Genomic DNA, 115,343 nt, shown 5'->3' with positions numbered 1-115,343 from the left:
TCTAATTCTTAGATTGTTTGGGGTAACTTCGATTAGCTCATCATCTTCTACAAATTCCATCATCTCTTCAACACTCATTTTCTTTGGTGGAGTTAAGATAATGGCATCATCTGATCCTGATGCACGAGTGTTGGTTAGCTTTTTGGTTTTGCAGACATTTACATCTATATCAAGGCCTTTTGCATTCATACCAACCACTTCCCCTTCGTAAACTTCATCTCCTGCTTCGATAAATAAAAGTCCACGTGATTGGGCAGAATTTAACCCATAGGCTCTTGCAATTCCTTGTTCACTTGCAATAAGTGATCCGTCTTGACGAGTTTCTATATCACCCTTATATGGAGCGTATTCTTCAAATTCTGAGTTTAGAATACCTGTCCCCTTTGTATCTGTTAAAAACTCAGTTCTATAACCAATTAATCCACGTGCTGGGATTCTAAAAATCATTCTTGTATAGCCTGAAGAAGTTGGTGTCATATCGATAAGTTCACCTTTTCTACGTCCAAGTTTTTCTATAACTGATCCAGTGTATTCTTGGTCAACGTCAATTGTTGCAATTTCAATCGGTTCATTTCTTTTTCCATCGATTTCTTTAAACATTACTTCTGGTTTAGAAACCTGGAACTCGTAGCCTTCACGTCTTAAGTTTTCAATTAAAACTGATAGGTGAAGTTCTCCACGTCCTGAGACCTTAAAACTTTCTGTAGAGTCAGTATTTTCTACTTTAAGCGAAACATCTGTCTCTTTTTCTTTAAATAATCTTTCTCTTAAATGGCGGCTGGTTACAAATTTACCATCACGGCCAGCAAATGGTGAGTCATTTACTGAAAATGTCATAGAAAGGGTTGGTTCAGATATTTTTGTAAATTCTATTGGCTGGCTATCTTCTTCTGTACCGATAGTATCTCCAATGGAAATGTCTTCCATACCTGATAGGGCAACAATTGATCCGAATTTTGCTTCTTCTACTTCTACCCTATCTAGGCCGTCAAATTCGTAAATTGTTACAATTTTTGATCTTTCGTGTCGGTCTTCTTCATTATAATTTGTAATTACTGCATTGGCGTTTTTCTTAATGATACCTTGTTCTACCTTACCAATAGCAATAGAACCTAAAAATGAGTTGTAGTCAGTAGTTGATACCAAAACTTTAAATGGAGCAGCTTCATCTGCTTCAAAGGCTGGAGTATGTTCGATAATTGTATCAAGTAAGTCTATCATATCATTTTTTACAGTGCCTTTTTCTAAAGATGCCCAGCCATTTTTAGCTGATGCATAGACAAAAGGACTTTCTAGGTAAGATTCATCTGCATCAAGTGAGATAAATAAATCTAGGACCTCATCTTCTACTTCATCAATCCTTTGGTCTGGCCTATCTACTTTGTTTATACAAATGATAGCAGGCAAGCCAAGTTCAATTGCCTTTCTTAATACAAATTTTGTTTGTGGCATAGGTCCTTCGTGGCTATCTACAACCAAAACTACAGACTCAGCCATATTTAAAACACGTTCTACTTCACCACCAAAGTCCGCGTGGCCTGGTGTATCTATAATATTTATTTTTTTGTCCTTATAATGAATAGCAGTATTTTTAGAAAGAATTGTAATTCCTCTTTCTTTTTCAATACTGTTTGAGTCCATTACTCTCTCGTTAACCTCTTGGTTGTCCCTAAAAGTACCAGAACTTTTTAAAAGTCCATCTACTAGGGTAGTTTTACCATGGTCTACGTGGGCAATAATGGCTACATTTCTAACGTCATCTCTTTTCATAATTCCTTCTTTCAAACTAGTAAATTCTATCAATATATTATATCGATTGTGGATAAATTATCAATAAATATAATAAAAAAACATCTAGCTAATAAAGTTATCTAGATGTTTTGACTAACTTTTTGCTCATCTAAAAGCAAAAAAGCCACTATAGTATTATCTTTTACTATTATATTATCGCAAAGATTGTAAACTAATTGGATGCCCCTGCCATGATCTGCAAGCATATCACGATCTTTGGTGTAATCTATACCCTCACCCTCATCTTTTACTTTTATCATACAATAGTCCCTATCCAGCAGCATGATAATATCAATCAGTTTTTCATAATTTTTTCCATTGCCATGCTTGTAAGAATTTGTTATAAGTTCATCTAAAACAAGTCTAATTTTAAAAATAATATCATCATCATAATTTTCTTTTTTCAAAAAACTTATAATATCATCTCTAAATTCTTTTATAAGCCTTAGGTCACTATGTATGAGATTTCTGATAATCTCCATACTTCTCTCCTTCATTCAATAGTTTTATACCCAAAGATTAAGAAAAAAACAGAATCTTTAAGAAAAATGTATTAAAATCAGCTAAAAGTGGTATAATATAAATGTAATAACAATGAAAGGAGACATTGGTATGAAATACGTATGTACAGCATGTGGATACATTTATGATCCAGCTGAAGGAGATGTTGATAACGGAATCGAAGCTGGTACAGAATTTGACCAACTTCCAGAAGATTGGGTTTGCCCAATTTGTGGAGTAGGCAAAGATATGTTCGAACCACAAGAATAATTTAAAAACGCAAGAGGCTTATTTAAGCCTCTTTTTATTTTGCAAAATTATTGCAAAAAAAATAAGCCCTCTTGGACTTATTTGCGAATATTTTTTCGATTTTTGAGTACTAGGCTTATTGATATTGCTAAAGAAGTTATTAAAACTACAAAAACACCAATAGCCACTTTAAAAAATGGTCTTTCCTTATCTTCACTTGCAAGTTTTGGAGATTTCTCTAAGGAAGTAGTTTTTGTAACCTTAATATTTTTCTTCTCTTTCCTAGATTCTTCTCTTTCACTTGGCTCTATTTCTAAAACCAGGGTTTCATTTTTTTGATCGTAAATAGATACTTCGTTTTTTTTGGCTGATTCGTAAGCTTCTTTGGATGCGCTTTTTAAATTATCATTTATCCTTTGGCTTGCTTCTTTCATCAAGGCTTCTTTTTCCTCACTTGTTGCTGCTTTTTCTATTTTTTTATTGTAGTCTGCAACAATTTTTTTAGTAGAATTTGCAATTTTTTCGCTTTCTGCCTTGGTAATTTTATCTGAAAGCATAACCTCGCCAACTAATTCTACTGCCTTTTTGTAATCTTCTGACTGTTTTGATCCTTTGTGACTATTTGAATTATCTAATCCAGCTTGGATTGCCTTGGTATTTTGATTTAATTCCTTGATTAGTGCCTCTACTTCATCCTTTTTTTCTTGATCAATTTTGCTTGGGGCAGGCGTATTTGTTTGTGTATTGACTGTAGTCTGTGGTTTACTTTCAGGTTTTGTTTGTGTTTGTTGGTTTTCTTTTGCTTTTTGCTCTTCCCTATATTTTTTGTTGACCCTCTCATTTACTTCTGATGCTCTTGGGTCGATAGTAGGGCTTGATTTATTTTCTGTTTTATTTGTCTCTAGTTTTATTCCATCTGCCTTTTGGACTTTTTTTTCTTCTATCTGCACTTGGGGCATTTCAAGTGGTTCTTCTGTAATTGTAATTTCATCCCCACTTTTTATATCTGTTTGCTGGTTTGCTGGCTGATTTTGATCATCAGCATTAGCAAATGATGGCCTTATAGAAAATAAAGTCACTAAAAGACAAAGAAACATCAAAGCTTTGTTTTTTGACTTCATATCATTCTCCATCCATAGTTCTTCACTATTATTTTACACTTATTTTCTACACATTTCAAACAAAAAGACGCCTTTTCTCATAGGCGCCTAATTTAAGTGTTTGTTTAATATTGGTCAGCATCATTTGTTAGATAAAATCCTTTACCAATAATTTTTGATGTATTTACGATTGTGATAAATGCTGATGGATCTACTCCCTTGATATATCTTTTAAAAAGTGGTGCTTCTCTTGGTGAAATCACAGATAAAAATACAAATCTGTGGATGCCCTTAAAAAGTCCCACACCATTTAAAACTGTAGCTGAACGTCTAAGGTCTTCTCTGATAAATTCTCCAACTTCTTCTGGTTTTGTAGTTATGATTATAAAAAGTTTGTCGGTGTTTAGCGACTGGATAATTACATCTACAAATATTCCCTTAAGTAAGAGCCCTAAAATAGATAGCAAACCAATTTCCACATTAAATATCCAAAGAGAAGCTATGGTAAAGGCACTATCTACACATAAAAGAGCCCTTCCAACTTCAAGGGATGAATATTTTTTGATAATCATCGCAACTATGTCCGTCCCCCCAGAACTTGCCGCCAGATTAAACAAAATGGCAGATCCAAAGGCTGAAATTAATAGGGTAAATATTAATTCCAAAAGCTTATTATCAGTCATTGGCCCTGCTATTGGGAAAATATAAGAAAGCCCTAGGGCTGTAAGCGAATTTAAAATTGCTACATAGCCTGTCCTTAGGGTAAAATGCTTGCCTAAAACAAAATAAGCAATTACAAGCAATGTTATATTTATAAAAAGTGTAATTTGAGGACGGGTAAAGGGCACAAAGGTTGAAGCAATAATACTCATCCCTTCTACCCCACCTATTACAAATGAGTTTGGATATTTAAAAAAATGGGTCCCAAAGGCCATCAAAATGGCTGCAAATGACATCATTAAATATCTTTGCAATTCATCCATGGGGTCGTGGTTTTGTTTGGCTTCTGCCCTTTTTTCAAAGTAATCATTTACAAAATGATTTCCAAAAACTCTATTATCTTTCTTCTCCTGGCGATCTGATCCTGCCACAGCTATTTCTCCTTAAAAATAGAATTTAATTATTTGAGTAATTATCAAAATATCCTTGAACTAAAACAATAGGTGTTCCCTTATCTCCAGAGCCTGATGTAAGGTCTGCAAGAGATCCTAACAGGTCTGTAATTTGCCTTGGAGTTGTCCCTAGGGTTTCGTTTTTGCCAACTAATTCTTTTTCTTTTTTAGAAATCCTATCTACCATAGCTGAAGTTCTATCATCAATAGATAAGTCAGAAAACTCATTATCAGCAATGTATTTTATTTTTAATTCGCTTGGAGTACCGGTTAAACCTTCTGTAAAAGCAGGAGAAACTATTGGATCTGCTAGCTCCCAGATTTTGCCAACTGGATCTTTGAAGGCTCCGTCTCCATAAATCATTACTTCGATTTGTTTTCCAAAATGGTCTGTTAATTTTTTTTGTAGGTTTCTTACAAAGATTTCTCCATCTCTTGGGAAAAGTTTCACTTCATCTTCTGTTGATAAATTTGAGCCTAAAAGTCCATAGTCTTTGTTAAATCCGGATCCGTCAACAGATTCAGTTAGGATTTGATCAAGTGATAGGATATTTTTTCCACCAGCTTCTTTTAATTGTCTTTTGATAATATTTCTGGTGTGGATTGAACAAACTAAGACTTGGTCAGAAAATCTTAAACTATCTACTGGATTATTTAGAAAATGTATTTCAGAATTTGGTGCAAGTTCTGTGTAAAGGGCAGGATAATCCATGCCTGTAAATGTGTGTTTGTAATCTCCTGCTATTTGTCTAAATTCTTCAATATTTAGGACATCTTGGTAAGGATTTATCTTGCTATTAAATAAGTCCATCTCATCCATCAAATAATTTCCTACTTCATCTTGTGGATATGAAAGGCAAATATGTAATTTTTTGCCAGAAAGTGCAATGGCCTTTAATAAAATTGAAAATCTATTTCTCGAAAGAATAGGGAATAAAACTACTAGTTCATCTCCCTCAAACTTGTTATTAATATCTTTTGCAATTTGCTCTATTGTTGCATAATTTCCTTGTGCACGTGCTACAAGTGACTCGGTAACACAAACCACATCCCTATCATTTATAGTAAGATTATGATTTTCACTTGCTTTTTTTACAGTATCAAAAACTATTTCTTCTAAATTGTCGCCTTTTTCAATGATTGGTGCGCGAAGTCCCAATGATCTTGTTCCAATAATTCTTTGCATTATTAACCCCTCTCTTTAAAAAAATTATACATCTAATCATAAAAATTGAAAAGATGCTAGAATCAACTTCTAGCATCAAATTTAGTCCCACATTTTGGGCATCTTACCTTTATTTTTCCTTTTTTCTTAGGAATACGGAGTTTTTGGCCGCATTGTGGACAAGAAACATATTTATAATTTTTATCCCCCACAGTTTCGTTTTTAAAACCCTTGAAAGATTTTTTGATAGGATTTAGAAAAACTTGTTTAAATTGATTATTTTCGGCAATTCTTTTTTCCTTATTAGCTGAAAAAAATCTAAATATTGCATAAATCACATTTACTAGGGCCAAAATATCCAAAAATTGTGAATGGGTAAAATATGCAAGCAGACTAAAAATTATCCCCAACCATATCAAAAAAATCCCATATTCATCTATATTAAATTTATCTTTCATCAATGTCCTCTACTAATTCTTTCATAATCTTGCTAATATCGCCCTTTAGAACAAAATCAGCCGCACTTTCCTTGCCAGTGTCATCTTTATTTATTAAAATTAATTTATTTCCATTATAAAAATCAATTAGACCTGCTGCAGGATATACTGCTAGAGAAGTTCCACCGATTATTAAAACATCAGCATGGGAAATTAAATTTATAGCATGGCTAATGTAATCTTGGTTTAAGCCCTCACCATATAGGACTATGTCTGGTCGCACAATGCCATCACATTTTTGGCATCTTGGAGTAGATGTAAATTTATTTGCATAGGCAAAATCATATTTTTCGCCACAATTTGTGCAGTAATAATCATTTAGTGTCCCGTGTAGCTCAATTACATTTTTACTGCCAGACTTTTGGTGGAGGCCATCAATATTTTGAGTAATTATTCCTTGAAGTTTGCCCATTTTTTCTAGTTTTGCAAGGGCGTAATGGCAGTCATTTGGCAAAACTCCATCAACCATGAGATTTTCTCTTATATAAGTGCTAAACTCATCCGGATGATTTTGAAAAAACTCGTGGCTTAACATATACTCTGGCGAGTAATTTGAATTATTTTCCTTATTATAAAGGCCAGTTGCTGACCTAAAATCTGGCAGGCCAGAAGCAGTAGATACTCCAGCACCACCGAAAAATACTATATTATTTGAATTTTTGATAATTTCTTTAACTTCTTGCATCATCCCTCCTAGGATAGGTCTAAATTATTCTTAATATTTAATTGATTAACAAAAATCACAAAGATAAGTGCTAAAAAATAATAAACAATAGGTGTAATATTTTTATAAATGTTTAGGCTGCCAACTGCAAAGGGAAATATAAATCCATAATTTATTGGGCGAGTGTGTTGGATAGCTCCATTTACAATAGCAAATGAAAAATACTTACAAACAACAAAGCCAAGCACTATTATAAGTAAAATCAATCCGTAGCCATAAAATCTACTTCTCTTTCCTTGGCCAAATCTATTTAGACTTTTAAAGTAAAAAACAAAGCTAGTCAAAATCAATATCCATATTAGACCCAAAGCAAAGAAATAAACTATATCTGATGTAATTCTAAATCTTAGGGCCCACAAAAATATAAATAAAAATATCAAATTAATAATATAAATAATTGCTAACTCAAATACCTTTGCCCAAATAATTTTTATCTGAGCCTTTGGAAGAGAATATTTTAATATTGCCCTTTCTGTATTAAAATCCTTATTTATGGTTAAAACCATATAAAAAATATTAATTCCAATGAAAAATACCGTTGCTAAGGCAAATATTCCATTGGAAAATACTGGATCGGTCAGATAATTTGCCGACAAAAATCCATGGCCCAAAAAAGATAGGCCAGTCAAAATTATTTGAAGGATTATAAGCTTTCCTAAAAATCCCCTATTTGCTTTTAAATCGTATTTTATAAATTTATTCATACTTACCCTAAAAATATTTCATCATAATAATCGCTAATATCCATTTGATTTTGATTTCTAATTTCTCTTGCTGATCCAAAATCATGAATCCTTCCCCCTGCTAGGAAAATCACTTGGTCAAATAAATTTTCCATTTGTACTATTTGGTGGGTTGATATTAGAAAAGTTTTTTCATCTTCTGCCTTTTCAATAATTAGATCAATAATTTTTGCAGCTGAAATCGGATCAATGCCATCAAGGGGTTCGTCAAAAATATAAATATCTGCATTTCTTGATAAATTTAAACAAAGACCTAGTTTCTTATAATCTCCCTTTGAAAGACCTTCAATTTTGCTTTTTGGATTTAAATAAAAATATTCTAAAATTTTATCAAAAAAATCTCTATCAAATCCATCATAAAAATCCCCATACATTTGACTAGATTCTTTTATACTTTGAGTGGCATATAAAAATTTTTCATCAGGCAAATATGCAATCTTGTTTTTATCAATATTAGATATTTTTTGCCCCTCAAGAATTATTTCTCCCATATCCTGGCGAATTAATCCTGCTAGTGCCTTTAGTAATGTAGTTTTACCAGATCCATTTGGCCCAAGAACTCCACTTATCTTTCCCAAATCGATATTTAAGGAAATATCATCCAGAGCATTGACCTGGTCATATTTTTTTGTAAAATTTTTAATTTCTATTGCCTTATCCATTTGCAATATCCCTTTGTTTTAATATTTCAATAACTTGATCCAAACTAACACCGATTTTGCTTAAATTTTCAGCAAAATCATTGATATAAGAATGTAAAAATTCTTCTTTTAGCCAAAATATTTTATTTTCATCTGCAGAAAATATGTATGATTGACCTTGTTTTTGGATGATTCCTTCTTTTTCTAGTAAGTCAAAAACTTCTTTTACATAAGAAGGATTTACTTTAAACTTACTTGTAAAAAATTTTTTTTCAAAAAATGGATCTCCATATTTTCTTCTACCAGAAATTAGCTCCATTGCTACAAAATCTCTTATTTCACTTTGTTTATTTTTATAAACCATTGCCATGCTCCAAACTTACATTTGCATCATAATCCTTTACCGCATCTATAAAAACTGTCATAAGCCTTTGGCCATACTCACCAAGATTTATAAACATATGCCTATAATTTATAATCCTTATCTGATAATCGGCAGTCACCAAAAAATCATAAAGGGCATCTAGGTTTTATACATAATAGTAAAAATCAATTTGCTCATTCAAAAGCTTATAAAAGGTCTTTTGGTCGGTAAAATCTTTTGCATCTAAAACTAGCATAATTTTCCTTAATTTGTGTTTACTTTTAATTTTGCTTATGGTATTATTATAACAGACTTCCCAAAAGTTGGGGTCAAAATTTGCTTTTGTAAACTTTTTTTAAAAAAACTTTTACAAAAACTTGACATAAAGTAAAATAGGGTGTATACTTACATAGTAATCACTTAACGGGGTGTGGCGCAGCTTGGTAGCGCGCGTGTTTTGGGAACATGAGGTCGAAGGTTCGAATCCTTTCACCCCGACCATGTAATAAAGGACTATAAAGTCCTTATTTTTTTTACTTATTTTTATATTTTTTATTTAATATAAGGATTTATTGTTGGCAACACTGGCTTTGAGAAGATGAGGCTCAAAGGTTCGAATCCTTTCACCCCGACCATGTAATAAAGGACTATAAAGTCCTTATTTTTTTACTTATTTTTATATTTTTATTTAATATAATAGTTAAATTTTGCTAGCACTGGCTTTGAGAAGATGAGGCTCGATGCTTCGAATCCTTTCACCCCGACCATGTAATAAAGGACTATAAAGTCCTTATTTTTTTACTTATTTTTATACTTTTTATTTAATATAAGGATTTATTGTTGCTAGCACTGGCTTTGAGAAGATTAGGATTGTTGGCTTGAAGTCTTTCTAATTAATTCAATTTTAATTGTATCTATTTCTCTTTAAAATTTTGTAAACAAAAACCCGATAAGTTTTCTTATCGGGTTTCTTTTTAAAATGCTTCCATTTTATTAAATGTTTGTCCTGTCATTTCGCCTTGTTCTGCTACGTTTAGTGCTCCGTTTTCAAATTTTGCATTGATTGGTGTATCTACATTGACACCTTGGATGGTAAGGCTTACTTCAGAACCATTTTCGCTCCATGTTCCTGTATGAACTCTTTGGTCTAGTTTATATCTTAGTGTTCCATCAGATTTTAATGATAATCTTGTACCGTTGCCTTGGTATTCACCTGCAACTCCGTCAGATTTTTCAAAATATTTTGAAACATCAACTGATATTGAGTCTTCTATATCTAGTCCGGATAGGGCATTATTAGCTCTTGTGATGACTTCTTCTAAGAATGCAAATCCATAATATGGAATCTCATAATAAGTGTAGTCATCTTCTACGAAGAATTTGTGGAAGATTTCATTATCTGTTGTGATTGGCCCTTCTGTGTAGAATTTGCCATCATCAGCCTTGCTATCTTTTACATTTTGATATTCAACAAATGTATAGTAGGTAAAGTCATTTGTGTAACGACCTTCGTAGTCTTCCTTTGCCTTTACTTCATAAATTAGCATTACCCTGTTTTTTAGATCTGCATTTGCATCTGAGCCTGTGATAGCTCCTAGATAATTTATTTCATTTATCTCTGTAAATGATCTGCCGCCAAATGTTTCTCTTATTAATTGACCGGCATTATATTTTAGGGTTCCTAGCAATTCTTCATCTAGATTATCAATTGTTGATATAAATCCATCTCCTAAGTCACCACTTGCTTCGGTGTTAGCCTCCTGATCAGAGTTTTCTTCCTCAGTTTGGTCATCTTCACCTGGTGCTGTAAATGTCTTATCGATTGGATCTAATCTGATGCCATAAGAATTAAATATCTCATCTTCATCAAAGTTTAAGGAAATATTTACTTCCTCACCACTAGCTAGTTCACTAGTTTTGCTTGGTGCAATTTCTATATTTTTTAAGTATTCTGGTGCATCTTCTCTAAAGTTTGCAGTTAGTGTCATATTTGGACTTTCGCCTTCAAAATTTACATCCATATATTCAAATGGATCTACATATTCTTGGGTTATAAGCCCGTCTACAATTACTGATTTTATAGTATTTGTAAACATTACATTGTAATCATCTGCAATTGCACTATCAGAAACATTGGCTACAACTGTGATTTCTTCACCATTTGATAGGTTAGTATCCTTGCTAAATTGGAAGTTTGTGCTTTTTTCTAAGTCAGCTACCAATTGATTAGCAGGTGATGAATATTGGTCATCTTTTCTATCTTTATTAACATAAGCTATATCATTGCCATAATCTGCCAATAATTTGGATGAGTTTAAAGTAGCACTTGGACTTGCTGCCCCATCATCACCGCTATATGTCACATCTATATATTGACTTAGGTCAATTTCTACTTCTGGAGCCGTGCGGTTTTTGAGTAAATATACTCCTGCAAGGGCAAGGGCTATGATTAGAAGTGGTAAGAGATAAATTGCTTTGAATTTGAAAGGCTCTTTTTCTTCTTTATTTGGTTCTGTATTTGTTTGATCATTTACAGGATTTGAAGTGTTTGCAGGTTCAAAGGTCCTTGCATCTTGTTTTTCATCTGCAATAGGCCTATTTCCCGCCTGGGTCCTATCATCTGGTCTATAAGATTCAAATTCATTTTGACTAAAGGATATTTTTGGCCCACCACCATTGATTTGTCTAGCTATTCTTGCTTCTACAAATTCATTTGGTATGTCGTCATATCTTACTTCTTCTTTGCTAGGCTCATCTGAATTTTTATAATATCCAGCTGCCTTACCCAGATTTTGTGCAACACGCATCTGACTTGAAAGGCTTGTTTCATTTGCAAATTGATTTGGCTGATAATCTTGATTTTGATTTTGGCCTTTGCTTTCAAAATTATTTTCACTTTGCCTATGTAAGACCTTATTTTGCACATAATCAGTTGGGTTGTTGCTATTATGATTAGTAGAAGGATTTCTTAAATCTTTCCTTTGCCTATCTTCAACTGGATTGTAACCATAATATGAAGGTGGAATCTCATTTTCATTTGCTTTTTCAGGTTCAATTTTTTGATTTAAATGGCTATAATTATTGTCGTTTTCAAAAATTTCATCAGCAATTTGCTCATTTGCTTCTTTTTTAGATTGCTTATCTTGAGTTTTCTTGCTGGAGAAAGAACTTACAAATCTTTTAATCCTACTTTCTTTTTCCTTTGGCTGATCTTGTGCTTTTTGATTTTCTATTAAGTTTTCATTATTTTTTATCGATTCATAGGTAGATTTTTCCCTTGGCAAAGCCTCTTCTTGTGGGGATTCCTGTGTTATTGGCGGATTGTCACTTTTTAGTTTGTGGCCACAAACTGGACAAAATCTCGCACTATCATCTACCCTTGCACCGCAGTTAGTACAATTCATGCTTGCTCCTTTTATAGCTATATATTATAATATACAACTTTTTGACAAAAATATAAACCCTAAAAAGGGCTTATATTGTGAAAAATTATATATTATCTATAGTTAAATATGGCTTACCAGATGCTTTTGGTGCCTTTGACCTTCTTTGGAAGATAATTAGGATTAGTAATGTTGCTACATAAGGAATCATTGAAATAAATTCTATTGGCACATTTAATCCTGACCCACCTAGGTAGGTTGCAATTGATTGGGCAAGACCAAAGAATAATGATCCTAGGAGTACACCTTGTGGTTTCCAATTACCAAAAATTACTGTAACCAAAGCAATATATCCTTGCCCTGCAATAAGAGATGGTGAAAATGAACTTACAACCGCTAGAGCCATGCTTGCCCCACCAAGCCCTGCCATAAAGCCAGAAAATATTACTGATAAGTATCTAGTCATTGTTACAGAAATATTTAAGGTTTCAGCAGCTTTTGGATGTTCTCCAACTGCTATTACCCTAAGCCCCCATTTTGTTTTGTAAAGGAAAAGGTATAAAACTACTACCATTATTAGGGCAATATAAACTGTGGCGTATTGACCAAAAATATTTAAAATTATTTGATTATCTGACCCTCTAAATAACCTTGGGATTTTGTTTTCAAGAGGGATAGAAGGAGTTTGGCTTGCTCCATCAAAAAATAATCTTGCTAAAAATAGGGCCAAACCAGGTCCTAGTGTATTTATGGCTATACCAGAAATAGTTTGGTCACCACCTAGGGAAACTGATATAAAGGCGTGAATTAAACCAAAACCAGCACCAGCCAGTCCTCCAGCTAAAAATGCCAACCAAGGATTGCCAACTTTGTATCCAACAGTGGCTCCAACTAGGGCACCAATTGTCATCATTCCTTCAAGTCCAATATTTACAACACCAGATTTTTCGCTCATCATGCCGCCAAGTCCTGCAAAAAGTACTGGAGCAGCGTTTGAAAATGTATTTCCGATTATTAAAGCGAGCATTACTAAATTCATATTACTCCTCCTCCTTATCTACAGTTCTTATAATAATTTCTTCTCCAGTTTCGTTTATTACTCTTGGATTAGAATCAGATTTGATCTCTTCTTTTACTTCATCTTTTTCAAGAATTTCTGTTTCTTCTTTATCAATAGTTTTGTCTTCTAAAACTTCTTTTTCTTTTACTTCTTTAATTGGTTTTTCAATTTTTTCTGCATTTGCTAGTTGATTTTTGGCATTTTTTCTGTTCCTAAATTTTGCACGAATAATTCTAAATACCAATGGTACGGCTGTAAATAGGATGATTGTACCAATTATGATATTGATCAATTCTGTTGGCACTCCCATAACTCTTTGGATATTGCTTCCCGCATATTTTAGTGAACCAAAGAATAAGCCTGAAAATATAACTCCTATTGGATTATTGCCTGCTAAAAGTGAAACGGCTAATCCGTCAAATCCATAATTATCCATGGCAGAAATTATAGAAATAGCATAGGTAAATCCTAAAACCTGTGTAACACCAGCAAGGGCACAAATTGCCCCAGAAATTGACATTGATTGGACAATTTTTTTGCCAGAATCAATCCCACCATACTCACTGGCCTCACGATTTAAGCCAACAGCCTTTAATTCATAACCTAAAACAGTCTTATTTAGGATATACCAAACTAAAATGACTGCAATAATAGCAAGGATAGTACCAAAGTGAATTGGCGCTTTAAAAAATTTGCTAAAAAATGGTCCAAAATTTTTAACAGTTGCCCTATCAAACATGGTTATTTTTGCACTATCAAGGACATCAAAAGTTCCCATAGAGTTAGGTTGCTGATAAGCATAGCCAATAAAGTTTTGGAAATAAAAGGCAATCCAGTTTAACATGATAGTTGAAATTACCTCATGGATACCAAAACGTGCTTTGATATAGCCTGCTATAGCTCCATAAAGAGCACCGGCAATCATTGCCAAAATTATGGCAACAATTGGATGAAGGATTGGAGGAAGCGGCAATCTATATCCAACCAAAAATCCTACAACAGTACCAATTATAAATTGTCCCTCAGCCCCCATATTGAAAAGTCCTGTTTGAAAAGCAAAGCAAACGCCAAGACCTGTCAAAATAATTGGAGTTGAGCTTACAATTGCCCATCCCAGATTTCTTGGAGTCTTAAAAATCCCTTGAAATAAGGCTTGGTAACCCTCAATTGGGTCATATCCTGATATGCTAAGTACAATTGCACCTACTAAAAATCCTAATAATATCGAAATCAAGGTAAATATTAACTTGGAATTGCCGCGTGCAAGTTTCTTATTAGCCTTAACTTGTTGTGTATTTTCTGTCATTTTCCACCTGCCATTAATCTACCTAGTTCAAATTCGTCAGTTTCTTTAGGATTTTTTTCACCAACTATTTTACCATCGTAAATTACAAGAATCCTATCTGATAAGTCCATAACCTCATCAAGCTCAAAGCTGATTAATAAAACAGCCTTGTTTGCATTTCTAAGCTCTACCAGGTATTGGTGGATAAACTCGATTGCTCCAACATCAAGTCCTCTTGTTGGTTGGGCAGCTATTAGGACATCAGGATTATTTGAAATTTCACGGGCAATAATTACTTTTTGCTGGTTACCACCTGAAAGAGAAACTGCTTTTTCGTTAATATCATTTGGTCTAACGTCAAATTTTTCTACCAAATTCCTAGCATTTTCGTCGATGTTTTTAAAATTGAGTCTTCCCTTGCTAGAAAATGGCTCTTTTTGGACATTTTCCAAAATCAAATTGTCTTTTATAGGATACTCTAAGATCAGACCACGTTTTTGCCTGTCTTCTGGGATAGAATTCATGCCAGTATCTAGGATATTTCTAGGATTTGTATTTGTAATATCCTTACCATTTAGGGTAATAATCCCTCTATTTGACTTTGCCATACCTGTTAGACAATCAATCAACTCTGTTTGACCATTGCCATCAACCCCAGCAATACCCAAAATTTCTCCAGCACGGAGTTCTAAATCAAGGCCCTTTAAAATATCTACACCACGGCGGTCTTTTGCCCAAAGGTCTTCTACTTTTAGGACTACTCCACCTGTTTCTTGGGCCTTTTTGTCTACATTAAAGCTAACATTACGTCCAACCATTTTTTCTGCCAAAATATTTTCATCAACTTCTTTTACATTTAGCTTATCGATGAACTCTCCACGCCTGATAATAGTACAATTGTCAGCCATGGCCTTGATTTCAGCAAGCTTGTGGGTAATGATTATGATTGACTTATCCATTTTTGTAAGTTTGTTTATAATTTCTATAAATTCATTGATTTCTTGTGGAGTTAAAACTGCTGTCGGCTCATCAAAAATCAAAATATCCGCTCCCCTATAAAGAGCCTTTAAAATTTCTACTCTTTGTTGTTGGCCAACTGTAATATCCTCAACTCTTGCATCTGGATCAATCATAAGCCCGTATTCTTCGGACAATTTTGATATTTTTTCTCTGGCTATCTTTCTATCTAAAAATAGACCTGTATCTTCTTCATAACCTAAGATAATATTTTCTGTAACAGTAAGAGGTTCTATTAACATGAAATGTTGGTGAACCATACCAATACCTGCATCTATGGCCATTTTAGGAGTCATATTTGTAAAAGTTTTGCCATTTATAGTTATTGTTCCATCACTTGGTGGGAACATACCATACAAAATATTCATAAGTGTTGTTTTACCAGCACCATTTTCCCCTAAAAGAGCGTGTACTTCGGATTTATGCAAGTCAAAATTGACATTAGATAAAACTTTATTATCTCCAAAAGACTTGCTAATATTTTTCATAGATACCACAGGATTTTCATTTAAATGCTTATCCATAATACCCTCGCTTCTTTATTTATATATCTACTTAATAATATCATAAATCATGCTTTTATAGTAGGATTTTTTTGCAAATTAAAAGACCTCGATAAAGAGGTCTATTAATTATGAATTTATTCTTTAATCCATTCTTGGTCAATTGCTTGTTCTTTATTTTCTGGAACTTCAATTTTGCCATCTATGATTTGTTGTTTTAATTCTTCTACTTTGTCTTTGATTTCTTGGCTAACTATACCATTGTCTGCGTATGCGATTGTTACTGCATCACCATCAGCAAGAGTAAATCTTTGGTCTCCAGCTTCGAATTTGCCTTGAGCGTATTCGTCAATGATTAGTCTTACAGCATCACCTACACCTTTTACAGTTGATACTAGCATATTATCTGGAGCTTCGTCTTGTTGGTCACGGTCTACACCGATTACCCATTTGTCGTTTTCTTTTGCTGCTTCGATAACACCGATTCCAACACCACCTGCAGCATGGAAGATTACATCTGCACCTTCTTGGTACATTCTATCTGCAATGTTTTTACCTGCTGCTTGATCAGAGAAGCTGTTTGCGTATTGTACTTCAACTTCTATATCTTCGCCTTTGTCACGAGCTGCTTGTTCAACACCTGCTCTAAAACCATATTCAAATCTATCAATGATAACACCTGTGATACCACCAACAAATCCTACTTTGTTAGTTTCTGTTTGCATACCTGCAATGTATCCTACTAAAAATGAGTTTTGGTGGTCAGCAAATGTTACACCAAGTAGGTTTTCTCTGTTATTTTCGTTTGTGTTATCGATAATTACATAGTTTCGTTCTGGGTTTTCTTCTGCAGCTTCATCTGTAGCTGGGAATAATGCAAATCCTACTGTAAGGATAAGGTCTGATTCTGAGTCTAGAGCACTTTCTAGGTTTGGAACATAGTCAGCTTCTTTGTGGCTTTCGATGTAGTCAAAAGTTGCTTTTCCTTCTTCTTCAGCTTGTTGTAATCCTTCGTAAGCAGATTGGTTAAATGATTTGTCATTTACTCCACCAAAGTCTGTTACCATTGTTAGGCTAACTTCTTCACCTGTTGGTTCTGCTTCTGCTGCTTCTTCTTTATCTTCTTCTGGAGCTTCTGCTGCACCTTCTTCAGGACTTTCAGCTTCTTTTTCTTGATCAGCAGTTTGATCTGCTTGTTCTTCTACTTTTGTTTCATTATCAGCTGCTTCGTTTGTGTTTTCTCCTGTATTTGCACCACAAGAAGCTAATACTAGTGATAATGATAGTGCTGTAGCGATTGACATAAAGTTTTTAATTTTCATCTCTTCCTCCCAAAAATTTTACTTTATGCCTTAATTTTAATACATTGAGGCACTTTTGTCTATAAATAATAATTTTTTAACTTATTTCTCTAATTTATAGAAAACTTATATTGTAAAATAGACATTAAATTTTTGTAAAATAAACTTTAAATATATATACATAAATCTATTGCCATTTTTTGTCATAGATGTTATACTTATTACAGAAAAGGTTTCCACAAAATTTAATTTAAAAGAAGAGAGCGAGTTGTTTTTTTATTTCACTCGCTTTTTGTCTTTAAAATCAGGAGGTTTATATGAGAGATATTTTCGTGGCAGAATTAGTCGGTACTTTCCTGCTAATTTTATTGGGTGATGGTGTTGTAGCAAATGTTTTGACCCGTAAATCTGGTATGCATGGTGGTGGTCCTGTACAAATTACCATCGCTTGGGGACTTGCAGTTATGATTCCTGCAGTTATATTTGGAGCTATGAGTGGTGCCCACTTTAATCCAGCTTTGACAATAGCATTGGCTTTTAAGGGTGATATAGGATGGAATACAGTAGGATATTATATCCTTGGACAAATGCTTGGAGCCATGCTTGGGGCACTTTTAGTTTACTTATTATTTAAAGACCATTTTGATGATACATCTGATGAAGATCCTAGCATCGTTCGTGGATGCTTTTGTACAGCTCCATCTATTAAAAATACTTGGAGAAACTTCCTAGCTGAACTTATAGGAACCTTTGTTCTAGTATTTGCTATCCTTGGATTTGGAAATGTTTCAGGTGCTGCTGATGTAGGAATGAACTACATTTATATATTTGGTCTAATCGTATCAATCGGTATGTCTCTAGGCGGACTTACAGGCTATGCAATAAACCCTGCCAGAGACCTTGGACCAAGAATCATGTATCAAATCCTACCTTTTAGGAATAAGGCAGATGTTATGTGGGACTACTCATGGATACCAGTTGTAGGTCCTATCATAGGCGGACTTTTGGCAGTAGTTTTATTTAATATTGTATTTATATAATTAATTGATAAATAAACTCATTTACGATATAATATTTATATAAATAAATAAGAATGAGTTTGGGCAAGTATAGATTTTATACTTGCCTTTTGTGTTTTTTAAGAAAGAAGGAATTTATGTATGATGTATTAGTCATAGGTGCAGGAGTATCTGGAGCATCCATTGCCCGCCGCCTATCAAGATATAAATTAGATATTGGCATAGTAGAAAAAGCAAATGATGTCAGCATGGGAGCAAGCAAGGCAAATTCTGCAATTATCCATGGAGGATATGCAGAGCCTCATGATGAATTGCGCGGTAGGATTTGCTATCCAGGACGTACCCAGTTTGAAGAATTAGAAAATGAATTGCACTTTGGTTTTGTAGCTAATGGATCCTTAGTCCTAGCCTTTGAAGAAGATGAAATCAAAACTTTAGAAAAACTCTATGACATGGGTATAGAAAATGGTTTACCAGATATGGAAATTATCGACCAAGAAAAACTAAGAGAAATTGAGCCAAATGTATCAGATAATGCCATTTCAGCTTTATGGTGTAAGGGAGCTGGAGTATGTTCACCATATGAATATGTGATAGCTCTAACAGAAAATGCTGTAGCCAATGGTGCAGAATTATTTTTAAACTCAAGAGTGTCAGATATTTCAAAAGATGACGATTACTTTATAGTAAAAACAGAAGATGGCAAAGAGCTTAAAGCAAAATATGTAATAAATGCATCTGGCCTAGAAGGTGCAGTGGTTTCAGAAATGATTGCTCAAACAGATTTTGACATCCACCCAAGATCTGGTGAATACCTAATCTTTCAAAAAGGAACTGGTAAGAGACTAAATAACGTCTTGTTCCAAGTACCAACAGAAAAATCCAAGGGAATCCTTGCCACAAGGACCTTTCACAACAACCTACTCTTAGGACCAGATGCCATAGACGAAGAAGAAATCGACCTATCAACACATGAAGATAGGCTAATGTATATCTACGAAGAAGCCCAAAAATCTGTAAAAGATGATGTTATAAACTTAAGAGAATTTATCAGATCATTTACAGGATTGCGTCCAGCAAGCTCAACCCATGATTTTATCATAGAAGAATCAAATGTAGATGGCTTTATAAATGTAGTAGGCATCCAATCTCCAGGTATCACTGCAAGTCCAGAAATTGCAAAAATTGTAGAAAATATCCTAAAAGAATCTGGATTAGGTTTAGAAGAAGACCCAGACTACAATCCAAATAGAGAGCCAATCATCGAGTACAAAGAACTAGAAGATATGAATAAAATCAAAGATAAACTCGAACTTCCACTTGGTGATCCAGATAGGATTGTTTGTAGGTGTGAACAAGTCACAGAAAAAACAATCAGAGATGCAATGAATCGTGGCATACCAGTAGAAACTCTAGATGCAGTAAAACGCAGAACTAGAGCAGGCATGGGCTTTTGCCAAGGACAGTTTTGCAAACCTAGAGTCCTAGAAGTAATGGAAGATGAACTAGGCAAAAAACCAATCGATGACCTCTACGACTTTGAAAGAAACGAGCTATCAAGACTAAATAAAAAAAGGGTTAATGAATTAATAAAAGAAATCCAAGAAACATCTCGTAAAGAGATTGAAGAAAAAGAAGAAGAATAATTAAAAAAACCTCTCTACAATTTATTAGAGAGGCTTTTATTTTAATTAGTCATTTTTTCTTGTCTTAAACAGTCCACTAATTGATGCTGCCATAATAGCAATTACTGAGCCTAGCCCATTTATTCCAGTTTTAGGGTTAGAATTTTCACTTAAAATTCTATTATTAATCACAGGAACATTTTCATCACTTACTGGTCTAATGTTTATTGGTTCTGGGGTAATATCTTCACTGTTATCAATTTTTTCTGCTGGTATTAAATCACTTAAAGGAATGCTTTGTTTGATTTCTTCAGCTGGAAGCAATGGGATAAGTGGCAGTGTTTTCTTAGTATTTTCTGCAGGAATCAATTTAGTAATAGGAATAATTCTCTTATTTTCTTGTGATGGCACAAGATCAATTAGAGGAATGCTCACTTTAGCTTCTTCTATAGGAATAATTTCTACCATTGGTACATAAGACCCATCTGGCTTAGGTGCTGGCAATGGATTTGATGTATTAACTTTATTCCTTAATTTAAAGCTTTGTTTTGCATTATTTATATCTTCTTCTACTGCAACAAGTTTTCCATCTTCATAAATTTCATAGAATATTACAAATTCATCTCCATCTTGGTACTTACTAGAATCAAAGACAAATTTTAAAGTAATCTCACCATTTCTTTTTTCTTCTTGAGTAAATTTGTGAGAAACCGGCTCAAACTCTTTTACAATGGCTCCCGTTTGTTTATTTACAATATATGCTTTAAATTCATAATTAGAACCAAGGTTGAATTTATCAAAAATTACTTTATCGTAAATTTCAGAAGCTTTATCAATATAAATTTCTTTATCATTATCAGCCTTATCATAAGTATCGGTTACAAAAATCATTTTTTCGTTAATAACTTTATATAATTTCACTTTAGATTTTTCTAATTCTTCAATTTCTTTTTGATATGGATCTTTAAATAAGAGCTGGGATATTTCTCTGTGATATTTTGTATAAAGTCCAAAAACTATATCGGATGTTTGGCTGCTTTCATAAGGGCTATAGTAATCAGCCCACCAATCATAATTATCATCTAAGGCATTAGAATATGCAGCAGTATCAGTATTTTCTTCAAGTAACTTGTGCATATATTTTTTAATATATTGTTTATATTGGTCTATATTCATGCCTGTAGCTTCTTCGATAGGTTGTTCTAAGGCTTCATTTATTCTTTGTTCTAAGCTATCAAAATATTTATAAGCGCCACCAAATCTACCATATTCATTTACAAAATTATCATAATTATTATCAAAATCATTTTTCATAAAATTAATAGCTTGTAAAAATAAGGCCTTATCCGGTTGGTCAACTACCCTATCAGTTTCTTTTGTGGCCAAATCTGTAATTGACTTAAAGTTTTCTTTTACTACATTAGTGAAATTATTGGCAACATTCAATAAATAATCATTTGAAAGTCCTTCAAGGGTATTTTTCCTTACAAATTTATTTAATTGATCTTGTGTAATATCATTTGCGCCTAGTTCTTTAAGAAGTTCAGTGCGATCATAATTGAATGCGTCATCATCAGGTCTACCAAGCATATTTAGCATTATAGCATTATAATTTGGAGAAAAGTTTTGATATTGTTCCAAAGGCAGTAGCAAAGAAATAGTTTTATTTTCACCTTCGTAAACCCCATCTAAATTTTGAAGGTTTTTTGGTACTTGATTTGTATAGTCTTGCCAGTTGCCTGTTTCTTCGTTATAAAATGACTGATTTTGGTAGTATACGATAAATTCTACAACTTCTTTTTCTCCTTCACTATCTGTAGTGGTTAATTGAAATATCCCGTAGCTATCTTTTTCGTTACTTAAATAATTTTGAAAGTCTGGATAAGTTTCATCTATAAATTTGGAATAAGGAGAATATTTTACATCATCATAATAATTATATTCAGGCTCTTCCTTAAGATTGATTTCTTCTACTTCTTTTCCAACCTCACCTTTATACATTTTAAGTCTATCAGTAGAAACATTTTGTTCATAAATTGTACTAAGCCATTTGTTCTCAAAGTCCTCTGGCTTAATTGGCATCATACCTTCTTTTACAACATCAAGATTTAAAAGATTATATAGGTCTCTTAATCTTTGAACTTGAGCTTGTTTTTCTTTTAAATCATTAATCTGTTTATCTATAGCGTCAATTTCATCTTGGTTTACCAAATTTAATTCATTACCATCTAAATCAGTAAACTTTCTTAGTAGATAGTCAGTGTCATCTGGGTTTTCAAGTTTATATTTAAATGTTTCTAGATTATGATTAAGATTTGTTTCACTTCTAAGCTCTTTTATAGTAAAAGTATCATTATCTTCCATATCGTTAAACTCAATTGTATTGTTTGGTATGAAAGCATCATAATAAAGTAAATCATGACTGTTTTTAAATTGGTCGTTTTGATTTATTTTATTGCTATTAACACCTTCATTGTTTTTAAATACATATTTACCATTTTCATCAGTTGCTATTATGTGGCTTTCTCCTGTTCTATCATTAGTAATTTGGTAAATAGTTTTTAAAGTTTTGCCATTGTCACTATATTTTACAAAACCACTTTCTAAAATTTCTTTTCTCTTAATGATTGGAAAAGCCATAAAATGTCTTGATTCATTTATTACTTTAGGATCATTTCCTTTAATTTTCATATCCTCAGTGTATAACTCATGTTCACTATAAACATTTGCTTTACCAGATTTTGTGAGTTTTCTTAGTTCATTATTAAAAGCAGCTAGGTTCTCTTCTTTAATTGTATATTCAAAAGTGTATTCAATTGGATATGTTTTTTCTCCAATTGTATCGGCATGAAGTAGTCCTAAATCATTTCCTTCTTTTGAATCAAGCTCTTGCCTAGACTTATTTATATCTGAATTTTCTCCAATAGCAGAAGATGATTTGCTGGATGCTGATCCATCATCATTTAAAGTGATATTATAAACTTTAGTATTGTTACTAGGTTCAATATTACCATCATAAACTGACCTATAGGCTTTAACATTTTTGTCTAGATATGGGACTAATTCTTTTGGTAAGTAATCCGTTACAAAAATGGTAGAATTTTCAAAAACTGGGTCAGAAAGATCATTATTAGGTGTTAGTGCATGAACTGTTTTAAACTTATTATCACCTTTATCATAAACGACTTTTCCTACCACTGGGCTTTGTTTATCCACCCATGTTTCTAAATCTTGACTTTCCTTATTTAAATCAAATCCGCTTTCATCAAAAGTAGTTGTTGAAACAGAATATGGATCATATTTTGAATCTTTATTTATCCAAACCATCTCCATTAGAGTATTCTTATCAGTGTCATTTATTTCTTCTTTTAGTTTTATTTTTACAGGGTATGAGTAGTCTTTGTTAGCATCAAAAGTACCTAGATCATTAATACTAAATTGCCAATTGGCATTATTAGCTTCTTTCGGATCAAATTCATGGTCATTGCCATTTGAATCTGTTATTATTATTTTTTCAATTTTATTTGCAAAATCAGGATTTCTAAAAGTAAGATTGATTGAACCTGCATCATTGTCATTTGAATCAGTGCTCCAATCTCCAGGGCGTCTTGAAGCATAAATAACAGTTTGTAAATCTAGTTCTTTATTTTCTGCATCGTATGACTTGTATTGGATATTTCCATATTTTAATCCTTCATTTGGACTATCATAAACTTTTTCTCTTTTTTCAAGTTCATTATAATCTTTTAAATCTGTATTTATTGTTTGATTTATCTCAGAATTTGTTGACTCTAAAGATTCTGGTGCTGCAGCAAATACCCTAACATTTAATGGGCTTATAGGTGTTTCATCTATGTTATTGGTCGAATTTACATTATTAGATTTAGGTGTTGGATTAAAATTATTTTCGGATTGGACGGAGGATTCTGGTAAAACAGATTTTTCAATTTCTTGATTTGAATTAGAAGAAGCCACATCGTTATTAATATTTAAAACATCATCGGTTGAATTCTGTTTTGTTTCTACTACATCATTATCCTTCTCTTCTCTTAAAGTTTCATTATTAACTTCTTGGATAGATTCATCAATAATATTGTTGCTTAAGTCTATTGGTTGATTTGTTGTCACTACTAAATTATTAGAAATATCTTCTTGACCATAAGATGCGTTTGGAACTAAAATTAATCCCAAGCCTAATGCTAATGGTACGGTATAATATTGTATCTTATTTTTCATTAAATTTCCTCTTTTAAAATTTGAATCTTTTATAAAACAATTATATATATTTTTTTTATTCTTTTCAATATATTTTTAGTTTGATTTTTAATTATAGAAAAAGACTATTACTCACGTAATAGCCTTAATTTCTCACCCTCTCTCATCAGTAGCAACTACGTTGACTCCTGTGTCAAGGACATTTTCTATAACTATATCCCCAATATGGACTGGGGCTTTTATTTCTGTCTTGTTTATTTCTTTCATACAGTCAAATATTAATCCTTTTGGGATGGCTGTTTCTGTTTTTACTGGGACACTGTAAGTTTTTGAATCTATTACTTTTACTGTTGAAGTTACCATTCTTTTTGGGTCTTTTACTTCATCTCTTACGTAGTTTTCACCACGTTTGCAGTTATTGCCTTCTATATTTGTTATTTCTTCGCCGTCCATGGTTACTACTACTTGGCAGCCCATGGGGCAGTTTATACAGGTAAATTGTTTTTTCATATTTCCTCCAATTTTACTGTGATTTGTTTGGTATCTGGATCTATGTCTTCTTTCTTAAGTCTTAGTAGTTCCATTTCTCCTGGAGCTAGGACTCTTTTCTTTCTTTCTACTATGCATTTATCATCTGCATAGATAGCAAGTTTTCTGGATGGGTAGACATTGTTTACTCTAAATTTAACTATGATTGAATCATCCATATTTTCATAGTCAAGGTATTGAGGCATGGTGTAAGATACGCCATCTCCTGCTGTGACATCTATTTTATTTTCTCCAGTTGTTTTAAATTCGCCTTTGATGTATTTTGCTGCACTTACTGCTGCTTGTTCACTTTCTTCTGATACAAAGTCTACCAAGTCGTGAACGTGAAGAACATTGCCTGCTGCAAATACACCATCTACACTTGTCATTAGCTTATCAGAAACATATGCTCCCTTTGTTTTTCTATCTATTTTTATATTTGCTTCTTGAGTCAGCTCATTTTCTGGCAATAGGCCTACAGAAAGTAAAACCGTATCGCATTCTACAAATTTTTCTGTGCCCTCTATGACTTTCATATTTTCATCTACTTTTGATAGGTAAACTCCCTCTACCCTATCTGTTCCCTTGATACCAGAAATGGTTGTTGAGTAGTGAAGTGGTATGTCGTAATCGTGAAGGCATTGGACTATATTTCTTTTTAGCCCTCCTGAAAATGGCATTATTTCTGCTACACATTCTACTTTTGCTCCCTCTAGGGTCATACGACGGGCCATAATTAGTCCTATATCACCTGATCCTAGGATGACTACTTTTTTGCCTGGCAGATATCCGTCTATGTTTACAAGTTTTTGGGCTGTTCCTGCACTATATACTCCTGCTGGACGACTGCCTGGAGTGTTTAAGGCTCCTCTTGGTCTTTCGCGGCAACCCATAGCAAGGATAACAGCCTTTGGTTTTATTTCAAACATACCGTTTTCTTCATTCATTAGTAGAACTGATTTGTCTTCTCTTAGCTCTAAAACTATGGTATTCATCATGATGTCGATGTCACGAGCCATGGCTTCTTTTATAAATCTTTGGGCATATTCTGGGCCTGCTAGTTCTTCTTTAAATCTTTGTAGGCCAAATCCATTGTGGATACATTGGTTTAATATCCCACCTAGTTTGTCATCACGTTCTACTACTAGGATATTTTCTACTCCTTCATCATAGGCTTTTACTGCTGCAGAAAGTCCTGCTGGGCCACCACCTATTATTACTAAATCATATTCGCGCATTTATCTCTCCTTACTTAGCTCTTTTTTCGATGTAGTAAGAATTATTACCTTTTTTGGTAATTTCTTCCCCATCTACGCCTAGTTCACGTGCCATAATTTCTATTATTGATGGTAAGCAGAATCCACCTTGGCATCTGCCCGCTGTTGCACGAACACGTCTTTTGATTCCATCTACTGTTCTAGCACCAAGTGGTCCATTGATTGCATCTACAATTTCGCCCTCAGTTACTTTTTCACATCTACAAATAATTTTGCCGTAAAGTGGATTTTCTTTTATAAGCTCATTGTGGTCTTCTGTACTCATCTCACTTGTTTTTGGGATAGGCTTTCTGCCTGGTTTAAATTCTTTATTGTCTGCTAAGTCTAGGGATTCTTTTACTAGATTTGCCATATATTTTCCGATAGCTGGTGCTGAAGTAAGTCCTGGGGATTCTATACCTACACAATCAAAAAATCCTTTTTGACTTTCTTCTAGGATAAAGTCTCCAGCTGATTCGTGGGCTCTGTTCCCAGAAAATGAAGTGATGACTTGACGAACTGGGACATTTTCTACTGTGTCTTCTACTTTTTCTATTACTTCTTCAATTCTTTCTTGGGTTGTCACAGTATCTGCTTTGTCATCTACAAAATCAGATGTTGGGCCTATTAGGGTATTGCCATCGATTGTAGGAGTAACTAGGATTCCCTTTCCTTTTTCTGTTGGCAGATTAAATAAAACGTGGTTTACAAAGCCACGAGTTGCCTTATCTAAAAGTAAGTATTCTCCACGACGGGCTCTCACATCAAATTTGTTGTCATTTAATAATTGGTTGTGGATAGCATCTGAGTATAGGCCTGCTGCATTTACAACTGCACGAGTTTCGATTTTTTCGCCATCTTGGCTAGTTAAAACATAATGGTCATCTATTTTTTCTATACTTGTAATTTCTGTATCGAACTTATATTCTACTCCATTTAGGTTTGAGCCTTCTGCGTAGGCAATATTCATCATAAACGGATCGACAATGCCTGCTTCTTCACAAAGTAGGGCTGCATATACATCTTTTTCTACATTTGGCTCAAGGTCTAGGATTTCTTCATTATAAATGATTTTCATACCGCCTACGCCATTTTCTATTCCTTGATCGTAAAGTTCTTGAAGTTTTGGAAAATCTTCTTCCTTGTGGCATAAAACCAAGGTGCCAATTTGTTGGTATGGGAATGAAAGCTCTTTGGAAAGCTCACTCATCATGTGATTTCCTTCTACATTCATTTTTGCTTTCATAGACCCAGGTGTGGCATCATAGCCACCGTGGCAGATACCAGAGTTTGCCTTGCTGGTTTCTTCACAAACATCTGAATGTTTTTCTACCACTAGGAAATCTCCATCGTATTTGGATAAATTGTAGGCTACAGATGCACCTGTGACACCTGCACCAATTATTACAACATCTTTCATTATTTACTCCTTTATGTATTAAATAAAAAAGAGCTACTTTGCTATGGTACTTTTGGGTAAAGTACGCCTATATCTATCAAAGTAACTCTTTTCTCTAAAATATTTTGCTGTATATCGTTATTTTACTTCAAATCCTTTGCCCAGTCCACTGATCTTGAAATTGCTTTTTGCCAGTTGTAATCTTTGGCATCTCTTTCTTCTTTGCTAATCTCTGGTGTAAAGACCTTATCAACTTGGCGATTTTCGATGATTTCATCTAGGTTTGTGAAATAATCTACTGCAAGTCCTGCAAGATACGCAGCTCCAAGTGCTGTTGTTTCAAGTGTTTTTGGTCTTTCTACACTTGTTTGTATCATGTCAGCTTGAAATTGCATTAAGAAATTATTTGCACTTGCTCCACCGTCTACTTTTAGCTCTTTTAATTCATTTCCAGAATCTATAGACATAGCTGAAAGCACGTCATTTGTTAGATATGCAAGTGATTCTAATGTTGCACGGACAATATGATATTTACTTGTACCTCTTGTAATACCAACTATTGTTCCACGAGCGTATGGATCCCAGTATGGAGCACCTAGTCCTGTAAATGCTGGCACAACATAGCAACCATCTGTATCATCTACTTTTGTAGCTAGATATTCTGTATCATCTGATGCATCTACTATTCTTAATTCATCTCTTAGCCATTGGATAGCAGATCCAGCTACGAAGATAGATCCTTCTAGGGCGTAGTTTACTTTTCCTTCTTCAAGTCCCCAAGCAATTGTAGTTATTAGACCGTTATCACTTTTTACTGCTTCTTCTCCAGTATTCATTAATAAGAAAGCACCTGTTCCATAAGTATTTTTTGCTTCTCCTGGATTAAAGCATGTTTGACCAAATAAGGCCGCTTGTTGGTCTCCGGCAATTCCTGCAATTGGAATTGGCGAACCAAATAATCTTTCGTTTGTTTCACCATAAACATATGAAGAAGGTTTTACATCTGGAAGCATGCATTTTGGAATATTTAGCATTTCCAGTAATTCATCATCCCATTCTAGATTATGGATATTATAAAGCATGGTTCTTGATGCATTTGTGTAATCTGTGATGTGAACTTCCCCACGGGTTAGGTTATATACTAACCATGTGTCAACTGTACCAAATAATAATTCGCCATTTTCTGCTCTTTGTTGACCATTTTCTATATTATCAAGTATCCATCTAATTTTTGTACCAGAAAAATATGGGTCAACTACAAGACCAGTTTTTTCTTTTATCATCTTGCCATAGCCATCTTCTACCAATTTATCAGCCATGTCAGCTGTACGACGGCATTGCCAAACGATTGCATTATATACAGGACGACCTGTTTCTTTTTCCCAGACAATAGTTGTCTCACGTTGGTTAGTAATACCGATAGCAGCGATTTCTGAAGCATCGATATTCTTTTTAGCCATAGCTTCTGTACAAACCCCAAGTTGAGTTGACCAAATTTCTGATGGGTCATGTTCTACCCAACCTGGTTTTGGAAAATGTTGGGTAAATTCTTTTTGTGCAACAGAGATAATTTCGCCTTTTTTGTTAAAAATGATCGCTCTATTACTGGTTGTACCAGCATCCAAGGCCATGATGTAATCTTTCATAATATCCTCCTAGATTTGCTACATTTGCCATACATTATAATTTGATGATGAGATTGCAAGTGCTCCTGAATTTATTGCAGCCATTACCTCTTCTTTTGAGGTAATCATCCCTCCTGCAACTATTGGAATATTGGTTCGTTTTTTAATATCTTTTATGGTATTTGGCATTATGCCCGGTAGGATTTCTATGACATCACAATTTATATCTTTTATGGTCTGCTTCATATTTTCATAGCTCATACTATCAAATACGAAAAATCTTAATACAGCAAAAAGACCAAGTTTTCTTGCATATATAACGTTTGCAGGCTTGGTGGAAATGATACCATCTGCTTCTGTATATCTTTTTATAAAACTTCCTGCATAAGTAGAGCTTGAAAGACCCTCGATAAGATCTTCATGAACTATTACAATCTTGCCACTAGCCTTAAGTTTTTTAACAACAGTTGGTAGCGTTTCAAGGTTTCCATACAAAACAAATACAATTTTGTTATCGCTTTCCAAAGATTTTTTAAAGTCCTTATTATTTTTTATAGCCATGATGACAGGATTTGCATAAAGCTCTTCTAAAATGCTTTGGCTTGTCATAAATCCTCCTAATAATAGACAAAACGAGCCCATAAAACATCCATCGGCTCGCTCTCATCACTCATATTATTATAATATTACTTTATCATAATCCTTTATTGATTGCAAATATTTTCCTTAAAACTTTAGCCTAGAAGTTTTGTTTGCCTTCGGTTACCCCGTCGCTTGATAAAACTTTTGGAATGGTCTTTAAAAATATTTTTAAATCCTTGATAAATGTAATATCAGATGCATATATACCATCTGTCTCTGCTTTTAATTTTGGAGATAGATTATCCCTACCAGATATTTGTGAAAGTCCTGTTATACCTGGTTTTGCAATATATGCTCCATTTACTGCTCTTAAATCTAAAAGTTCTTTTTCTTTTAAAATAACTGGCCTTGGTCCTATAAAGCTCATCTCGCCCCTTAGGATATTTATTAATTGTGGAAGTTCATCTAAGGATGTTTTTCTTAAAAATTTGCCAAGCGGAGTTATATAATCTTCTGGATGTTCTAATTCCCATGTGGAAGCATTTTTTGGTGCTGACATTTTCATAGACCTAAATTTGTAGCATAAGAAAGGCTCATTAAAAACTCCCGCCCTTTCTTGCTTAAAATAAACTGTTCCGTCTGGTTCTTCTATCTTTGAAATTGTTGCTATAATTAAAAATACAGGACTAAGAAGGATTAGTAGTATTAAGGCAAATAAAAAATCTAATATGTTTTTTATATATTTTTGATACATATAACCCTCCTTTTATGTATCTTTAGTCAAGGAAAAGCTCTAACTCATCCTCATTTAGCTCCCTATATGCTCCCTCATTTAAAAATGGATCTAGTTTTAAATCTCCAATAGCAATGCGTTTAAGTCCTACAACTTCATTGCCTAGATTTGAAAATAATCTTTTAACTAAGTGAAATTTGCCCTCGGTTACTTTTACAATGGCTTTTTTCTCATCTATTATTTCAAGTTTTGCAGGCCTTGCTATGTAACCTTCTTCTTTGATTTCAACACCATTTTTAAATTCTTCTATCAAAGACTCATCAATTGTGTCTCTAGTTTCTACTTCATAAGTTTTTTCTATATTTGAATTTGGGCTGGTAATCTTGTGGATAAATTTGCCATCAGTTGATAATAGCAAAAGTCCAGTTGTATCCTTATCAAGCCTGCCTGCAATTGATAGGTCAAGCATTTGATAAAAATCATCCAGCAAGTCAATTACGGTTTCATCTTCATCAACTGTTGCTGATAAAACTCCTGCTGGTTTATTCATAATTATATAAATATTGTCAAAATATTCTACAAACTCTCCCATATAGAAAACTTCATCTACATTTGGATCAACTTGAGTAGATGAATCTTTTACAATTTCGCCATTGATAATTAGGGCACCTTTTTTTGCATTTCTTTTGATATTGCGACGAGTGTCTAGTTTTGCATTGCCTATCATCTTATCTACTCTCATTTGTTCCCCTTTTCTATCACCTTGTAAACAGCTTGGTTTAGCTCCTCGTAGTTTACATAAAAATTTGTCAAATATTCTCTACCCTTAGCTGTAATATAATAATATTTTCTTTTAGGACCGATTTCTGATTTTTTGTAGCCACCTAGTATATAACCCTTTTTTGTAAGTCTGCTTAAAATTGGGTAGACTGTCCCCTCTGTCATAGTGTAAAACCCGCTACGTTTGAGTTCTTCTACTATTTCGTAGCCATAGGTTTCGTTATTTTTTATTATATGGAGGATTACTCCTTCTATTACGCCCTTTAACATTTGAGATTCTATCATAATATCACCTAGCTATATTGTATTACATAGTAGAGTTTAATCAATATCTGTCACAATAGTATTTCATAGGACAGTACTTACATTCATTTATATCATCTGTTTTTTGGTAGATGTGGTCATTTACGATATTTTTTGCAATATCATCTATCAAATCAATATCAAAATCCCTTTCATTTACTGGCAACAATTCATCATTGTTTACAAAATAAAGATACATTTGATTTACTTTTTGCTTATTATACTCCATTATATATTTGTATGTTATCAGCTGGTTTTGATATTTTTCCAGGACTTTTTTATCGTAAAATCCTGTTTTGATATCCAAAATCGAATTATCAGCTAGTAATATATCTATATTACCCTGGAGTATATAAAAATCTCTGTCTGCCTTAAAGTTTATCTCAGTAGATTTTACGTCAAATTTTCTATTTTCAAAATTTTCTAATGGGATTTTGTAGGCTGGGTCTTTGGCATATAACTTATCAAAAAAGTTATTATTTAAATTAGTATTAGGATTTTTGGCCAAATATTCGCTTAGATTATGGACATTGGTCCCAAATTCCAAGGAATTTGTTAAAGGCAATTTAAAATTTAACTTTCTTAAAAACTTGTATTTTAATGGGCAAGAATTGTAAATTGCGATATCTGTTGTGTAGGCTAAGATAGCTTTTTCTTTTTTTGCCTCTGCTTTTTTAAAATCAATAGTCCTTAAAATCGAACTATCTGGCAGGGTATTTGCAAAATTTTGGATAATATTGTCCCTAGAATTGTCCAAAACAACCAAAAGTTTTTTGGCACGGGTAAAGGCTGTGTAATATTTTCTATAAAAATCACGGACTCCTCCATCAGAATTAGTATTTGTTTTTTCATAGGCTGACAAAAAAGTTTTTCTTTCTTCTCTTGGATAGTCATTAAGTCCAGATACAAAAACCACATCAAATTCTAATCCCTTGGCATTGTGGATGGTCATAAAATTTATGGCATCATATTCTTCTGGTAGATTTTCAAACTCTTTTATAGCCTTGGTTTTGTAATGGTAGAAAAGATAGCCGTAGATAAATTCTATATAATAATTTGGATTTTCTCTATCAAAAATCTCCTCATATTCGCTAAGTTTTTGGCTAAAGATTGCAATATTATTTTGGGCCTTTTGACTTTCCAGCTTATCAAGTTTTTGGCCTAAAATTTCCTTTAAAATTGGTAGATTAAAAGACTTATATAAAACTTCGCTTAAGGAAATGTTTTTTGTATTTTGAAATCCTCTTATAAATCCATCCATTTGATTGGATTTAAAGGACTGGTCATCAAATAAAGACGCTATATATCTTCTAAAATAAAGTTTGTCCAGTTCTTCTTTTGAAAGATTTTCCTGGTAGCCAATATTTGATGGATATGTTGTGAAAGTTTTGGCAAAAATATACATTAAAATTTTAATCTCGTAGGATTCAAAAAAGTTTGTGCTTGCCTTATTTAAAACTGGTAAAGAATTATTTTCTAAATACTTTTGTAAATTTTTGGCATAGGTATTGTTTAGGGTTGGAAATAAAAAAGCTATTTGGTTCAGATTTAAATCTTTTTTTAAGATATTAATTATTTTTACCAAATTTTCCATGTTCTCAGCACGAGCCTTAACAACCGTATTTTGATTGACCTTGCTATCGATAGATTTTAGGTTTTTAGCAAACAAGTCTGATTTTTCATTTGCCTTTATAAAGTCTTGGGCAACATCAATTATGGCTTGGTTTGACCTATAATTTATATCTAGCTTATAAAAATTTGCTGGAGCATTTAATTTTTCCTTGCAAACCTCATTAAATTCTAATAAATTTTTAGGATCTGCTCCTCTAAAGCTGTAAAGGGACTGGTCATCGTCTCCAAAAACCATAATATTTTTGTTTTTTAAAAGGCCAAAGGCGATTTCCTGCTGAATAAAGTTTGTATCTTGGTACTCATCTATGATTACAAAGTCAATACCCTCACGTATTTGTGGGCCGATAATAGAATCAGCCAATAGGTCATAAAAATTTTTTAAGATCATCTGGAAGTTTAAAAGATGATTTTCCTTTAAAATATTTAGATGAGTATTAAAAATCTCAAAACTTATCCTATCTCTAGGATTTTTTGAATTTTTTAATACTTGAGGGTCGATGAGATTATTGGTAATTTTAGCAAAAATATCCTGTATTGTGTAAACTTCATAGCCATTGATATTTTCCTTAAAACCATCGATTTTATAAAATCTATCAAGATAACGCTGAATTAAATATCCTTCCATTTGAGGCTCTATGACCTTATTGTCAAAAAAACTATCATCTAGTTTTTTGTAATCTGATAAAAAACTAGATGCCAAGCTATGAAAATTACCTATTTTAAGGTCGTTTAAATCAGAATTGATTCCTTCTTTTTTAAATTCTGTAATTATTCTTGAATTTAGCTCAGCTGCAGCCTTTTTGGTAAAGGTTGTAAGCAAAATTTTATTGGCAGGAATTCCATGATTTTTTACTAAATCGACAACTTTTTTTACAATGGTAAAGGTTTTGCCAGTGCCAGGCCCTGCAATAACAGCAGCTGGTGTTTGGCCATCTTCTATAATTAATCTTTGTCCTTCATTTATCATAGTATCAGTTCATAGGCTATGCGTAGTTTAGTCACGCCAGCATCTTTGATATAAATTTTCCCAAGTTCTTCAAAACCCATCTTTAAAATAAGGCCACGCATCTTAAAATTGTCCTCATGGGTATCTATGCGGAGTGAATCTTTATTATTTTCTTTTGCATAAGCAATTATTTGATCAAAAAATTTGCTAGCTATACCCTTGCCTATTTCATTTGAATCTACACAAAAAGTATGAATTGTATTTGCATTTACTCCCTTTACAATATTCATAACTGCTGCATATGTTGGCTCATAGTCTTCTGACAAATAGGCATAGGCCAAAATTTTATCATCATTATCATAAACAAAGGCATTTTCACTTGATATTTGCCTGCCCAAAAGCATTATGTCGGGGCTACCATTTTGCCATTGGTCTATACCATCGTTTTTTAGGGCAATTTTTGCATCATCTACTATCTTATTTACATTTTTTAAATCACTTAAGTTTGCTTTTCTCATAGGAATATTATACCTTTAAATTTGCATATATATTTTTATCAAAATCGGGTATGTAATAAATATATTGATTATAATATGTAAAGGAAGAATATTTATGTATGATTATTTAGTTATAGGTAACGGCATAGCCGGCCTTTCAGCTACAGAAGAAATTAGAAAAAAAGATGCAGATGCTACAATTTTGATAGTATCAAACGAGAAAAAAAGTACTTATTGGAGGACTAGGCTATCTCATCTAATCAGCCAAGATTTTGAAATTGATGATCTTTCAGTTAAAAAACAGCCTTGGTATGACGAAAGAAAAATAGATGAGAGATTAGATTGCCCTATAGAAAAAATTGACCTTGAGAAAAACGTTGCCATACTTTGTGATGGAGAAGAAATTGAATATGGCAAAGTCCTTATAGCGACAGGTGCAAGGCCATTTATTCCTCCAATAAAAAATATTGAAAGCAAGGGTGTTTTCGCAATAAGAACCATTGATGATTTGATGAATTTTAAAGAATATGTGGCAGATAAAAGCAAGGTTGTAGTTATCGGTGGTGGTATCCTAGGCCTTGAAGCTGCTCATTCTGCCCTACTTCTAGAAAAAGAAGTAACTGTAATCGAAAGCTTTGACTACTTACTATCTCGCCAGCTAGACAAGGACTTATCAGAAAAACTTGAGAAATCTTTAAATGATATGGGTATTAAGACCTATACTGGCAAATTTACTGAAGAAATCATTGAAGAAGATGGCATAGCAAAAGGAATAAGACTATCAGATGGTACAGAAATTCCAGCAGATGCCATTATGGTTCAAGCTGGTATCCGTTCAAATATAGACCTTGCCAAAAATTCTGGCCTTGATGTAGACCGTGGTGTTTTAGTAGATGATGGTCTAAAAACAAAATATGACAATGTCTATGCAGCTGGAGATTGTGCACAAATTGGTGATTTTACAATAGGTCTTTGGACAAGCAGCCAAGAAATGGGAAAAATTGCCGGCAACAATATGGCAGGAGATAGCCAAATGTATGAAAAACCAAAACCATTTTCAACTCTTACAATAGGTAATATAAAAATATTCTCAGCTGGCCTAAGCTCTGGTGAAGGTATTGAAGAGGAAAGAAAAGAAAATGACGGAAATATCTACAAGTTATTTAAAAAAGATGACAAATATGTAGGTGGTATCCTTTGGGGTGATATTAAATATCAAAACGATGTGAAAGATATCGTTTTTAACGGAAAAGATCTTAAAGAAACAAAACTTGGGGAGATTTTTGCCTAGTTAAATTTTTACTTAATTATTATCAAAATAAACTAATAAAAAAACGAAATGGGAAATCCATTTCGTTTTTTATTACAATTTCATTGAATTTTGTCTTCTTCTAAGTCTTGTTACAGTTGCCCTATCATCTACTTCTACCATTGTCATATCAATTAATGTATCTTTTGGAATGTCAACTGTTGCAACTGTTTTTTCTGTTATCATCCCTATTGGTAGTAGGTCTTCTTTTATAGACCTAGTATGGCTGGTTATCTTTCCGTATACTTTTTCGCTGCCTATACCATCTAGGGTCTCGCCTTTTTTGATGTCCCTTTTTGCAATTGTAACTGTATCTGCTACTTGGCCTTGGATTGGGGCTATTGTTGCTTCATTCTCTACAACTGCCTTAAATATTGTAATTGGCGCTTCAAGACTTGTTAGGTGATATGGTCTATACATTAGATAGTTTGGACCATCTCCAAATCCTAAAAATTTCATAAGGTCACGTACATCTTCTTTATCACTTGTTACTATGATAAATACTCCTGGCGCCATGCCTGTTGAAAACTCAACAACCTTATAATTATCAAGGTTTCCGCCATCTTGTTTTAGTTTAAAATCTTCTACTGCTGTCTCAGGACTTGAAGCTATGCCATGGCAGCCAAATGTGTCTGGCAAAAATCCTAGGGCATTGCATACGCTAGTAAGCTCAATCATGGTGTTTGTACCATCTACAAAGCTTGTTAGCATTTTTGCTGAGAGTTTTTTCTCTTTTGCTTCTTCTTTTAAGCTTTCTGGTGTTGCGTACTCATCAAGTCTGTTGTTTTTACCCTTTCCAGCTACTAGGACATCAAGACCCATACCAAAGGCATTTTCGCAAAGATCAATTATCGCACCCGGTTCATCACCTAGAATTCCTGTATAAACTACTCCTGCTTTTTTAGCCATATCGTGTAAAACCGGGCCAACTGTAGCTTCGCACTCCACATTAAAGGAAATCATGTGTTTGTGGTATTGGATAGTTTTTCTGGCAATAACTGCACCAAAAGATGGATTGCCTGAACAATCTAGGACAGCATTTATTTGTAAAAGCTTGTAGCATAGTCTATAGTTTGTAGAAACACAAACATAGCCTTTTTCTAAGATTTCATAACCCTCGTTATAGTCATCCGTGTATATGATTTTATCCTCAGCAACACCAGCTTTTTTCAAAGCTTCGATTGCCTTTTGTGGAGTACGGTCAATAACAAGCTTTACTTCCATAGCATCTATATTTGCAAGTTGGGAAATAAGGCTTGTTCCCATTTTGCCAGCACCCATGATGGCAAGTTTGATTGACTCGCCATTATATTTCATTTCATTTAATTCTCTACTTATTTTAAACATCTAAGCTCCTTAAATAATCGCTGGCCACTTTTGCTGTGGAGGCTGCCCAGGAAATATTATATCCTCCGCAATCACCAGCTACATCTTGGCATTCTCCTATAAAAAACACATCCCTAATCTTTGTAGATTCCATAGTTTTAGGATTTATAAAATTGCTATCCACTCCACCAAGAGTGACTTGGGCATTTTGTCTATCATGTATGTCTATTACTTCAAATCTTAGCGACTTTAGAGTATTTACTAGCTTATCAAAGTCCCTATTATCGATTTCAAAACCCTTTTTGAAAGGCTTAATCTTTGAAATTCTTAGAATATCATCGATTAATTTTTCATTGATCACACCAATTAGTATATCTTTTATAGGCCTTTTAGCAAATTTATTTATAAGGCTTGCCAGATAATCTATAAAGTCTTCTCGGGAATATTCTGGGAAAAAGTCTATATATATATGAGAGGACTTTTTATAAGATAAACTTTCTGATAGGTCAATTGAAATATCTAAAATTGCTGTTCCTGTTAGCCCGTAGTCTTGAAAAATCACATCATCAGTAGATGCTTTAATAAATTTATCATCTACATATAAACTTGCTTTTGCAGTAACCTTTGTTCCCTTGGCTTTTTTTGAAAGTTTCTGACGGGTCTCATAATTTGTTATGGCATAGGTCATATCTGTAAGAGGAATTTGATTTTTTATCAAATCAAAAATCTTACCGTCTGATCCCGAATTTTTTAAAGTTATGCCCCCACTTGCTATTACTAATTTGTCATATGAATATGTTTTTGTATTGGTTTTTACTTTTTTATTTTTAAAGTCAATTTTTGTGACTTCTTCATTAAATATAAATTTTGCCTTATCCTCTGCTGCCAAAAATAGAGAATCTCTGACAGTTTTAGCACTCATAGTCTTGGGATAGCACCTGCCTGATGGTAGATTTGTAGTTGCAATTCCAATTTCCTTAAAATATTCTATCAAATCTTGGTTGGTAAAATACTTAATAGTATGGTTTATAAGTTGATCATTGTTTGCCTTAAAATTGTCTGATGAAAAGTTAAGGTTGGTAAAATTGCAACGTCCATTGCCAGTAGCTAGAAGTTTTCTACCTGCAAATTCATTTTTTTCTATAACTGCGACATCGTGTTTGTCCATAAAGGAAGCAAAAAATAGACCAGCTACTCCTGCCCCAATCACTAAAATTTTCATTGGTTTTTTATAGCCTTTTGGACTGTTTCCATCTCGTTATATGGAGTTTTTTCATTGCCGTGATATTTCATAAAATGCTCTTCGCCCTTGCCAAGCATAAGGATATAGTCTCCCGGATTTGCTTTTTTTATAGCAAAGGTCATAGCTTCTAAGCGGTCTTCTATTCTCTCGTAGTCTCCACCAAGTTCATCAATGCCAGCTGCAATCTCATCTGTGATGTGCTCATAATTGTCAAATTTTGGATCATCTGTAGTAATTACTGCAAAAACATTATTTTTTGCACAGGCATTGCCTATAAGTCTTCTAAATTCTGTATTTCTGTCACCATTTATGCCAAAAACTGCATAGGTTTTTACATCTTTTGGTATGGATTCAAAAATAGCCTCAAAGGCCCTTGGTGTGTGGGCAAAGTCTATGATTATATTTTTATCTAAATCATTTTCTACATATTGAAATCTAGATGGCAATCCCTTAAATACTTTTAATTTTTCAGAAATTTCTTTAAGGCTAGCTCCCATATTATTTAAAGTTGCAATTGCTGCAAGTTTATTATAAATCTCATAATCTGCAATGGAATTTATAGTAAAATCTACTCCATTTACTTTAAAAACAGTAGTTTTTTCATTTTTTACTATATCAGTAGCCCTATAATCAGACCCACTTTCTTTTCCAAAGCTAATGGCATCCGGGAATTTTTCTTTGGCTTTTTTGCCGTAAGAATCATCTAGATTTACAATTTTATTCTTTGCATGATCTAAAAGTATCATCTTCGCTACAAAATACTCATCCATCGTTTTGTGGTAGTCTAAGTGTTCTGTAGAAAGATTTGTAAATATCCCATAGTCAAAGTCAATTCCATTTAGGCGGTTTTGAACTAGGCCATGGCTTGATGCTTCAAGTACTACATGATCTATATTTTTTTCTAAACTCTGATTAAAAATCTTATTTAGAATATAAATATCTGGTGTAGTGTTGGATGTATCAGAGCGTTCATTTCCAATGAAAGTGCCGTCTGTACCGATATTTGTAGCATTGCCATAGATTTCTCTCATCAAATAATAAATGGTAGTGGCAGTAGTAGTCTTGCCATTTGTACCTGTCACTCCAACAACTGTCATCTTCTTAGATGGGAAATCTTCTAGGATATTTGAAATATCAGATAGGGCATATCTACTGTCAGCTACTTTTATATAGTTTATCCCATCTTTAAAGTCTATGTCATTTTGATAAACTATGGTTTTTGCACCATTTTCTATGGCATGGTCGATATATTGGTGGCCATCATTTAGAGTGCCTGCAACCGCTACAAATATATCACCTTGCTCTACTAAATTTGAGTTGTTTGTTATATTTTTTATTTCTTCATCATTTTGTTTTTTTATATCTATATAGTCAATTTGTTTTACTAAACTATCAAAGGTCAATGTATTATGTATCCTTTCTTAGCTATGACATCGTGGATTTTTTTGACATGGTCTGGGCCGTTTGTTTCTAAGGTGATTTCAACATTTATATTTTTAAATCTGCTGGCTTCTTTTAGGCTGTCATGGTCTATTGATATGACATTTGCCTTGGTATAGGCAATATCTGCCAATAAGGATTGGAGTTTGCCTGGTATATTTGGCACTTCCACGTTAATACGGGTAATGAGGCCAGTTTCGTATAGTCCACGATTGATAAGTTGGGAGATAAAACTCATATCGATATTGCCCCCACTTATAATAGAAACTACATTTTTGTTATAAAAATTAAGTTTATTAAGGGCAGCCAGACTTAGGGCGCCAGATGGCTCTGCAACTAACTTATGTTTTTCCATTAGGCTTATAAAGGCCATGAGAATTTCTTCATCAGTTACTGTTATCCAGTCATCTACATAGTCTTTGGCAATGTCGTATGTGTATGATCCCACTTCTGCAACGGCTGTACCATCTGCAATTGTATCAACACCTTCTAACTTAATTATCTTACCTTTTTTGACAGACTCTTGCATAGAACGGGCTGAATATGGCTCAACTCCAATGACTTTGATAAGTGGGCTGATTTGTTTAATACACTTTGCAACTCCTGCGATAAGTCCGCCCCCACCAACTGGAACGATGACATAATCTACATATTCAAGTTCATCTATTATTTCAAGGCCAATAGTTCCTTGACCCTCGATAACATCCAAATCATCAAAGGGAGGTATAAAAGTATATCCGTTTTCCTCAGCAAGTTTTATAGCATGGTCTTTGCAGGCATCGAAGTTCTCTCCGTATAAAACTACATTTGCCCCGTATTTTAAAGTACCATCTACCTTTATCATGGGAGTTTGTTCTGGCATACAGATTGTAGCATTGATGCCTAGTTTGTTTGCAGAATAAGCCACTCCTTGGGCGTGATTGCCGGCAGATGCTGTGATAATGCCTACTTCTTTGGAATTCTCATCTAGTTTTGATAGTTTATTATAGGCTCCGCGAATCTTAAAAGACCCAGTTTTTTGCATATTTTCAGGCTTTATGTAAACGTTATTAGAAGCAAGGTCGGAAAAGTATTCTGAATAAATCAAATGAGTTGGTCTAACGACCTCATCTAGTCTCTTTTTAGCACTTGTAAAATCAAACATAGCACACTTCCTTTCTATAGTTGATTATAACAATTTTTTCACAAATATTAAACAGTTTTATAATTCCAAAAATCTTGATATAATTAAAGCAATAAGGAGAGAATATGAAAATACTTTTGATAATACTGATGGCCCTATCTCTTAGTTCCTGCCAAGAAGCCCAGGACTTTATGTATGAGAATTTTTCTTTGCAAAAAAATATAGATATTGCCGATGAAAATAGCAGAAAAAATATAGAAGGCGATTTTAAATTAGATGGCTTTGGCTACACATTTCCACCAAATGTGGGACGATTTGTTCAAAATGGCTTTGATTACAGCGCTGCCATAGACGGAGAGGCCCAAAAGGAAAATTTAGAAACAATACCTGCTGGCAAAACCGCCGATATTTTCCTAAAAAAAGATGACAATCAAATCTTTGTAAAAGCGACAAATAATAGCGGGTCTGACATAGATATCCTGGATGCTCCCATAAATTATATTGAAATTTCAAACATTGAACTAGCAAATATGGACTTTGCCTTAGGTGAGATAAAATTTGGTGATGCTCTTTATGATATAGAAGCAAAAGTTCCAGATAAGGAAATCATAGAACTAAGGCAAAATACCAAAGATGCCCAAAACGACCAATACTATATGTATTTAAACGGCAAATATGTGGCGATTTTTACTATGTACCAGGGAAAAATTGCTGGAGTCGAGATAATACCAAATGAAAGTTTATCTACTTATGAATAAAAATAATTTGCATTTAAAAAGAGGGCTTTATGCCCTCTCTTATTTTTCTTATAAACCAAGTTTTGCTTCAATAGCTGGTTTATCAAATCCTATGATGTCTTCGCCATCGATGTTAATTACAGGAACTCCTCTGTATCCTTTTGATACTAGGTATTCTACTGCATCTGGATTTTCGTCTATGTTTAATTCTGTAAAGTCAATATTATTGTCATTGAAATATTGTTTCGCTGCTTTACAAAAAACACAAGTATTTGATGTATAAACTTTAATATCTGCCATTTGTATCTCCTTACTTTCATTTACTTAATTACTTATACCCAATTAAGACAATTCATTGGCTAAACTTATATAATCATCTAAGGATAAATTTTCTGCCCTTAGATTTTCTGCTAAATTTAGCTTCTCAAAGGCTAATTTCAAATCATCCTTAGCCACTACATCAGATAAGGAATTTAGGATAGTCTTTCGTCTTTTGTTAAAGCCTGCTCTTACTAGCTTAAAGAGCATATCCTGATTAACCTTATCATCATAAAGCCTCAATTTTAGATTTAATATAGTTGAATCAATCTTCGGTTGGGGCATAAATACTGATTTTGGTAGGTTTATGACTACTTTTGCATCAGTGTAAAATTTTATAAATACCGAAAGAGAACTATACTCTTTATCAGATTCACTTGCAACCATGCGCTCGGCTACTTCCTTTTGAACCATGATTGTCATATCTTCACAAGCAATTCCTGTTGTTATTAGCATTTCAATGATTGGGGTTGTGATATAGTAAGGAAGATTTGAAACCACCTTAAAGCTTTCTCCATTAAATTCTTCTTCTACTAATTTTTTAAGGTCAACCTTTAAAATATCCTCATTGATGACTTTTGCATTTTCAAATTCCCCTAGGTTTTCTTCTAAAATAGGTATCAACGTTTGGTCAATCTCTATGGCCACAACTTTTTTAGCAAGCTTTGCCATCTCATAGGTGATAGTTCCTATACCAGGACCTATTTCTAGGACATTTTGATTTTCAATCTCTGCCGCATCGACAATCTTATCTACAAAATTTTTATCTATCAAAAAGTTTTGGCCAAGGGATTTTTTGAATTTAAAATCATATAGGTCGATAATCTCTCGAACTACCTTCGGTGAATATAGTTTTTTCATAAAGCTTCTACCGCCCTTTCAAATTCCTCACGGCTGATAGCAAAAGAATTTAGCTTGCTTAAAAGCTGCTTAGAATTATAATAACCAATGCCTAAGATATCTCCAAGTTTTTCCCTATTTTCTTTGGCACCCTTGCCAATGGAAAGTCCATTATTTACCAAATCTGCCATTACAAATTCATTTCTTTTTTCAACTGTTTCTGCCTTGGCATTGTTTAAGGCATCTATAATTACTTGTGGCTCTGCATTTTCTACACCCAAGTCGTTTTTCTTTATGGCTAGCTTTCTATCGATATAGGCGTGTTTGGCATCTGGGATGTGCCTTGCAATTTTTTCTCTAATTTTTTTGCCAGCATGGTCTGGGTCTGTGAGGATTATTATGCCAGTGCGTTCATTTATTTTTTCTAAACGGTCTATCAATTCTTTGCCAAAGGCAAGACCATTTGTAGCAATTATTTCACAATCAACAGCTCGTTTTACATTGGCTATATCATCTTTTCCTTCAACAACTATGGTTTCTTTTATCATAAATTAAAAAACTCCTTGGTATTGTTGTAGGTCCTTTTGGCAAGCTTGTCCATTTTCATATCGCGAAGATCAGCTACTTTTCTTGCAACTTCAACCACTCGTCTAGGATCGTTTCGAAGGCCACGATATGGGTCTGGAGTTAGGTATGGACTATCTGTTTCTAGCATTAGTCTTTCGATCGGCACATTTCTTGCTGCATTTTGTTCATTTATACCATTATCAAAGGTAACTACTCCACCTATTGAAATAAAAAATTCCATTTGCATATATTTTTCTAAAGTTTCTAGGTCATCTGAAAAGCAATGGATTTGAATTTTTAAGTCTTGGTAGTCCTTTAAGATTTCAATCACATCATCCTTGGAGTCTCTTACATGGATTACTGCTGGCTTTTCTAGTTTTCTGGCTAGCTCTAATTGGTGGATAAATATTTCTTTTTGTTTTTTCTTATTATCATCTTTCCAATAATAATCTAGGCCTATCTCGCCAATTGCTATTACTTTTTCATTTGTGGCAAGACTTTCCAATTCTTCCAAATCTTTATCAGTAATATCATCAACTTCTTCTGGATGGATGCCTGCCATTGCATAAAAATTGTCGTATTTTTCAGCAAGTTCTATTGCCATTTTGCTATCAGCTATATTTGTAGCAGGATTTATGATTGCCTTTAGACCAAAATTAGACAGGTCATTTAAAATAAATAACCTGTCATCATCAAATGCCTCATCGGTAAGGTGGCAGTGTGAATCTATTAATCTCATTAAGAAACCTTACTTCCTGGTTTCATATCTTTTAGGGTTGTTAAAAGTGATAGTTCATCATCAAAATCACTTGCTAGGATCATGCCTTGGGACTCGATGCCTCGCATTTTTCTTGGAGCAAGGTTTTTAACAACTATTACATTTTTATTAACTAAATCACTTGGCTCATACCATTTTTTGATACCAGAAATAATTGTGCGAGGGTTTTCTTCTCCCACATCAACAGTAAATACTAAAAGCTTGTCAGCATCTGGATGCTCTTTGGCTTCAAGGATTTTTCCTACAACCATTTCTACCTTTGTGAAGTCTTCAAAAGTGATTTCTGGCAGGCTCTCTTCTTCTTCTTTGACCTCAGCGCCCTTTCTAAGTCTTTGAGCAATAAGTTCGTTGTTGCGGTCGTGAAGTTTTTTAAGTTCCACTTCGATATCTAGCCTATCAAATAGGTTATCCCCCTTTGTAACTTTTGCTCCTTCTTCTAAAAGACCAAATTCTCCTGCAGATGCAAAACCTTTGTTGTCTGCCCCAAGTTTTTTAAGAATTTCCTTGCTAGTATTTTTCATCACTGGCTCGATTAATTGGGCAACTATTCTTAATGATTCTGCTAAATTATATAAAACTGAGTTTAGCCTATCTTTTTTGCTTTCATCACGACCCAAAATCCATGGTTCAGTTTCATCTACATATTTATTAGCTCGTCTTATAAATGTCCAAACTGATTGTAGGGCGTCATTAAATTTAAAATCATCCATTTGGCTTACAAAGTCAGTGTAGGTTGTTTTTGCAAGGGCCTTTAATTCTTCATCGTAAGTATCAGTTTCACTTCCCTTAGCAACTAGACCACCATTGTATTTATCAATCATTGATGTAGTTCTTGAAACTAGGTTTCCAAGGTCATTTACTAGGTCAGAATTATATCTTTCCATGTATTTTTGGCTAGAGAAGTTTCCATCTGATCCAAAGTGGAACTCACGAAGAACAAAATATTTTAATGCATCCACACCGTAAAGTTCTACAAGTGGTTCTGGATACATGATATTTCCCTTGGACTTACTCATCTTATCATTGTCAAAAAGAATCCAACCATGGGCAAAAACTTTTTCTGGAATTGGTAAATCAAGAGCCATTAAAAGGGCAGGCCAAATAATAGTATGGAATCTTACAATGTCCTTTCCTATCAAATGGACACTTGCAGGCCAGTATTTTTCAAATTTCTTTGGATTATCCCCATAGCCAATTGCAGATAAGTAGCAAGAAAGGGCATCTATCCAAACATAAACCACATGCTCATTATCAAAAGGAACATCTACTCCCCAGTCGAAGGTATTACGGGTTACAGAAAGGTCAGAAAGTCCCTTATCAATGAAGTTGTTTAACATTTCTTTTTGGCGGAATTGTGGCTCAAGAAAATCTGGATGGTCTTTAAATAATTCTTTTAATCTATCTTCATATTTTGATAGTCTAAAGAAATAGGATTCTTCTTCTTGGTATTCAACATCGCGGCCACAGTCTGGGCATTTACCATCTTCTAGTTGACCTTCAGACCAGAAAGTTTCACAAGGAGTACAGTAGTATCCCTTATATTCGCCCTTATAAATATCACCTTGGTCATAAAGTTTTTTGAAGATATTTTTTACATCTTCCTCATGTTGAGAATCTGTTGATCTGATAAAACTATCATAGTCAATTTGGAGTTTTTTCCAAAGTACTTTTGTCTCATCAGCTATAATATCAACAAATTTTTGAGGGCTGGTGCCATGGGCAATAGCAGATCTCATTATTTTTTGTCCGTGTTCATCAGTTCCAGTTACTAGATATGCATCATAGCCATTTAAATTTTTATATCTTTTTAAAACATCAGCAATTATTGATGTGTAAGTATTTCCAATATGTAGGTTACTATTAGGATAGTATATTGGAGTTGTTATATAATAAGGTTTTTTTTCTGTCATAAGCTATCCTTTCTTTTAGAAAATATATAGATATATCATACTTCAAATCTTATCATCTACCTAACTAATTGTAAATTTATTAAATCTTATTATTTTAGAAAATAAAATCATTAGATATATATCAAACTATATGAGCTTGTAATTAGATTATTTTCTATCTATAATAGAATTAACAACAGTACATATCTAACTAATTTATATAATATTAGATATGTATCTAAGAAAGGATTAGAAATGACAAAGCTAACATTTAAACTAAATCGCAAAATAAACTTTGAAAATGAAGCAGGACTTCTTATTTTTAACTATACAGACTACAAATCCCATCCCAACCCAAATAAGATTGATTGGAAAGATTCCTATATAGATTATAAAAATAACGACAAAAAAGTTATCAGAATGGAAGAAAATTTTAAGGCCCACCCTGCATATATGAATTTTTTAAGGGAAGTAAGAAGCGAATCTTTTTACTTAATCGAAGATTTTTTTGAACATAAAAACGATGATATAAGGACTCTTTTTTATATTTATGAAAAGGGTGATGAGAATTTTTTACCATTTATCCTATCCATATTTCAAAATCTAGATATAAAAGATGAAAACACTCTTAGCTACCAATCATTTAAAGAGCTATATGATATATTTTTCTTTCAATATATGGGATTAGATTATATAAACCTAGCTGAAGATGGCGTATACACTTATAAAGACCTTAATGAATATATGAATGGGCCTAGAATTATGGAATATCTAGCCTCATCCCCATTTTCCGATGAGGATACCATGACCTTATTAAGGGCCTACCAAAATACAAAAGACATCTACGATAGGTTAAAGCCCTTTATAGAAAAATTATCAGTAATTATAGAAAATAAAGTCCATATACTAGATGACTTACTTTATGAAAGTTTTGAAAATTTAGAAAAAAGCAATTATAAAATAGCCTATAATTTTACTAAACAGGTTGGTATGGATGAGATGGCCAGCAAAGAGAGCGAAGAAATCACCATTTCTATTCTACTTTTTTTGCCATTTACTCAGATGTTTAGATTTATGGATTTTTATAATTTCAGCAAAGCAATAAAATTAGGAATTTTAGTTGATAAGAAACAGACAAAAGAAAGCCCTTATAAACTTTCAAGTATTAGCCAGGATTTAATAGCTTTAGCAGATCCAACTAGGATTCAAATCCTAGACTATCTAAAGGAAGCTGATTACTATGCCAAGGAGCTTTCAGAAAAACTTTATATCACTCCAGCAACCCTATCTTATCATTTAAACAAATTATTAATTAGTGGCTTTGTAGGGCTTAGAAAGGAAGGCCGCAGATACTATTATTATCTTAGAAAAAATGGCTTTGAATATTTGATAGATAATTTATCAAAATTTAATCAAGATATTAAGGAGACCCACAATGAATGAAACTATTAAAAAAGATTTAAGCAGGTTTTTAACCACTGATGAAAATATTAGATCATATTTAAGAAGTAACAAACTAACAAATGTAGAAATTTTAAAATATGCCTATGCTCCATTTAAGGAGAATAGAAAAATAATAGCAAGTTTAATTATTTACCCCATAGTAAATGGCATCATGCCGGTATTACAAGCCTTTATTATGTACTATCTGGTGGGGCTTATTGAAAATAATACTAGGCTAAACACCTTAATTTTAACAATAGCCCTCTACAGCCTGATAATTTTTATCTGCTCTATAATTTCCAACCAAATAGAGTACAAGACCTATGCAAAATATATGGCAACTAGGTTAGATTTTTTCAGAAAATCAGCTGCTAGGATAATGGAAATGGACTATGGACTTGGTGAAAACGCTGACTTTATGGCAGAATTTACCAAAGGATTCTATCCTTTTTCAAACAATGTAGAAGGCCTTGAAGGCATATACCACGATATGTATCCTCTGCTTTCAAATCTAGTATCCTTTATACTGATTAGCATTATTATGGCAAAACTTTCACCCTTAATTTTTGTCTTTGCTCTAGGGTCAATTATTATCCAGCTTATTATAAGAAATTTTACTGATGCCTATAGGCACAAGCACATGACAGAGCTTCAAAAAGTTTCTAGAAAAACTGAAAGATACTATAAGGAAGCTAGTGATTTTTCCTATGCCAAAGACATTAGATTATTTGCCTTTAAAGAAATTTTTATAGAAGGTTTTAAGCCCCTAGTAGATAATGTTTATAAAATTTCCAATAAATTTATTAAGCCTGAAATCTACCTATCTCCAGTCCTTGCAATACTTATTGTAGGAATAGAAGCTATTGCTTATTACTTTTTATTTGGAAAAATGACAAATAAGACAATTAGCTTACAAAATCTAACCCTTGCCATAACATCAACTACTTTGTATGTAAGCATTATATCTTCTCTTGTTATGAACATTTCTAAAACAAAATCAAATCTAAGGTATGTATCAGATGGTTTTGATATGATTCGTGCAGACCTTAATTCAACTAGGGGTGATAAGAAAATATTTGGTCCAATTTCTATAGAATTTGAAGATGTATCATTTGCCTATCCCCTATCGGATAAAAAAGTTTTGGACAACTTATCTTTTAGGATTAACTCCGGCCAAAAGATAGCCATAGTTGGTGTAAATGGTGCTGGAAAATCTACCATAGTATCTCTAATCCTTGGCCTTTACAAGCCTAGCTCTGGGAAAATTTACATAAATGGAATTAATAGTGACCAAATTGACCTTAAGGATAGATTTAAGGCCTTTGCAACAGTCCTTCAAAATGTAGAGCCCCTAGCTGTTAGTATTGCAGAAAATGTTGCAGCAAGCTCAGATAATATCAATAGAGACAGGGTGGTAGAATCGCTAGAAGCTGCTGGCCTAGCCTATAAATTAGACCAAGTAGAAAAAGGCATAGATACTCCTATGACAAAAAATATCCACGAGGATGGTACACTTTTCTCGGGTGGAGAAAACCAAAAACTCGCCATTGCCCGCGCCTTATATAAGAAAGATGCCAAGGCTATAATCATGGATGAACCAACCGCCTCTTTAGACGCACTTGCTGAAGAAGAAATATATAGGCAAATAGAAAATATTTCATCAGATAAAACTCTAATTTTTATATCCCACAGACTAGCATCTACAAGATTTTGTGATAAGATTTTGCTCCTTGATGGCGGTAAGATAAAAGAATTTGGTAGCCACCATGAATTATTAAAACAAGATGGTCTCTACAAAGAAATGTATGAAAGCCAAAAGAAATATTATGAGGAGGCAAAAAATGAAAAATAAATACAAAGCCCTAGCAATGCTTACTCAAATCATAGGAAAAAATGACCCCTTATATTTGCTAGCCCTCTTTGCTAAGTCTATCCTGCCGGCCCTAGATAGTATTGTAAATATCTATGTTCCAATGATTTTTATAGGCCAACTAACAAATCCTAGACCAATAGCTGACTTTATTTATCAAATCATAATGCTAATAATAGTAAAATTTGCCCTAACAAGTTTATCACGCATAGCCAACAGAAGAGAGTTTGTAAGAAGAAGCGCTATCAACGAATACGTGTCATTTGAAATATCAAAAAAATCCATGGATCTAAGCTACTATAATATAGAAGATCCCCATGTCCTAGATTTAAAAGAAAAGGCCGGAGCTGCCCTTTCTTTTGGAAGCCTGCATACATTATTGTTTTGCCTAAAGGATATAATCCAAGGCCTATCAACTATGGTCGGAACAGCCATTATCATAATAAATTTCTCACCATACCTTGTTGGATTTTCTTTATTAATATCCATTCTAATAATAATGATAGACAACAAACTTTCTAGATATACCCAAGAATTTGACCAATCAATTGTTGATGTCAACAGGCGATTTTCTTATTATTTCTCTCTAATGGGTGGACCAGCTTTTCAAAAAGAGATTAGAGTTTATGACATGGGCGATTTGATTCAAGAAAAAACCGGTGTTTACTTAGACCATATGATGGCAAGGTTTAATGATAAATTTTCTTATGAAGCAAACGCCAATGCAGTTAAAATATTTTTAGAATCTGTCATAAGACTAGTATCCTATTCTTATGTAGCAATGAGAACTCTATCAAATTCTTTTGGTCCTCAAATATCATTTAGTGAATTTTCAGTGATAATAGGGGCAAATGAAAACTTTATGAAATCTTTCCAAACAATGTTTGCTGAAACAGCTGATTTCCTAATAAATCTTAAAAATCTAGAACCCATATACGAGTTTATGAACCTAGATGTAGATCCAGAAGAAATGCTAAAAGAAGCTAGCGATTTTGAAAGTTTAGAATTTAAAAATGTTTCGTTTTCTTATCCAGGATCTGAAAGACTAATCTTAGATGACATTTCTTTTAAGATAAATAAAGGAGAAAAGATATCAATTGTTGGAATAAATAACGCAGGCAAAACTACTTTAGTAAAGCTGATTTCTAGATTTTTTGAAATAGCTAAGGGAGATATTTTATATAATGGAGTAAATATAAAAGCATATAAAAAAGAATCACTTTATAAAAAAATCTCAGCCGTTCTCCAAGACTTTGCCATTATGCCCTTTACCATCAAAGAAAATATCATAGCAAATAAGGACTTTGATTATAAAAAAATGGATAAAATATTAAATGACCTTGACCTAAAAGAAAGATTTGAAACCCTTGATAATGGCATAGATACCTATCTAAATAAGGATATTTATGAAGCTGGCACAGACCTATCCCTAGGCCAAAAGCAAAAACTTGCTATTGCTAGATGTCTATACCAAAATCCAGATTTAATTATTTTAGATGAACCTACAGCAAGCCTAGATCCTCTTGCAGAAGCAAAAATATACGAAAATTTTAATCAAATTACCAAAGATAAAACTGCTATCTTTATTTCTCATAGGATGAGTTCAACAAGATTTACTGATAAAATCCTAGTCTTAGATGAAGGCAAGGTAAAAGCCTTTGATAGCCATGATAATTTGATGGCCTATGACAATATATATTCAAAATTATATAAATCCCAGGCCAAATACTACAATTAATAAAATATAAGCTAGTAAAGTAAATATACTTGCTAGCTTATTTAATTATTTTATTGATTAACTTTTATATTTATATATAATGAAACTAAAAAGGAGGCCATAGGATATGAAAAAAGAAGTAGACCAGCATAAAAATCGAATGAGCATATTATTTTTCATCTCTTGTCTCATCGTAGCGCTTGGAGATAAGTTTTTAACAGGCACTAGCTACTTCATTTCGCAAATAATTGCCTATATATTAATTATTTATAGTATCTATTCCGGGAATTTATTTAGCAAAAAATTAACCATTTTATTTATTATAAGCTCTAGCCTAATGCTAATAGGAGAAGTAGGCTCTTTTATAAGTGGATAGGCTAATTGAAGATTTATTAGATAAAGGGTATATTATAAATAATTAAATATAACTTGATAATGAAAACCCAGTAAGGAGATTTTCCCGAATTACACTTTCATTGAGTTTAACACTATTCTTTGTGTAAAAGAAAGCGAGTATAAAAAGAGGTGGTACCGCAGATTTCTGCCCTCTATACTCTTTTTTTGTGCCAATTTTTAGGAGGATATATGAAATTTACTTATGATAAAGAATACGATAATGTGTTTGACGAACTGGTAGAACGTGGTTACTACGAGCAAGCTACTGACGAAGCTGAGCTTAAAGAAAAATTAAAAAATGAAAAACTAACTTTCTATTGTGGTTTTGATGCGACTGCTGATTCATTAACAGTAGGCCATCTTATCCAAATCATGGTTATGATGCGTATGCAAAATTATGGCCACAAGCCTATTGCTCTTTTAGGTGGTGGTACAACTCTAATTGGTGATCCATCTGGTCGTTCTGACATGAGAAAGGTCATGACAGAAGAAACAATAGATAATAACGCAGAAAGATTTTACTCTCAATTTCAAAGATTTTTAGAATTTGGCGATGATGCTGCAACTGTTGTAAATAATAAAGACTGGCTTACAGAATTAAAATTCTTAGAATTTTTACGTGATGTGGGTAACGAATTTTTAGTAGGCGAAATGCTAAAAAAAGATGCCTACAAAAACCGTATGACAGCTGGTGGCTTAACATTCTTTGAATTTTCTTACATGCTTTTACAATCCTACGACTTCTTAGAACTTTACCGCCGCCATGATTGTACCTTAGAAATCGGTGGATCTGACCAATGGTCAAATATCATCGGTGGAGTAGACTTAGTTCGCAAAAAAGAAAATGACAAAGCCTACGGGATGACCTTTTCCCTACTTACAACAGCTGATGGAGTAAAAATGGGTAAATCTCAAAAAGGTGCAGTATGGCTTGATGAAGAAAAAACTAGCCCATATGAACTTTTCCAATATATGAGAAATGTTGATGATAGGGATGTAGAAAAATTCTTACTCCAACTTACTTTCTTACCAACAGAAGAATGTAGGAAACTAGGTTCTGCAACTGATGCAGCAGATATAAACCATGCTAAAGAAGTATTAGCCTTTGAAGTTACAAAACTAATCCACGGTGAAGAAAAAGCCAAGGAAGCCCTAGATGCAGCAAAAGCACTATTTGCAGGTGCTGGTAATGAAGATGCTATGCCAACAACAGAAATTTCAAAAGCAGATTTACCAATTGGTTTATTACAACTAATGACAGATGTTGGACTTACTCAGTCAAATGGTGAAGCAAGAAGACTTATCAAACAAGGTGGAGTTTCAATTGATGATGAAAAAGTATCTGACCCAAGCCTTGAAGTTACAGAAGATTTGTTTACAGATGATAAAATAATAATCAAAAAAGGAAAGAAAAACTTCCACAGAGTACTTTTAGGATAAAAATATAAGGGGCGAATTTGCCCCTTTTTTATTGCAAATTTATTCATATATTAAGTAATTGTAAAATATAAAAGTTACGAGAGATAATATTATACCATCTACTACTGGACTTGCTGTAAGGTAGGATAGATTATGACTATCTCTAAAAATAACTGACCCTGATAAAAAAGCCAATAGCAGGAACAAAAATAATTTACCATTTTTCTTTATTTCTAGTATATCATTATAATAATATCCTGCTCCAAGAATTATAAGTAAGGGGATGGTGTTTTTAAAAACTATCTGACTTTGGTAAAGCAAAAAATGAAGCAAGATTCCAAATGCGAAAATAAGTGCATACTGAGTTTTCTTTGCCATATAAACCTTCCTTTATCTACCTTCTTAATATTTTATAAGCTATAAATTGTATAAAAAAACTTCTAAATAAGATTTTTAAAGTCTTACTTAGAAGTTTTTAAAAATTATTTATTTTTTATAATCCTAGCTGGTGCACCAACAGCAGTTGCATTATCGATAACATCATCTAAAACAACTGCGTTGGCCCCTATTTTTACATTATTGCCTATATTTATGGCACCTAGGACTACTGCGCCTGCACCTATCATGACATTGTTACCTACCGTTGGGTGTCTTTTTCCTTTTTTATTTTCAACTGCACCTAGGGTTACACCGTGATATATCAAGCAGTCTTCGCCTACTTCTGCAGTTTCTCCAATTACAATACCCATTCCATGGTCGATAAAGGTTTTTCGGCCAATCTTTGCCCCAGGATGGATTTCTATGCCTGTTTCTATCCTTGATTTAAAGGCTATTTCATCCGCTTCATATTGTTTGCCCTCTATCCAAAGCTTGTGGGCTCTATAATGGCTTAAAAGAGCTTTTATACCTGGGGAATAAAGGATAGCCTCTTCTTTACTTTTTAAAGATGGATCTTTCTTTAAGGCAGCTTCTAAAAGTTCCTCTTTATATTCTTCATAACTAATTAATTTCATATAGGCTAGTTGATAGGTATCTTTCCCCAGTATCTGGAAGTACTGTTACAACTGTTTTACCTTCACCTAATTTATCTGCTATTTCAATTGCTCCTACTACATTGGCACCTGATGAGATTCCTACTGCAAGGGCCTCATCTTTTGCTAATTGTCTACTCATTTTTATTGCATCATCACTTGCTACACTTACAATGTCATCTACTACATCAAAATCTAGATTTTTAGGAATGAAGTTACCACCTATACCTTGGATTTTGTGGCTAGAGGCTTCTCCACCTGATAAAAGGGGACTTTCTGCTGGTTGGATAGCGTAGATTTTGATATTGCTATCTTTTTCTTTTAATTTTTTACCAACTCCAGATACTGTTCCACCTGTACCAACTCCTGCTATGAAAGCATCTGGTGTTAGTTCTGCTAAAATTTCTGGTCCTGTTGTTTCGTAGTGGGCTTTTATATTTGCTGGGTTTGAAAACTGGTCTGGGAAGTAGTATCCATCTTTTTCTGCAAGTTCTTTTGCCTTATCTACTGATCCTTGTAGGGCATTTTCTGTTGTTCTTATTACTTCTGCCCCATAAGCTCTTGCTAAAAGTTCACGTTCTTCACTCATAGAAGCTGGCATAGTTAGAATCAATTTATATCCTTTGGCTGCACATAAGGCTGCTAGGGCTACACCTGTATTACCACTTGTTGGCTCCACAATTGTATCTCCAGCTTTAATTTTGCCTTCTTTTTCTGCTTCTTCTATCATATATAGGGCAATCCTATCTTTAATAGAACCAGCAACATTATTTTTTTCTACTTTTACATATATGTCAGCTCTGCCCTCTTTTTTTAAGGAATCTAACTTTAGTAGTGGAGTGTTTCCTATAAGTTCTTTAGCATTATTTTTAATAGACATATTACTCTCCTTTTATAAATATAAACTTATGTAAATATACATAAATTTTTCATGGGGATCTTTTGCTTACTATTATATCTAATCCTTTATTTTATTCAAGTTTATAAGTATGTATAAAAAAAAGCAACCTAACTGACTTGCCAGTTTATGGTTGCCTTTGTGAGTAATTTAAAATTACATCGGTATGTTTACGCATTTATCTACCAAGCCTATATTTTTAGGAGATCTTGCATGAACTTGGTAGATTTCTTAATAATTGTAAAAATAGATTTATTCTATGAAGTATCTATTTCCACTAATTTCATAAGCTTACACTTATTTCCATTAGCTTCTATGTAGATTCGTCGAATTTTATCATATAAGTCAAATAATTTACACTTGTCCTCCTTATCTTTATAAACTTTCCAATAACCACTATAAAGGTAATTTCTTCCTTTATTTTCAATAAATCCCTTTACATCATCATAGGGATAACCGAGAATCAAGCCTATTTCATGTGGAAATTCATTTTCTAAAAATCTCTTTTTTAAACAACTGGTACAAGAATCAATATTACTTGTATTATAACCACAAGTTTTTAAAAAATTTTTTGTTTTTTCATAGTTAAGAGATTCTTGCAATAAGCATTTTCTAAAACATAAAATTGAAGATGTTCTCTCTCTTTTCGATAGAATCTGAAAGTATATATCGTATTTATTAAAATCTTCGTTCCAAGTTTCTATAAGTTTATCCACATCATAAACTATATTAGATACAGTAAATAAGTTTGATGGTTTTATATTTGCTAAAACTTGGCTACAATAAAGGGATAATAACTCGTATCCCATCTTTATAAGTGTTTGATTAGCTCATCTGCTAAATCATGACAAGATTTGATATCCCCATCTGTTGGACTATCGTATACAGCAAGACCGTCTGCTGCCAAATTAATATTATGCTTTTTGCATCTTTCTTGCCAGTCTATCATCCATTGACCTTCATTCCACTCATATGAACCAAATATAATAACTGCTTTATTTTCAAGTTTTTCTTCGACTGATTCAAACATTGGCTCAAATTCACTTTCTTCAAGAGACTCATCTCCCATAGCTGGGCAACCAAAAGCAAAAGCATCGTACTTGTTTAGATTTGTAGAATCAAAACCGCTAGCATGATAAATATCTAATTCAACTTGATTTTCCTTTAGTCTTGCTTCAATGGCATTTGCCATTTGTTCTGTATTACCTGTTCCTGACCAATATATTATAGCTACTTTTGACATATTACTTCTCCTTATATAATGTATTTTTTTATAATGTATCGTATAACGATAATCATTATCAATAGTTATGCAAAATTTTTTGAAAGCCTCTAGTTTATCCAAAGACTTTCAAAAAATTATTACAGTTTAAATATTAGTATAAACTATTTCTTAGAATTTATTTTTATTGAAACCTTTTTGTGGATTGTGACCTGGACAATCCTTGCAGCCTTCATTTGCGTCATTTTTTATAAATCTAGTATAAACAATGTAAGCACATACTAGCAAAATTATTATTAAAAGAATCCATGATTGTAGGTTCATCTTTACCTCCTATTTCTTTATCGAGCAACACTTGCTTTATAAGTATTGTTATCTGCAATAGCCTTATGAGGTCTAAACAATAAGTATAGTAAAGCAACTAGTACTATAAATGCTATTATTGTTGATAGAGTAAATGTTCCATAAGCTATCAACCTTGCAAGTTGATAGAAAATAAAACTAATTGCATATGCAAATCCCATTTGGTAACCTACTGTTAACAAAGTCCATTTATTATCACCCATTTCTGTTTTTATAGCTCCAACCGCTGCAAAACAAGGCATGCAAAGCATATTAAATAGCAAGAATGAGTAACCAGCTATTGGTGTACCTATAGCTGCATTAAAGGCTGCTAGTAGTTCTGGACTATCTTCTGTAATATCAGCGCCTAGACCCAAAACTATACCCATGGTATTTACTACATTTTCTTTGGCAACAAAGCCAGAAATTGTTGCGACCATTGATTGCCATGTGCCAAATCCCAATGGCTTAAATATAAAGCCTATAGCTGAGCCAATAACTCCCATAATCGAATTTGCCCCATCTTCTTCAACTAGATTTAATCTAAAGTCAAAGTTTGTCAAAAACCAAATTACTATGGATGAAAGTAAGATTATTGTGCCAGCACGTCTTGCATAAGCTTTTGACTTATTCCATACATCTTGCAAAACAGATTTTAGCCTTGGTGCATGGTATGGAGGCAACTCCATAATAAAAGGAGCAGGATCAGAAGCAAATTTCTTAAATTTCTTTAATATAACACCTGACATTACAATAGCCGCTATTCCTATAAAATAAAAACTAAAGGTAATAAGAGCCCTATTGCTTGGGAAAAATGCCCCTGCTATTAGGGCTATTACAGGAAGTTTTGCAGAGCACGGCATAAATGATGTAGTCATTATTGTAATCCTTCTATCTCTGTCATTTTCTATAGTTCTAGAAGCTTGGATACCAGGAACTGCACAACCTGTCGAAATCATAGCTGGAATAAATGATTTTCCTGATAGGCCAAAACGTCTAAATAATCTATCCATGATAAAGGCAACTCTCGACATATATCCTATATCTTCAAGGATAGAAAGAAGAGCAAACATAACCATCATTTGTGGTAAGAATCCAAGTACTGCTCCTACACCAGCTAAGATACCATCTGTTACAAGTCCAACAAGTACTTCATTTATACTTGCACTTTCTAAAGCTGCTTGAGCCCCTGGAATCAATGTATCATCAAAAAATCCATTTACAGCTTCCGTTGCCATAGTTCCAGGTGAATGTTCGTAAACTGCAAGGGAATAAACCAAGAACATGACAAGGGCAAATATTGGTATACCCAAAATCCTTGATGTAACAATATTGTCTATCTTATCAGTTGTAGAAAGCTTTGGAGCTGCTTTCTTTAGTATTCTACTACCAAGCACTTCCAATCTTTCATATCTTTCACCAGTTATAATAGATTCAGCGTCATCGTCATAAAATTCTTCGCAAGCAGATCTAATATCGTCTATTTTCTTAAGATCATCATTACTAATTCCTATTTTCTCTACCATTTGCTCGTCATTTTCAAAGGCTTTAATGGTATAAAATCTTCTTAAATCTTCATCAACATATGAGTCTATAATATTTCTAATATCTGCTAATTTATTCTCCAAATCATAAGAAAATTCTAAAGCTTTTGGATAAATTTGTTTGCTATTAGCTTTTTCAATTTCATTAATTAACTTATCAATTCCCTTTTCTTTGTTTGCCACAATTTCTACTACTGGACATCCCAATAGTTCAGATAAAGCACCCTTATCAATCTTATCCCCTCTTTGCTTTACAATATCCACCATATTTAAGGCAAGTATTGTTGGGATACCAAGTTCTATAAATTGGCTTGTTAAGTATAAATTCCTGATAAGATTTGACCCGTCAACTAGGTTAACAATTAAATCTGGCCTTTCATCGACCAAATATTCACGAGCTACTTTTTCCTCTAATGTATATGGAGATAGAGAATAAATTCCTGGCAAGTCTTGGATAACTATATCTTTGTGACTTTTTAGATTCCCTTCTTTTTTGTCAACTGTAACACCAGGCCAGTTTCCAACTCTTTGATTTGATCCAGTAAGAGCGTTAAACAAAGTAGTCTTACCAGAATTTGGATTGCCCGCAAGGGCTACTTTATAGCTCATACTTCCTCCACTATTATATTTTCGGCATCATGTTTTCTAATTGTAAGTTCATATCCCCTTAGACTTATTTGTACGGGATCTCCTAATGGAGCAACTTTTCTTACAAAAAGATCAGTATTTTTAGTAATGCCCATATCCATTATTCTTCTTTTTGTAGGACCATCTCCCTTTATTTTAGCAACTTTAAGATTTTCTCCTACCTTGGCATCTCTTAAAGATTTCATCCAACAACCTCCTCAACAATTATTCTTTTAGCAATATCCTTTGCTAGAGCAATTTTGTTTCCCTCTATTAAGAAAATATAATTAACACCATCAAATCTTTGTAGGGTCATTTCCTTGCCCTTTACTATTCCTAAATTTGATAAATGCTTTCTAATTTGATCATTGCCCTTAATCATGGTTACTCTCACTGAGTCACATTCACTAAACAATGTAACAGGCATAATTACTCCTTTTCTATATAAAACAATAATATTTATAATTTGTTTAAATATAATTAAAATTTATAAGTCTTTTTAATTGCATTTACAGTATACCATATAAAGTAATGATAATCAATATCATATTATGATATTTTGTAATATTTGCTATACAATAAAATGTTGATTTTTCAACATCTAATGAAATACTATATAGTAAGGTAAAAAAATGGCTTATAATTTTCAAAATATTTTTTATAATCCCAATAAATTATAAAAATAGTTTATATTTATTCTAATTACACAATTAGATTAAACTTGACTAGATAATCATAATATTTGTATCTACAATTTTTTTGTTTTTGTTATAATATAAATAGAATATATTGAGAGGGTAATATGGATAATAGAAAATTTATTTCCTATATGGGCATAGGCCTTTTAGGGTTGATGGTCATATCCTTAGCCTATTTTATCGGCAAGGGCAAGGATAAAGATGTTAGTGATTACAAGATTGACAATAGGACCTACTACACAGGTTCTATTGTGGATAATAAATTAGAGGGTAAAGGCACTTTAAAAAGTATAGATGGCTTATACAAAGGGGAGTTTAAAAATTCTAGGTTTGATGGTCCAGGGACTTTCATAGCTGATGATTACTCCTATATGGCTAACTTTGACCATAAATCAGGTAATAATAATATAAAAATAAAACTTAAAGACGGCAGTATTTATGAGAAAACAAGTGATGGATTTGTTGAGGTAGAAAAAGATGAAGATTAAGGGTTTAGATTTTTTAAGAGTATATGCCATTTTTCTAGTCTTAGGCTACCACTACTTCCCCACTGTCCTACCAGGTGGATTTTTGGGAGTAAGTATTTTATTTGTTATGTCTGGTTTTTTAATCAGCTATCACTTAATAGATGAATTATTTGAAACAAGAAAGATAGATTATAGAAAATTTTATACCAAGAGATTTTTAAGGATATTTCCAGCTCTCCTGCTAATGCTATTTCTATCTTCTTTGTTTTTACCAAGCTTAGATAATGATTATAGTGTAGGATTTTTTGACCAATTTTTGGCAGCCATTAGCTTTAACTACAATTACTTCGAAATTCTACGTGGCGGATCCTATGAAGGTCAATTTATAACTGGTATTTTCATGCACACCTGGACCCTGGCTTTGGAAATACATTTTTATTTGATCTGGCCATGGATTATGGGCTTTATTTACAAAAAATCACTAGAAAAGCGAGCAGTAAAACGTAGGTTTACAGATTTATTTTTGATGACTACTTTTTATCTGGCAATAATCGGCTTTGTTTTGATGCTAGCGCTTACTATTATAAAAAGTGTGGATACTGGTTTTGTTTACTTTTTTGACCTTAGCCGTATGGGGTCCTTTATGGTGGGTAGCTTTTTGGCTGCCTTTGTAAAAAGATTTTCCTTTAAAAAAATCCCCTACAACAAGGCAACTTTAATAGGACTAGGCCTTATATTGTTAATGGCTATGACCATGTCATATGCTAGCAAGGTCACATATTTTGTAGGCTTTGCCCTAACTGATTTGATAAGTGGATTTTTAATTTTGGTGGCCTACTCAAATAAAAATATAATGGAAGATAAGATTACATCTAGGCTTTCAGATTATTCCTATGGTTTTTACCTATTTCATTGGCCGGTTTGGATAATTGTCAGCGATTCTGATAAGACTGGCAAGGGACTTTTGCTTGCCATACTTATAACAATTGCGCTCGTTTTATTTAACTATCATGTATTTGAGCCAATTTTTAGGGGAAAAAACATAATTTCCTTAAAAGAAAGAAATCCAAAATATCATATTAACTATGAAAAAAATCGATTGATTTTCCAGTCTGTTTTTCTATTTATGATTATAACAAGCTTTTCCCTATCCTTTGCAATATCAGAAAATGCAGGCAATATGATGAGTCTTGAAAAGCAAATTTTAAGGGAGTCGGTAAATCAAGATATTGAAAAGATTAATCTTGATAAAAAAGAACTCGACCAAACTATAGATAAAAATAATAGCGAATTTGTAAAATCTGCCAAAAAAGAAAAAACCCTTACCCTAATCGGTGACAGCGTAATGCTAGGACCTCGAGAGTACTTGGCAAATAATATAGAAAATTTATATATAAACGCTGAGGGCAGCAGGCCTCTGGAAGATGGTGCGAGTATAATATCACAGATGGATCAAACAAATAACCTTGGTGATATTGTAATTATTGCTCTAGGTACAAATGCAAAAGAAATCCCTACTCCAAGCCTAGAAGAAATTGTAAAAGTCCTACCAGATGGCAAAAGGCTAATACTTATAACTTGCTATGACAATAGGTTTGACCAACCCCACCGTGTAAGTGTGGCCATGAATGAAGTTTCTAAAAAATATGATTTTGTAACAGTCATGGACTGGGAGGATTATGCCATTAAGCATCCTGAATTTTATAATGGTACAGACGGTGTTCACTTCTACGGGCAAACACAAGCCTATGAAGCTTACCTAAAATTACTAAATGAAGCAATTGAAAAATCACTATTAAGTCCAGTGAAAGGAGAATAATATGTATTATTTCTTAAATGATTACAATGATATAGGAAGAGTTGAAGTCCTTGATGCCCTACTAAAGGCAAAAGATGAGTACAATCCCGGCTATGGTTTTGATGACCATAGTGAAAATGCAAGAAATTTAATAAAAAAAGCCCTTAAAAATGATAATGTAGACATACATTTTGTGCCAGGCGGAACTCCTGCAAATGTTTTGGGAGTTAGCTGTGGTATGCAACAAGAAAACTCTGTACTAGCAGTAAAAACTGGTCATATTGAAGACCATGAGGCAGGATCAATTGAGGCAACTGGTATTAAGATTGAAACCATTGAAAGCCCAACAGGTAAACTAAGCCGCAAGCTCTTAGAAGAAAAATTGAAAGAATTTAATTCTGAACTTGTAACTGTACCAAAAAAAGTTTATATTTCAAACACTACTGAGCTTGGTGAAGTCTACACTAAAAAAGAACTTACAGAAATTTATGATTTTTGTAAGGAAAATGATTTGTATTTGTTTATAGATGGGGCAAGGCTTGCTGCAGCCCTTGCCAGTGATAAATGCGATTATGATTTGTCCGACATTTGCAATTTGTGTGATATTTTCTACCTAGGTGGGACAAAAAACGGACTTTTGCTAAGTGAAGCCATGGTTATAGTAAATGATGAACTTAAGAAAAACTTTATCAACCTACAAAAACAAAAAGGCTATCTTTTAGCAAAATCTTTTGTAGTTGGCATCATGTATGAAACTGTATTTTCCAAAGAAGATGGCTATGTAAGTGGTGCAAGAATTGCCTTTGAAAAAGCAAAAGCTTTGGCAAAGGGAATATCTGATAAGGGCTATGAACTTGCCTATGACTTTGAATCCAACCAAGTTTTTGTAATACTTTCAGATGATCAAGTTAATAAATTTAAAGAATTTTCTGTCTTTGATGTAGTTGGCAATGTCGATGGTAAAAATATTGCCCGTTTTGTGACAACCTATAGAACAAGTGATGAAGATATAGATGGATTTTTATCTAATATATAAAAATAAACCCAAGGAATTAAATCCTTGGGTTTTGTTTTAATAATTGTCGTAAAAACTATTTTTTACTTCTTTTGCTTCAATAGATTTTTTGCCTTGATTTAATTTATCTTCTGCATCATCGGCAAGGTCTTCTACTTTTTCTTTTGCATCTTTAGCCAATTCTTCGCCTTTTTTTGAAACATCTGATGCTAATTCTTTTGTTTTGCTTCTAGCATCATTTGCTGCATCTGCAATCTTGTCTCTGTTTTTTGCTATTAGGTAAGCTCCTGTACCAATTACAGCTGCTGCAAGAATTGCATTTCTTCTTTGTTCTTTTTCAATCTCTTCTCTTTCCCAAAAGTCTAGATTAAAATCTGGAAGATGGTCTGTTGGATCAAATGTTTTTACCTTATAAGCTGTACTTGCAAGACCAATCATATCGCCAACATCTAATAGACCAAGTTTGTTGTTGATTTTTAATAATGTAGTAAGTGTTTTTAGTTTTCCCATAATAATCTCCTTTGTGTTTAGATTATATATACCCACTTTAATAATTTTCTTGACATTCTTCACACTCTTCATAATCATCTTCTGGAATGTAGGTAAATGAAGAGTTAATCCTGTTTAATTTTGGAAGTTCACGAGTTTCAAAAAGCTTATCTCCATAAAATATTTCTTGGTCAGAATATTTGTCTGGAAACATGGTGCAGGAACTAAGGCTTAGGCCAATTAGTCCAACTAGTAAAATTTTTTTCATATTATCCTCAGTTCGTATTTAATATATTTTGTGCATTATAGATTAAAAATTACTTTTTTAGGCATTAGGATTTTCCCTTAGGAGGATAAATAGTTTTACATTGCCAATACTATCAGCGCTCTCATCATACTGGTAAAACTCTATATCCGCTCCAAGACCATGGAAATACTTTTTGTTTGGAAAATATTCTTCATATGTATAAGAGTAGGCATCTTTTAGACCATCAAGACCTTCTACTGCAACTTCTAGATAGTAAGATCCTGGGATTTCATATACCAAAAAATTATTTTTCTCAATAGTCTCTCTATCAGATACCTCAAAGCCAATAAAGTAATTGTAATTTTGGTCAAGGGCATTATATTCCATAAGGCCAAAGGCTGCTCCATGTTCTTTTAATATCTGCCTATATTCATTTAAAAATGAGTCTCTTATTTGATGAGCATCTTCCCTCTTATCTATCTTAAAAGCCTTGCCTGCTATTTTAAATCCTAATTTTTTATCAACATTTACCTGCATAATCTCTCCTCAAAACTTTTCTTGTCACTAAGATTATACCCAAGTGTAAGTATTTATGGACTTTGTTAGATGATTTGCCAAATTTTGTCATTTATATTATAATAATTCCAAGTTAGTTATTCTTATAACAATTACTTTTATAAAATTAACGGAGGAGAACGTATGAACAAAAAATTTAACATTGCAACACTTATGCTTGCAACATCATTAGCATTTACAGGATGTGCTAATAATACACAAGAGGCTGACAATTCCAATGAAACAGCAGTTGAAGAAAAGGCTGAAGAAAGCGTAGATCAAACAAATCAGGCAGACCAAGCAGCTGAAACAGAAGAGAAAGCCGAAGAAAGCAAAGAAGGTGAAGAAAAAGAAACTGAAGAATCTGAAGAATCTGTGGAAAATAAAGAAGAAACTGCAGACGAAAAGGCTGATGATAAAGAAAAAGAAGATACAGAAACTTCTGAAACTCCAGCTGTTGAAGGCAACCTTGTTTTACACAGAGCTTACCCAGATGAAGCATCAAGATCATTTACAACTGTTGTTGTAGCTACAAGTGGAGATAAAATCGTAGATGCATTTATCGATGAATACCAATACTTTGGCGAAGATGATGGTTATGAAGGTGTACCAAACTCTGATAAAGGATTTGGAGAAGGCGCAAAAGAAGGCAGAATCTTAGCGTCAAAAATTGTTAACAAAGACCCATACTCAGAAGCTATGAAAAACGCTGGTGGAGAAGTTACCCTTATGGATAACTACAATGCTGTTACTGACTTTGTAAAGGGAAAAACAATTGCAGAACTTGAAGAAGTACTAAACGAAGATGATGAAAAAATCATGGATGCTATTTCTGGTGCTACTTTCTCGTCAACACCAAATCTTCTAAGATACATCGTTGAAGCTGCAAAAGACAATACATTTGCAATCGGCGGAGAAGCTGAAAATCCAGAAAATATCGAACTAAGATATGTTTTAGGAGCTCCACACGGTGAAAAATCATTTGCCAATGCAGTTGTAGCTGTAGAAGGCGATAAAATTGTTGCTGCAAGCATCGACGAATACCAATACATTGAAGAAGGCATCACATCTCAAGGTGAAGGAAGCGATTTTGCAAACGACTATGCCGATAGCAAAATAGTTTTAGCAAGTAAGCTTGAAAATAATGATTTTTATTCTGACCTAATGGCAGAGAAAGCTGGATCAACAGTAACAATAAAAGAAAACTTTGAAGCAATCGAAAATTTCGTAGCTGGCAAAACAGTAGAAGAAATTAAAGAAACAATTGCAGGAGCTAAAGAAGGCGAAAAAGTTGAAGCAGTATCTGGAGCCACACTAGTAGATACAGCAGGTTACCTACAATTAATCGTAGATGCTTTTGAAAATGCAATCAACAAATAAAAGAAAAATGCTAGTACATAAAGTGCTAGCATTTTTTTTATTTATTCAATTAGAGTATATCTTAAAAGTAAGATTAGCATTACAACCATTAGGATGATACCAATGATAGTAAAGGCATCTATTCTTTTTTTTAGGGCAAGGATTACAAGTGATAGGGATAGCAAAAACATAAATAGATAAACCTGCAAAAATAAATATCCTATGGAATAATAGATAAAGTAAGCAAAAACCCCAAAGCCTAAAACTAAAAAGACTAGGGCAAAATTGAGGCTAACTTTTTTTCTATCTAGGATATAATCCAGCAGGCTTATAAATCCAATATTCAAAAGCACTGGCCATATTAAATTTTCTAAAAGTGATATTTGTTCCATACTTGCTCCCTATTTTTACCATTATAAGATAAAAAAACCCTGAGGAAATTGAATCCCCACGGGTTTATTATTTTGCTTTTAATAAATCAGTTCTGATATAGCCTGTTTGTCCGTCAATAGAAATTCTTGACCAATTGTCAGATTCTCCTAATTTTAGGATGTCATCTCCAGGATTTACAGTTGTCATTACATTTGAGTTTTCGCTTGGTGCAACCCTTACATTTACAACATTTTCTACAGTGTAGTTGATACCATCATCTGTAACTTCTTCTTGATTTTCCTCTATTTCTTGATTTTCTTCTGTCCCTTGGTCTTGGCCTTCTGCTTGGTCTGGGTTTTGATTTTCAGCAGTTTGCTCGCCATTATTTTCTTCTAAGGACTCATCTGTTACAGTTTGTGCTTCTCCCTCTGGATGTCTTACAGAAGTGTAATTATCATCAGTACATCCTGTTAGGGCAAGGGTTAGGGCAAGGCCTGTTATTAATTTTATCTTATTCATTATCTCCTCCAAATAGCTCATCAATTTCATCATCTGCGTACAAATAATCTGTGATTATAATTCCAAGGATATTTGCATTTGCTTTTTCTAGTTGTTTTAAGCTATCACGGGTTACTGGATTGTTGGATTTTTCGTATGTTGAAAATACAACAGCAGCATCAGCATTTGCTGCAAACATATTTGCTTCTGGAATATCGATATTTGGTGAAAGATCCATAAATACATAATCATATCTGTCACGAACATCTGTAAAAAATGCTTTTATATCTGCTGGTTCTAAAAATTTATCAGCATAGTCTCCCACTTGACCACTATAAATATATGATAAATCATCATATGAATCATCATGGATTACAGTATCATCTATGGAATAATCTCCAAGTATTATGTCTATAAATCCACGCTCTTTGTTTTTGCCTGTTACTTTTGGCAAGTGAGATTCTCTAAGATTTGCATCGATAATTAAAACCCTATCCCCATCTTCTGCTAGGTGTTTGGCAATATTATAAATGTGGCAAGTTTTGTTTGTATCATGACTTGATGCAGTAAAGGCTACACTTACAAGGCTTGTGTTAAGTTTTTCTGTAAGCCTATCTTCAAGATTATAAAAAGATTGGAGAAGGATTTCTCTTTTTTCGTTAGTTTTTTTTCTAAACATCTAATTCTCCTTTATCATAAGAAGGAATTCTACCTAAAACTTCGTATTTGCTAGATGAAGTTTCTGATAAGTCTGCGGCTTGTTTTACTTCACTCGCATCAATTACCTTTGTAGATCCGCTTTCAAAACTTGTTGTATCAACCTTGCTTGTTTTTCTTGTAGCTTCTTTTTTGCTTGATTTTACAGTTCTTTTAGCTGGTTTTTCTTCAACTTCTCTTACTTCTCTTACTTCACCAGTTTCTTGGGTGTTTTTTGCATAGTTTTTAGCAAGTTTGCTATTGTATGAATTTATCATTATCATTCTTAAAACTGTCCAAAGAATAAATCCAATTCCACCTGCCATTAGAGCATATCTTAGAGTATTATCAATAGTTGTAGCTGATCCATAAGAATATTCCATGACCTTTGCACCAGAATTGTAAATATTATTGATAACTCTAACTGTATAATCAGCATATTGGTCAGCTAAGTCTTCTGCGCGAAGTTTGTTTGTATCTGTAACGACAATATCAATTATAGATGTATTTTCTATTGGTTTGATCTCTAGCTTTGAATCAAGTTTGCCAACATTCCAATCAATGCCAAGTGTTTCTAGTGTTCTTTGTTTGATCTTTGGGCTGTTGATTGTTGCAGCATAGGTTGCAGCTGTGCCACTTGCTTCATTTAAGTTTTCAATATTTGTAGTAACCACCTTTGATTGGGCTTGGTATTCTTTGTATCCCCCAAAATTTAGGCCAAAGTAAGTAATCATGCCTATAATTATCCCAGCAATGATTGCAGATGGTATTGCTGAAAATAATGATTTTCTATTTTCCATTTTCTCCTCCAAAATCTTTTGCGCCCGCAAGCATTAGTTTGCGAGCAGTTTTTAAATCAATGACCTCAGTCATTTCTCTATGGCGTCTTAAAAATTGTTCTATATATAATCTGTAGGTCCTTGGAAAAAGTGCCTTTGAAAGTTTTCCCTTATCATAGAAATATTTCTCATCATATCCTGTAAACCAAGTTGACCCGTCATTATAGACTTTTGCAATAAGTTTATTGCTGGTACGGACTTTTTTGCCAGCCCTTATAAAGTCGCTGATAAATATACTATCCTCTCCAGATCCATTTGGCGTTCCAGCTCCAAAATATGTCGAGATCCAGATATTTTCGCGTTTTTGCACTTCTTTTTTAAAGGCAAAATGGACTGACCCATACCTTAGAGAATTATATATAGAAAGATTTTTCTCATCTTTTACTTTAATAATTTCTTTGCCATCTTGATATATTATAGTTTTAAATACGAAAAAATCCACATCTGGATGGCTTTCAAACTCTGATAAAATTTTGTCTTTGTAACCATTTTCAAATACTTCATCATCATCACAAAAAACTACGATGTCAGCATTTGAGTTTAGCAAGGCAAGATTACGACTTAGACCAAGACCTCTGGTATTAGTTGAAATCATCCTGATTTTAATGTCACCATCAATTTTTTCTTCATAAGCATTGTGATCAGTTTGATTAATAATTAAAGCGTCAGTTTCTAAATTAAATCTCTTATAACAATCGATGGATTTTTCATTCATTGTTGAAATTAGTACTTCAATATTCATATTAAATCCTAGTTGACTCAGCCTTTTCCCAAGTAGGTTTGCTTTTGCCTGTAGCCTCGTTATATGCACCCTTTAGTTGAGCTAGCATCATCATAGAATAGTATCTTGGGAAATAAAATATTTTCGCCTTTGAATCAGTAAGTTTTCCTATGGCTGCAAGGGTAAAAAATGCCACTTGGCCTAGGAAAAATATCCTATAAAAAATCCCATGATTTAGTAAGGCAAGGTTACTTATAAAAAGCAAAATATGGTTAAAGGCTTGTAAAAACCTTAAAGTCTTGTGGTTAAAGTGAAAGAAGCTAAACCAGCCGTATTCAAAAATATTTAAGCGGCGAAGATTTGTAAACAGATTTGTTAGAATCCTTCTTTGCATTCTCACTTTTCTTTTAAATTCATCCTTGGTTGTTGCTCCAGCTTTTTCAACTGCTATGGCCGCTGGATTATAAAGGGCTCTTTTGTGGTTTAATCCTGCAGCAAGCGGCATTTCATAATCGTGGCTTGATACTAAATCATAGTTCCTATAATCTTTTTTTCTAACTGCATATATAGCCCCATTGCCTGCTGCAATTGTAGAAATTTCTGACTCGATTTTTCTCATCAAAAGCTCCACATCCCAGTAAGAGTTTTCTGCCACAACTGATGCAATATCATCATCTTTGGCATAAATCAAAGATCCACACACATACTCAATATCATCATCTGTGAAAAAACTTACAAGTTCATCAATTGCATCTGTTTTAAACATGGAGTTTGCATCTGAAAATACGATTATTTCGCCATTTGCAACTTCTACTGCCTCATCTTGGGCATTTGTTTTTCCCAAATGATTTCTAACTGTATTTAGCCTTATATTTTTATCTGGATGATTTGTTATAAATTCTTTTACAATTGGCACAGTCATGTCATTTGAGGCATCATTTGCAACTATTACCTCATAGTTTGGATACTTTGTTTGTATTATATTTTCTAGTTTTTTCTCTATTACTTTTTCTTCATTGTAAGCAGAGATTATCACTGACACAAAGGGCTTTTTGGATAAGTCCTTGTTATTTTTCCTCTTTAAAATCTTTTCTAAAATCAAAAGAGTCAATGGATAACCAATCATTGCATAAAAAATTGCAAATCCTGCTATAAAAAATATTATCTTCATATTATTCCTCTATTCTCTGACAATTATATAAAAAATCTATGATTATAGCAATATTTCTTATATAATATGGGGGTAAGATATTTTAAATGAGGTAATTATGGAAATACAATTAGATATTTTAGAATCCTTGGGAGTTGCAATATTTGCCTTTATCCTAGGATCTTTTATAAAAAATAGGGTGAATTTTTTTCAAAAATTTTTCATCCCAGCTCCTGTAATAGGTGGCCTAATCATAAGTCTAATCAATTTGATTTTAAATCAAATAGGCTTTGGATTTTTTAAATTTGATGAAGTCATACAAGATTTCTTTATGAATATATTTTTCACTTGCATTGGCCTTGCTTGTAGCTTTAAAGTCCTTAAAAAAAGTGGCTGGCTTGGTATAAAGCTTGCTTTTGCCATTATTTTGCTACTTCCACTACAAAATCTTTTGGCAGTTGCCCTTACTTATATTTTTGGCATCAATCCCCTACTTGGAGTTGCCATGGGCTCTACTTCTATGACTGGAGGCATTGGCTCAGCAGTAAGTTTTGGAAAAATTATGGAAGGCTATGGCGCTATAAATTCTACATCTATAGGTGTGGCAGCTGCAACATTTGGTATTCTAGTCGGCTCTCTTGTAGGGGGACCTGTGGCAAGTAGGTTAATCTCCCGCAACAATTTAAAATCTACTGGAAGTAAAAATTTAAATGATAATAGCAAAAAAATTAGACCTATCAGTCAAAAAACTTTGATGGATGCAATTATAGTTATTGGCCTAGCTTCGTTTTTGGGGACCTTCATCAATAGAATTTTAGCCCTAACTTCCCTAAATTTTCCTTATTATGTAGGCTGCCAATTTGGAGGGCTAATCACCCGCAACATTTATGACCTAGTTAAAAAAGACTCCCACATAGATAATATAGAAATTTTGGGCAATATTTCCCTAAATTTATTCCTATCCCTAGCTCTGATAAACTTAAACATCAGTGCAATCTTAGGACTTGCCCTACCTATGCTTGTAATCATGCTTGTCCAAGCAATATTTATAGGCATCTATACTTCACTTGTCACATTTAATTTAACTGGACGAGATTATGATGCTGCAGTTATGGTAGCAGGTCATTGCGGAGTAGGACTTGGCCAAACTCCAAATGCCATTGCAAATATGGAGGCCATCATAGAAAAAGAAGGCCCGGCAGATGTGGCAATGTTTGTACTTCCAATAGTCCTAGCAATTGCCGTAAACTTATTTAATCCAATTGTGATTACATTTTTTATAAATTTCTTAAAATAAAAATGAGTCTAGCGTCTAGACTCATTTTATAATGCCAAAATATAAAAATACTATGGCTGATAGGATTATCCTATATATTCCAAATGGAATAAAATCGTGTTTGCTGATGTATTCCATAAACTTTTTAATAACTACATAGGCTACAATAAAGCTTAAAACCATACCAGCTAAAATTAATAGCCATTGGCCCCCTGTAAAGCCATGGACATTTTTAACTACTTTTAGTAGGGTTGCTCCAAGCATGGTTGGAATTGCTAAAAAGAATGAAAATTCTGCAGCTGCCTCACGGCTTAGTCCTAAAATCATAGCTCCCATAATAGTTGCAGCTGACCTAGATGTTCCAGGAATCATTGCAAGGGCTTGGAAAAATCCTATTGCAAGTACTGTTTTATAAGAGACATTTGTAATATTATCATTTAGGAAACTATTTCTTTTTTTATTTCTTTTTTCTACAAAAATAATAATTAAACCCCAAACAAGTAGCATGGTTGCTACAACCATAGGGTTAAATAAGTGTTCATCGATAAAATCATCAAAAAGAAGTCCTAAAACTCCAGCTGGCAGTACTCCAACAATTACCCTTTTCCAAAGTTCTATTGTTCTTTGATCTGGGTGGGTTAATCTGTAATAAAATCTGGATTGTCCATTTAATTTGCTATAGTTTTTTGGGAAATAATTGCCAGTTTTTTCATAGTCCCAAGGATTGAGCCTCTTAAAATATAAAACTACAACTGCCATTATAGCACCCAATTGGATGATGACATTAAAGGCATTTGAAAACTCAGCTGGCTCTAATTTTACAAATTCATTTACCAAAATAAGGTGGCCAGTAGATGATACTGGCAAAAATTCTGTGATACCCTCAACAATGGAGAGGATTAATACTTTTAAAAACTCAATCATTAAATTCCTCCAAGAAGGAATGTTTTTGTCCATGAAGTTGGTAGCCTACGACCATATCGCAATTTACATTTTCTCCAGACCTTAAAATAGACATTTCTACTTCAGGATTATTTTCCTTCATCTGTGCTATCATTTGTTTTATCATTTTTCTAGTGTAAGCTTCTTGGGATTTTGTAACTGTGCATGCACAATTTAGGGCAAGAAGTTCTACATAATCACGCCATTTTATAATATCTTCTTCTTTTACATAGTAAAATGGGCGAATAAGTTCCATATTTTCAAAATTTTGTGCCTTAAGCTTTGGTTTCATTGTGTTAAATTTGCCTGCATAAAGAACATTTAGCATAATTGTTTCAATGACATCGTTCATATGATGGCCTAGGGCAATTTTATTGCAACCTAGCTCTTGGGCCTTGGCGTATAAGCTTCCCCTACGCATCCTAGCGCACATATAGCAAGGATATTCGCCTTTTGATACTTCTTCGGCTATTTGAAATATTTCGGTTTCAAAGATTTGCCCGTCAATTCCTAAGTACTCTAAGTTTTTTTCTAATTGTTCACGGTTTCTTGGGTCATAGCCAGGGTCCATTGAGATGTAAACCACATCAAAATCTACCTTGCTGTGTTTGTGTAATTCTTCAATCACTTTTGCAAGTAAAAGTGAATCCTTACCTCCTGAGATTGCAACAGCAACCTTGTCCCCATCATTAATCAGTTCAAATTCTTTGATTGCTTTGATAAAGGGGGACCAAATTTGTTTTCTATATTTTTTTATAATTGATCTTTCAATATCTACTAGTTCCATAATTAACTTTCTATAATTCTACTATGCCAGATGGTATGTACCTATCTGCTACTTCTAAATGTATATCTTTTCTTGTGTCTAAGCCAAGGCTTGTCAGATAATTGTCAACTGTAAGCCTTGATAATTCTGGTGTATTATTTGTTTCTGATAAGTGGCCTAGAAAAACTTTTTCTTCCTTACCCTCCAGGGCATCGGCCAAGACTTCTGCTGATTGGTCATTTGATAAATGCCCCATATTGCTCATTACTCTAAGTTTTAAGGGATATGGATATGGTCCGCGTTTTAAGGCCTCAAGATCATGGTTGGCCTCCATATAATAAATATCAGAGCCTTTTATCTCATAGGCCATATTTTCATCAACTATGCCTGTATCTGTCAAAAGGGATATTTTTTTATTGCCCAAATATAGGATAAAACCCACTGGCTCCTTGGCATCGTGGTGGACTTTTATAGGCAAAATATCCATAGATCCAAAGGATAAAAATTTCCCACTATCAAAAACTCTTATATTTTCTTCTTTTAGCTTTCCAACACAATTTTCTATGCCCTTCCATGTACCAGCATTTGCAAAAATAGGGATATTATAGCGGCGGGACAAGGTGCCAGCCCCCTTTGTGTGGTCAGAATGCTCATGAGTTAGGAAAATACCGTCCAATTCATTTGCAGTTTTTCCTATTTCATTGAGCAGTGTTTCTATTCTACGTGCTGAAAATCCTGCATCCACCAAGATTTTACTGCCCTTATATTCGATAAATAAGCAGTTTCCTGACGATCCTGATGAAAGGATTGCAAATTTATCCATTAAAACTCCTAATCAAATAATTTTTCCAAAAATTCTGCTAGACCTGCATCATCATTTGAGCTTGTTATATAGTCTGCAGCTTTTTTTGTTTCTTCATCAGCATTGGCCATAGCAATACCAAGACCGGCAATTTTTATAGCCTCAACATCATTGGCCCCATCACCAAAATATGCTACATTTGCTAGATCTATATCTAAAAACTCACAAAGTTTTTTAAGGCTATTGGCCTTGCCTGACGATTTTTTAAGGATTTCTAGGGCATAAGTTTCATTTCTCATAGTCATATAGTCTTCTTCTAGCTTTTCCTTATTTTCCTCATAAAACTTATCAAGCTCATCCTCATCTCCCATAAAGTTGATGCGGGCTACTTTTTCTTCTATATCATCAAAGTCCTTAAATTTAAGTCTTGGAAGTTTCATTATTTCTTGGTCTTTTTTAAAGCCATCATTTACAATTTCTTCGTTGTTGTAAAGAACATCCTTGGTAAATATTCCAACTTGCAAGTCATAGTCCCCCTTATAGGACATTATTTTTTCGTAATCTGACTTATCCATAGGATTTTCTACTATGGTTTTGCCACTAGCATTAATTCTTACAAAGGCACCTGTATTACAAATTGAGTAATCATCAAAGCCTTCTAATCCTAGCTCTTGGCGTATCCACCAAAAACCGTTAAAGCATCTTCCAGTTGCAATTACAACTTCAATGCCACTATCATGGATTTTCTTTATAGCATCTATATTTTTTTCTACTATCTGCCTATCAGATCCCAAAAGTGTCCCATCTAGGTCAATAGCAACTAATTTTATATCTTTATTCATAATTCCTCATTTGATTTTACATACAAAAAAGACTGATATAATAATCAGTCCCTTAACTATCTTTTCTATTTAATTTTACTATTTTTAAGGTTTTTTTCAATTAGTTTAAGGTCTTAACAGCATCACTTACAGCATCTGCAATGCCCTCTTCAAAGGCTGATGGGATGATGTATTCCTCGTTTAGCTCATCATCTTTTACAAAGGCTGCTAAGGCTTTTGCTGCGGCCATTTTCATTTGATCTGTGATTTGTGGTGCACGAGCTTCTAAGGCTCCTTTAAATATACCTGGAAAAGCTAAGACATTATTAATTTGATTTGGAAAATCAGAACGACCAGTTGCTACAACCCTTGCCCCAGCTTCTTTTGCAAGATTATAGTCAATTTCTGGTATAGGATTTGCCATTGCAAAAACAATAGCATCATCATTCATATTTTTGATATCTTCTTCATCTAATATATCCGGCGCAGAAACCCCAACAAAAACATCTGCCCCTTTTATAACATCACTTATAGAACCCTCTACATCATCTGGATTAAAGATTTCTGCTATTTGAGCTTTAACCGGGTTACCAGAATTTAGCATCATCTTATTAATGGCCCCTCGTGAATCACAAACTATTATATTTTTCACTCCCAAATCATGGATAAGTTTTGCACAAGAAAATCCAGCTGCTCCTGCCCCACTCATTACAAGTTTAATATCTTCTGGTTTTTTGCCTACAAGTTTTAAGGCATTTATCAATGCTGCAACTGTAACAATTGCTGTTCCATGTTGGTCGTCGTGAAATACTGGTATATCAAGGATTTCTTTTAATTTTTCCTCTATATAAACACATCTTGGAGATGAAATATCTTCTAGGTTTATGCCACCAAAGCCTGGGGCAATATTTTTTACTGTTTCTATGATTTCATCAGGATCTTGGGTATCAAGGACTATTGGCACAGCATTTACCCCGCCAAATTCCTTAAACAATACTGCTTTTCCTTCCATAACAGGCATGGCAGCCTTTGGACCTATGTTTCCAAGACCTAAAACTGCAGAACCATCAGAAATAACTGCAATTGTGTTTGCCTTTGAAGTGTATTCGTAGGCCTTGCTATCATCTTTGGCAATTTCCCTACATGGCTCAGCAACTCCCGGTGTGTAGGCAAAGGTTAATTCTTCAGCATTTGTCACCTTTGCTTTTACATCAGTGCCAACTTTCCCCTGCCATTCTCTGTGTTTTTCTAGAGCTTTTTCGTAAACATCCATAATTTTCTCCTTAAATTTTAAGCATCCTTTTTTACGATTATAACATAAAAAGCAGGCAATATTAGAAATTGCCCGCTTAATATTATTTATTGTCCGCTATCTCCAGCCATTTCTCTAAAACTTTTACATATTTATCATGCTCATCTACAAATGGCATATGTCTGGAATTGGCAAAAAGTTCCCATTTTGAGTTTTTAATATTATCATGCATGGTTTTTGCAATGACAGGAGATGATAAATCTTCAGCTCCACTTGTAATTAAAGTTGGGATTTCAATTTCATTTAATCTATCAGTCACTTCAAAACCTGCAAGAGTTCCTGTTGGAGAAAATTCATTTTCTCCCCAGCCAACTACATAGGATTTTGTTCCAGCTTTCTTTTCTCTTGTTAAACATTCTGGGTCATTTTCATCATATGGGCCGGCACAGTATCTTTCCATGAAAAAATCCAAGGCCTTTTGATATTCTTTTGAATCATAGTCTCCCGTTTTTTCTGCATCTAGAAGTGGGATTTTATACTCATCATCCATATAGGATATTCTTCTAAGCTGCTCACTTCTCCAAAGTTTTGCTGAAGAAAGAGTGGATGATAAAATAATTGATTTTACACCCTCTGGCTTGGTTAAAGCGTAAAGAATTAAAAGCATGCCACCCCAAGATTGGCCTAGGATGTGGACTTCATTTAATTTTAGATATTCTCTTAGGGAAATTAATTCCTCCATCCAAACATCTGCATTAAATAAATCTTCATCACCATCTACAAATGAATTGCCACAGCCAATTTGATCATACATTACTATTGGCCTGTCATTTTTATAGGCAAAATCATCAAAAACTTCAAAGTAATTGTGGGTTGATCCAGGTCCTCCGTGGATTAAAATCAGCGGAGTTTTTTTGCCTTCTGGATTTACAATTCTATAATAAGTTTTGTAATCCTTAAATGGCATATATCCTTCATTAATCATCTGTATCTACCACAATTAAATCTTTTGTATAATGATTTATTACTTCATTGCCATCTTCTGTAATGATTACCAAATCTTCTATTCTTACACCAATTCCTTCATCCATTAGATAAATGCCTGGCTCTACTGAGAAAATTTGCCCTGGCTTTATGATTGCATCATTTACACTAGAAACATCGCCATATTCGTGGTCTTCTAGACCTATTGAGTGGCCTGTTCTGTGGGTAAAGTATTTGCCATAACCTTTTTCTTCTATATAGTCACGACATGCTTTGTCTACATCACTCATTTTATTGCCAGGTTTTGCAGCTGCAATTCCTCGTAGATTTGCTTCTTTTACTATTTCATAAACTTCACGTGCCTTATCAGATACTTCTCCAATAAAAACTGTTCTTGTCATATCTGAAGCATAGCCCTTATAAAAGCCACCAATGTCTAAAACTACACTGTCTCCAAATTTTCCCTTAGAATTATCTGTTTCATGGTGAGGGTCAGCCCCGCCTTTGCCGTAGGCTGTGATTGGCTCAAAGGAAACTTCTTCTATGCCATGGCTTTTATAAATTTCTTTTACCTTATCTGATAGTTCATTTTCTGTAAATCCTTTTGTAACCCAAGGAATAAGCTCATCCATAACCTCATCATTGATTCTAGAAGATTCTCTCATAAGGTCGATTTCTTCACTATCTTTTATCATTCTCACTTCATCGATTAATAGTGATGAGTTTACATATTTTTTGTCTGGGAATTTTTCTTGAAGTCTTAATAAAAATCCAGATGGCCATGTTTTATCAATACCTATTTTTTCGTAATCTTTAATTTCTTTTGATAAATACTCGATAGGATCTTCGATATCGTTATACCAAATTAAATCTACCCCAAGATCGCCTTCTTGTGGAAAAAGCTCGTTTATAACAAGTTTTTTATCTCCATCAATACTTAAATATAGGGCAAGCATTCTTTCGCCCGGATTGATTTTTTTGCCGATTAAATAATAAATTGCAACAGGATCAGTAACGATAATTTGCTTTAAATCCTCTTCTTGCATCTTGTCTAAAACTCTTTTAAATCTATCAGTCATTTTATAACTCCTTAGTTATTTTCATCATCTGATTCAAAGGTCATTTTTTCTGCAGTTTTAACATCTTCCTTAAGCTCTTTGCCATGTAGTTTTTTATACTCTGCCCTATCGGCAGCATCTGGTTCAACAAGTTTTTGTAATTTACCACTAAAAATCCATAAGATTACTGCGGATATTATTGCAATAGCTGCTATAGTAAACATTACCTTATCAAATGGGAATTGTTGGGTAAAGTCATAAATTGCACCATAAGATTTTCCTGAGAAAAATACTGCTACTACCCAAACACTCATCATGGTTGTAATAAGTTGTGGTGGTGAGTATTTAGCTATAAATGAGTTACCAAGTGGTGAAAATACCATTTCCCCAAGGGTCAATAGGATACCAAATACTATTATCCATATAAGTGATGCTTGACCTTGCCCACGAACTACTTCTGCTGTCCCAAAAACAATGTAGGATAGTCCTAGTAAAAATATACCAAGGGCTGTTTTTTGGAACATATTAAAGTCTCCCTTTGGAGATTTTGCCTTTTTAGTCCAATATGCACCCAAAATCGGACCAAGAATGATACACATAATAGCATTTAGTGAGTCAAACCAAGCAGTAGGTACTTCAAAATTACCTATTGTCCAATCAGCTGCTGCAGTTTCCCCTGCCCAGTGGAATAATACTGGTAGGGATGCTAAGTACCAGAATATCCAGAAAATGATTGAGAAAAATGAAACTAGGATAATAGCAAAAATTCTATTTTTCTCAAGTTTTGTTAAAGGTACTTTTTCCTCATTTTTAACTTCATTTGGATCAGCATTTTCATTAATTTTAAATGGTTTTTTACCAACATTTCCAAAGTTCTTGTAATTTGCTATATACCAAATAGCATCTATAAATACAAGAATGGCACAAACTAAAAAGCTAAATCTGTAGCCATATTTAGCCGCTAAGATACCAATTATGGTAGTTCCTATAAAAGTTCCTATATTTACAAATGAATATTGGGTAGAGTAGGCCTCATCGAGCTTACTTTTATCAGTAAACAACCTCCCAATTATGGCGTTGTTTTGTGATTTAAAAAGTCCAGTACCTATAGATACTAAAATAACCATAATATTTATAGCTGTAGCACTAGTTGCCTGCCACGCTACTAAAAATCCTGCTCCCATTAAGGCTAAACCAATAGGAATTAGGTATCTAGCTCCTATTAGATAATCTGATATGTAAGCACCAAATAGTGGCAATAAATAAGTAAATGCAACAAGGTTTGCACTCATTCTTGCAGCTTCACCAGTCGTAAGACCTAGCCCACCATCCATGATAGATGCAGCAACAAATACTGTCATCAACCATTTTGCTGAGTAAAAGGCAAAACGTTCTAGTGAAAAAGCAATACACGCCGCATAAAACCCAAAGGGTTTCTTGCTAGAAAGTTCTCTTTCCATAAACTCCTCCTATAAAATATTTTATTTATCTATGCAAACTAAAAAACGTTTGCTAAAATAGATATACATGGTAATGTGCCAAAGTAATATAGTAAATTAATTTATTATATCTTTAGTCACTATTATGTACCATGGTTATTATAGCATATTTCTAACAAACATAAAATACTGCTGGTTTATAGCATAATTGATTTATATATAAAACAAAACACCCTGGTTAGGGTGTTTCGTTTTAAAAGTTTATATTTTAACTATTAATTTATTTACTTACCTAAAGTTATCTAGGCAATTTAAAAAAACTCGCCAGTATTATGGAAAACTAAGATTTTGGAGTTTAACCACTCAAACGCCGCTTGGCTTTTGGTCCTCGGCGCTTCGCTTCTGCGGTTGTTTCGCGCTTATGGCGCGAGGCCTCTAGGGAAGCCGGCCAGGCTTTCCTAGTCGCTTCGCTCCTGCGACCACTCCGTGGAGGGTCCTCTACTAGCCGGACGGGCTTTTTCCGTCGCTTCGCTCCTGCGGTAGTTTCGTGCTAGTCCCAGAATTTTCGGGTGAAAAATACAAAGTATTTTTCATTTCTGAGATGAGCTTTGCGAATCCAGAAAACTCGCGAGCCCTCTAAGGACGCCGGGCAGGCGTTCTTAGTACATAGGCATTTGTGGCATTTCTGGTTCTTCTTTTGGTATGTCCGCTACTGCTGCTTCTGTTGTTAGGATCATTCCTGATACTGAAACTGCGTTTTGTAATGCGCTTCTTGTTACTTTTGTTGGTTCTACGATACCTGCTTCAAACATATTTACATACTCATCATTGTATGCATCGTATCCTTGGTCTTTTTCTGATTCTTTTACTGTTTGAACTATCACTGATCCGTCCATTCCAGCGTTTTCTACTATTTGTCTTAGTGGTGCTTCTAGGGCTTTTTCTATGATTGTAGCTCCTGTTTTTTCATCGCCTTCTAGGCTTTCTTTTAAGCTTGCTACTTTTTCGATAGCACCGATTAGGACTACTCCACCACCTGCTACAATACCTTCTTCTACTGCAGCTCTTGTTGCTGATAGGGCATCTTCGATTCTATATTTTTTCTCTTGCATTTCTGTTTCTGTTGCTGCACCTACATTTATTACTGCAACTCCACCTGCAAGTTTTGCTACTCTTTCTTGTAGTTTTTCTATTTCGTATGAACTTTCTTCTGCTTCAATTTGTTGGCGGATTAGGTTTACTCTTTCTTCTAGAGCTTGTTGATCACCCTTACCTTCTACAATTGTTGTATTGTCTTTATCAACTTTTACTTTTTTAGCAGATCCTAGCATAGAAAGTTCCGCATCTTTTAGGTCCATATTTAAGTCTTCTGAGATTACTGTTGAACCTGTAAGAATTGCAATATCTTCTAGCATTGCCTTACGTCTATCACCATAGCCAGGTGCTTTTACTGCTACAACATTAAATGTTCCTCTAAGTTTATTTAGGATAAGGGTTGTAAGCGCTTCACCCTCTATATCATCTGCAATGATTAGTAGTGGGCGTGATTCTTGAACAATTTGTTCTAATAGTGGCAATAAATCTTGGATATTTGAGATTTTTTTATCTGTTAATAGGATATATGGATCATCAAGCTCTGCAACCATTTTTTCATTGTCTGTTGCCATGTATGGTGATAGGTATCCTTTGTCAAATTGCATACCTTCAACAACATCTAGATAAGTGTCAGTTGTTCTTGATTCTTCAACTGTAATTACCCCATCATTACCTACTTTTTCCATAGCATCTGCTATAAATTTACCGATTTCTGGATCTGCAGATGAGATTGTACCTACATTTTCGATAGCTTGTTTGTCTACAATGTCACGAGAGTTTTCTTTGATGTAGTCAACTGTAACATCTGTTGCTTTTTTAAGACCTTTGTTTAAAACAACTGGGTTTGCACCTGCTGCTAAGTTTTTAAGACCTTCTTTGATAATTGCTTGAGCTAGTACTGTTGCTGTAGTTGTACCGTCACCTGCAACATCATTTGTTTTTGTAGCAACTTCTTTTACAAGTTGAGCCCCCATATTTTCAAATCTATCTTCAAGCTCGATTTCTTGGGCAATAGTTACACCGTCATTTGTAATAGTTGGTGCGCCATAAGATTTATCTAGGACAACATTACGTCCCTTTGGTCCAAGAGTAACTTTTACAGCATTTGCTAGTTTATCAATACCACGTTCTAAACCATCGCGGGCATCTTTTCCATAATTAATTTCTTTTGCCATAATTAATATTCCTTTCTAAAACTATTTTACAACTACTAAAATATCGATGTATTTTACAACTATATAATCTGTATCATCAAGTTTTACTTCTGTTCCTGAATATTGAGAATAAATAACCTTATCCCCTACACAAAGAGAATCTTTTTTCTTATCATCATTTAAAATATCATCACTGATAGCTACAACTTCTGCATAAACAGGTTTTTCTTGAGCGCTTTCTGGAAGCACGATACCTGATTGAGTTGTCTTTTCAGCTTCAGCTTTTTTAATAACTACTCTATCACCGATAGGTTTTAATTGCATATTTTACTCCTTAGGTATAATAATTTAGCACTCATAGGTGCTGATTGCTAATTACATTTATAATGTACTACCTTTAGATAAAAAATCAAATCAATAAATTTGGGTAAAATGTATAAAAAGACTAAGGAGATTAAAATGTACAAAAAACCAAGTGATGACGAATTAAGAAAAAATCTTACAGCTTTAGAGTACGAAGTAACTCAAAATGCCGGTACAGAAAGACCATTTTCATCAGAATATGATGACTTTTATGAAGAAGGAATCTATGTAGATAAAGTATCTGGCGAGCCACTTTTTTCAAGCAAGGACAAATTTAACGCAGGATGCGGTTGGCCAAGCTTTTCAAAACCAGTTGAGGGAACAGAAATAAATGAAAAAGAAGACCTATCCCATGGCATGGTAAGAACAGAAGTAAGAAGCAAAAACGCCGACAGCCACCTAGGTCATGTTTTCCCAGATGGTCCACAAGAATTAGGCGGACTAAGATATTGCATAAACGGTGCTGCCTTAAGATTTGTTCCTAAAGAAGATTTGGAAAAAGAAGGGTATGGGGAGTATTTGAGAATTTTTGAGTAGAAAAGGCAAAGAAAACTAGGAATAGCAAGTCCTAGTTTTTTTAATATGGTGATTTTCATTTTTTCTCGAAAATAGCATTTATTTGCTTGTTTCAGTTTGATAAACTGGTATTTATAAATTATTATCTAGCCATATTTTTAGTTCATCGAAGCTGTAATCTCCTTTTATCGCTATTCCATCTTTAATAATTGAATTTGTACATTCCTTTTTGTAATCTTCAATCATTCTTCCAAATCCTCCTCCGCCGTGTGTGCAAAAGGGAATGATTTTCTTTCCGCTTAAGTCAACTGTTCTTAAAAAAGACAGCACTGGTGGGGCAAAAGTCTTAAGCCAGTTAGGAGAACCAACAAAAACTACCTCTTCATTTTCAATCGCCTCCGCCCCTCGTATAAGAGGAGGACAATATCCTCTTTCGATCTCTTCTCTCACTTCTTTTACAGCTGTATTATATGAGAACGAATAAGGCTTTTGTGGTTTCAGTTCTCTTAAATTTCCATCAGTAATCAACGCAATATCTTCTGCTAGTCTTCTTGTTAATCCTGAGTATGAATAATATACAACCAAAGTACTCATTAAAATCACCTCCTTAACTTATAATTTTTTCCTCTAATATATTAGGATATTATAATATTTTAAATGTATTTTCTAAATAAATGTGTAGCTTTTTATTTACTCTTCTGCTATAACCTCTCAGAGATGAAATATCTTTCACATTTTTCACCCACAGAAAAGGTAGTGCGATAGGCTTTAGACCTCGATTAGTTCTGCGGACTCACTTGTAGCAAAGCTTCTACGTTCATCTCGCAGATGGCCGATTACAAATCGGCCACCCAAGATGATGTTTCCTCTCGAAAACTCTTTGAGTTTTCTCGCTTAGTTCTCTGGGCTCAGCTTCGCTTCGCCTCAGAGATGACAGAGCAAAGCTCTGCCACCCAAGATGATGGGACTACTTATGATAAGGATGCCCATTTATTATCCTAAATCCCCTATAGATTTGTTCAATTAAAACAACTCTCATTAACTGGTGGGGGAAGGTCATTTTTGAGAAGGATAGTTTATAGTTTGAGCGATTGCTTACTTCTTTGGCTAGTCCATTTGATCCGCCTATTACAAATACTAAGTTTCTGCCAAAGCCTTCCCTCATTTCATTTTCTATAAATTTTGCAAATCCTACACTATCTATTTGTTTACCTAGGATTTCTAGACTTACTACATAGTCGCTATCTTCGATTTTTCCTAGTATTCTTTCGCCTTCTTTTTCTTTTACTTGCTCGATTTCTTTATCTGACAAGCTTTCTGGGGCTTGTTCGTAAGCTACTTCTATTATTTCTATTTTGTTGTAGGCTTGCATTCTTTTTAGGTATTCTTCCATGGCTTCTTTATAAAATTTTTCCTTGATTTTTCCTACTGCTATTATTTTTATGTCCATTTTTTCTCCTTAAAAAAACTCAATCAATTGATTGAGTTTAGTTTTGGTCTTGTACATATGATACGTATGAATCGTAAATTTGGCTATAGCCTTCGTTTACCAGGGCATTTTTTACATATTCCTTGATTTCATCTGTTCTAAATACTTTTCTTTTCATATCTTTCATATTTTTTTCAACATCTTTTATCAAAATTTCTACATCTGATGTATTAATTTGCTGGCCATTTCTGTCTGAAGCATTTTTAATAGATCTTATGACCTTATCTGCATTGTATTCTTCTAGATTTCCCCTTCTTTTTATTACATAGACCTTATCATCATTTGCCTTATCTAAGAAGTCCCTTACTACATCGATTTTTAGATTATCTATCTCTGTAACTATTTCATTTATTCCATAGCCTTGGCCTTCAAAATATTCTAAAACTTTTCTGCTTAGTTCACTCATTTTGACTCCTCCTTGGTTTTTGTAATTACTTTGCTTTCCCTATTTTCAGCGATTTTCTCTGCTCTATCCTTGGCTTCTTCTTTTGTGTCATAAAAGCCTTCTGCTTGGCTGGCTTTTTTGGATTTTACCTGCCATTTTTGCTCATCATAGTTAAAAGAAACTTCTACATCCGCATCTTGGAGCCTTGCTCCTGATTTATTTTTACTTTTTTTATGGTCTTTTAAATCTTTTTTGCGGATTTCTTTTAATTCTTCATTGCTGGCATCATTTGCCCATTCTTTGGCCTGGGAAATTGCAATCGGGATTGCATTGTCTTCGTCATATCCTTCTTTTAGCATAGCATTTGTAATGTCTATTGCCTTGTCACGGACTTCTTTGTCCAGATTTTTCATTGAATTTGGGTAATTTCTTCTATCAAAGGGCATAGTCTCACCTCTTTTTTTGTATTTTTATATTTTTACCCAATTTACATATTATAATGGCGGTTTGGCAGGGTCACTATTTCTGTAATATCACTTGGGAGTCCTATATCTCGCTTTAAGGCCGCAAAGGTTATGGAGTCTTTGCCATATTTTTTTCTAATATTATAAAGGGCAGTATCCACATCCTCGTTTTTCTTAAATTTTTCGTGGTTCAAAAACACATCCATTTGGCTGCCCCCACCCTCATTACGCAAATTGATTGCCCTGATGCCTACTGCCCTAACTGGAAATGACCAATTATATTTTTTCTTAAAGATTTCCATAGCACGTCTTACTAAAATAATGGAACTTTGGCTGGCCATTTCTAGGGGAATGGCAAAATTCCAGCTTTGAAGTTCATTATTTCTTACAAAAACTTCTACACTGCGGGCTTCAAGTTTGGCTTCTCTTAGCCTTCTTGAAACAGAAAATGAAAGTTCTTGCATAACATTAAAAACTTCCTCATTGCTATGTAAATCTCTTTTGCAAGTGGAACTATTGCCAATTGATTTGATGGGCTCAGTATGATCTCTGTCCACAATTGGGCGAATGTCTAGGCCATTTGCGTATTGCCAAAGGTAAACACCATTTATACCCAAAAGACTTTTGAGCGTTTCTGCTGGTGCATGGGCTAGGTCTCCTAGGCTAAAAATCCCTATTTTATTTAGTTTTTTTTCTGTAGCTTTTCCTATGCCTACCATTTCACGGACTCCCAGTGGCCAAACTTTTTGTTTGAAATTTTCCTCAGTAATTACAGTCACTGCGTCAGGTTTTTTCATATCGCTGCCTAGTTTTGCAAAAATTTTGCAAAAACTTACCCCAATGCTGACTGTAAGTCCAAGTTCTTCTTTCATACGATTTCTAATTTCATGGGCAATTTCCTCCCCAGATCCAAATAAATGCAAGGACCCTGTTACATCCAGATAACACTCATCAAGGCCAAAGGGCTCAACTTGGTTGGTATACTCATAATACAAGGCACGGGCCATTTTTGAATGTTTTAAATATTCCTCATAATGGGGTGGCACAAGGGTTATATTAGGACATTTTCCTTGGGCCTGCCAAATTGGCTCACCAGTTTTTACCCCCATTTTTTTTGCTTCTTCACTTTTTGCAAGGATAATCCCATGGCGATTTTCTGGATTACCAGCCACTGCCATTGGAATTCCCTTTAATTTGGGATTTAGCTTTGCTTCTATAGATGCATAGCAAGCATTCATATCTGAATGTAAAATTACTCTTTTCATAAAAACTCCTATTGATTTTAGATGACTATTAATGTATAATTAAGACATTAAATGACTTTTGTATTATTATAAGACACTAAAAGTCTTGTGTCAAGATTAATTTTAAATTTAACAGTCACTTAGTGACTATAAGGAGAAATAATGGCATTTGCTAACAAACTACGCGACCTAAGAGAAGCAAAAAACTTAACCCAAGAAGAACTTGCAAAACTTTGCAATGTGTCCCTAAAAACCATATCCCGCTACGAATCTGGCCAATCCAAGCCAAGATATAGAAAAACTTACGATGCCTTAGCCGAGGCTCTTGATAGCAGCCACGATTATTTGGTGACTGATGAAGAAGATTTTATCCTATCTGCCAGAGAAAGATACGGAAATGCTGCAGCCCGCGATGCCGAAGAAATGGTTCAAGGAGTCATAGGCCTTATGGCTGGTGGAGATTTGCCAGAAAAGGACAAAAAAGCCATACTTGATGCAATCAGCGAAGCCTACTATATTGCCAAAAGCGAAAATAAAAAATACGGGCTAAATAAGGAAAAATAATGGTATCCACCTATGATAAAATCTACGAGGATACACAAAAATTGATAAAAAAATACAAGACCCGTGATCCCAAAGAAATCCTCGAGGGACGTGGGGTTTTTCTAATCCCCTTTCAAACTCCCACCACCCTTTTGGGCATGTATAAGATAATTATGCGTAATCGTTTTGTATTTTACAATCCTTTTGTAGATGAAAGAATAATAAATATGGTCCTAGCCCACGAGCTGGGCCATGATATATATCATAAAAATGAAGCCAAAAACGGTTTTGCAGAATACGAACTTTTTGACATCAACACCGAAATGGAAATTGAAGCAAATATTTTTGCAGCCCACTTGCTTTTAGATGAGAAAAAATTAATGGCTGACATAGAAGAAGGCTACACCTACCAACAATTAGCCAGCCTTTATGATGTAAATGCAAATCTTATGATCTTTAAGCTAAACGAAATGCACAGGATGGGCCTACCTATAAATAGAAATATTGCCGATTCCAAATTTTTTACCAAAATTGATGGGACTGACGAATTTTACGGGAACTTAGAATGATAGACCATGCAACTGAAATAATAAAAGAATTGCTAATAAGAGAAGAAAATGTAAATATTGCAGTAGATATGACTGCAGGCAATGGTCATGATAGCAAATTTATTTTGGAAAATAATAAGCCTCAGAAACTTTTTGCCTTTGATATACAAGAATTGGCCAAGGAAAATACCTTAGCCTTAATAGGAGAGAATCCAAACTTTTCCTTTATCCTAGACAGCCATGCAAATATTGATAAATACATCAAAGAAAAAATTGACCTAGTAGTCTTTAACCTAGGATATTTGCCAAAGGGCGATAAAAATATTACTACAAATTGGCAAAGCACAATAATTGCCATAAAAAAATCCCTAGAACTTCTAAGTCCTAGGGGAAAGATTTTTATAACCGTTTATCCTGGCCATCCAGCTGGTAGAGTTGAATCTGAAAAAATCAGTGAATTTTTGAAAAATTTAGATTATAAAAAATATACAGTTTTAAAATTAGATTTTATAAATAAAATCAATAATCCACCCTATGTGCTGGTTATCGGCCACAAAAATTAATTTGTGGTCTTTTTTAATACTTGCTTGCTCCATTTTTAGTTGCTACAACTATGGTGTCATTTTCAAAGCGAATACCAATGGCATCATCAATTTCATTTATTTTTTCGCGGTTTCTTTTTTCTAAAAAAATTATTTTCATAGTCCCATCTGGATTTTTATCGATACCCATAACTGTGGTTGGCTTAAAATAATTTGCTTGATACTTATCCCAGGCCTCATCCTTGGAATATATCCTGTCCTTATCTGAAGCATAAAGGCTCATGATTTCTTTTTCATTTTCCAAATCTTTTGATAAATAAAGTTCAGGAGTCTCATAGCCCACACTGATTAGCTCTGGGGCCTCACTTTTTTTGCCAGCTTCTATGGATTTTCTGTGAAGCTCGTAATAATTATTTTCGTTATTAAAAACTGTGTAATAAATGTTATTTGGACTTACAATCCCATCTGTCAAAAATCCGCCCACGCTCTCAATGTCAGTGGTATTAAATTCCTCAAGGTCAATTAGGCTAATAGTTCTTTTTTCTTTTTTCTCACCATTTGGCCCATAAAAACTATGGATAAAGTAGATATTTCCATCATTGTATCCTATTGGAAAGATCTCCTCTCCCTGGTTAAATTCATGGAGGCTTTCTATATTTTCCCCCTCAATTTTTACTAATTTGTATGTATGATTGATACTATCTCCCATGACAAAAACATTGTCAGCATTGTTGATATCATAGGCTATATCAGTCGGATTTGGATTTAATATCTCACTTTGATTGCCGTTTGGATTAAATTTTATTAATTTTTTATCGATTGGGTCATAATAAATTTGTATCTTGTTGGTATCAATAGGATCTCCGCTTAGTGTTGGATTTGGAGTATCTGAATTGCATCCAACTAGAAAAACAAATAATAAAGCCAATAAAATCTTAAATCTTTTCATAAGACCATTATACTATGAAAAATAAAAAAAGGACCACAATCGTGATCCTAATCTATTGATTATTAAAGTTCGATGTCAACTGACTCTACTTCATTATCTGGTGTTAGATAATATAGCTTGTTTCCTTCTATTTTCATACCCCTAATTTGAGTTTCTAGAACTGTTTCCCCACTTGACATGTTAATAACTTTAATTGTTCTTGATAATCTATCCTCACTAATTCCATCATTATTAAAGTAGAAAATGTTATTTCCTATGATTTCTTGATTTCCTTGTTCAGCCCATAGGAATGGGAATTTTTGGTCGTTTACATAGATATTCTCATTGTCTGCCCTGTATATTTTCCAAACTGGGTTTCCGTTTTCAAATCTTTTTTGTCCAAATAGGTATTGGAGGTCAAAGTCTTTTTCTAGTAATTCTGCTTCTTGGTCAGTGCCCTTTGATAGGTCTAGTTTATATAGGTCAAAATTGTAGGCATTTTGCTCATTATTATCTCCTGGCAAGGTAAATTGTAGTTCACCATCGACAACTACTGCTCCCCCTACTAGACCATCCACAGTTGCATCAAAATCTTTGACTTCACCGGTAGCTAAATCTACATATCCAATGGCTGATTTTACTTGTTTTAAAGTAGGTGTTCCATTTATCTCATCATCTTCATTATAGTTGTGGTAACCATATACCTTATCTCCAATCAGGCCAAGTGGACGGAAATCCTCGTTTTGAGGGAATTCGTAAAGGGTGGTCACATCTTTATCATTCATCCTAACTATTGCTACAATATCTTTTAAATCTTTTACATTTCTTTTGCTTCTAACAAATAAATTATTAGAATATTTTACATAGTCGTAATTGTAAGATTCATCGCTTGGAGCAACATTTCCACTTTCATCTACTATGTCACCATTTTCATTTACTGTTGAGAATGGAGCATATAAACTGAAAAATAAGTCATCCTTGCTTACTTCTTTGCCTTCATTTTCTGCTTGATTTTCTTCTTCTGATTCTTTTTTGCTAGCATCATCAGAATTTTCTTCTTCTTTGTCTTCTTGGTCTTTTTTCTGACTTACTTCAGAATCTTCTTCATTTTGATCTTCAGTTTCGACAGATCCACTTTCTTCACTGTTTTCTTTGTTATTTTCAGCCTTTTCTACATCTATAACTTGAGTATCGTCAGTATTTTCGCTTACTTGTGTCTCATTAGTATTTGTTTCAGTGTTTGTTTCGCTTTCAGTTGAATTTGTATTTGTACATCCTACTAGAGCGAGTGAAAGAGCCATTATTGGTATTATTTTTTTCATAATTTCCTCCTTAATTTGCTCTTAATGCATCAATTGCAGATAATTTTGTAGCACGGCGAGCTGGCAGATATCCTGCCAAAACACCAACTAGAGCCGAAAAACCAACTCCAATTAATGCTAGCCAAAGTGGAATGACAATTATATTTCCACCCTGTACTATTGAATCATTCATACCCGAAAAAGCACCATTTATAACTTTGCTTGCCAATAGTGAAATCAATAAGCCTAAGATACCTCCAAAAAATCCTATAAATCCAGATTCGATTAAAAACATGGCTTGTATGTCAGACACAGATGCGCCAATGACCTTCATAACACCAATTTCTTTTTGACGTTCGTAAATACTCATTAGCATTGTATTTATAATTCCAATTGCAGAAACTATAAAGGCAATGGATCCAATTCCCCCAAGTATTAGCATAATTGTCCTGGTTTGATTTTGGATTTCTTCATTAGCCTGGGCCATAGAATTTGTTTGATAGCCCAAGAGTCTAATTTCTTTTTCAGCCTCCTCTACATTTTTAACATCATCTACGATTACTTCTAGGTTCTCATAAGTTATTTTGTCAGAAGTTTCTGGTATAGGATTGCCTTTTTCATCAAAGGATTGAATCAAAGATGGAGATGATATTTTGCCGTCTTCTTTTTTTAGCATTTTATATGTAGATTCAGATATATAGGAGCCCCAGCCGCTTAAAAATGATTTGTTATTTAATTTGCCAGCTATTTCTATTGGCACATCTATGGAATCAGGTTTGTTTTCTTCTTCTCCTTCTAAGCCTTCTCCCTCATTTGGATTTCCAAAATTGACCCCATCATCCTCTTCTTCCATAACCCATCCTAATCTTACAAAGTATTGGTGGGCAGAATAATCGAAATCTTCCACAGGCTCCATCATGTAGCCCCCATCTGCCATATCAGTTTTTTTATTTGCTGCTGCATTTTGTCCAAGCAGTATTTTATTATCTTCATTTGGACTTGGAGGGTTTCCAAATTCTAGCATATCTTTTTCAATCATGGAAAAAATATTATCAGGAATTATATTTAATGACCCGTCTATCTCGTAATCTTCAGTATCCGACATCAAAAGTTGGACATAAATATTTTTGCTAGGTACAACCGCTTTTACATGATTTATCCTCTTTAAATCATTCATCACCTTATCAGTAACTTCTAAAGATCCATCTCCAGACCCATCCATTATATTAATGGTAGTTAGACCTTGAAATGACTCGATCATTTCTTTTTGTGAATTGCTAATGCCCTCTGCAAAGGCCAGCATCAAAATTATTGAAGTAGATCCTATTACTACTGATAAGATTGTAAGAATTGTCCTAGATTTACGACGCCAAAGATTCCTTAGGGCCATGATAAATCTATCAGATATCCTCATCGTCGATTATTAGCTCCTCATTTTTCTTATTTTTTTTGTGTTTTCTAATTAAAAGTCCTACTAGGGCAAGGATTATTATTAGTCCAATCCACAAAAATGGTGATGAAAGTAAGCTGCCACCTGCTTCCATATTTTCTTCCATGCCTTGGTCAACCGGTATCATTTCTCCAGTTTCAGGATCTTCTATCATTCCTTCTTCAAATCCTTCTCCACCGCCCATGCTAGTTACATCTGCATAAAAATCCTTGGTTTCTGTGTGGATATTTCCAGCTGAGTCTTCATAGGATAACATAATTTTCCCCTCAACTGGACCTTCGTGGCTAGGGGTAATATTAAAAGTAAAAGTTTCTGTAGATCCAGAATTAAAATTCCCTATAAAACGTCTGTCATTATCAATTGTAAAACCCTTACCTATTACATCGCACATAAAGGTATTTAGATTATCCTTGCCAGTGTTATAAATATTCACACTTACTTGAGTCTGGCTATCCACCATTAGGTCTTCGTGTTTTACCTCACCAATAGTAACATTTGCCCTTTGAACAACTGGGATTCCAATTGATTCCTTGGTTTGATATTGGTTGCCCAGATAATCTTCATATTCTAAAGTTAGGCCAATCACATAATTTCCCGCCACAGCATTTGGATTTACCTTCATAGTTATATACTTAGTTGTAGAGTTCCAAGGATAAAGGGCAGAAACATAAAAACTATTTGAAGTATTTACTGGGGTAAAAACTGATCCGTCGCTTACAAGGGCATTATTTTCACCGCTTGCTTGGGGTTGGGATTGGAGTTGCTGGTCTATACTTACCTTTAGATTGTAAATAGAATTTTTATTATTGGTATTATAGAGGGTAAAAGCTAGGTTAAAATCTCCCCCTGCCTCCACAGTTTTTGGGCTAATACTATAATTTGAAATTATTAGCTTTGGTTGGTTTCTCATTTGCACTGGAGCATTTTCACTTTCAGCCGCCTGGTCATTTGTATTTTCTGTGCCATTAATTTGTTGGTAGTATGTCATCTTCTAAAACCTCATCAATAGTTAAATTTTTGTGGATGGTTTGGATTTTTCCATCTCTCATAAAAAGTGTTCTGTCAGCAAATTCTGTCATTTCATCATCGTGGGTTACCATGATAAAAGTTTGCTTATTTTCCCTTGTAATGTTTTTAATCAGCTGCATGACCTCAAAACTGGTTTTGGTATCTAAGTTTCCTGTAGGCTCATCGGCAAAAATTATTTTCGGAGTGCCAACAAAGGCACGGGCAATGGATACCCTTTGCTGCTGGCCACCAGATAGTTCATTAGGCTTGTTGTTCATCCTATTTTCAAGGCCAACTTCTTTTAAAATTTTGTAGGCCTCTTCCTTGCGCCTTTCAACATCGGCTCCCTTAAAGGTCAAAGGAAGGGATACATTTTCCCAGGCAGTAAGATATGGCAATAGGTTATAAGACTGGAAAACAAAACCAATATTTAAATTACGAAATTTTGTAATATCAGTTTCTTTTAGCTCATTTAAAATGATATTGCCATATTTTATTGTGCCTTTCGTAGGATATTCAAGGCCTGCTAGCATATTTAAAAGGGTGGATTTTCCAGAACCACTTGTACCTAAAAGAGCGATAAATTCTCCCTTGTTAATATCAAGATTTATTCCATCCAGAGCCTTTATAATATTGCCGCCTACCTTATAATATTTTTTTAAATCGCGTACTTCAATAAGCGCCATAGCGTCTCCGTAATTTTATGTATATTAGATAGTTACAAAAATAACTTATAAATAGTGTTATGGTATTCACCACACACTATTTGCAAAGATTATATCATCATAGGATCAAAAAAGCAATTAAATTTATGCTTAATAGATATTTATACGCAAAGAAAAAAAGCAGATAAAACTCTGCCCAAAATTTAATTTATTTAATATAAGATATTTCGTCTGTAACTACATTCCAAAATATTTCAGAAAATTCTCCCTCATATATTTTTAAAATCTTATCCATAGATAGGCTCATCCCATCCATTTTTTTAAATTTTTCATAGTCAACCCAAGAAAGATTGCCCTCACGATTTTCTCCTATAAGATCTCCAGTAAAATCTGTAGTTTCATACAGAAGTCCCACATCCTTAAATTCTTTTCCAAGCCATGTAATAAATCCTACAAATTTTAAGTTTTTTATATCAAGGCCAGTTTCTTCTTTTGCTTCTCGAATGGCAGCGTCCATCAAGGATTCATTTTCTTCTACCTTGCCTCCGGGAAAAGTCAAACCCTCCCAGCCTTCTTTTTTGATTTTGTCCAAAACTACAACCTCATTTGTAGCGGGATTTGTTATCTTTATCATATTCATAATTCTAGTTTTCATTTTTTATCCTTTTAGCAAATTTTCCCATAAAAAAAGAGTAAATATTTCTATCTACTCTTTTTTATACTATATTCTTGTTACTTTTACACTTATAGTTTTATCATTTAATTCTATTGGATCAGCTTCAACACTTTCTTTTGATAATTTATCTGCAAGTGTTTCTGCTTTGATTTCTTTAGCAAATTTTTCGATAGCCTTACTTAAATCTTCATCTGCATCATAGGCAATTTCTATATGGTCTGTTACTTCAAAACCGCTATCTTTTCTTAGATTTTGAATTTTTGAGATAAATTCTCTTGAATATCCTTCATCTAATAAATCTTCTGTGATTTCTGTATCAAGGATTACAAATATATTTCCATCCATTTCTACATCATAACCTTCTTTTGCAGAGATTCTGATATCTAAGTAGTCTTTTGAAACTTCGTATTTTTCGCCATCTAGGTCGATTTCTACTGGACCATCTTCTACACTTGATACAAAATCTTTTGCATCTACATTTGCCAGATATTTTCCAAAGTCATTTACCTTTGATTGGAAGATACGTCCTACAACCTTAAAGTCTGGTTTTAGGAAGTAGTCCATAAATTCTGAAAGATCTGCTGCAAAGTCGATTTCTTTTACATTTAGCTCTTCTTTTATAAGACCTATTAAATCAGAAATCCTATCTTCATATCCACCATCAACAATGATTTTTGCAAGTGGTTGGCGAACTTTTATTGATTCTTTTTCACGAGAAGCACGGCCTAGGTTAACTATTTTTCTTACTAGTTCCATGTCTTGCTCTAAGTTTTTATCAATCATTGCTTCATCTACTTCTGGTAGCAATTCTGTGTGGACAGTTTTTGCGCCAGTTAAGTTTCTATAGACTTCTTCTGCCATAAATGGTGTGATTGGTGCTATTAATTTTGCAATGGTTGTTAGCACATCGTAAGTTGTTTTGTAAACTGCTTTTTTAGAGTCTGTAAGTTCACTATTCCAGAACCTTTTTCTATTACGACGGATATACCAGTTTGATAAATCTTCTACTACAAAGTCAGAAATTAAGTGAACAACTTTATTATATTCAAATACTTCCATTTCTTGGTAATAGTTCTTAACTAGGGTATTTAATCTTGAATATAACCATTTATCAATTTTTTCAAGCTCTACTTCGCCGATATTTTGTAAATCTTCTACACTTAATCCATCTGTATTTGCATATAAGCTAAAGAAGTTATACACGTTTTCATAGGTTCTAAAGAAGTTATTTCTTACTTCTATAAGGCCTGCTTCATCAAATTTAGTTTGCATCCAAGCTGGTGATACGTATAAAGAATAAAATCTAACTGCGTCTGCCCCGTATTTATCAAATAAGGCAAATGGGTCTAGGGTATTACCACGTGACTTACTCATTTTTTGACCATTTTTATCTACTACTAGGTCATTTACAAGTACATTTTTATATGGTGCCTTGCCTAAGGTAAATGTGGAAATGGCCATTAAGGAGTAAAACCATCCACGAGTTTGGTCGATTCCCTCACAGATAAAGTCAGCTGGATAGTAATTTTCAAATAATTCTTTATTTTCAAATGGATAGTGAAGTTGGGCAAATGGCATAGCTCCTGAGTCAAACCAAACATCGATCACATCTGGCACCCTGTGCATGACACCCCCACATTTTTCACATTTCATAGATACATTGTCTACATATGGTCTGTGAAGCTCGATATTTTCATCTATATCTTCTACGGCAAGTTCTGCCAGTTCTTTTCTTGATCCAACTGAGCGAGTGTGATCACAGTCATCACATCTCCAGATATTAAGTGGTGTTCCCCAATAACGGCTTCTAGAAATTGCCCAGTCTTTTACATTTTCTAGCCAGTTTCCAAAGCGTTTTTCGCCAATTGTTTCAGGAAACCAGTTTACGCTATTATTATTTTCTACCATTTGGTCTGAGAATTTGCTCATTTCTATATACCAAGATGGTGTTGCGTAATAAACTAATGGAGTTTTACATCTCCAGCAGTGAGGGTAATTGTGTTCGATAGTTTGTTTTTTAAATACCTTGCCCTCATTTGCTAGATGATGCCATATATCTTCGTTGGTATCAAAGATAAATTGTCCCTTCCATGGAGTTTCTGTAAAGTTACCTTCAAGGTCTACTGGTTGGATGAAAGCTAGATCATATTTTCTACCGATTTGATAGTCGTCCTCACCAAAGGCTGGTGCAGAGTGAACTATACCTGTACCATCTTCTGCAGAAACATAATCAGCCAGTGTTATTATAAATGCATGGTCAGGGTCAACTTCAACAAAAGGTAGTAATTGCTCATATTTCATATATTCCATATCAGCACCCTTTAGGGTTTCTACAACTTCATAGTCATGGTCTTCCATTAGTTTTTCACAAAGTGATTTTGCCATGTAGTAGTAGCAATCATCTGTTTTATCATATACTTTTACATAGTCAAGGTCTGGATTTACAGATAAAGCCACGTTTGATGGAAGGGTCCATGGTGTAGTTGTCCATGCTAGGAAATATTCATTTTCTGTGTCTTTTTTCTTAAATTTAACAGTAAGAGTAATGGTTTTATCCATTTGGTAACCCTGAGCTACCTCATGGCTTGCAAGACCAGTTCCACATCTTGGGCAGTATGGCATAACTTTTGCACCCTCATAGATATATCCTTTTTTAAAGGCATTATCTAAAAGCCACCACTCAGTTTCAACGTAATCATTATCCATAGTTACATATGGATGGTCCATATCATATAAAAAGCCCATGCGATCTGACATGTCACGCCACATATCAGAATATTTCCAAACTGATTCCTTACATAATTTATTAAATTTTTCTATACCAAATTCTTCGATGTCATTTTTGTCATGGAAGTCTAATTGTTTTTCTACTTCAATTTCTACTGGCAATCCGTGGGTATCCCAACCAGCTTTTTTAAGGACCTTATAGCCCTTCATATTTTTATAGCGGCTGGTCATATCCTTTAAAGTTCTTGCGATTACGTGATGGATACCTGGTTTACCATTTGCTGTTGGTGGTCCATCATAGATTATGTATTCCTCAGCATCTTCACGTGTTTTAAAAGTTTGATCTAAAAGGTCAATCTCTTGCCAATATTTTTCTACTTCTGCTTCACGATTACGGGTGTCATTTGTATTTAAAGATTTAAACTCACTCATATTCTTCTCCTTACAAAAAAAGGACCGTCCATACAGACGGTCCACTTATTTCCTAAATTACTCTTAACGATTGGTTTTCGTAGCAAACTACTGATTTCATTTGCTAAACTAAAAGATGATATTCGCTTTTACTTTCACTAGCACATCTCACCAACCGTGCCTCTCTAAAGTTTCCATAAAAGTTACTGGTCTTTATAACATTTGTATTTATATTCTATTTTTATAATACTTATTAATTTTTTTAAGTCAAGCTATAAATGCTTATGGACCTTAAATTTTTCTATGGTAAATACATCATGGCTATCTACATTTGCAATTTTTATAGCATCTTCAAACATTTGATAGTCTGATTCGTAATCATCCCTGAATACTAGGGCATGGTTGTTGTTGTATTTCAAAAATAAACCATGATACATTCCAAATTCTTCCATATATTGGATTTGCTTAATTTTTGTAACTTCATAAACTGAAATGTATAAATTATCGATTTCTATATCTGAAAGGTCAATTGCATTGTTAAATACAGCCACATTTACAGCCTCATGGATGACATCAAGACCTATATCAGATCTTGTTGGATAAATAGACCCGCTTTTTTCGTGTCTGCCATCTTTATGGACAATTACAATTACTCCATTGTTATTGCTTTTTAAACTCTCATCATATTCTTTTAAATATTTGCCAGTTTCCAAATAATATTTTATGGACTCTTTGGCAAGTTTTACTAAATCACTCATTTTATTTATCTAATAATTTTTCTATGTCGCTTGCTATATTTTCGGGTTTCTTTTGGGAGGAGTATCTATTAACAACTTTGCCCTCTTTGTCTACCAAAAATTTTGTAAAGTTCCACTTAATTTTATCACCCAAAAGTCCTCCTTGGGATTTTTTAAGATAGGTATATAGCGGATCTTCGTTTTCGCCATTTACATCTATTTTTGCAAACCTATCAAAGGTTGTACCAAATCTTGATGTACAAAAGTTTGCTATTTCTGTATCTGTGCCTGGAGCTTGTCCTCCAAATTGATTGCTAGGAAAATCTAGAATTTCAAATCCTTGATCCTTATATTTTTTATAAAGCTCTTCTAGCCCCTGATATTGAGGTGTAAAGCCGCATTCTGTTGCAGTATTTACTATTAAAAGTACTTTTCCTTTATATTTATCAAGGCTAATATCATTTCCTTTATTATCTTTTACTGTAAAATCATAAATTGTGGTCATTTTAAACTCCTTTTATTACCTATCTACTATACGTTACTTTTATAACATTTAAAGAAAAACCGTCTTTTATTAATAAATGAAAAAGCAGGAGAATTTGGCTCCTGCTTTCATGTATATTTACTATAAGGATGAGTAGTATGAAATTTTCTTATTACCAAACGCCAAATTCTGATCCCTTTGAGGATTCTTGGATTACTTCTTTTGTTCTGTCTGTGTGGAAATAGTTATCTACAATATCTTTTAGAATAGCACTGTCTTTTTTATCTTGGGTTGTAGCGATAACATTTACATAGATTTGTTTATCTGGATCGTCTTTATCTTCTAGGAAAATTGCATCTTCTGATGGTACTAGGTCAGCATCTACTGCCATTCCAGAGTTTATACAAGCAGCATCAACATCATCAAGACTTCTTGCTGTTTGTGATGAACCTAATAGGATGATTTCAAGATTTTTTGGGTTTTCTGTAATATCATCTGTTGTAATATTATCCCCATCTTTACCATTTACTTTGATAAGTCCTGCAGTTTGTAGTAGGAAAAGTGATCTTGCTGAGTTTGATGGATCATCTGGAATTGCAATTCTTGCCCCATCTTCTAGTTCACTTATATCTGTGATTTTTGAAGAATAAATTCCTAGTGGAGCTATTACTGTATCTCCTATAGCCTCTATATCTGATCCACTTTCTTCGTTAAATTGATTTAAGAATTTGTAGTGTTGGAAGGCGTTGATGTCTATATCCCCTGCTAAAAGAGCTTCGTTTGGCTCCCTGTATTCAGAAAATTTTACTAATTCTATTTTTCTGTCACTATTGTCTGAGTTGTATCTTTCGATAATGTCATCCCAAACTTCGTTGTGTTCTCCAACTACACCAACTTTTATTGTATCTTTTCCTTCTAATGGATCTGTGCTTGCTTCTTCTGTTTGTGTATTATTTTCTGCTGGTTCTGTTTGTGCTGATTCGTTATTATTTGCTCCGCATGAGCTTAGGCCTAAAATTAGGGCCAGGCCTAAGGAAATTTTGCTAAGTGTTTTCATTTTTATGTTCTCCTATTATTTTAATATTTTTTTACCAAGCTGGTACCCAAGCACCCTTTGTATATGTTTCATAGTCTTTTTTGGTTTCATCTGTTTGATAGTATTTTACAAGTTCTTTGTAAGCTTCGTTGTCTTTGTCTTCTTTTCTTGCTGCTATAACATTTACATAGATTTTTGTACCTGTTCCATGTGGATCTTCTATTGCAATTGAATCTTCAGTTGGGCTTAATCCAGCATCTAGGGCATAGTTATCATTTATAGCTGCAATAGTAACATCATCTAGGGCTCTTGCTGTTTGAGCAGCATCCATTTCAATAAATTCTAAGTTTTTTGGATTTTCTGTAATATCATCTACAGTTATTAAATCTCCAGGCTCTCCATTTACTTTTATAAGTCCTTCTTCTTGTAATAGGAATATGGCCCTTGGACCATTTGTTGGGTCATTTGGTATAGCTACCCTTGCCCCATCTTCTAATTCATCAAGGCTTTTAATTTGATTTGAGAAAAATCCTAGAGGAGCAAGCATTGTATCTCCAATTGCTACTAATTTTTCTTCACCTTGTTCTTTGTTATATTCTCCTAAGAATAAGTAGTGTTGGAAACTATTTACGTCAATATCTCCACTTGCAAGGGCTTCGTTTGGTTGAGTATAGTCAGAAAATCTAACTAGCTCTGCTTTTTTGCCAGTACCTTCTTCATATCTTTTTATAACTTCTTCCCAAACTTCATTTTTTTCGCCAACTACACCAATTTTAATTGTATCAGCTACTTCTGTTGGTGCTTTTTGTTCTGTATCTGTGTTTGCACTTTCATTTGCATTATTTGCTCCACATGAGCTTAGGCCTAGTGCTAGAGCCAAACCTAAAGTTAATTTTCCTAATTTGTTCATTATTTCCTCCTTAATGACTTGTTTTTCTTATAAGAAAATTCGCAACGCCTTGTATTATAAATACGACAACCAATATTAAAACAACACTTACAATTACAACATCGTCCTTGTAACGTTGGTAACCTACGGCAATGGCCAAATCACCAATACCACCGCCTCCGACAATACCTGCCATAGCTGTTAAACTTAAAAGAGAAATCAGAGTAATAGATGAAGCGCGTATCAAGCTTGGCAGGCCTTCTCTAAGATAAACGCTTGTTATAATTTCAAATGGTGAATTACCCATGGCTTCTGCAGCCTCAATCTTTCCTGGATCCACACTTGCAAGTGCTTGTTCAACTTGTCTTGCAAAAAATGGCACACAGGAAAATACAAGTGGCACGATTGCAGCAGTTGGACCAATTCTGGTGTTTACAATTTGTTTTGTAATTGGTGCAACTAGGGCTAGCAAAATGATAAAGGGTATGGACCTAAAAATATTAGTGACCTTATCTAAAATGCTATAAACAACTTTATTTTCCAAAATTCTGCCACGGTCTGTAACAACCATGATCACCCCAAGTATAAGTCCAAAAATCCCTGCAAATATTGCTGATACAAAAAGCATATAAAGGGTGGTTTTAAAATCTTGGAATATCCTATCTCTGATGGACCATGAATACTCAAAAAATCCCATCTTTACCTCCTAAAACTTCTACATCTACATTTTTTTCTTCTAGATAATCTCCAATTTTTCCTAAATTATCTCTATCACCTGATAAGCTTACTATTAGGTTTCCAACTGGGATGCCACTTATAAATTCAATATTTCCGGCCAATACATTTGTTTTTACACCAAATTTTTCAAAAAGATCATTGATTAGAGGCTCGGTTGTAGCAGCTCCCACATAGTTAAGTTTGACTAAAAGTTCATTATCCTTTAAGATTCCTATGTTTTGCTTAACTTCATCAATGGTTTCAGCAACATTTGTGGAAGTTTCTACAAACTCACGGGTAAGGGGGTCTTTTGGATGGGCAAATATATCTAAGGTTGATCCATTTTCTACAATTTTTCCATCTTGCATTACCGCACATTTATTGCATAGGTCTTTAACAACCTCCATTTGGTGAGTGATAATTACTATTGTAAGACCCAATTTTGCATTTAAATCCTTAAGTAGTTTTAAAATTTGCTTGGTCGTTTTTGGGTCTAGGGCGCTTGTTGCCTCATCACAAAGTAAAATTTCTGGATCTGATGCAAGGGCTCTTGCAATTGCACATCTTTGCTGTTGGCCCCCAGAAAGTTCTCTTGGATAATTATCAGCCTTATCGCCAATGCCTACTACTTCTAAAAGCTCTCTGGCCTTTTTTTCTTTTTCTTCTTTGGAGATTTTTAATTTTCTAATAGGATAAATTACATTATCCAAGACTGTTATATTATTTAAAAGATTAAAGTGCTGGAAAATCATTCCTATATTTTTTCTTTTTGCTCTTAGGTCCTTATCTGATAAGTCTAGGAGATTTTCTCCATTTATTAGAACTTCTCCAGCACTTGGTCTTTGCAAAAGATTTATTGTCCTAACTAAGGTCGATTTTCCTGCTCCGGAAAATCCTACAATGCCGTAGATGTCGTTTTTCTCAACGGTTAGGTTTACATCATCTACTGCCTTAAATCCGTCAAAATCGACGGTTATATTTTTTAAATCAATCATTGGCCCCTCCTAAAAAATCAGTGGCAAATTTTACTTGTAAGCCTACCGCATATTTGATGCCTTCTGGGTTTAGATCAAATTCTGGTGTGTGCGCTCCAGCTGTGATTCCGTTTTCCTCATCTCTTACACCAAATTTGGTATAAACTGATGGGCAAAGTCTGGAGTAGCCAAAAAACGATTCTGAACCAAAGGTTGGTTTTCCATCTCTATATGAGCCTGGATAAATGTCATTTAAAGATTTTATAACTTCATCGGCTAGGTCTGGATCATTTATGGTTGGGTAGGCAACGATGCGAGTATAATCAGAAAATTCTACTTCACACTTATGAGCCTTGGCAGTTGCTTTAGTAACTTCTTTTAAGACTTCTAGGGCATCCTCTCCAGCCTTATCATCAAAAAATCTTAATGTACCTTTGACATTACATTTATCAGGAATCACATTTGAAGCAGCTCCACCATTTATTGAACCAAGGCCAAAAGTTACTTTTTCATTTACATCTAATTGGTTAACCCAAGCTGTTGTTAGGGCTGTTACAATATTTGCTGTTGCAGTTAGTGGATTGATACATTTGTCTGGACGAGATCCGTGACCACCTTTTCCAATTACATCAAACTCAACTCCTGCACAACCAGCGTGTGATGGTCCTTTAATAACTCTTATTTCTCCAACTTCTAAAAACGAAGCTTGGTGGTTACCGTAGCAAGCATCTAATCCTTTATCCCTTAGATGCTCAACCATTGCCTCAATGCCACCGCCAGTTTCTTCACCTTCTTCAAAGATAAAATAAATTTTGCCGTCGATTTCATCTTTTAAGTCAATTAAGATTTTTGCAGTAGTTAAAAGTGTTGCCATATGTGAGTCGTGACCACAAGCATGGCTTACCCCTTCATTTTTTGACACTACCGATTTTTTAAATTTTTTATTGTATTCACTTTCATGGATTGGAAGTGCGTCTAAGTCTGTTCTAATCCCCAAAGTTTTTCCAGGTCTACCTGTATCAAGTAGGGCTGTAAAACCAGTTGTATTTGCTGCATCCTCGACTATTAGTCCAAGTTTTTCGCATTCTTTTTTTAAGTATTTTGCTGTTTGGTATTCCTTATCACTTACTTCTGGGTTTTCATGTAAGTAATTTCTCCAAGCAACAGTTTGATCAAAATACTGATCAATTTTTGATTTTATAATTTCATTATTGCTCATTTCTTATCCCTTCCTAAAATAGGCCATAAAAAAACGCCCCTAAATTCTAATCATAGAATTTAAGGACGATATAATTCGCGTTACCACCTTAATTTATGCATACTCACGCATACATACACTCATCAAGTACTATCATACTCTACTTCTGTAACGGGAAGTCCCGTGTGAATCTAACTATCGACTCACCCCAAGAAAAGGCCATCTTCATCTAAACTTTTATCCACCCATCTCACCAAAACTGGGCTCTCTGTAGAATGTCCATCTAGACTACTCTTCTTCTCATATGGTTTTGTAAAACTATTTGCTAAATAAATATTACCACGCCTTAAAATAAATGTCAAATACTTTTTTTAAAATTTATTAAAAATTTTGTATTATATTCATTTTTCAATATCCAAAAAAATGTTGGAGGCAGGGCTGCCTCCAACGGGTGGTAAAATAAATTCACTAATAATATACACCCGCAGGGCTCATTTGCAAGTTTATAGTCCACTTTCCCTAAAATACTTATAAGGGAATTTGTACCATCTAGGATTTGGCAAATAATTTTCAATAGGTATTGCTAATTTTTTGCTAAAATATTCTTCTAGCTCATAAAGTTTTTGCTTCCTCTCTTCAAAATATGGATTTGATCCATGTTTTTCTAAGACACCAGCTGCTCGTTTCTCAACCCCTAGATACCTTGTTTTAATAACCCCATCCAAAAATTGGATTAAAAGGTCATAGTCATTGTATTCATTAAATTTTAAAAAATCGCCTATAAATTCTTTTTTATCATCTGAAATATTCCAATCTCCCACATAGGCATCTACATTTTTTATCTGAAAGCTATGGGTTAGGGCAATACGGGCTGGGAAAAAATATGAATCAGCCTTTAAAATCTTATAGCCCTCATAAAAATGCTCAGCATTCTTTGCCCCAGTTGACTTGCCAATATCATGGAGGGCTCCACAAGCAAAGGCAATATCTGAATCAAGTCCTAGTTCAGGAGCCATTTTTTGAGCAGTTTTGCCAATGGTCCATAAGTGTAAGACCCATTTGCCAGGATTTTTTTCGTACCCTTCTTCTAAATAAGCTATTATTTTGTCTTTGTTTGGAATATTTCCATATCCATCTTTATACATTTCTTATAATCTTCCCATAGGTGTAAATTTTATCATCTTCACTAGACCTTAGCCTATAATCAATGACATTATCATATGTAGTGTATTCACCAATTACCGAATCTTTATTCCTAATTTCATTCTTATAAACAATATTAAAAAATTTAATATCTTTCGTGTTTAACTTACACAAATCATAAATATAGTCAAAGTATACGGCATTGTTTACATGAAAATTGCTATCAATATCTGTATATCTTATCATAATTTCCTTGGTATTTTCAAAGTCTTTTTTATAGGTCAAGTCTGGCTTTTCATATATCAATTCTTCTTTTTCATTGGCTTCATTTTGGTTAGGGCTCATCTTTATAGGACGCATCCTATCAACATCTATAAGCAAAAATACCCCATAGGCCCTAGCAACCAGCTCTCCCTTAAAGCTTACTTCTACATTTCTGTGGGCATAAAATTTATTTATATCTACTATATGAGTTGTTACTTCTATCTCCTGGTTATAAGTTACAGGGCTTATAAGTTCGATATCCCAAGAGTAAACAATCCACCTATATTTTTGCTTATCTAAATCTTTATCTAGGATATAAGAATGAGTCAGAGAAACATCTCCCATAATGCTGACCAAGTTTCTTAAAGATAAATTTTCATATCTATCGCATAACATATATGGTATTTTTATTTTTTTACTATAAGACATATAATCCTTCTTTCTAAAATCATTATAGTTTATGACTAATTTTTTGCAAAATAAAATCACACCAGTTTAGGTGTGATTCTTATATTTTAATAATAAGTAAATCAAAAAGTAAGTGAACTGTTCGGAAAAAATTTCAATAATTTCAATTTGAAGATTTTCGTCACAAAATCGCTCTGTCTGAGCGCAAGCGAGTTTGCAATTTTAGAAAATTGAGAATATGAAATTATAAATTTTTGTAGTCAGTTTAGCGTCTTTTGATTTATATACTATATCCCAGGAATAATCATCTGAGCAATAGTAAAGTAGACAATTAGTGATAGGGAGTCTACTATGGTAGAAATAAGTGGACTTGCCATAATGGCTGGGTCAAATCCTAGTTTTTCTGCACCCATTGGTAAAAGTGAACCAACTGCCTTTGCTAAAACTACTATAAATACTATTGTAAGTCCTACAATAAGTGATACATCCATAGCAACCTTATCAAAGAAATAACATTTTAAAAACGCTACAAATCCAAGGGCTAGTCCGCAAATAAATCCAACTGTGATTTCTTTTAAAACAACTTTTGCCCAGTCTCTTGGTTCCACATCATCAGTTGCCATAGCACGAATTACAAGGGTTGATGCCTGGCTACCAGCATTACCACCACTGTCTGTAAGCATTGGCACAAACATATTTAGGGCAATAACTGCTTGAACTATATGTTGGTAGCTTTTTAGGATTGTTGATGTAAATGTTGCTGAAATCATCAAAAACATTAGCCAAGGAATTCTGTTTTTTGCTAGAGAAATGGGTGTTCTTTTTGAATAATCTTCCTCATCTGGTGTGGTCGCAGCAATACGTTGGAAGTCCTCGGTTGCCTCTTGTTCGATAATCCACATAATATCATCAACAGTTATCAGTCCCACAAGACGATTTGTACGGTCAACTACTGGCAGGGCTGTAAAACCGTATTTTTGGAAGGTGCGGGCTACATCCTCTTGGTCATCAGTAGTTTCTACTGTGATAACATCTTGGTACATCAAATCATCTATAAGGGTGTCTGGTTTGTTGGTTACAATGGATCTTAGGGAAACATAACCCAAAATTTCCTTGGTAGGGCTTGTGACATAGCAAGTATAAAGGGTAACCATGTCATGTCCTACTTTTTTGATATGGGCTAGGGCATCCTTTACGGTCATATATGGTTTTAATTCAACAAATTCTGTTGTCATTAGCCTACCAGCAGAATCTTCTGGGAATTTTAAATATTCATTTACCAAATCACGGGTTTCTTTGTCAGATGATTTTAAGATTCTTTGGACCATAGCCGCTGGCATTTCTTCCAAGGTATCAATCATATCATCAAAGTTTAGCTCATCTAAAAGCTCTTTAAACTCACGTTCATGCAAACCCTTTTGAAGTTTTTCTTTTTCTTCACTTTCTAGTTCCGCAAAAACTTCTACTGCATCATCTTTTTTAAGGAGTCTAAAGACAACTAGGGCTTCTTCAGCTGATAATTCTTCGATAAATTCTACTATATCAACTGGGTTTGTACGCCTTAGAAGTTCTGCAAGTTCATTTGGTCTTTTCTTTTCTAATAGATATCTAAGTTCAGTTAGCCTATTTTCTGTAGATTTGTATGTGTACATATTTTGCGCCTCCCTTCTTAGATATTAAGTCCTGGTAATATGGCTTGGGCAATGTTAAAGTAAACAATTAGTCCAAGTGAGTCTACGATTGTTGTAATTAAAGGACTTGCCATGATTGCTGGATCTGCCCCAAGTTTTTGTGCAACAATTGGTAAAAGCGAACCAATAGCTTTTGCTAGAACTACTATTGCAAGAATTGTAAATGCAACAACTAGGGCTACATTCATAGCGACCTTATCAAGGAAATAGCATTTTAAAAATGCTACTGCACCGAGGGCTAGACCACATATAAGTCCAACTGTGATTTCTTTTAAAACAACTTTTGCCCAATCACTAGGCTCTATATCATGGGTTGCCATGGCACGGATTACAAGGGTTGATGCCTGGCTACCAGCATTACCACCAGAACCGGTAAGCATTGGTATAAACATATTTAGGGCAATTACTGTTTGGATAACATCTTCATATCTTTTTAGTATGGTTGATGTAAAGGCTCCTGAGATCATAAGAAACATCAGCCAGGGTATCCTGTTTTTTGCAAGAGCCCAAGCAGAAGTCTTGGAATAATCAGCCTCATCTGGTGTAGTACCGGCTATACGTTGGAAATCTTCTGTATCTTCTTGTTCGATGATCCACATGATGTCATCAACGGTGATAATTCCTACTAATCTGTTGGTATTATCAACAACTGGCAAGGCTGTAAAACCGTATTTTTGGAAGGTGTGGGCTACGTCTTCTTGGTCATCTGTGGTATGAACGTAGATAACATCTTCAAACATTAGCTCAGAAATCTTTGTATCCGGCTCACGGGTTACTATCATCCTAAGGGATACATAGCCTAAGAGTTTGTGGGTATGATCTGTTACATAGCAAGTGTAGACAGTTACCTTATCCTTGCCCACTTCTTCAAGCATGGCTAGGGTTTCTTCTACTGTCATATCTGCCTTTACTTCCACAAACTCGGTTGTCATCAGCGTGCCGGCTGAGTATTCTGGGAACTGAAGGTATTCATTAACCAAATCACGGGTTTCATTGTCTGATGATTTTAGGATTTCTTGGACCATGGTTGCTGGCATTTCTTCGAGGGTATCAATCATATCATCAAAGTTTAGCTCATCCAAAAGTTCCTTAAATTCGTCTTCATTTAAACTTGCTTGTAGTTTTTCCTTATCTTCTTGGTCAAGTTCTGCAAAAACTTCTACAGCATCTTCTTTGCTAAGAAGTCTAAATATGACCAGGGCTTCTTCTGCTGGTAAGTCTTCGATAAATTCTACTATATCAACTGGGTTGGTCCTGTTAAGGAGATCGGATAGTTCGGTTAAATTCTTATTTTCTAATAGATAAGTAAGTTCTACTATCCTTTCTTCGTTTGATTTATATTTTTCCATAAATCATCTCCTTATTCTAGTTCTTTTAGTAGTTCGTTTAAGGCACTTACAAATTGTTTGTCATTTTTAAAGTCCATTTTGTTTAAATCAAGCTTTTCATCACTTTTTACTTCAATATCTGGAGTTACCCCAACCTTATTTATTTGAGTTCCATTTGGTGTGAAATATTCGCTAATAGTGATTTTTGCACCAGCACCATTGTCTAGGGTAAATACTTTTTGAACAACACCCTTACCAAATGATTGGCTACCTATGACTTTTGCACGACCCCTATCTTTCATAGCCCCTGCTAGGATTTCGCTGGCAGATGCTGAGTTTTCGTTTTGTAATATAGTCAATGGTATGTCACTTGCATTTGCATCAGATTTTTCTGTCACAACATTACCTTTTTTATCCTTGGTTGTCACAATGACACCCTCATCTAGGAAATTATCAGCAATATTTATAACTACATCCAAGGCACCACCTGGATTGTTTCTCACATCTAGGATAAGGCCGTCTATGTCTTGAGCCATAAGTTTGCTATAAGAATCTGAAAAGTCTTGCCAGGTTATATCATCAAAGGCTTTGATGTGGATATATCCGATTTTTTTGCCACGTACTTCTAGGATATCATCATCAATGGTATCTACATTAACATCCCTACGAGTAACTTTAACGTCAAATTCCTTGCTATTAGTCTTGCCCTCTTCAGTTCTTAAAATAGTAAGGTTCACATCTGTACCAGATTCACCCTTGATTTCAGCCACTGCCTCCTCAAGTTGGTTGGCTCCATAAGCCTCACCATTTACTTTTATAATATAGTCTCCAGATTGGATACCAGCTTCTTTGGCAGGAGAATTATCAAAAACAGAAACCGCCTTTATATATCCTTCCTTGCTGGCTTGGACAGAGACCCCTATGCCTGTGTAGCGTCCATTTAGAGCCTCCATAAGTTTTTTGAACTCATCTGGTGTGTAATAGGCTGTATATGGGTCTCCAAGATTTGCAAACATTCCCTTTAATGACCCCTCATATATTTGATCCTCTTCATAATCAAATAAAAAGTTCTGATCGAGTAAACTTTTTAGCCCTTCCATTTCAGCAATATGCTCTACATCTCTACTGCTAGAAGTGGAGGTCAAACTTGCGTTTTGTCCTAGGGTAAAACCAGTAAATCCAACACCTGCTACCAAGATTAGAGCAAGCAAAAATTTTCCAAACTTTTTCATAAATCCTCCTTGAATTTTTTTCTAAGATAAATCCTAAAAAAAGGCAATAATAATAAAATTATACTATTTTTAACCCATAACATAAAGCTTTTTGCCTTTTACTTCCTACCCCACATTTACCCTTAATCAAAATCCCTTTAGCAAGATTTTTCCTTTATTTTAAGCCATTTATCCAATTAAACTTTTTACCAAATTTGTTTTATCATATCCATGTCGACAAAAATAAAAATAAGCGCGCGCTTTGAAAGGTTATAATATGAAAATATCTTTAGACAATTCAAAGCAAATTATTGATGCTTACATGCCATTAATCATAGCCAATGCTAGGAAATTCTCAGCATTTGAATATGAAGAAGCAGTTGATCAATCAAAGATTTTATTAATTGAGGCAATCTTAGAATATGATGAGCAAAAAGGAACTTTTGGTAATTTTTTAAAGAAAAAACTTTATTACTATTTTCTAGATGAGGCCAAGAAAATAAATTCCAGTTCTCTAGATGATTTTGATAGAGATGGCAATCCGCTTATAGAAAGTCTTGAGGATGATTATGATTTTGAGAAGGAATTTCTAGATAACGAAGATAATAAAATCCTTTACCAAAAGATAAATCAACTCCCAAATGACCTTAAAACCATAATCTACAATAAGTTTTTCTTAGATATGACAAATAAAGAAATAGGAGAAAAGATGAATATTTCCTCAAAAACAGTCGCCAATAAATCATCCATGTCTCTTAAAATATTAAAGGAAAATATGGGAAAACACGGCATTTAAAGGAGGGTCATAGGTCCTCAAAACTTTACATAAATTTTACAAATACTTTAGTAAGTAAATTAATTAATTAGGGTAAGAATTTAGCAAAATAATCAGGATGTAGCAATAGATAATATATGAAAAGGAGTTATTTATGAAAACTAAAAATTATCTAGCCCTAGTCCTTTCCTGTGGACTAATCCTAAGCGGCACAAGTTATGCTTATGCAAGTGATGTAGATACTGATATTGAAAATCCAGCAGAGGTCACAGAACCAGTTGTAGTTCCTGAAGCTAATTCAGAAATAGTAGAAACAATCGATGAAAATCCAGAAGAAACTACGAATCTAGAAGCAAGTGAAGATTCTGAAACAACTGAAAATGAAGAAACACCTGATGATACAGAAACAACTAGTGAACAACCAGTAGAAGAAGAAAATCAAGACCCAGCAATAGATGATAGCCAAGAACAAGTAAAGCAAAAACGTGAAGAACTAAAACAAGCTATAGAAATAGCTAAAGAACTTAAAAATGATGACCTTTACAAAAACGAATCAGATGAAGTAAGAAATAATTTCGACGATGCAATTCTTCAAGCAGAAGAAGTTTACAAAAAAGAAGATGCAAATCTTGATGACCTACAAAATGCCATCGACCTTTTAAACTACGCTAAAAGCCAATTAGGTCCAAAAGTTCAACCATACGCGGCAGAAGAAGAACCAGAAAAAGAAATCACAAGCCAAAGAGTTTTAAGCTATAGCTATCCATCATCCTACTTTTACGATTATTGGTATGATGGACTAAGCTATAAATATTATCCATATAGTGACTACTATTACGATTACTATCCATCATATTATTATAGATACTATCCATATAGCAGATATTACTATGATTACGATTATGATTACGATTATGACTATTATTACTACCCATCAAGCTATTACAAATATTATACAATAGACGGATTAACATATAAATATTATCCATATTCAAGCTACTATTATAGCAAATACTATCCATACTACTATAAATATCTATACTATCCAGTGACAATAGACTATGCTAGCCTAACAAGTCCAATAACTGAATCAGAAGATATAATTGTAGGCTCTAGTTTTACAACAATAGAAGCAGGCACTTACAAAAGAAGTGAACTAAAAGAAAAACGTGAACAATTACAAAATTCAATCAATAAAAATAAAGAAACAGTAAAAGCAGCAAATCTTTTAACAAGAACTATGCCAAATTTTGCAAATACAAATAAAGAAAAATTAGCAAAATTAATTAGTGATTCCAAAACAGCTCAATATAAGGCTCAAGCAGCAGTTAATGAACTAGATGAGATTTTAAAATAAAAATAACCCCAAGATCCTAGATGGATTTTGGGGTTTATTTTTTTAAAATTATGCAATTTCTAATTCTCTTTTAGTAACAGTCTCAAGCTCAGCCTTGTCCTTCAGTGTTACAACACCATGTTTTGTAACAAGAACAGTTGAAGCAAGCATCCTATCCATAGCAGCCTTTAACTCACTAGGATTATAATCATTTCTAGGATAATCAACAGAAACTGATTTTTGATTTAAAGATGCATCCTTAAAATACAATTTTAATTTTCTATTAGCCATTTATATCCTCCTTAAAGTAATTCCAATCTAATAAGATAAACTTCCACATCACTAGCATCAGAAAGAGAAGTATATGCAAGTGCAAAATCTTTTATTTGTTCTTCTGAAGCATTTTCATTGATTTTAGAAAAAGTTTTAGTAACCTTCCTAATCACTCCATCAGTAGATGTAGATTTAAATTTGATTTGTAATTTCATATTTCCTCCATTAGTCTTTAAAATTTTTATTGTGTAGTGGCCCTACACTTATATATAGAAAAAAATGGAGAATCTTCCCGAATAAATTTTGAAACCATGTAAATAAGTACACTTGACCAATATAAAATAAATTAGTGGATAAGTCGAGTTATAAAAAACCAATTTGATAAATCACCCATGGTTATTAGTATTATAGACTTCATTTTTAAAAAAATAGATGGACGCATCTAAAGCTTTGAAATGAACCTTGCAAATCTAAAGAACCTTTAGGATCACTCATAACTGGTAAGTAAAAAAGAGGATTAGGCAATTAAAAAGAAAAGCATAATCAAAAATGGTGCTAGTTTGGTGGGCCTCCAGGGGCTTAAACCCTGTGATCTGATAAAAGCCCTAAAATGGGCTTTTATCCCGAAAACTAAGTGCAGAGCACGTAAAAGCTTCGATAGAAGCGAGTTTTCGTGTCCCCTATGGGGTGGAAAGTCTAAGAGACTTTTCATTTTCGTGGTGAACGTAGTGAACCCGAAAAACTGTTATGAGCTACTCATAATCGGTATGTGGATTCTAAATATTATGTATATATAAAGAAAAGCACCATCAAAGATGGTGCTAGTCTGGTGGGCCTCCAGGGCTCGAACACTGTGACCCAGTCCCGGTAGGGTTTTAAATGATCGAATTTAAAATCTTTGAGATGAGCGATAGCGAATCCAAAGAACTGTTATGAGTCGAAAGGCTCATAACCGATACTTCAAACAAAGATATATGTAGATAATAAGAAAGGCACCCGTAAAGGGTGCCAAACTTGGTGGTCCTCCAGGGGTTCGACGCCTGTGACTAAGTCCCCTGTGTGGTGGAAAGTCTGAAAGACTTTTCATTTTCGTGGTGAACGTAGTGAACCCGAAAAACTGTTATGAGCTACTCATAACCGGTATGTGGATTCTAGATATTATGTATATATAAATAAAAGCACCATCAAAGATGGTGCTACTCTGGTGGGCCTCCAGGGGCTCGAACCCTGGACCTACCGGTTATGAGCCGGGCGCTCTAACCAACTGAGCTAGAGGCCCAAAAAAAATGAAACACGTCACGATTAAATACCTTAATAAATAATCGTCGGCTTGCTGACAAAGTTGTTAAACAACTTTGAAACGCCGCGACGTCTGACCTTCATACCATTTGTTTCACAAATGGTGATAGGTCATAATGGTGGACCTGAGTAGACTCGAACTACCGACCTCACGCTTATCAGGCGTGCGCTCTAACCACCTGAGCTACAGGTCCATAAAAAATTATAATAAGTTTTTGTTGGCAGGGGAGACAGGACTTGAACCCGCGACATCCGGTTTTGGAGACCGACGTTCTACCAGCTGAACTACTCCCCTATATTTTTTAAAAAAATAAGACCCTATATTGTAATTCCCACAATTGTGCGGGCCATTACTTGTAGGGTCCTCAGCACTTTGTGCTTGCGGTATTTCGCGCTGAAGCGCGAGGCCTCTTCTGGCCGGCCAGGCCAGTATCGCCTAAGGCGACCATTTCATGGAGAGTGCTCCATCAGCCGCACAGGCTTTTATTGGTGCCCAGAGGCGGAATCGAACCACCGACACGAGGATTTTCAGTCCTCTGCTCTACCGACTGAGCTATCTGGGCATAATATATTTTATTGGCGGAGAAGGAGGGATTTGAACCCTCGCATCCCTTTTGAAAGGATCTACTCCCTTAGCAGGGGAGCCTCTTCAGCCACTTGAGTACTTCTCCATTGGCGGAGAGGAAGGGATTCGAACCCTTGTGAGCCGAAAGACTCTAACGGTTTTCAAGACCGCCCCGTTATGACCGCTTCGGTACCTCTCCATATGTAATTATTAATAAATTTATATTATATTGTAAGTAATCAAATGGCTAAAAGATTCAAAGCCAATTTAATTGACTTTCGCCTATTATTTTGTATTAGATTAGCCTATCTCAAACGAAATAGGCTTTTCTAATTTGGTGACCCATCGGAGATTCGAACTCCGGACACCCTGATTAAAAGTCAGGTGCTCTACCGGCTGAGCTAATGGATCATATTGGCTGGGATAGCAGGACTCGAACCTACGCATACCAGAGTCAAAGTCTGGTGCCTTACCGACTTGGCTATATCCCAAAGATAGTTGTTTAATGCAGTAACAAAATATATTATACCACACTTTTATAAAATAACCAAATTTTTCGTAAGGTTTTTTAATATATCTAGAAGATATATTGTGGCGCGCCCTCCAGGATTCGAACCTGGGACACACGGATTAGAAGTCCGTTGCTCTATCCAGCTGAGCTAAGGGCGCATGGAGCGGGTGAAGGGAATCGAACCCTCGCAACCAGCTTGGAAGGCTGGGGCTCTACCACTGAGCTACACCCGCAATATGCGGATAATAATGGTAAAACAAATTTTATCAATCATTAAGTCCTAAAAGTTAAATGGTGGGGATGAGCGGATTCGAACCACTGAAAGCAAAGCTAACGGATTTACAGTCCGTCCCATTTGGCCAACTCTGGAACATCCCCAAAAATTATTTTTTTGCTAAAGAATTTCATATTCATTATCTCACTTCTTTAATTAAAGAAGTGATTTGGAGCTGATGATAGGACTTGAACCTACAACCTATTGATTACAAATCAATTGCTCTGCCAATTGAGCTACATCAGCACATTGGATCACTATTGCAATCCAAATGGCGACTCGGATGGGATTCGAACCCACGACCTCCGCCGTGACAGGGCGGCATTCTAACCAGCTGAACTACCGAGCCATATTTTTAGCTAAACAAGTAATAAATGGTGGAAGTAACAGGGCTCGAACCTGTGACCCCCTGCTTGTAAGGCAGATGCTCTCCCAACTGAGCTATACTTCCATATTTACCTAATAAATAAGATGAAGAATCTGTAAAACGGAGTCTGGGATTCGTAACCAGTCCCTTATAGGGTGGAAAGTACAAAGTAATTTTCATTTTCGAGATAAATCAAAGCGTAAGCTATTGATGAATCCGAAAAACTTACCACCGTCGGTGGTATCCCCGTTAAACGAAAACTATCTCTTTTATATAAAGGCAAAAATAATAGTGGTGACCCTACCGGGATTCGAACCCGGGATACCACCGTGAAAGGGTGGTGTCTTAACCGCTTGACCATAGGGCCTTATAAAAATTGTATAATATATAATATAACTTTTGAAGCTACGCTTCAAGATGTCTTAGTCGGCTCCGTTTACCAAATCAAAGATTTGGAGTGCTCTTTTAGCCGCACGGGCTAATTGCGACATTTGACCTACCATCAATCCAACTTTGTTGTATTGGGTTAGGATCAAGAAACCGCTTGACCATAGGCCTTATTAAACGACTTAATAAGTATATCATATTTTTTTATACTATGCAAGTTTTTTATGTAATGGTTGCGGGAGCAGGATTTGAACCTACGACCTTCGGGTTATGAGCCCGACGAGCTACCAAACTGCTCCATCCCGCGTCATATAGGATAAACCATATAAGTTGGTGCCGAGGACCGGAATCGAACCGGTACGATGTTTGACCATCGCAGGATTTTAAGTCCTGTGCGTCTGCCAGTTCCGCCACCCCGGCATAAAAAACTTAAATTTAGATTTTATTAGATTTTTTTTACTTCAATATTACTTATGAAATATAAAAGATAAAATCTAATTGGCGCTCAGGGTGGGACTCGAACCCACAACCTACCGGTTAACAGCCGGGTGCTCCACCATTGAGCTACCTAAGCATATAATTTTTATACTTAACATATTTTTAGTATTCATGTAATACTTTACTAGCCATATTGGCTAGTATGTATTAGATGTTTAGCAACTTCCTACTCTACCGGGAGGTCACCCTCCGAGTACCATCGGCGTTAGTAAGCTTAACTTCTGTGTTCGGTATGGGAACAGGTGTATCCTTACTGCCATCGTCACTATATTATGACCTAACCCGAAAACTTGTTTTCGCTGGTAGGTCAGATGTCGCGCAGTCCAAATTTTTGATTTGGCTAACGGAGCCGACGCTTCCAACTTAAATTTAGGTTAGTATTTTCGAACCTTCTAAATAGCAGTCTATCTATTTTTAGATAAACCCTACTCTATCCTAAGTCTACGCCGTAAATTGTACTCAAGCTGCTTAACGCACCTTGAAGAATTCTGGCGGCTGACCTACCATCCATTTTACTTAGTAAAATAGTGTTAGGGACAAGCAATAGCAATCAATATTTCCAGTCAAGAT

At 34.2% G+C, this 115,343-nt stretch carries 109 protein-coding genes, 19 tRNA genes, 1 rRNA gene, 2 pseudogenes and 1 other annotated feature (1 of these 132 running past the window's edge); of the genes and pseudogenes, 22 read left to right on the top strand and 109 right to left on the bottom strand.

Annotated features, from left to right (window positions below; all coding sequences use genetic code 11):
• Together typA and OC526_RS06475 are read right to left on the bottom strand one after the other, a co-directional pair.
• Positions 1 to 1,770, bottom strand: the 5' portion of a protein-coding gene (gene typA, locus OC526_RS06480; RefSeq protein WP_262122893.1) for a translational GTPase TypA. The gene continues 51 nt to the left of window position 1, outside the view; only the first 1,770 of its 1,821 coding nucleotides appear in the window; the start codon lies at positions 1,768 to 1,770; the stop codon falls past the left edge of the window.
• A gap of 101 nt (positions 1,771 to 1,871) precedes the next feature.
• Entirely contained in the window at positions 1,872 to 2,273 is a 402-nt protein-coding gene (locus tag OC526_RS06475) for an ATP-binding protein (protein WP_262122892.1), read from the bottom strand.
• A 130-nt stretch (positions 2,274 to 2,403) separates the two neighbouring features.
• Here OC526_RS06475 and rd point away from each other — a divergent pair, with 130 nt between their 5' ends.
• Positions 2,404 to 2,562 carry a rubredoxin gene (rd, locus tag OC526_RS06470; protein WP_101540267.1) on the top strand — a complete coding sequence of 53 codons (159 nt, stop codon included), beginning with the start codon at positions 2,404 to 2,406 and terminating at the stop codon, positions 2,560 to 2,562.
• A gap of 77 nt (positions 2,563 to 2,639) precedes the next feature.
• Here rd and OC526_RS06465 read toward each other — a convergent pair whose 3' ends face one another.
• The 9 genes and pseudogenes from OC526_RS06465 to OC526_RS06425 all read right to left on the bottom strand — a co-directional run.
• Entirely contained in the window at positions 2,640 to 3,662 is a 1,023-nt protein-coding gene (locus OC526_RS06465) for a hypothetical protein (protein WP_262122891.1), read from the bottom strand.
• 104 nt (positions 3,663 to 3,766) lie between these two features.
• Entirely contained in the window at positions 3,767 to 4,732 is a 966-nt protein-coding gene (locus tag OC526_RS06460) for a YitT family protein (protein WP_262122890.1), read from the bottom strand.
• Positions 4,733 to 4,757: 25 nt separating this feature from the next.
• Positions 4,758 to 5,939 (bottom strand): coenzyme F420-0:L-glutamate ligase, encoded by a 1,182-nt coding sequence (locus tag OC526_RS06455; protein WP_262122888.1) that lies wholly within the window; start codon positions 5,937 to 5,939, stop codon positions 4,758 to 4,760.
• A 62-nt stretch (positions 5,940 to 6,001) separates the two neighbouring features.
• A complete protein-coding gene (locus OC526_RS06450) occupies positions 6,002 to 6,376 on the bottom strand; it encodes a zinc-ribbon domain-containing protein (protein ID WP_262122887.1) in 375 nt (124 codons plus the stop codon).
• Complete coding sequence (locus OC526_RS06445; RefSeq protein WP_410050268.1) at positions 6,366 to 7,103, bottom strand: NAD-dependent protein deacylase; 738 nt, start codon at positions 7,101 to 7,103, stop codon at positions 6,366 to 6,368. Before OC526_RS06445 ends, OC526_RS06450 begins: the two co-directional genes overlap by 11 nt.
• Before the next feature lie 5 nt (positions 7,104 to 7,108).
• Positions 7,109 to 7,843, bottom strand: a complete 735-nt coding sequence (locus OC526_RS06440) for a hypothetical protein (RefSeq protein WP_262122883.1) — start codon at positions 7,841 to 7,843, stop codon at positions 7,109 to 7,111.
• A 2-nt stretch (positions 7,844 to 7,845) separates the two neighbouring features.
• Positions 7,846 to 8,544, bottom strand: coding sequence for an ABC transporter ATP-binding protein (locus OC526_RS06435; RefSeq protein WP_262122882.1), 699 nt, complete (start codon positions 8,542 to 8,544; stop codon positions 7,846 to 7,848).
• Positions 8,537 to 8,887 (bottom strand): GntR family transcriptional regulator, encoded by a 351-nt coding sequence (locus OC526_RS06430; RefSeq protein ID WP_262122880.1) that lies wholly within the window; start codon positions 8,885 to 8,887, stop codon positions 8,537 to 8,539. Before OC526_RS06430 ends, OC526_RS06435 begins: the two co-directional genes overlap by 8 nt.
• Positions 8,877 to 9,041 (bottom strand): annotated as a pseudogene (locus OC526_RS06425) (hypothetical protein); the annotation flags it as partial. The gene OC526_RS06430 and the pseudogene OC526_RS06425, both read right to left, overlap by 11 nt.
• Before the next feature lie 270 nt (positions 9,042 to 9,311).
• Here OC526_RS06425 and OC526_RS06420 point away from each other — a divergent pair.
• Positions 9,312 to 9,388 (top strand) — tRNA-Pro (locus OC526_RS06420).
• A 473-nt stretch (positions 9,389 to 9,861) separates the two neighbouring features.
• On the opposite strand, the gene OC526_RS06415 is transcribed toward OC526_RS06420, so the two are convergent.
• The 5 genes and pseudogenes from OC526_RS06415 to OC526_RS06395 all read right to left on the bottom strand — a co-directional run bounded on the left by OC526_RS06415 (position 9,862) and on the right by OC526_RS06395 (position 17,457).
• Positions 9,862 to 12,291, bottom strand: coding sequence for a zinc ribbon domain-containing protein (locus OC526_RS06415; RefSeq protein ID WP_262122876.1), 2,430 nt, complete (start codon positions 12,289 to 12,291; stop codon positions 9,862 to 9,864).
• 85 nt (positions 12,292 to 12,376) lie between these two features.
• Positions 12,377 to 13,309, bottom strand: a complete 933-nt coding sequence (locus tag OC526_RS06410) for an ABC transporter permease (RefSeq protein WP_262122875.1) — start codon at positions 13,307 to 13,309, stop codon at positions 12,377 to 12,379.
• A 214-nt stretch (positions 13,310 to 13,523) separates the two neighbouring features.
• Positions 13,524 to 14,636, bottom strand: a pseudogene (locus OC526_RS06405) (ABC transporter permease); the annotation flags it as partial.
• Positions 14,633 to 16,156, bottom strand: a complete 1,524-nt coding sequence (locus tag OC526_RS06400; RefSeq protein WP_262122873.1) for an ABC transporter ATP-binding protein — start codon at positions 16,154 to 16,156, stop codon at positions 14,633 to 14,635. The gene OC526_RS06400 and the pseudogene OC526_RS06405, both read right to left, overlap by 4 nt.
• Positions 16,157 to 16,272: 116 nt before the next feature.
• Positions 16,273 to 17,457, bottom strand: coding sequence for a BMP family protein (locus OC526_RS06395; protein ID WP_262122872.1), 1,185 nt, complete (start codon positions 17,455 to 17,457; stop codon positions 16,273 to 16,275).
• 296 nt (positions 17,458 to 17,753) lie between these two features.
• On the opposite strand from OC526_RS06395, the gene OC526_RS06390 reads away from it, so the two are divergent.
• Both OC526_RS06390 and OC526_RS06385 read left to right on the top strand, forming a co-directional pair.
• Positions 17,754 to 18,476 carry an MIP/aquaporin family protein gene (locus tag OC526_RS06390; RefSeq protein WP_262122871.1) on the top strand — a complete coding sequence of 241 codons (723 nt, stop codon included), beginning with the start codon at positions 17,754 to 17,756 and terminating at the stop codon, positions 18,474 to 18,476.
• A 116-nt stretch (positions 18,477 to 18,592) separates the two neighbouring features.
• Positions 18,593 to 20,101: an NAD(P)/FAD-dependent oxidoreductase gene (locus OC526_RS06385; RefSeq protein WP_262122870.1), complete on the top strand. Its 1,509-nt coding sequence runs from the start codon at positions 18,593 to 18,595 to the stop codon at positions 20,099 to 20,101.
• 45 nt (positions 20,102 to 20,146) lie between these two features.
• Here OC526_RS06385 and OC526_RS06380 read toward each other — a convergent pair whose 3' ends face one another.
• The 11 genes from OC526_RS06380 to OC526_RS06330 all read right to left on the bottom strand — a co-directional run bounded on the left by OC526_RS06380 (position 20,147) and on the right by OC526_RS06330 (position 34,597).
• Complete coding sequence (locus OC526_RS06380; protein ID WP_262122869.1) at positions 20,147 to 24,316, bottom strand: VaFE repeat-containing surface-anchored protein; 4,170 nt, start codon at positions 24,314 to 24,316, stop codon at positions 20,147 to 20,149.
• 132 nt (positions 24,317 to 24,448) lie between these two features.
• Positions 24,449 to 24,805, bottom strand: coding sequence for a DUF1667 domain-containing protein (locus OC526_RS06375; protein WP_262122868.1), 357 nt, complete (start codon positions 24,803 to 24,805; stop codon positions 24,449 to 24,451).
• A complete protein-coding gene (locus OC526_RS06370) occupies positions 24,802 to 26,061 on the bottom strand; it encodes an NAD(P)/FAD-dependent oxidoreductase (RefSeq protein ID WP_262122867.1) in 1,260 nt (419 codons plus the stop codon). Before OC526_RS06370 ends, OC526_RS06375 begins: the two co-directional genes overlap by 4 nt.
• A gap of 10 nt (positions 26,062 to 26,071) precedes the next feature.
• Positions 26,072 to 27,499, bottom strand: a complete 1,428-nt coding sequence (locus OC526_RS06365; protein ID WP_262122866.1) for an NAD(P)/FAD-dependent oxidoreductase — start codon at positions 27,497 to 27,499, stop codon at positions 26,072 to 26,074.
• 122 nt (positions 27,500 to 27,621) lie between these two features.
• A complete protein-coding gene (gene glpK / locus OC526_RS06360) occupies positions 27,622 to 29,124 on the bottom strand; it encodes a glycerol kinase GlpK (protein WP_262122865.1) in 1,503 nt (500 codons plus the stop codon).
• An 18-nt stretch (positions 29,125 to 29,142) separates the two neighbouring features.
• Complete coding sequence (locus OC526_RS06355; protein WP_262122864.1) at positions 29,143 to 29,712, bottom strand: glycerol-3-phosphate responsive antiterminator; 570 nt, start codon at positions 29,710 to 29,712, stop codon at positions 29,143 to 29,145.
• A gap of 130 nt (positions 29,713 to 29,842) precedes the next feature.
• A complete protein-coding gene (locus OC526_RS06350; RefSeq protein ID WP_262122863.1) occupies positions 29,843 to 30,439 on the bottom strand; it encodes a sugar transferase in 597 nt (198 codons plus the stop codon).
• A 22-nt stretch (positions 30,440 to 30,461) separates the two neighbouring features.
• Positions 30,462 to 31,160 carry a pseudouridine synthase gene (locus OC526_RS06345; RefSeq protein WP_262122862.1) on the bottom strand — a complete coding sequence of 233 codons (699 nt, stop codon included), beginning with the start codon at positions 31,158 to 31,160 and terminating at the stop codon, positions 30,462 to 30,464.
• Entirely contained in the window at positions 31,157 to 31,483 is a 327-nt protein-coding gene (locus OC526_RS06340; RefSeq protein WP_262122859.1) for a PadR family transcriptional regulator, read from the bottom strand. The genes OC526_RS06345 and OC526_RS06340 overlap by 4 nt, the downstream gene beginning before the upstream one ends.
• Positions 31,484 to 31,523: 40 nt before the next feature.
• Positions 31,524 to 34,100, bottom strand: coding sequence for an ATP-dependent DNA helicase (locus OC526_RS06335; protein WP_262122857.1), 2,577 nt, complete (start codon positions 34,098 to 34,100; stop codon positions 31,524 to 31,526).
• Positions 34,097 to 34,597: a GNAT family N-acetyltransferase gene (locus tag OC526_RS06330; RefSeq protein ID WP_262122855.1), complete on the bottom strand. Its 501-nt coding sequence runs from the start codon at positions 34,595 to 34,597 to the stop codon at positions 34,097 to 34,099. Before OC526_RS06330 ends, OC526_RS06335 begins: the two co-directional genes overlap by 4 nt.
• A gap of 94 nt (positions 34,598 to 34,691) precedes the next feature.
• Here OC526_RS06330 and OC526_RS06325 point away from each other — a divergent pair, with 94 nt between their 5' ends.
• Entirely contained in the window at positions 34,692 to 35,867 is a 1,176-nt protein-coding gene (locus OC526_RS06325; RefSeq protein ID WP_262122853.1) for an NAD(P)/FAD-dependent oxidoreductase, read from the top strand.
• A gap of 72 nt (positions 35,868 to 35,939) precedes the next feature.
• Here OC526_RS06325 and OC526_RS06320 read toward each other — a convergent pair whose 3' ends face one another.
• The 4 genes from OC526_RS06320 to ilvA are packed head-to-tail and all read right to left on the bottom strand — an operon-like array spanning position 35,940 to position 41,038.
• Complete coding sequence (locus OC526_RS06320; RefSeq protein ID WP_262122851.1) at positions 35,940 to 37,232, bottom strand: NAD(P)H-dependent oxidoreductase; 1,293 nt, start codon at positions 37,230 to 37,232, stop codon at positions 35,940 to 35,942.
• Positions 37,225 to 38,433 carry an aminoacetone oxidase family FAD-binding enzyme gene (locus OC526_RS06315; protein ID WP_262122849.1) on the bottom strand — a complete coding sequence of 403 codons (1,209 nt, stop codon included), beginning with the start codon at positions 38,431 to 38,433 and terminating at the stop codon, positions 37,225 to 37,227. The genes OC526_RS06320 and OC526_RS06315 overlap by 8 nt, the downstream gene beginning before the upstream one ends.
• Positions 38,430 to 39,857, bottom strand: coding sequence for a UDP-N-acetylmuramoyl-L-alanyl-D-glutamate--2,6-diaminopimelate ligase (locus tag OC526_RS06310; RefSeq protein ID WP_262122847.1), 1,428 nt, complete (start codon positions 39,855 to 39,857; stop codon positions 38,430 to 38,432). The genes OC526_RS06315 and OC526_RS06310 overlap by 4 nt, the downstream gene beginning before the upstream one ends.
• Entirely contained in the window at positions 39,854 to 41,038 is a 1,185-nt protein-coding gene (gene ilvA / locus OC526_RS06305) for a threonine ammonia-lyase (RefSeq protein WP_262122846.1), read from the bottom strand. Before ilvA ends, OC526_RS06310 begins: the two co-directional genes overlap by 4 nt.
• 104 nt (positions 41,039 to 41,142) lie before the next feature.
• Between ilvA and OC526_RS06300 the strand changes: the two genes are divergently transcribed.
• Positions 41,143 to 41,775, top strand: coding sequence for a hypothetical protein (locus OC526_RS06300; protein WP_262122844.1), 633 nt, complete (start codon positions 41,143 to 41,145; stop codon positions 41,773 to 41,775).
• A 48-nt stretch (positions 41,776 to 41,823) separates the two neighbouring features.
• Here OC526_RS06300 and OC526_RS06295 read toward each other — a convergent pair whose 3' ends face one another.
• From OC526_RS06295 to metG, 5 genes are read right to left on the bottom strand one after another with little or no spacing between them, the layout of a single operon-like run.
• Positions 41,824 to 42,054, bottom strand: a complete 231-nt coding sequence (locus OC526_RS06295) for a glutaredoxin family protein (protein WP_262122843.1) — start codon at positions 42,052 to 42,054, stop codon at positions 41,824 to 41,826.
• Between the two features lie 42 nt (positions 42,055 to 42,096).
• Positions 42,097 to 42,933 carry a 16S rRNA (adenine(1518)-N(6)/adenine(1519)-N(6))-dimethyltransferase RsmA gene (gene rsmA / locus OC526_RS06290; protein WP_262122841.1) on the bottom strand — a complete coding sequence of 279 codons (837 nt, stop codon included), beginning with the start codon at positions 42,931 to 42,933 and terminating at the stop codon, positions 42,097 to 42,099.
• On the bottom strand, positions 42,930 to 43,460 hold the full coding sequence (gene rnmV, locus OC526_RS06285) for a ribonuclease M5 (RefSeq protein ID WP_203127224.1): 531 nt from the start codon (positions 43,458 to 43,460) through the stop codon (positions 42,930 to 42,932). Before rnmV ends, rsmA begins: the two co-directional genes overlap by 4 nt.
• On the bottom strand, positions 43,457 to 44,218 hold the full coding sequence (locus tag OC526_RS06280) for a TatD family hydrolase (protein ID WP_262122836.1): 762 nt from the start codon (positions 44,216 to 44,218) through the stop codon (positions 43,457 to 43,459). The genes rnmV and OC526_RS06280 overlap by 4 nt, the downstream gene beginning before the upstream one ends.
• The gene (gene metG / locus OC526_RS06275; RefSeq protein WP_262122834.1) at positions 44,218 to 46,167 is read right to left on the bottom strand and encodes a methionine--tRNA ligase; all 1,950 of its coding nucleotides are present in this window, start codon (positions 46,165 to 46,167) and stop codon (positions 44,218 to 44,220) included. Before metG ends, OC526_RS06280 begins: the two co-directional genes overlap by 1 nt.
• Before the next feature lie 234 nt (positions 46,168 to 46,401).
• On the opposite strand from metG, the gene OC526_RS06270 reads away from it, so the two are divergent.
• The 5 genes from OC526_RS06270 to tyrS all read left to right on the top strand — a co-directional run bounded on the left by OC526_RS06270 (position 46,402) and on the right by tyrS (position 53,012).
• The gene (locus OC526_RS06270) at positions 46,402 to 47,589 is read left to right on the top strand and encodes an ArsR/SmtB family transcription factor (RefSeq protein ID WP_262122833.1); all 1,188 of its coding nucleotides are present in this window, start codon (positions 46,402 to 46,404) and stop codon (positions 47,587 to 47,589) included.
• Positions 47,582 to 49,441 carry an ABC transporter ATP-binding protein gene (locus tag OC526_RS06265; protein ID WP_262122832.1) on the top strand — a complete coding sequence of 620 codons (1,860 nt, stop codon included), beginning with the start codon at positions 47,582 to 47,584 and terminating at the stop codon, positions 49,439 to 49,441. The genes OC526_RS06270 and OC526_RS06265 overlap by 8 nt, the downstream gene beginning before the upstream one ends.
• Positions 49,431 to 51,197, top strand: a complete 1,767-nt coding sequence (locus OC526_RS06260) for an ABC transporter ATP-binding protein (protein ID WP_262122831.1) — start codon at positions 49,431 to 49,433, stop codon at positions 51,195 to 51,197. Before OC526_RS06265 ends, OC526_RS06260 begins: the two co-directional genes overlap by 11 nt.
• A 106-nt stretch (positions 51,198 to 51,303) precedes the next feature.
• Positions 51,304 to 51,552: a hypothetical protein gene (locus OC526_RS06255; RefSeq protein WP_262122830.1), complete on the top strand. Its 249-nt coding sequence runs from the start codon at positions 51,304 to 51,306 to the stop codon at positions 51,550 to 51,552.
• A gap of 209 nt (positions 51,553 to 51,761) precedes the next feature.
• The gene (tyrS, locus tag OC526_RS06250) at positions 51,762 to 53,012 is read left to right on the top strand and encodes a tyrosine--tRNA ligase (protein WP_262122829.1); all 1,251 of its coding nucleotides are present in this window, start codon (positions 51,762 to 51,764) and stop codon (positions 53,010 to 53,012) included.
• Between the two features lie 39 nt (positions 53,013 to 53,051).
• Here tyrS and OC526_RS06245 read toward each other — a convergent pair whose 3' ends face one another.
• The 9 genes from OC526_RS06245 to OC526_RS06205 all read right to left on the bottom strand — a co-directional run bounded on the left by OC526_RS06245 (position 53,052) and on the right by OC526_RS06205 (position 59,082).
• Positions 53,052 to 53,369 (bottom strand): hypothetical protein, encoded by a 318-nt coding sequence (locus OC526_RS06245; protein ID WP_262122828.1) that lies wholly within the window; start codon positions 53,367 to 53,369, stop codon positions 53,052 to 53,054.
• Between the two features lie 104 nt (positions 53,370 to 53,473).
• Positions 53,474 to 54,004 carry a serine O-acetyltransferase EpsC gene (epsC, locus tag OC526_RS06240; RefSeq protein ID WP_262122826.1) on the bottom strand — a complete coding sequence of 177 codons (531 nt, stop codon included), beginning with the start codon at positions 54,002 to 54,004 and terminating at the stop codon, positions 53,474 to 53,476.
• A complete protein-coding gene (gene cysK, locus OC526_RS06235; RefSeq protein WP_262122825.1) occupies positions 53,991 to 54,902 on the bottom strand; it encodes a cysteine synthase A in 912 nt (303 codons plus the stop codon). The genes epsC and cysK overlap by 14 nt, the downstream gene beginning before the upstream one ends.
• Before the next feature lie 275 nt (positions 54,903 to 55,177).
• On the bottom strand, positions 55,178 to 55,729 hold the full coding sequence (locus OC526_RS06230; protein ID WP_262122824.1) for a DUF3793 family protein: 552 nt from the start codon (positions 55,727 to 55,729) through the stop codon (positions 55,178 to 55,180).
• Positions 55,730 to 55,731: 2 nt separating this feature from the next.
• Complete coding sequence (locus tag OC526_RS06225) at positions 55,732 to 56,163, bottom strand: flavodoxin (protein ID WP_262122822.1); 432 nt, start codon at positions 56,161 to 56,163, stop codon at positions 55,732 to 55,734.
• A gap of 150 nt (positions 56,164 to 56,313) precedes the next feature.
• The gene (locus OC526_RS06220) at positions 56,314 to 56,466 is read right to left on the bottom strand and encodes a FeoB-associated Cys-rich membrane protein (RefSeq protein WP_073998245.1); all 153 of its coding nucleotides are present in this window, start codon (positions 56,464 to 56,466) and stop codon (positions 56,314 to 56,316) included.
• Between the two features lie 17 nt (positions 56,467 to 56,483).
• The gene (gene feoB / locus OC526_RS06215; RefSeq protein ID WP_262122820.1) at positions 56,484 to 58,637 is read right to left on the bottom strand and encodes a ferrous iron transport protein B; all 2,154 of its coding nucleotides are present in this window, start codon (positions 58,635 to 58,637) and stop codon (positions 56,484 to 56,486) included.
• Positions 58,634 to 58,861: a ferrous iron transport protein A gene (locus tag OC526_RS06210; RefSeq protein ID WP_262122819.1), complete on the bottom strand. Its 228-nt coding sequence runs from the start codon at positions 58,859 to 58,861 to the stop codon at positions 58,634 to 58,636. Before OC526_RS06210 ends, feoB begins: the two co-directional genes overlap by 4 nt.
• Entirely contained in the window at positions 58,858 to 59,082 is a 225-nt protein-coding gene (locus OC526_RS06205) for a ferrous iron transport protein A (RefSeq protein WP_262122818.1), read from the bottom strand. The genes OC526_RS06210 and OC526_RS06205 overlap by 4 nt, the downstream gene beginning before the upstream one ends.
• A gap of 375 nt (positions 59,083 to 59,457) precedes the next feature.
• On the opposite strand from OC526_RS06205, the gene OC526_RS06200 reads away from it, so the two are divergent.
• The 3 genes from OC526_RS06200 to OC526_RS06190 are packed head-to-tail and all read left to right on the top strand — an operon-like array spanning position 59,458 to position 62,654.
• Entirely contained in the window at positions 59,458 to 59,841 is a 384-nt protein-coding gene (locus tag OC526_RS06200) for a hypothetical protein (RefSeq protein ID WP_262122817.1), read from the top strand.
• Positions 59,831 to 61,639 carry an acyltransferase family protein gene (locus OC526_RS06195; RefSeq protein WP_262122815.1) on the top strand — a complete coding sequence of 603 codons (1,809 nt, stop codon included), beginning with the start codon at positions 59,831 to 59,833 and terminating at the stop codon, positions 61,637 to 61,639. Before OC526_RS06200 ends, OC526_RS06195 begins: the two co-directional genes overlap by 11 nt.
• Position 61,640: 1 nt before the next feature.
• On the top strand, positions 61,641 to 62,654 hold the full coding sequence (locus OC526_RS06190) for a threonine aldolase family protein (RefSeq protein ID WP_262122813.1): 1,014 nt from the start codon (positions 61,641 to 61,643) through the stop codon (positions 62,652 to 62,654).
• Positions 62,655 to 62,690: 36 nt separating this feature from the next.
• Here OC526_RS06190 and OC526_RS06185 read toward each other — a convergent pair whose 3' ends face one another.
• The 3 genes from OC526_RS06185 to OC526_RS06175 are packed head-to-tail and all read right to left on the bottom strand — an operon-like array spanning position 62,691 to position 63,906.
• Positions 62,691 to 63,143: a hypothetical protein gene (locus tag OC526_RS06185; RefSeq protein WP_262122812.1), complete on the bottom strand. Its 453-nt coding sequence runs from the start codon at positions 63,141 to 63,143 to the stop codon at positions 62,691 to 62,693.
• Between the two features lie 37 nt (positions 63,144 to 63,180).
• Positions 63,181 to 63,390, bottom strand: a complete 210-nt coding sequence (locus OC526_RS06180; protein WP_262122811.1) for a hypothetical protein — start codon at positions 63,388 to 63,390, stop codon at positions 63,181 to 63,183.
• A 57-nt stretch (positions 63,391 to 63,447) separates the two neighbouring features.
• On the bottom strand, positions 63,448 to 63,906 hold the full coding sequence (locus tag OC526_RS06175) for a GyrI-like domain-containing protein (protein WP_262122810.1): 459 nt from the start codon (positions 63,904 to 63,906) through the stop codon (positions 63,448 to 63,450).
• A 162-nt stretch (positions 63,907 to 64,068) separates the two neighbouring features.
• Between OC526_RS06175 and OC526_RS06170 the strand changes: the two genes are divergently transcribed.
• Complete coding sequence (locus OC526_RS06170) at positions 64,069 to 65,304, top strand: peptidoglycan-binding protein (RefSeq protein ID WP_262122809.1); 1,236 nt, start codon at positions 64,069 to 64,071, stop codon at positions 65,302 to 65,304.
• A gap of 41 nt (positions 65,305 to 65,345) precedes the next feature.
• Here the strand turns inward: OC526_RS06170 and OC526_RS06165 are convergent, their stop codons facing one another.
• From OC526_RS06165 to OC526_RS06140, 6 genes are all read right to left on the bottom strand, one after another.
• Complete coding sequence (locus OC526_RS06165; protein ID WP_262122808.1) at positions 65,346 to 65,675, bottom strand: hypothetical protein; 330 nt, start codon at positions 65,673 to 65,675, stop codon at positions 65,346 to 65,348.
• Positions 65,676 to 65,742: 67 nt separating this feature from the next.
• Positions 65,743 to 66,174: an SH3 domain-containing protein gene (locus OC526_RS06160; protein ID WP_262122806.1), complete on the bottom strand. Its 432-nt coding sequence runs from the start codon at positions 66,172 to 66,174 to the stop codon at positions 65,743 to 65,745.
• Complete coding sequence (locus OC526_RS06155; protein WP_262122805.1) at positions 66,167 to 66,832, bottom strand: CpsD/CapB family tyrosine-protein kinase; 666 nt, start codon at positions 66,830 to 66,832, stop codon at positions 66,167 to 66,169. Before OC526_RS06155 ends, OC526_RS06160 begins: the two co-directional genes overlap by 8 nt.
• A complete protein-coding gene (locus OC526_RS06150) occupies positions 66,825 to 67,649 on the bottom strand; it encodes a chain-length determining protein (RefSeq protein ID WP_262122804.1) in 825 nt (274 codons plus the stop codon). Before OC526_RS06150 ends, OC526_RS06155 begins: the two co-directional genes overlap by 8 nt.
• Entirely contained in the window at positions 67,639 to 68,430 is a 792-nt protein-coding gene (locus OC526_RS06145) for a glycosyltransferase family A protein (RefSeq protein ID WP_262122802.1), read from the bottom strand. The genes OC526_RS06150 and OC526_RS06145 overlap by 11 nt, the downstream gene beginning before the upstream one ends.
• 1 nt (position 68,431) lies before the next feature.
• A complete protein-coding gene (locus OC526_RS06140; RefSeq protein WP_262122800.1) occupies positions 68,432 to 69,580 on the bottom strand; it encodes a glycosyltransferase in 1,149 nt (382 codons plus the stop codon).
• A 97-nt stretch (positions 69,581 to 69,677) separates the two neighbouring features.
• On the opposite strand from OC526_RS06140, the gene OC526_RS06135 reads away from it, so the two are divergent.
• Positions 69,678 to 70,856 carry a sodium/glutamate symporter gene (locus OC526_RS06135; protein ID WP_262122798.1) on the top strand — a complete coding sequence of 393 codons (1,179 nt, stop codon included), beginning with the start codon at positions 69,678 to 69,680 and terminating at the stop codon, positions 70,854 to 70,856.
• Positions 70,857 to 70,877: 21 nt separating this feature from the next.
• On the opposite strand, the gene OC526_RS06130 is transcribed toward OC526_RS06135, so the two are convergent.
• The 10 genes from OC526_RS06130 to OC526_RS06085 form a co-directional block, all read right to left on the bottom strand.
• Entirely contained in the window at positions 70,878 to 71,759 is an 882-nt protein-coding gene (locus OC526_RS06130; protein WP_262122796.1) for an undecaprenyl-diphosphate phosphatase, read from the bottom strand.
• Positions 71,752 to 72,564: a tRNA 2-thiocytidine biosynthesis TtcA family protein gene (locus OC526_RS06125; protein ID WP_262122794.1), complete on the bottom strand. Its 813-nt coding sequence runs from the start codon at positions 72,562 to 72,564 to the stop codon at positions 71,752 to 71,754. Before OC526_RS06125 ends, OC526_RS06130 begins: the two co-directional genes overlap by 8 nt.
• A gap of 10 nt (positions 72,565 to 72,574) precedes the next feature.
• Complete coding sequence (locus OC526_RS06120) at positions 72,575 to 73,366, bottom strand: MBL fold metallo-hydrolase (RefSeq protein WP_262122792.1); 792 nt, start codon at positions 73,364 to 73,366, stop codon at positions 72,575 to 72,577.
• 8 nt (positions 73,367 to 73,374) lie between these two features.
• Complete coding sequence (locus OC526_RS06115; RefSeq protein ID WP_262122789.1) at positions 73,375 to 74,187, bottom strand: Cof-type HAD-IIB family hydrolase; 813 nt, start codon at positions 74,185 to 74,187, stop codon at positions 73,375 to 73,377.
• 100 nt (positions 74,188 to 74,287) lie between these two features.
• Positions 74,288 to 75,442 carry an NADP-dependent malic enzyme gene (locus tag OC526_RS06110; protein ID WP_262122998.1) on the bottom strand — a complete coding sequence of 385 codons (1,155 nt, stop codon included), beginning with the start codon at positions 75,440 to 75,442 and terminating at the stop codon, positions 74,288 to 74,290.
• Positions 75,443 to 75,521: 79 nt separating this feature from the next.
• Entirely contained in the window at positions 75,522 to 76,403 is an 882-nt protein-coding gene (gene pepI, locus OC526_RS06105; protein WP_262122787.1) for a proline iminopeptidase, read from the bottom strand.
• Positions 76,396 to 77,481 (bottom strand): M24 family metallopeptidase, encoded by a 1,086-nt coding sequence (locus OC526_RS06100; protein WP_262122785.1) that lies wholly within the window; start codon positions 77,479 to 77,481, stop codon positions 76,396 to 76,398. Before OC526_RS06100 ends, pepI begins: the two co-directional genes overlap by 8 nt.
• An 11-nt stretch (positions 77,482 to 77,492) precedes the next feature.
• On the bottom strand, positions 77,493 to 78,920 hold the full coding sequence (locus OC526_RS06095; protein ID WP_262122784.1) for a peptide MFS transporter: 1,428 nt from the start codon (positions 78,918 to 78,920) through the stop codon (positions 77,493 to 77,495).
• A gap of 638 nt (positions 78,921 to 79,558) precedes the next feature.
• Complete coding sequence (gene groL / locus OC526_RS06090) at positions 79,559 to 81,169, bottom strand: chaperonin GroEL (RefSeq protein ID WP_262122783.1); 1,611 nt, start codon at positions 81,167 to 81,169, stop codon at positions 79,559 to 79,561.
• 21 nt (positions 81,170 to 81,190) lie between these two features.
• Entirely contained in the window at positions 81,191 to 81,472 is a 282-nt protein-coding gene (locus tag OC526_RS06085) for a co-chaperone GroES (RefSeq protein WP_262122780.1), read from the bottom strand.
• Positions 81,473 to 81,607: 135 nt separating this feature from the next.
• Between OC526_RS06085 and msrB the strand changes: the two genes are divergently transcribed.
• On the top strand, positions 81,608 to 82,048 hold the full coding sequence (gene msrB, locus OC526_RS06080) for a peptide-methionine (R)-S-oxide reductase MsrB (RefSeq protein ID WP_262122778.1): 441 nt from the start codon (positions 81,608 to 81,610) through the stop codon (positions 82,046 to 82,048).
• A gap of 111 nt (positions 82,049 to 82,159) precedes the next feature.
• Here msrB and OC526_RS06075 read toward each other — a convergent pair whose 3' ends face one another.
• From OC526_RS06075 to dinB, 5 genes are all read right to left on the bottom strand, one after another.
• A complete protein-coding gene (locus tag OC526_RS06075; protein ID WP_262122775.1) occupies positions 82,160 to 82,621 on the bottom strand; it encodes a flavodoxin in 462 nt (153 codons plus the stop codon).
• A 373-nt stretch (positions 82,622 to 82,994) separates the two neighbouring features.
• Positions 82,995 to 83,477 (bottom strand): 23S rRNA (pseudouridine(1915)-N(3))-methyltransferase RlmH, encoded by a 483-nt coding sequence (gene rlmH / locus OC526_RS06070; RefSeq protein ID WP_262122772.1) that lies wholly within the window; start codon positions 83,475 to 83,477, stop codon positions 82,995 to 82,997.
• Positions 83,478 to 83,514: 37 nt separating this feature from the next.
• Positions 83,515 to 83,922 (bottom strand): ATP cone domain-containing protein, encoded by a 408-nt coding sequence (locus tag OC526_RS06065; RefSeq protein ID WP_262122769.1) that lies wholly within the window; start codon positions 83,920 to 83,922, stop codon positions 83,515 to 83,517.
• Positions 83,919 to 84,347, bottom strand: coding sequence for a DUF2188 domain-containing protein (locus tag OC526_RS06060; RefSeq protein WP_262122766.1), 429 nt, complete (start codon positions 84,345 to 84,347; stop codon positions 83,919 to 83,921). Before OC526_RS06060 ends, OC526_RS06065 begins: the two co-directional genes overlap by 4 nt.
• A 41-nt stretch (positions 84,348 to 84,388) precedes the next feature.
• Positions 84,389 to 85,630, bottom strand: coding sequence for a DNA polymerase IV (dinB, locus tag OC526_RS06055; RefSeq protein ID WP_262122764.1), 1,242 nt, complete (start codon positions 85,628 to 85,630; stop codon positions 84,389 to 84,391).
• A gap of 141 nt (positions 85,631 to 85,771) precedes the next feature.
• Here dinB and OC526_RS06050 point away from each other — a divergent pair, with 141 nt between their 5' ends.
• From OC526_RS06050 to OC526_RS06040, 3 genes are read left to right on the top strand one after another with little or no spacing between them, the layout of a single operon-like run.
• Positions 85,772 to 86,173, top strand: coding sequence for a helix-turn-helix domain-containing protein (locus tag OC526_RS06050; protein ID WP_262122761.1), 402 nt, complete (start codon positions 85,772 to 85,774; stop codon positions 86,171 to 86,173).
• Positions 86,173 to 86,721: an ImmA/IrrE family metallo-endopeptidase gene (locus tag OC526_RS06045; RefSeq protein WP_262122758.1), complete on the top strand. Its 549-nt coding sequence runs from the start codon at positions 86,173 to 86,175 to the stop codon at positions 86,719 to 86,721. Before OC526_RS06050 ends, OC526_RS06045 begins: the two co-directional genes overlap by 1 nt.
• Positions 86,718 to 87,263 carry a tRNA (mnm(5)s(2)U34)-methyltransferase gene (locus OC526_RS06040; protein ID WP_262122756.1) on the top strand — a complete coding sequence of 182 codons (546 nt, stop codon included), beginning with the start codon at positions 86,718 to 86,720 and terminating at the stop codon, positions 87,261 to 87,263. The genes OC526_RS06045 and OC526_RS06040 overlap by 4 nt, the downstream gene beginning before the upstream one ends.
• A 13-nt stretch (positions 87,264 to 87,276) precedes the next feature.
• Here the strand turns inward: OC526_RS06040 and OC526_RS06035 are convergent, their stop codons facing one another.
• The 19 genes from OC526_RS06035 to OC526_RS05945 form a co-directional block, all read right to left on the bottom strand.
• The gene (locus OC526_RS06035; protein ID WP_262122754.1) at positions 87,277 to 88,191 is read right to left on the bottom strand and encodes a hypothetical protein; all 915 of its coding nucleotides are present in this window, start codon (positions 88,189 to 88,191) and stop codon (positions 87,277 to 87,279) included.
• Between the two features lie 62 nt (positions 88,192 to 88,253).
• Entirely contained in the window at positions 88,254 to 89,492 is a 1,239-nt protein-coding gene (locus tag OC526_RS06030; protein ID WP_262122752.1) for a hypothetical protein, read from the bottom strand.
• A 10-nt stretch (positions 89,493 to 89,502) separates the two neighbouring features.
• The gene (locus tag OC526_RS06025) at positions 89,503 to 90,885 is read right to left on the bottom strand and encodes an ABC transporter permease (protein ID WP_262122749.1); all 1,383 of its coding nucleotides are present in this window, start codon (positions 90,883 to 90,885) and stop codon (positions 89,503 to 89,505) included.
• Positions 90,872 to 91,909: a COG1361 S-layer family protein gene (locus OC526_RS06020; RefSeq protein WP_262122747.1), complete on the bottom strand. Its 1,038-nt coding sequence runs from the start codon at positions 91,907 to 91,909 to the stop codon at positions 90,872 to 90,874. Before OC526_RS06020 ends, OC526_RS06025 begins: the two co-directional genes overlap by 14 nt.
• Positions 91,887 to 92,615, bottom strand: coding sequence for an ABC transporter ATP-binding protein (locus tag OC526_RS06015; protein ID WP_262122745.1), 729 nt, complete (start codon positions 92,613 to 92,615; stop codon positions 91,887 to 91,889). Before OC526_RS06015 ends, OC526_RS06020 begins: the two co-directional genes overlap by 23 nt.
• 187 nt (positions 92,616 to 92,802) lie before the next feature.
• A complete protein-coding gene (locus tag OC526_RS06010) occupies positions 92,803 to 93,249 on the bottom strand; it encodes an 8-oxo-dGTP diphosphatase (RefSeq protein ID WP_262122744.1) in 447 nt (148 codons plus the stop codon).
• Positions 93,250 to 93,315: 66 nt separating this feature from the next.
• A complete protein-coding gene (gene ileS / locus OC526_RS06005; protein ID WP_262122741.1) occupies positions 93,316 to 96,429 on the bottom strand; it encodes an isoleucine--tRNA ligase in 3,114 nt (1,037 codons plus the stop codon).
• Positions 96,430 to 96,680: 251 nt separating this feature from the next.
• Positions 96,681 to 97,166: a hypothetical protein gene (locus OC526_RS06000; RefSeq protein WP_262122739.1), complete on the bottom strand. Its 486-nt coding sequence runs from the start codon at positions 97,164 to 97,166 to the stop codon at positions 96,681 to 96,683.
• A 1-nt stretch (position 97,167) separates the two neighbouring features.
• Positions 97,168 to 97,650 (bottom strand): glutathione peroxidase, encoded by a 483-nt coding sequence (locus tag OC526_RS05995; RefSeq protein WP_262122737.1) that lies wholly within the window; start codon positions 97,648 to 97,650, stop codon positions 97,168 to 97,170.
• A 151-nt stretch (positions 97,651 to 97,801) separates the two neighbouring features.
• Entirely contained in the window at positions 97,802 to 98,686 is an 885-nt protein-coding gene (locus OC526_RS05990) for a MetQ/NlpA family ABC transporter substrate-binding protein (protein ID WP_262122735.1), read from the bottom strand.
• A gap of 31 nt (positions 98,687 to 98,717) precedes the next feature.
• The gene (locus tag OC526_RS05985; protein WP_262122731.1) at positions 98,718 to 99,575 is read right to left on the bottom strand and encodes a MetQ/NlpA family ABC transporter substrate-binding protein; all 858 of its coding nucleotides are present in this window, start codon (positions 99,573 to 99,575) and stop codon (positions 98,718 to 98,720) included.
• A gap of 10 nt (positions 99,576 to 99,585) precedes the next feature.
• Complete coding sequence (locus tag OC526_RS05980; protein WP_262122730.1) at positions 99,586 to 100,251, bottom strand: methionine ABC transporter permease; 666 nt, start codon at positions 100,249 to 100,251, stop codon at positions 99,586 to 99,588.
• Positions 100,238 to 101,266: a methionine ABC transporter ATP-binding protein gene (locus OC526_RS05975; RefSeq protein WP_262122728.1), complete on the bottom strand. Its 1,029-nt coding sequence runs from the start codon at positions 101,264 to 101,266 to the stop codon at positions 100,238 to 100,240. The genes OC526_RS05980 and OC526_RS05975 overlap by 14 nt, the downstream gene beginning before the upstream one ends.
• A complete protein-coding gene (locus tag OC526_RS05970; protein ID WP_262122726.1) occupies positions 101,259 to 102,464 on the bottom strand; it encodes a M20 family metallopeptidase in 1,206 nt (401 codons plus the stop codon). The genes OC526_RS05975 and OC526_RS05970 overlap by 8 nt, the downstream gene beginning before the upstream one ends.
• A 58-nt stretch (positions 102,465 to 102,522) precedes the next feature.
• Positions 102,523 to 102,756 (bottom strand) — a binding site (T-box leader).
• 190 nt (positions 102,757 to 102,946) lie between these two features.
• Complete coding sequence (locus OC526_RS05965; protein WP_262122724.1) at positions 102,947 to 103,588, bottom strand: HD domain-containing protein; 642 nt, start codon at positions 103,586 to 103,588, stop codon at positions 102,947 to 102,949.
• Complete coding sequence (locus tag OC526_RS05960) at positions 103,581 to 104,279, bottom strand: acyl-[acyl-carrier-protein] thioesterase (protein WP_262122723.1); 699 nt, start codon at positions 104,277 to 104,279, stop codon at positions 103,581 to 103,583. The genes OC526_RS05965 and OC526_RS05960 overlap by 8 nt, the downstream gene beginning before the upstream one ends.
• Before the next feature lie 266 nt (positions 104,280 to 104,545).
• Entirely contained in the window at positions 104,546 to 105,910 is a 1,365-nt protein-coding gene (mgtE, locus tag OC526_RS05955; protein WP_262122721.1) for a magnesium transporter, read from the bottom strand.
• 17 nt (positions 105,911 to 105,927) lie between these two features.
• A complete protein-coding gene (mgtE, locus tag OC526_RS05950; RefSeq protein ID WP_262122718.1) occupies positions 105,928 to 107,298 on the bottom strand; it encodes a magnesium transporter in 1,371 nt (456 codons plus the stop codon).
• Positions 107,299 to 107,309: 11 nt separating this feature from the next.
• The gene (locus tag OC526_RS05945; protein ID WP_262122716.1) at positions 107,310 to 108,509 is read right to left on the bottom strand and encodes a S41 family peptidase; all 1,200 of its coding nucleotides are present in this window, start codon (positions 108,507 to 108,509) and stop codon (positions 107,310 to 107,312) included.
• Positions 108,510 to 108,765: 256 nt separating this feature from the next.
• Between OC526_RS05945 and OC526_RS05940 the strand changes: the two genes are divergently transcribed.
• Positions 108,766 to 109,284 carry a sigma-70 family RNA polymerase sigma factor gene (locus tag OC526_RS05940; protein ID WP_262122714.1) on the top strand — a complete coding sequence of 173 codons (519 nt, stop codon included), beginning with the start codon at positions 108,766 to 108,768 and terminating at the stop codon, positions 109,282 to 109,284.
• 133 nt (positions 109,285 to 109,417) lie between these two features.
• On the top strand, positions 109,418 to 110,620 hold the full coding sequence (locus OC526_RS05935) for a hypothetical protein (protein WP_262122713.1): 1,203 nt from the start codon (positions 109,418 to 109,420) through the stop codon (positions 110,618 to 110,620).
• Positions 110,621 to 110,668: 48 nt separating this feature from the next.
• Here OC526_RS05935 and OC526_RS05930 read toward each other — a convergent pair whose 3' ends face one another.
• The 21 genes from OC526_RS05930 to rrf all read right to left on the bottom strand — a co-directional run bounded on the left by OC526_RS05930 (position 110,669) and on the right by rrf (position 115,043).
• Complete coding sequence (locus OC526_RS05930) at positions 110,669 to 110,890, bottom strand: DUF2922 domain-containing protein (RefSeq protein WP_262122712.1); 222 nt, start codon at positions 110,888 to 110,890, stop codon at positions 110,669 to 110,671.
• 11 nt (positions 110,891 to 110,901) lie between these two features.
• Positions 110,902 to 111,087: a hypothetical protein gene (locus OC526_RS05925; protein WP_262122711.1), complete on the bottom strand. Its 186-nt coding sequence runs from the start codon at positions 111,085 to 111,087 to the stop codon at positions 110,902 to 110,904.
• A 987-nt stretch (positions 111,088 to 112,074) separates the two neighbouring features.
• Positions 112,075 to 112,151 (bottom strand) — tRNA-Ile (locus OC526_RS05920).
• A 137-nt stretch (positions 112,152 to 112,288) separates the two neighbouring features.
• Positions 112,289 to 112,365 (bottom strand) — tRNA-Ile (locus OC526_RS05915).
• 25 nt (positions 112,366 to 112,390) lie between these two features.
• Positions 112,391 to 112,466: transfer RNA gene (locus tag OC526_RS05910), tRNA-Trp, on the bottom strand.
• Positions 112,467 to 112,658: 192 nt separating this feature from the next.
• A tRNA-Phe gene (locus tag OC526_RS05905) sits at positions 112,659 to 112,734 on the bottom strand.
• Positions 112,735 to 112,748: 14 nt separating this feature from the next.
• Positions 112,749 to 112,842 (bottom strand) — tRNA-Ser (locus tag OC526_RS05900).
• A gap of 2 nt (positions 112,843 to 112,844) precedes the next feature.
• Positions 112,845 to 112,935 (bottom strand) — tRNA-Ser (locus OC526_RS05895).
• Between the two features lie 136 nt (positions 112,936 to 113,071).
• Positions 113,072 to 113,147, bottom strand: a tRNA-Lys gene (locus OC526_RS05890).
• 4 nt (positions 113,148 to 113,151) lie between these two features.
• Positions 113,152 to 113,227, bottom strand: a tRNA-Gln gene (locus OC526_RS05885).
• A 101-nt stretch (positions 113,228 to 113,328) separates the two neighbouring features.
• Positions 113,329 to 113,405 (bottom strand) — tRNA-Arg (locus tag OC526_RS05880).
• Between the two features lies 1 nt (position 113,406).
• Positions 113,407 to 113,480: transfer RNA gene (locus OC526_RS05875), tRNA-Gly, on the bottom strand.
• A gap of 59 nt (positions 113,481 to 113,539) precedes the next feature.
• Positions 113,540 to 113,625: transfer RNA gene (locus OC526_RS05870), tRNA-Tyr, on the bottom strand.
• Positions 113,626 to 113,691: 66 nt separating this feature from the next.
• A tRNA-Thr gene (locus OC526_RS05865) sits at positions 113,692 to 113,767 on the bottom strand.
• Positions 113,768 to 113,793: 26 nt separating this feature from the next.
• Positions 113,794 to 113,870: transfer RNA gene (locus OC526_RS05860), tRNA-Asp, on the bottom strand.
• Between the two features lie 26 nt (positions 113,871 to 113,896).
• Positions 113,897 to 113,972, bottom strand: a tRNA-Val gene (locus tag OC526_RS05855).
• Positions 113,973 to 114,180: 208 nt separating this feature from the next.
• Positions 114,181 to 114,255: transfer RNA gene (locus OC526_RS05850), tRNA-Glu, on the bottom strand.
• 250 nt (positions 114,256 to 114,505) lie between these two features.
• A tRNA-Met gene (locus OC526_RS05845) sits at positions 114,506 to 114,582 on the bottom strand.
• Positions 114,583 to 114,606: 24 nt separating this feature from the next.
• Positions 114,607 to 114,695: transfer RNA gene (locus OC526_RS05840), tRNA-Leu, on the bottom strand.
• Positions 114,696 to 114,774: 79 nt separating this feature from the next.
• Positions 114,775 to 114,849 (bottom strand) — tRNA-Asn (locus OC526_RS05835).
• A 77-nt stretch (positions 114,850 to 114,926) separates the two neighbouring features.
• A 5S ribosomal RNA gene (gene rrf, locus OC526_RS05830) occupies positions 114,927 to 115,043 on the bottom strand.
• Positions 115,044 to 115,343: the final 300 nt, after the last annotated feature.

Origin of the sequence: Anaerococcus sp. Marseille-Q5996 (assembly GCF_946893725.1) — a bacterium.
Taxonomy (GTDB): domain Bacteria; phylum Bacillota; class Clostridia; order Tissierellales; family Peptoniphilaceae; genus Anaerococcus; species Anaerococcus martiniensis.
The sequence above is the reverse complement of the archived record's forward strand: the minus strand, read 5'-3'. Positions and strand labels throughout refer to the sequence as shown.

Excerpts from the sequence above, each read along its gene's own strand:
- OC526_RS06475 (WP_262122892.1), bottom strand. The coding sequence starts at position 2,273 with ATGGAGATTATCAGAAATCTCATACATAGTGACCTAAGGCTTATAAAA.
- rd (WP_101540267.1), top strand. The coding sequence starts at position 2,404 with ATGAAATACGTATGTACAGCATGTGGATACATTTATGATCCAGCTGAA.
- OC526_RS06465 (WP_262122891.1), bottom strand. The coding sequence starts at position 3,662 with ATGAAGTCAAAAAACAAAGCTTTGATGTTTCTTTGTCTTTTAGTGACT.
- OC526_RS06455 (WP_262122888.1), bottom strand. The coding sequence starts at position 5,939 with ATGCAAAGAATTATTGGAACAAGATCATTGGGACTTCGCGCACCAATC.
- OC526_RS06450 (WP_262122887.1), bottom strand. The coding sequence starts at position 6,376 with ATGAAAGATAAATTTAATATAGATGAATATGGGATTTTTTTGATATGG.
- OC526_RS06445 (WP_410050268.1), bottom strand. The coding sequence starts at position 7,103 with ATGATGCAAGAAGTTAAAGAAATTATCAAAAATTCAAATAATATAGTA.
- OC526_RS06440 (WP_262122883.1), bottom strand. The coding sequence starts at position 7,843 with ATGAATAAATTTATAAAATACGATTTAAAAGCAAATAGGGGATTTTTA.
- OC526_RS06435 (WP_262122882.1), bottom strand. The coding sequence starts at position 8,544 with ATGGATAAGGCAATAGAAATTAAAAATTTTACAAAAAAATATGACCAG.
- OC526_RS06430 (WP_262122880.1), bottom strand. The coding sequence starts at position 8,887 with ATGGTTTATAAAAATAAACAAAGTGAAATAAGAGATTTTGTAGCAATG.
- OC526_RS06415 (WP_262122876.1), bottom strand. The coding sequence starts at position 12,291 with ATGAATTGTACTAACTGCGGTGCAAGGGTAGATGATAGTGCGAGATTT.
- OC526_RS06410 (WP_262122875.1), bottom strand. The coding sequence starts at position 13,309 with ATGAATTTAGTAATGCTCGCTTTAATAATCGGAAATACATTTTCAAAC.
- OC526_RS06400 (WP_262122873.1), bottom strand. The coding sequence starts at position 16,156 with ATGGATAAGCATTTAAATGAAAATCCTGTGGTATCTATGAAAAATATT.
- OC526_RS06395 (WP_262122872.1), bottom strand. The coding sequence starts at position 17,457 with ATGAAAATTAAAAACTTTATGTCAATCGCTACAGCACTATCATTATCA.
- OC526_RS06390 (WP_262122871.1), top strand. The coding sequence starts at position 17,754 with ATGAGAGATATTTTCGTGGCAGAATTAGTCGGTACTTTCCTGCTAATT.
- OC526_RS06385 (WP_262122870.1), top strand. The coding sequence starts at position 18,593 with ATGTATGATGTATTAGTCATAGGTGCAGGAGTATCTGGAGCATCCATT.
- OC526_RS06380 (WP_262122869.1), bottom strand. The coding sequence starts at position 24,316 with ATGAAAAATAAGATACAATATTATACCGTACCATTAGCATTAGGCTTG.
- OC526_RS06375 (WP_262122868.1), bottom strand. The coding sequence starts at position 24,805 with ATGAAAAAACAATTTACCTGTATAAACTGCCCCATGGGCTGCCAAGTA.
- OC526_RS06370 (WP_262122867.1), bottom strand. The coding sequence starts at position 26,061 with ATGCGCGAATATGATTTAGTAATAATAGGTGGTGGCCCAGCAGGACTT.
- OC526_RS06365 (WP_262122866.1), bottom strand. The coding sequence starts at position 27,499 with ATGAAAGATGTTGTAATAATTGGTGCAGGTGTCACAGGTGCATCTGTA.
- glpK (WP_262122865.1), bottom strand. The coding sequence starts at position 29,124 with ATGAAAGATTACATCATGGCCTTGGATGCTGGTACAACCAGTAATAGA.
- OC526_RS06355 (WP_262122864.1), bottom strand. The coding sequence starts at position 29,712 with ATGACAAGCCAAAGCATTTTAGAAGAGCTTTATGCAAATCCTGTCATC.
- OC526_RS06350 (WP_262122863.1), bottom strand. The coding sequence starts at position 30,439 with ATGTATCAAAAATATATAAAAAACATATTAGATTTTTTATTTGCCTTA.
- OC526_RS06345 (WP_262122862.1), bottom strand. The coding sequence starts at position 31,160 with ATGAGAGTAGATAAGATGATAGGCAATGCAAAACTAGACACTCGTCGC.
- OC526_RS06340 (WP_262122859.1), bottom strand. The coding sequence starts at position 31,483 with ATGATAGAATCTCAAATGTTAAAGGGCGTAATAGAAGGAGTAATCCTC.
- OC526_RS06335 (WP_262122857.1), bottom strand. The coding sequence starts at position 34,100 with ATGATAAATGAAGGACAAAGATTAATTATAGAAGATGGCCAAACACCA.
- OC526_RS06330 (WP_262122855.1), bottom strand. The coding sequence starts at position 34,597 with ATGAGAAAAGCAAACTTAAGTGATTTAAAAAATGTAAATAAGATAGTA.
- OC526_RS06325 (WP_262122853.1), top strand. The coding sequence starts at position 34,692 with ATGTATGATTATTTAGTTATAGGTAACGGCATAGCCGGCCTTTCAGCT.
- OC526_RS06320 (WP_262122851.1), bottom strand. The coding sequence starts at position 37,232 with ATGTTTAAAATAAGTAGAGAATTAAATGAAATGAAATATAATGGCGAG.
- OC526_RS06315 (WP_262122849.1), bottom strand. The coding sequence starts at position 38,433 with ATGAAAATTTTAGTGATTGGGGCAGGAGTAGCTGGTCTATTTTTTGCT.
- ilvA (WP_262122846.1), bottom strand. The coding sequence starts at position 41,038 with ATGTTTGATTTTACAAGTGCTAAAAAGAGACTAGATGAGGTCGTTAGA.
- OC526_RS06300 (WP_262122844.1), top strand. The coding sequence starts at position 41,143 with ATGAAAATACTTTTGATAATACTGATGGCCCTATCTCTTAGTTCCTGC.
- OC526_RS06295 (WP_262122843.1), bottom strand. The coding sequence starts at position 42,054 with ATGGCAGATATTAAAGTTTATACATCAAATACTTGTGTTTTTTGTAAA.
- rsmA (WP_262122841.1), bottom strand. The coding sequence starts at position 42,933 with ATGAAAAAACTATATTCACCGAAGGTAGTTCGAGAGATTATCGACCTA.
- rnmV (WP_203127224.1), bottom strand. The coding sequence starts at position 43,460 with ATGATAAAAGAAACCATAGTTGTTGAAGGAAAAGATGATATAGCCAAT.
- OC526_RS06280 (WP_262122836.1), bottom strand. The coding sequence starts at position 44,218 with ATGAGATTAATAGATTCACACTGCCACCTTACCGATGAGGCATTTGAT.
- metG (WP_262122834.1), bottom strand. The coding sequence starts at position 46,167 with ATGACAGAAAAAAAACCTTATTATATAACAACTCCAATATACTATCCT.
- OC526_RS06270 (WP_262122833.1), top strand. The coding sequence starts at position 46,402 with ATGACAAAGCTAACATTTAAACTAAATCGCAAAATAAACTTTGAAAAT.
- OC526_RS06265 (WP_262122832.1), top strand. The coding sequence starts at position 47,582 with ATGAATGAAACTATTAAAAAAGATTTAAGCAGGTTTTTAACCACTGAT.
- OC526_RS06260 (WP_262122831.1), top strand. The coding sequence starts at position 49,431 with ATGAAAAATAAATACAAAGCCCTAGCAATGCTTACTCAAATCATAGGA.
- OC526_RS06255 (WP_262122830.1), top strand. The coding sequence starts at position 51,304 with ATGAAAAAAGAAGTAGACCAGCATAAAAATCGAATGAGCATATTATTT.
- tyrS (WP_262122829.1), top strand. The coding sequence starts at position 51,762 with ATGAAATTTACTTATGATAAAGAATACGATAATGTGTTTGACGAACTG.
- OC526_RS06245 (WP_262122828.1), bottom strand. The coding sequence starts at position 53,369 with ATGGCAAAGAAAACTCAGTATGCACTTATTTTCGCATTTGGAATCTTG.
- epsC (WP_262122826.1), bottom strand. The coding sequence starts at position 54,004 with ATGAAATTAATTAGTTATGAAGAATATAAAGAGGAACTTTTAGAAGCT.
- cysK (WP_262122825.1), bottom strand. The coding sequence starts at position 54,902 with ATGTCTATTAAAAATAATGCTAAAGAACTTATAGGAAACACTCCACTA.
- OC526_RS06230 (WP_262122824.1), bottom strand. The coding sequence starts at position 55,729 with ATGGGATACGAGTTATTATCCCTTTATTGTAGCCAAGTTTTAGCAAAT.
- OC526_RS06225 (WP_262122822.1), bottom strand. The coding sequence starts at position 56,163 with ATGTCAAAAGTAGCTATAATATATTGGTCAGGAACAGGTAATACAGAA.
- OC526_RS06220 (WP_073998245.1), bottom strand. The coding sequence starts at position 56,466 with ATGAACCTACAATCATGGATTCTTTTAATAATAATTTTGCTAGTATGT.
- feoB (WP_262122820.1), bottom strand. The coding sequence starts at position 58,637 with ATGAGCTATAAAGTAGCCCTTGCGGGCAATCCAAATTCTGGTAAGACT.
- OC526_RS06210 (WP_262122819.1), bottom strand. The coding sequence starts at position 58,861 with ATGAAATCTTTAAGAGATGCCAAGGTAGGAGAAAATCTTAAAGTTGCT.
- OC526_RS06205 (WP_262122818.1), bottom strand. The coding sequence starts at position 59,082 with ATGCCTGTTACATTGTTTAGTGAATGTGACTCAGTGAGAGTAACCATG.
- OC526_RS06200 (WP_262122817.1), top strand. The coding sequence starts at position 59,458 with ATGGATAATAGAAAATTTATTTCCTATATGGGCATAGGCCTTTTAGGG.
- OC526_RS06195 (WP_262122815.1), top strand. The coding sequence starts at position 59,831 with ATGAAGATTAAGGGTTTAGATTTTTTAAGAGTATATGCCATTTTTCTA.
- OC526_RS06190 (WP_262122813.1), top strand. The coding sequence starts at position 61,641 with ATGTATTATTTCTTAAATGATTACAATGATATAGGAAGAGTTGAAGTC.
- OC526_RS06185 (WP_262122812.1), bottom strand. The coding sequence starts at position 63,143 with ATGGGAAAACTAAAAACACTTACTACATTATTAAAAATCAACAACAAA.
- OC526_RS06180 (WP_262122811.1), bottom strand. The coding sequence starts at position 63,390 with ATGAAAAAAATTTTACTAGTTGGACTAATTGGCCTAAGCCTTAGTTCC.
- OC526_RS06175 (WP_262122810.1), bottom strand. The coding sequence starts at position 63,906 with ATGCAGGTAAATGTTGATAAAAAATTAGGATTTAAAATAGCAGGCAAG.
- OC526_RS06170 (WP_262122809.1), top strand. The coding sequence starts at position 64,069 with ATGAACAAAAAATTTAACATTGCAACACTTATGCTTGCAACATCATTA.
- OC526_RS06165 (WP_262122808.1), bottom strand. The coding sequence starts at position 65,675 with ATGGAACAAATATCACTTTTAGAAAATTTAATATGGCCAGTGCTTTTG.
- OC526_RS06160 (WP_262122806.1), bottom strand. The coding sequence starts at position 66,174 with ATGAATAAGATAAAATTAATAACAGGCCTTGCCCTAACCCTTGCCCTA.
- OC526_RS06155 (WP_262122805.1), bottom strand. The coding sequence starts at position 66,832 with ATGTTTAGAAAAAAAACTAACGAAAAAAGAGAAATCCTTCTCCAATCT.
- OC526_RS06150 (WP_262122804.1), bottom strand. The coding sequence starts at position 67,649 with ATGGAAAATAGAAAATCATTATTTTCAGCAATACCATCTGCAATCATT.
- OC526_RS06145 (WP_262122802.1), bottom strand. The coding sequence starts at position 68,430 with ATGAATATTGAAGTACTAATTTCAACAATGAATGAAAAATCCATCGAT.
- OC526_RS06140 (WP_262122800.1), bottom strand. The coding sequence starts at position 69,580 with ATGAAGATAATATTTTTTATAGCAGGATTTGCAATTTTTTATGCAATG.
- OC526_RS06135 (WP_262122798.1), top strand. The coding sequence starts at position 69,678 with ATGGAAATACAATTAGATATTTTAGAATCCTTGGGAGTTGCAATATTT.
- OC526_RS06130 (WP_262122796.1), bottom strand. The coding sequence starts at position 71,759 with ATGATTGAGTTTTTAAAAGTATTAATCCTCTCCATTGTTGAGGGTATC.
- OC526_RS06125 (WP_262122794.1), bottom strand. The coding sequence starts at position 72,564 with ATGGAACTAGTAGATATTGAAAGATCAATTATAAAAAAATATAGAAAA.
- OC526_RS06120 (WP_262122792.1), bottom strand. The coding sequence starts at position 73,366 with ATGGATAAATTTGCAATCCTTTCATCAGGATCGTCAGGAAACTGCTTA.
- OC526_RS06115 (WP_262122789.1), bottom strand. The coding sequence starts at position 74,187 with ATGAATAAAGATATAAAATTAGTTGCTATTGACCTAGATGGGACACTT.
- pepI (WP_262122787.1), bottom strand. The coding sequence starts at position 76,403 with ATGATTAATGAAGGATATATGCCATTTAAGGATTACAAAACTTATTAT.
- OC526_RS06100 (WP_262122785.1), bottom strand. The coding sequence starts at position 77,481 with ATGACTGATAGATTTAAAAGAGTTTTAGACAAGATGCAAGAAGAGGAT.
- OC526_RS06095 (WP_262122784.1), bottom strand. The coding sequence starts at position 78,920 with ATGGAAAGAGAACTTTCTAGCAAGAAACCCTTTGGGTTTTATGCGGCG.
- groL (WP_262122783.1), bottom strand. The coding sequence starts at position 81,169 with ATGGCAAAAGAAATTAATTATGGAAAAGATGCCCGCGATGGTTTAGAA.
- OC526_RS06085 (WP_262122780.1), bottom strand. The coding sequence starts at position 81,472 with ATGCAATTAAAACCTATCGGTGATAGAGTAGTTATTAAAAAAGCTGAA.
- msrB (WP_262122778.1), top strand. The coding sequence starts at position 81,608 with ATGTACAAAAAACCAAGTGATGACGAATTAAGAAAAAATCTTACAGCT.
- OC526_RS06075 (WP_262122775.1), bottom strand. The coding sequence starts at position 82,621 with ATGAGTACTTTGGTTGTATATTATTCATACTCAGGATTAACAAGAAGA.
- rlmH (WP_262122772.1), bottom strand. The coding sequence starts at position 83,477 with ATGGACATAAAAATAATAGCAGTAGGAAAAATCAAGGAAAAATTTTAT.
- OC526_RS06065 (WP_262122769.1), bottom strand. The coding sequence starts at position 83,922 with ATGAGTGAACTAAGCAGAAAAGTTTTAGAATATTTTGAAGGCCAAGGC.
- OC526_RS06060 (WP_262122766.1), bottom strand. The coding sequence starts at position 84,347 with ATGCCCTTTGATAGAAGAAATTACCCAAATTCAATGAAAAATCTGGAC.
- dinB (WP_262122764.1), bottom strand. The coding sequence starts at position 85,630 with ATGAAAAGAGTAATTTTACATTCAGATATGAATGCTTGCTATGCATCT.
- OC526_RS06050 (WP_262122761.1), top strand. The coding sequence starts at position 85,772 with ATGGCATTTGCTAACAAACTACGCGACCTAAGAGAAGCAAAAAACTTA.
- OC526_RS06045 (WP_262122758.1), top strand. The coding sequence starts at position 86,173 with ATGGTATCCACCTATGATAAAATCTACGAGGATACACAAAAATTGATA.
- OC526_RS06040 (WP_262122756.1), top strand. The coding sequence starts at position 86,718 with ATGATAGACCATGCAACTGAAATAATAAAAGAATTGCTAATAAGAGAA.
- OC526_RS06035 (WP_262122754.1), bottom strand. The coding sequence starts at position 88,191 with ATGAAAAGATTTAAGATTTTATTGGCTTTATTATTTGTTTTTCTAGTT.
- OC526_RS06030 (WP_262122752.1), bottom strand. The coding sequence starts at position 89,492 with ATGAAAAAAATAATACCAATAATGGCTCTTTCACTCGCTCTAGTAGGA.
- OC526_RS06025 (WP_262122749.1), bottom strand. The coding sequence starts at position 90,885 with ATGAGGATATCTGATAGATTTATCATGGCCCTAAGGAATCTTTGGCGT.
- OC526_RS06020 (WP_262122747.1), bottom strand. The coding sequence starts at position 91,909 with ATGACATACTACCAACAAATTAATGGCACAGAAAATACAAATGACCAG.
- OC526_RS06015 (WP_262122745.1), bottom strand. The coding sequence starts at position 92,615 with ATGGCGCTTATTGAAGTACGCGATTTAAAAAAATATTATAAGGTAGGC.
- OC526_RS06010 (WP_262122744.1), bottom strand. The coding sequence starts at position 93,249 with ATGAAAACTAGAATTATGAATATGATAAAGATAACAAATCCCGCTACA.
- ileS (WP_262122741.1), bottom strand. The coding sequence starts at position 96,429 with ATGAGTGAGTTTAAATCTTTAAATACAAATGACACCCGTAATCGTGAA.
- OC526_RS06000 (WP_262122739.1), bottom strand. The coding sequence starts at position 97,166 with ATGAGTGATTTAGTAAAACTTGCCAAAGAGTCCATAAAATATTATTTG.
- OC526_RS05995 (WP_262122737.1), bottom strand. The coding sequence starts at position 97,650 with ATGACCACAATTTATGATTTTACAGTAAAAGATAATAAAGGAAATGAT.
- OC526_RS05990 (WP_262122735.1), bottom strand. The coding sequence starts at position 98,686 with ATGAAAACACTTAGCAAAATTTCCTTAGGCCTGGCCCTAATTTTAGGC.
- OC526_RS05985 (WP_262122731.1), bottom strand. The coding sequence starts at position 99,575 with ATGAACAAATTAGGAAAATTAACTTTAGGTTTGGCTCTAGCACTAGGC.
- OC526_RS05980 (WP_262122730.1), bottom strand. The coding sequence starts at position 100,251 with ATGGGATTTTTTGAGTATTCATGGTCCATCAGAGATAGGATATTCCAA.
- OC526_RS05975 (WP_262122728.1), bottom strand. The coding sequence starts at position 101,266 with ATGATTGATTTAAAAAATATAACCGTCGATTTTGACGGATTTAAGGCA.
- OC526_RS05970 (WP_262122726.1), bottom strand. The coding sequence starts at position 102,464 with ATGAGCAATAATGAAATTATAAAATCAAAAATTGATCAGTATTTTGAT.
- OC526_RS05965 (WP_262122724.1), bottom strand. The coding sequence starts at position 103,588 with ATGTATAAAGATGGATATGGAAATATTCCAAACAAAGACAAAATAATA.
- OC526_RS05960 (WP_262122723.1), bottom strand. The coding sequence starts at position 104,279 with ATGTCTTATAGTAAAAAAATAAAAATACCATATATGTTATGCGATAGA.
- mgtE (WP_262122721.1), bottom strand. The coding sequence starts at position 105,910 with ATGTACACATACAAATCTACAGAAAATAGGCTAACTGAACTTAGATAT.
- mgtE (WP_262122718.1), bottom strand. The coding sequence starts at position 107,298 with ATGGAAAAATATAAATCAAACGAAGAAAGGATAGTAGAACTTACTTAT.
- OC526_RS05945 (WP_262122716.1), bottom strand. The coding sequence starts at position 108,509 with ATGAAAAAGTTTGGAAAATTTTTGCTTGCTCTAATCTTGGTAGCAGGT.
- OC526_RS05940 (WP_262122714.1), top strand. The coding sequence starts at position 108,766 with ATGAAAATATCTTTAGACAATTCAAAGCAAATTATTGATGCTTACATG.
- OC526_RS05935 (WP_262122713.1), top strand. The coding sequence starts at position 109,418 with ATGAAAACTAAAAATTATCTAGCCCTAGTCCTTTCCTGTGGACTAATC.
- OC526_RS05930 (WP_262122712.1), bottom strand. The coding sequence starts at position 110,890 with ATGGCTAATAGAAAATTAAAATTGTATTTTAAGGATGCATCTTTAAAT.
- OC526_RS05925 (WP_262122711.1), bottom strand. The coding sequence starts at position 111,087 with ATGAAATTACAAATCAAATTTAAATCTACATCTACTGATGGAGTGATT.